Origin of the sequence: Shewanella saliphila (genome assembly GCF_014648295.1) — a bacterium.
GTDB classification, from domain to species: Bacteria; Pseudomonadota; Gammaproteobacteria; order Enterobacterales; family Shewanellaceae; genus Shewanella; species Shewanella saliphila.
In genome coordinates, this window is the sequence record NZ_BMQV01000008.1 from 1 (window position 1) to 115,343 (window position 115,343).

Genomic DNA, 115,343 nt, shown 5'->3' on the forward strand with positions numbered 1-115,343 from the left:
TTCCTTCAGACCCTGCCGTTGGCCAGCAACGCCCTTGCCATTCGGATTATCTTCCCCTCAGTCGGGGTGATTCAGGTTTCTTTCAACCTGACGGGTTTGCCAGCTTCGCTGGGCAAACAAAAAAATGGGCCAGCAATGCTGACCCATTTGATGTGCTATTGATTTACTTTTTAGCAGTTTGTTTTTTATCGTCTTTTAGCCCAATACTGTCCATCCAGTATTCAAAGTTGACCAGGTTACCTGGCAACACAATACGGCTGTCTTTTTTACTTAAGCCATCAAGCTGACGCATATATTGCTCGCCAAGCTGCATACGCAGTGCACTTTGGCCACCTTCAGCTGAAATCACCACGGCTAAACGCTCAATCGACTCAGAGGTGGCTTTTGCCAAGGTTAAAATCTCTTGCGCCTTACCTTCTGCTTCATTAATACGACGCTGCATTTCACCTTCTGAGCGGTTAATGGTTTCTGCCATCACACCTTCAGAGCGATTGATTTTACTTTGCTTGTCACCTTCGCTCTTAGCGAGTAATGCTCGGCGTTCACGCTCTGCATTCACCTGCATTTCCATGGCGTTTTTTACCGTTTCTGGCGGGGTAATATTTTTAATTTCATAACGGTGCACTCTCATGCCCCACATAGAGCCAGCTTCATCGAGCACTTCTACGACTTTGGCTGAAATTAAATCACGCTCTTCAAAAGTACGGTCTAAATCTAAGGTACCGATAACCGAGCGCGTCGTGGTTTGAGCCAACTGAATCGCTGCATAACGGTAGTCGGTAATACCATAACTGGCTTTAACCGGATCGGTAACCGAAATATAAATCACCCCATCAACTTCAACGTTAACCTCATCACTTGAAAAACATTCTTGTGGTGGTACGTCGATGGTTTCTTCCTTTAAATCGTGAATATAGGCCACTTTATCAATAAATGGGATAAGTGCATGAAAGCCCGCGTCTAAGGTGCTGTGGTATTTACCTAAACGTTCAACAATATAAGCCGACTTGGTCGGTACAAGGCGAATTGATTGAAACAACTTAAGCACAAAAATAGCAAAAATTACGCCCCAAATAATCATGACTGCAAAGTCAGTATCTATTCCATTAATTGACATTAGCGCGCTCCTTTTGCTGATGGACTGCTTACCGCGTGAGTCACTTGTTCCATGCCTTCAAAAAAACCTTCAAGCTTGGCCATTTCAGCCGGCACCACCGACACTTGGGCCTCAGTTAAAATCTTGCCCACTTGACCAATAAATTGCTCTTTAAGCAACATGTTCATCGCGTCATTACCGCCGTTGATGGCTAATGCCTTACAAATCATCTCCATGCCTTCTGCTTTTGCATTGGCGACAATTGAAATTTCTTGTCCGGTACCAAGTGCTTCATTGATGCGTCGCTGTTTTTGCCCCTCAGATAAATTAATGGCTTCTTGACGCTCACCTTGCGACATATTAATCATCGCGGCTTTTTCAGCGTTAGCTAGGGTGATTTCGGCACGTTTGCTACGCTCTGCTTCCATTTGCTTTTCAAGAGTATGAATAACATGACGTGAAGGGGTAATGTTTTTAATCTCGTAGCGTAAGACTTTAATCCCCCACGGGTCCGAGGCCTTATCGATTTCGCGTACAATCGATTCATTCAAACTGTCTCGCTCAGAGAAAGTTTGCGACAACGTCAGCTTACCGATTTCTGAACGCATCGTGGTTTGCGCCAAGTTAACAGCCGCGCGGCGATAGTTTTCAATCCCATAACTGGCAAGCTTACCGTCCATGACTTTGAGGTAAACCAGGCCATCAACTTCAAGCTGGGTATTGTCTTTTGAAATACAGCTTTGAGGTGGCACATCTAATACCTCTTCACGGGTATCATGACGATAAGCCACCCGATCAACAAACGGCACTAAAAAGTGAAACCCGGGCTCTAATACGGTGCGAAACTTACCTAAACGTTCAATTACATGCACTTCGCGCATAGGCACGATGAGCATCAACTTGTATAAAATGAACAAAATGAATAAAAACGCGATGGTTAACACAAACATACTCACTCCTTTATTAAAATGTGGTTTACGCTTCCCTAAACCCTGTAAACCTATATTGAGTCGATAATGGGCTCAACCACAAAACCGATGTTATCGCGGCATATAATTCTCACTTTAGCACCGACTTTAATTTCTGTTCCATCACCCAAAGCGACCCAATCAGACCCTAAACAATGGATTCTGCCTGTTTGCTGCCCAGGGCCAATGGCTTCTTTTACGGTGGCGACTTGATTGTATAAATCGACTTCTTCATCGGTATTAGCGACATGAGCATCACCGCCAACCAAGCGCTGCGTGACATGCCTAAAGCTCAGTAACAACACCATTGAAGCCATAAACCAAAGCGTCATGCTTTGCACAAACCCTTCGATGATCCCAAGCGCTAACGCTGAAGCAACAATTACACAGGCGGCGCCAAGTAAAATGACGATGCCTCCCGGAACAATAATTTCCGACAGCATTAATAACAGCCCTAGCACGAGCCAAACCGCAATCGGATTAGAAAGCTCCATAAATCCTCCTCATAAAATGAGCATGCCTTGTATTCACTATATCAGCTGGTTTTTATTATTGCGACATATTATGTCAAATAATCATTGTATATAATGTAAATGGCTATCATTATTCGATAACATAACAGTATCAATCAGTTATCCCAAGGTTTGATATCACATCATGATAAGTAGAATTTCAAAAGAGACTTTTCGGCACACAAAACGCTGAAACTTCACGATTTATCATTGTTTTTATTGTGCTCATTATCAATTTTGAATATATTGCGCCTCATTGTGCACAATTGAGAATAATACCCGCTAAATTTAGTTCTTGATTGATGTAAAATTTGCCATACAGATGCATAACAACTGACTTATAAACCGGACTTAAAATGAAAAAAATCTGCTTTTTAGCTGCATTAATGGTCTCACCGACCGTTTTAGCCAATGATGTAATCCAATGGTGGGATGCCAGTGCGACCGTATTACACGGTGATGACTATGACTTGGCACCATCAGACAGACAAACCACCATCACATTAGAGGTTGCCGGCGGTTGGACTTACGGTGATGGATTTATTTTTCATGATTTTATTAACTTTAATGGCAATAACGGTGGTGACGATAACAGCCATTATGGTGAAATTTCACCGCGTTTTAGCGCCAGTAAAATACTTGGTCAGCCAGTTGAGTTTGGTGCAATTAAGGATATGTCTGTTGCCTTAACTTACGAGCACGGTGATGGCCCTGTAGAAAGCATGCTGTACGGTGTCGGTGTAGATTTTGACATTCCATTTTTCAGTTACTTACAACTGAACACTTATCGTCGTGATGCAATTAGCAATGGCAACATCAGCGATGGTTGGCAGTTTACCCCTGTCTTTAGAATCGACATGCCTATCGGCAATGCCAATATTATTATTGACGGTTATATTGATTGGGTATTTATTGCCGACAACAACGGCTACGATGAAAACCTGCACTTTAATCCACAGATTAAATACGATTTAGGCAAAAGCTTATTTGGCGAGCACAAACAAAATAAGTTACTGGTAGGTTTTGAATACGATTACTGGCAGAGCAAGTACGGTGTTAATGGTGTTGACCAAAATACTTACTCAATTATTGCTCAATATCATTTCTAGTTAGCAAAAATGAACCAACAAAAAAGGTGCCGAGGCACCTTTTTTTATTGATTTACGATAACACCAACAAAGGTTATTAAAGTAGTTTTTTCGCTGCTGCAACAACAATAGATACCGCACTCACTTCGGTTTTCTTCATTGTGGCTTCATCAGGAATCTCTTGCTGTGTACGGTTTACAATTACACCCGCAACACATGCTGCGCGCCAACCTTGAGTTGCACACATAGTGAATAACGTTGCTGATTCCATTTCATAGTTCAGTACGCCCATTGACTGCCACTCTTTCATCGAACCGACATAGCGCTGAGTCACACGGCCAGATACCGTGTCATAACGCTCCTGACCAGGATAGAAAGTATCAGAAGATGCGGTAATACCGATATGTGGTTCTAAACCTGCGTCACGACAAGCTGCAACCATCGCAGTTGTACAATCAAAGTTTGCTGCTGCAGGAAACTCAAGTGGAGCAAAATGCAAGCTAGCACCATCTAAACGGACTGACGCTTGAGTCACAATCACATCACCAACATTAACATGCGGTTGAATTGCGCCTGTAGTACCAACACGTAAGAAAGTTGTCACACCCAGCTGTGCTAACTCTTCTACTGCGATAGAGGTTGAAGGACCACCAATACCAGTTGAACACACAACCACTGGCTTACCATCGATGTAAGCTAAGTAACTAGTGTATTCACGATGGCTAGCAAGGAACGTTGCGTTGTCCATTAGCTCTGCAATACGCTTAACACGTTCTGGATCACCAGGAACGATTGCCAAGGTTGCACCATCTAACATTTTTTTGGTTAATCCTAAGTGAAATACATCGGACATTTTGAAAACCCCTTTCATTTTTGAATATTAAATTCTTATAACCCAGACTTTAACCTAGTCTTTAGGGGGATAAGGTTAACTTGATCACATATAAATTCATAATAGTTAATATTGTTTCGTTAAAATATTACCAATATATGACCAATTCCCACCAAATACATGTACTTGAGCATAGTTGAAAGCCGCTAAAAACAACAAACGATTTATCTATTTTAAAAAGCATTAACGTGATTTACATCAAGTTAACGCCAACTTGCTAAAACCGAAAAACAAAAAAGGACGCTAAGCGTCCTTTTTGACTCAATATAATCTGATTACAGATAATAGTCTTTTAACGGTGGGAAGCCATTAAAACACACTGCAGAATAAGTGGTGGTATAAGCTCCAGCGGTTAACCAATACATGCGATCGCCAATGGCTAAATCGGTTGGTAAACCATAGCTGTAATGCTCATACATAATGTCAGCACTGTCACAGGTTGGACCGGCAATAACACACTTATCTAACTCACCTTTACGATCGGTATAGATAGGAAATTTAATTGCTTCGTCCATGGTTTCAATTAACCCTGAAAACTTACCAACATCGGTAAATACCCAACGCTCGAGTGCGGTATGTGATTTACGCGAAATCAACACCACCTCAGACACCAATACTCCGGCATTAGAAATTAATGAACGCCCAGGTTCGAGAATAATTTCTGGTAATTCATCACCAAAATCTTCTTCTAAAAAGTGCTTGATTTGTTGTGCATAAACACCAAGCTCATTGGTTTTATCCATGTAGTTGGCAGGAAAACCACCACCTAAGTTGATCATCTTCAGTACTATGCCGTGTTCTTCTTTTAAACGGTCATAAATACTTTTTACTTTACCAATGGCTGAGTCCCACGCGCCAATATCACGCTGCTGTGAACCGACATGGAACGAAATACCATGTGGCTGTAAGCCAAGCTCTTTTGCCAATACCAGTAAGTCGTAAGCCATTTCATTTTGGCAACCAAACTTACGTGATAAAGGCCAATCTGCCGTGTGTGTGCCTTCAGTTAAAATACGCACATACACTTTTGCACCCGGAGCTTCTTCAGCAATCATACGTAAATCGGCTTCTGAGTCAGAAGCAAACATGCGTACCCCTTGCTCATAAAAAGATCGTACATCAACGCGCTTTTTAATGGTGTTACCGTAACTGACGCGATCGGTTGATACGCCAATAGAAGTCACCATTTCAAGTTCATAGATTGATGCGATATCAAAGTTCGAGCCTTTGTCACGCAGCAAAGTCAAAATCTCTTTGGCCGGATTTGCCTTAACCGCATAATAAACGTTTGCAAAAGGAAAATTCTTAACCATGTCATCGTATTGTTTCGCAATGATTTGGGTGTCAATAACTACAAATGGCGTTGGCTTATCTTTAGCAAATGCCTCAATGCGGTCAAACGTGTCCTTGTCATAATAATCTGCAACATCAATCGATTGAAATTGGCTCATTAGGCCAGTGCCTCCTGTTAGTTGGGCAATATATAGTGCGTTTTGGGGTTTGTAAAAACATGCGCAGTAAACGATATTTTCACCCAATACGCAACGAATTTTTATGCAAAAATTACACTTTTTTATTCCTAAATAAATATCATTAAAACTCAATGACCTATTTAACCCTTGTGTAATTTGTATACAGGGTTAAATCACGTTAAAAGTATAGACGTTGTTCAATAAAAAGAGCCTAAAACTCGCTGTGTTTTGCCATATCACTCTTAGCCGTTTACCCATCAGCCACTTTAGCGGCATAGCCACCAGCAAGAGTGTGAGTCATTAACACCTTAAATAGTCTAGACACGGAGGTCGATCAATTGATTTTGTTTCATTGAAGTTTGATGAGGTGAGAACTTCGTTTACTGTAATAAAACGGCAACGCTCAAACTCAGTGGTAGGTTATATACTCAATGGAAAAATACTTAAAATAGAATATTTAACCGCTCAAAAAGCCGATCGGCTAAATGCATTTGCAACCTCAATCGTTGAAATTAGCATTTAGCAGGATCTGAAGCATAAATGCTTAAAACCTCTAAAAATATCATTACTTATGAGAGATTAAGCATATTTTTAGCAAAAAGTGCGATTTTTTATGCAAAAAGAGCTTAAAAAACTATCATTCGAAAGTTTTATTGCTATAGTAGCTTTTGTGAATTTATAAATTAACTTTTGTAAATCCTCAACCTTGGGCTCGTTAAGCTAAAATCTAATGAGGTAAATAGCTTAGCTACAATTTTCAGCAATCCAGATAACTTAGGTGAAAAGGATTATGACTCAGGTCGCATACCAGATAAACGATCGTCGTAACAAGGAAGTACTAAAAAATGATGAACACTGGGATTTAACGACAGCAGATCAAAAACTCGCATTGTATGATTTGCATCGATTTGGATATCGCCTACTGTTTGTTCGCAACATGCTCACAGGGCCTGTAGCCGTGATTAGTCAACAAGATGATATCGCTGCGATTTATGCTGATGGTGAAGTAGACCTTCGCCCCAAAATCACCCTGCGCGAATACCACTAAGCAGTTGCAACAAATAAAAAACCTACGTAATTTATCGTAGGTTTTTTTGTGTCTTGCTGTTTGTCATCGTTACGCTTTACGCGTCAGCTTATATACCGCTTCATTTAACCAAGGCACCTGCTTATTAACAAAGCGAGGATTGTCGGCAAGCACATCGGTACACTCGAGTAATTCGACGGTAAAATAAGGGGCTAAATGAGTTTCAACCCAATCTGGGCTGACAGCAAACGGGGGGCCCTTTAAGGTATCTTGTGGGTAGTCTAGAGTAATCAGCAAACCACTCACATTCGCGGGGATCAGTCTTGCTAAGGCAACCGCATATTGTTGGCGCATCGCTTCTGGCCATGCAATCAATGCGGCGCGATCATAAAAACCACCAATATCAGTGGTTAACGATTCTGGTAATGTAAAAATATCGCCTTGATAAACTCTCACTTCGTCTGCACAAAAAACATTATGTTCTGCGATTTGCTCGACCTGGCAAGGTAAGTCGTTTTCGTTAAAAAACTGCTCAACCGCTAATGGATTTAATTCACAACCCAATACGCCATGGCGTAGTTCAGCCAAATAACACATGTCTAGCGATTTACCGCACAATGGTACAAACACATTGCTGGTTTCTGCTATTGCCAAACCTGGCCAGTATTTAACAAGAAATGGGTTCACCTGTTGTTGATGAAAACCAATTTGTTGTAATTGCCATTTTTGATGCCAAAAGCTCGGTTCCATGATGCTCTCTTTAGTCTATTAACCAATATTGCAGGCTACTTTAAAGACTAAAAAAAACAGATGCAACTTATGCTTTGCCATCCAAGGTCGATTGCACTTGTCTTAACCAGCGGCAATTTTCACACTGACATTTACGGCGCGACATATGATGAGGGCTCAAATTAGAATCAATAAAATCTACGGCTATCAACAATTGCTGTTTAAGCTCTTCAACAGATTTCATTTCTAATGCGACCATTTCATCATTATGATTAATCCATAGGCACTCTTCACCTTGATGGCAGGTAATGCATTCTTCATCACTGTGATTAAAAAACACAGCATGAGGGCAATGAGTCACTTCCATCGATTGTAAAATTCGAGAGCGCGGAAAATGAAATAGCGGAATAAGTTGTGCTTTATCAATATTAGGCATAGCAACCTCTGCTAAAAGCGTTAAGTGATCTTATTGTTAATACTACCGAGTGTTGATTGATTTTGATTTGACGTAGGTCAAGGTTTACATATCGTATTTTTTTAGATAGGAAGCACTTGCCGCACGAGGGGTAATCAAGGTTTAATGGAGAGATAATTAAAAAGGGGTTACCTTGCAAACACCAGAGCTACAGCACTTTTACATTAACGAAGAGCAGTCTATTTACTTACTGAGTGCCAATGATGCGCGCAAGCATAAAGCGTGGGTTCGCTTGTGTAAGCAGCAGCTCAGTAAGCTGGGATATCAGCAAATCGAATTTATTGGTAAAGGGGCTTATGGGTTTGTATTTGCCGGCATTAACGAATACGGTCAGTCTCATGTGTTTAAGTTTTCACGAGTTAACTTACCGCAAAGTGTTCAAGATAGACTCGAAGAAGAAGCCTATATGCTCAGCCAGGTTAAACACCCCAATGTGCCCAGCGCCATCAAGTTTGAGCGTGTCGGCAAGCAAGGTATTCTCGTTATGGAGCGAGCGCACGGTGAAGATTTAGATAAAATCTGCCTGCGTATAGGCGCATTACCGCCGGTGATGGTGGTGAGCATTGCAAGGCAATTAGCCAATATTTTGTATTATTTACGCAAAGGCAAACCGCTGGTACACGGCGATATTAAGCCATCAAATTTAGTGTATGACATCGAAACAGACAAACTGTCGTTAATCGATTGGGGCTCGGCAGTTTTTGCCCAGCGCGATGAACATAACCGTGCGGTAGATGATAATGTCATGTCATTGTTATCCAGCGACCAACAACACACCAATGCACGCATGGGCGATGTGTATTTTATTGGTGAAGAACAACTCAGTGGCGCATTATCAACCCCAAGGTTTGACGAGCAAGGTGCCGCTGCAACCTTATATGCATTAGCCTCAGGGCAAATCAGTCGTTTTGGCACTAAAGTGATTCCGGCCACCAGCATAGGTTTACCCATCGAACTTGCCAAAACTCTGGATGCAATGCTGGGCGATGACGAAGCGCTGCGTAAACTGGCTGGAGACTACTTTTTAACAAGCTTTCGTCACAGCTATCGCATGCATCTGCCTATTTTACCTGAACCGCCATTGGTTCCCGACATACCACTGTGGGCGCAACCTCGTTCAAAAACAGTTGAGACAGTCAGTTACAGCTCACGTAAATCATTTTTAAAAGAGCACAATAGCCAAGACCCTGTTGCCAAAATGGACGACGTACAACTCGAAAAGTATTATCGCAACTTTATGGTGGGCATGGCAGATACCGAAAAGGGCTTTATTGCCGCACTCAGTCGGCTGGCACAATACCCAATTGTGGGCGGCCTGGTGATCCACTGGCAAGAAACCGGGGTGTTTATCGACTCAAACCTGGCCTTTTACGACCCAGATTGTAAAGCACCATTAACCCTAGCGGTGAATAACATGGTGACAATGGCTCGGGGAATTAAACGCATTGGGGTATTTAAAGCCTGTTTTTTTAACGCCAAAGACACCTTGCATTTAGAGCGGAAAAGTACCGAACATGAATACACCATCACCGGGGAGTTACAGTTACCATTTGAAGTCGGCGATGTGCCAACCTTAGAAGATAAATCTAGGCTTCATTCATATTTTGAAGATGGTAAAGATCCTGAAGAAAACCTCGAATTACCGCCGGAGATTATGACCGAATTGGCCGGCCTTAACCAAATTCACCACACGGGTTGTATTATTTTTGAAGCACTGCCTAACCATCTAAAAATTCACAGTTATTTACGACTATTAAACCCACGAAAACAAGCGGCGTTTCGTGCATGCCTAGACCGAATTATTGCCCATGTGAATAAGATTCAGGGACACGGCATTGCAGGCTTTATGAAGCTACCTTATCGAAATACCCGTCAATTTAGCCATTTAGATCGCAAAGCCGATCGCTTTTACCCTAAAAACCCCAAAGCCTTTGATCAACACCAGCAATCACAACCATAAAAAACGCGACCATTAGGATCGCGTTTTATCTCTATTTTTAACTTAAGACTATCGCTACAGACTAAATCGGCGACCCCGGTGGCATGGCCACAGGCTTGCTAATCAAGGTAAACTCTGGCTGCTCTAAGCCTTTGACAATGCCTTTGTATAGCCAGTCGTAATGGGCTGATTGATAGTCACTACCGCGGTTACTGCGTCGTTTTAACTGTTTCACAATATAGTCAAAACGGGCGACTAACTGGGCTTTGACTTCAGGGGCAGTCTTTTCATCATGATATGCCGCTAACATGGCATCAACCACCACAGTATTGACACGCATTTGGATTGCCAGCTCAGAACCATTAGGCAAATCTTGATATAAACTGGCCGCCGCAAGTTTATCGATAAGTTTAACCACCGACAGCTGCGTGCTATCTTCCATATAAGCCTGATTAACACGATTTAGACGCTCGGGCGTTAATATTACACTGACAATATGGCGACTTAACATTTCGGCCATGGTGGCCGGGTCGCTCACCACGCCAAGGTTTGAGCCAAAGCTTTCGCGGGTTTTGCGGTAATTACCAGCTTTGGGCACCAACGCCTGCACCACGTTGGTGGGGATAACCAAACTACGGCTTTGCAAGCTGTTAAGCAGTGTATCTAAAGCGGCAAGTTGCATTTTAGGAGGTACATAACTCCAACGCACTCCTGAGCCCACTTGTTGATAGCTATAATCAGCACCACCAATCCATTTTGCTGCGGCTTCTATTTGATAACGCGTCAGTAAATAAATAGGCACAAATACATCAGCAAGCTCCCCTTTAGGATCACCGGCCAATAACGCATCTGAATTAAACTCAGTAATGGCTTTAAGACGCACGGTTTCTAGGCGCTGTAATTCAGCAACGGCATCGTTACCTCTATCCCATAAACTTGCGTAAGCATGGCTTGCACTTGCTTGACGCGAGTCTGCCTCGCCAATATAACGAAAACCACTCTCTAAAGTGGATGCTAATAAACTGTCCATTTGGGAAGGCGAGCCATAACCATAGGCAATGGTGTATTTGTCCCATTCGCCAATGCCTTCACGGTAAGGCTGGCTAATATCAATCTGGTCACCTTCAATGCTGGCGTAAGGATGAGGATAATCCATTACAGAAGCGTTGCTATTGGTTGATGCGGCAAAGTTATGATCTAAGCCAAGCGTGTGGCCAATCTCATGTGCTGCCAGCTGCCGAATGCGAGCCAGCGATAATGCCATTGCGGCCTCACTGGCGGCTTGACGGTCAGGCCAACCTGCGGTTAATCCTCGGGCTATAAGATGATCTTGGCGCACTCGTAAGCTGCCTAGCGTCACATTGCCTTTAATGATTTCTCCAGTGCGAGGATCGGTCACAGCTGCGCCATATGACCAGCCCCGAGTTGCACGATGCACCCATTGGATCATGTTATAACGCACATCTTGCGGATCTGCGCCTTCTGGCAATAATTCCACTTTAAAACCATCAATAAAACCAGCTGCAGTAAATGCATCTTGCCACCAACGTGCTCCCGCTAATAACGCACCACGGATAGGCTCAGGTACGCCTGGGTCGACGTAGTACACAATCGGTTCAACAACTTGGCTAGGTGCATCTCCAGGGGTGACTTTTTGTAAACGGTGTTTACGTAAGTGACGTTGTACGTGAGGTTGGTCAACTGCGGCAGAATAATCGATATATTGATCCGACAGATAACCGCTCATTGGGTGATAGTTACGAGGTTCAAACCCCTCATCTGGAAGTTGCACAAATGAATAACGTAAACGCACAGATAAAAACTTTGCATCGGGAGTCACTTCGGCAACCTGTTTGCCTGCCTTGCTGGTGTTAAAGGTTAAATTAACGTCGACATCGGCATTGCGCTCAAACGATTTAATCCCTTCAGGTAAAATAACTGAGCGCTCTGGATCTAAATGATATTGGCCTTGTTTTCTGGCTTCAAGCACGTCGGCAACACCGTGTAAATCATTAATCACTAGGTCATTAATGGCTACGATGGCTTTTTTGCCTTCAACTAACTTGCCGCGCCATAAAATGGACTCAGCAAAGGCTTGAGTAACGGCTTGTTGTTCAGCAAAATTATCGCTTGAGGCACGATAATCGGTATTAAGCTGTTTGAGGATTAAATAAGGCCCATGTTGCTCAAACTGCACCATGCGTGTCCGTCCTAATTGGCCTCGGTCTAACCCAATATCATTAGAACCCACACCATGGGGTAAGCTGGTAAGCATTAAAAAAGGCTGATTGAGTTTGTTGGCCTCAAGATACAACTGACCCGCTTTGGCATCATAAAACAGGTTAATAAAACCTTCGGCGGTTTGTGCCTGCTTGATAATTTTTTGCGCTGGATCGCTAGCGGCAACCGCAACGTCTGAAAGGAATGTTGCTGGCGCGATAGCCAGCAAAAGTGCCAATGGAATACTGCGGCGGATCATAAATTATCTCCCTGTCGTGTTTATCCTGCTTTCATTAATATCAGTGTTTTTAATCGTTTTTATGACTATTTTTGTAAGCTATCCAATGCGATAACGTTTCAAACAACTCTGTTAATACAATAGGTTTAGTAATGTGTGCATTCATACCTGCACCAAGGCTTTTTTCGCGGTCACCCGACATAGCATGGGCGGTCATCGCGATAATAGGCATTTGCTCTTTGGTATAACGTTTACGCAGCTCTATTGAAGCGGTTAACCCGTCCATCACCGGCATTTGAATATCCATCAATACCGCATCAAACGACTGAGAATCTATCACATCAAGCGCAACCTGACCGTTATCGGCAATCACCACCTCATAACCTGCGCTTTTAAGCAGTTCAGAGGCTACTTGTTGGTTAATAAAGTTATCTTCAACTAATAAAATTAATCCAGACTCTTTACTAGGCTCGTCTGCTTCAGCCACTGGCATAGCATTGAGTTTAGGCTCTTTAGCAAAGGCACTGATAATTTCATCAAATAAATCAGAGGCTTTAAATGGTTTTTGTAACACTGCATACACAGTATCTTTAGCCAGTTCTGCATCTAAAGGTTCAGCAGAATACGCCGTCATCAAGATAATAATCGGACGCTTGGCTATTTCACCTTTACTGACCATATCATCTAATGCGCTAATCACCTCGCTGCCATTCATTTCTGGCATCATCCAGTCAAGCAGCAACAAATCAATGGGCTTTTTACGTAAAATATCTAAGGCTTTTTGCCCACTGTTTGCGGTATCAACACCAAAGCTAAAATCTTTCATTAACGCAGAATACATCTGTAATGCACTTGGATTGTCATCCACCACCAAGGTCATAAGATTATTTAATTGCTCTGGCACCACTAATGGTTCGATAACCTGCTCTTCAGCAATTTCAAAACTGATGTTAAAGCTAAAGGTACTGCCGACATTCATTTCTGACTCGACCTGCATGGTGCCACCCATCATTGACACCAAATGCTTACTGATTGATAACCCTAACCCTGTGCCGCCATATTTACGAGTGGTGGAACCGTCGGCTTGTGAAAATGCATCAAATAACATGGCTTGCTGATCTTTACTGATCCCAATACCGGTATCACGCACCCAAAACTTCATGGTAATACGGTTATCACGCTTGGCGATGTCTTCGCAGCCCAGTTCAACTTCACCGTTTTGAGTAAATTTAACGGCATTAGACAATAAGTTAACCAATACCTGACCTAAACGCAGTGGGTCGCCATTTAAAATAAGCCCTGCCGTTACTGGAGCATAAAGTAATAGTTCGACGCCCTTTTCTTGTGCTTTTATCGCATTGATATCAATAACATGGTCGAGAACTTCATCAAGTGGGAACGCCACACGTTCTAACTCTAATTTACCGGCTTCAATCTTCGAGAAGTCTAAAATGTCGTTAATAATCCGCAGCAATGACTGCGCCGAGAATCCAGCTTTATTAAGATAGTCTTGTTGTTGAGGGGTCAAATTTGTACGCTGCGCTAATTGCACCATACCAATAATGGCATTCATTGGCGTACGAATTTCATGGCTCATATTCGCCAAAAATTCACTCTTATACATATTGGCTAATTCAGCATCTTGCTTGGCTTCTAACAAGGCAACTTCGTTACTTTTTTGTTTGGTAATATCTTTGTGAGTACCCAACATACGCTTACTGCGGCCGCTATCTGTAAATTCGACCGCACGCCCACGTGATAACACCCAATAATATTGCTTATTTTTACCCAGTATTCTGAATTCAATTTCATATGTGCCTTTTGGGTTTTCCACATAGTTATTACGGTATTGTTGTACTCGCTCACGATCGTCGGGATGACAAAGCTGATCAATCGAAGCTAATAATGGCGGAAACTCATGTGCTTGGTAGCCAAGCATCGAGTAAAACGCTGGGTTACAAATAATTTGTTCTGAATCGATATACCAATCCCACAATCCATCTTCTACCGCGTCCATCGCCAAATGATAGCGTTGCTCTGACATACGCAGTTGCTCTGCGGCATCGTATTCTTTGGTAATGTCACGCCATACTGAAATTAACCCGAGCAAATCGCCACGGCGGTTGTAAAACGGTAACTTAAAGGTGTCGAGTAATACCGGTTTGCCTTCAATATTAACCCGCTCTTGGTAACGTAATGAGTGCTGCTGTGCGAGCACTTTTTTGTCTTCTTCACCAATACGTTCCCCCTGTTCTGGGCTCACCACTTCAGAAGACGTTAAACCAATAATTTCGTTTTCACTGTAACCAAGCATGCGCTCTGCTGATTTATTACAGCCTAAGTATTTACCTTCTTTGTCTTTAAACACAATGGCTTCTGGGATCGAGTCAATGAGCGATCGCAGTAAAGCATATTCACGTTCACGCCGCTCGGTGGTTTCGCGTAAACGTTGAGTACGCCGAGCAACTAAGTTATCTAAGCGTTTATTTTGCTCAGCTAGGTGATGCGTATATTGGCGGTTTTCTTCAAAAATACGGCTTACCAGGGCAAACCAAGGCTCCCAACCGTGAGTGATTTTTTCAGGCGGGCGAATAGGCTCTTGCGAACAGGCTTCAAGGTGAGTTAATAATCGCGATGCTGGGCTCACAAACGCCCGGCGAGTTTGCCAATGCACAATGGTTACCAGCAACGACAATGCTAATACCACCAGTAAAAAGCTCAGTTGCAACTTGTCCCATGAGTCTTTAAATAAATCATCTTCATCTTGTAAATACAGCAAGCGCCATGGCGCATTATGTAAGGCGACAGAGTGAATGTAGTAACCATTACGAATGATCCCTTCGTGGGCATCAAACAATTCAGATTCAGATAAAGAGTGCAGCGCCGCCGGAATACGTTGGCTGATGTGGAACACCTTGTTCATTTCATTGGAATCAAAATCACTGTGCGACAAAATATTGTTTTGTTGGTCCAGCAAAATAACTGTACCAGGCATTTTAAAATAGGTGCGAATTTGCTTATCTAATGACGACAAGGTCATGTCGAGGTTAATTGAACCTAAAAAATCATCCTGTAAATATACCGGTAAGCCTAAGGTGGTAATTAACCCTTGATGGGCCGAATCGATGTAAGCTTCGCTCCAAAACACGCTGCGCTGTGGGTTCATCGAAGGTGTAGAAAGTTGGAATTGTTTTTTGTTGAGTAGCTCATCTCTAAAGCGCAGGTCATTATTTTCCCAAGGGTAAAATGACATCATCCGCCGTTTTGAAATATAGTAAATTGACGAGGCTTTTGGCGCGGCTTCTTTCGCTACCGGAAACGATAACGACAGTTCAAACAGCATTTCAAGTTCTTGATAAAAGCTCTCAGAGCGCTCATTAAGCGACCCTGCACCGGTAATTCGGCCCATATTGGTAAAAGGCACATCACTTTTTCCGTAATTGGGCTCTAGGGTAAAAAATTGGCCATCTGCGTTGAACTTTTCATATTGTGGCAGCCTGTCTTTACGTACAAACTCACCAAGGCGTAGATGATCAACCGCCACATCTCGCAAACTCTTAACCGCTCGAATACTCGACTCAAGCAATAAGTCGATTTGCAACACATGCCGAGCAACTTGTTCTTCTCGTTGATAAATTTGTTGTTCTTTTTGGCGTTCAAACATCATTCCGGCCGACAACAAGGCCATGACAATCACCCCAATATAAGTGTAAAACACCGCTTGGTTATAATTGCGTTGAATGGGAGATTTTAGTTGTAAATCTGGCTCAGTCGGTTTCATTAACAACCCTTGATACAGCGGAAAATAACGCGCTGGCAAACGAATAACACCAAAAAATAGGCAATAAAAAAACGAATGATTATGATATCAGGAAGATAAGCTCAAGCACATGTAATAATGATCGATTAGCGACTTGTCCAACCTCAAAAACAGCTCTGTAATCAGAGAATAAAATACAGATATAAAAAATAAGGTCACCTAGGCAACCTTATTTGTTTACTGCTCAATGAATAAACCAAGGCGAAGCAGACTACAAATGCTCTTCCGCAAACTCCGCTAAGCGCGAACGAACCACGCCATTTAAGTAAATATTAGCACTGCCCTCAAAGTCTTTAAAACGCTCTACCATGTAAGTTAATCCCGAGGTCACAGCGGTTAGATAGGTCGAGTCAATTTGCGCTAAGTTACCGCTACAAATCAGCTTAGTCCCCTCACCCATTCGGGTTATCATGGTTTTAATTTGTGAGGCCGTCAGGTTTTGACACTCATCTAAAATCACCACGGAGTTTTGAATCGAACGCCCGCGCATAAAGTTTATCGACTTAAACTGAATGTTGGCTTTTTCCATAATGTAATTAACGCTGCCAGTGGGATTAACATCGTTTTTATGGAGCACTTCAAGCGTGTCAGTAATCGCCGCTAACCAAGGTGCCATTTTCTCTTCTTCTGTACCGGGTAAAAAACCAATGGACTCGGCAATCTCTGGGGTATTACGCGTAACAATCACCTTGTCGTACATTTTGCGCTCAACCACTAATTCTAATGCGGCCGCCATGGCGAGTAAGGTTTTGCCACAGCCCGCAGGCCCGGTGAGAATAATCAACTCAATATCGGGGTCGAGCAGCGCATCAAGTGCCATTCCCTGATATATGTTTTTAGGTTTAACGCCCCATGCCTCATGGTGCATTAAACGATCACGGCCACGGTCAATGATCTCAAGATGCTTGGTGGTTTTGCTGGCCACTCTGGCGCAAAAATCTGAACCGTCATCAATTAAATACTCATTAAGGTAAAAGTTTTCACCACCTAAGTGATCAATCGGCACCTGATGCACAGTATGCCTGCCCTTACGGTCTGTCGACACTTTGTCGACATTTTGCCAAAAGTCACCCGGAAACTGATAAAAACCTTTGGTTAAAAAACGAATATCATCAATAAGTTGATCAGTGCGATAATCTTCAACGAGCTCAATACCGGCTCCTTTAGCCTTTAAGCGCATATTAATGTCTTTAGTGACAAGGACTACGGTGCGTGGAGAGTGAATTTTTTGTAAATGCAGTGCGGTATTGATGATGCGGTTATCGTTATTGTCACCGGGAAGTGAGCCGATAATAAATTCAATTTGATGGTCAGGAAATATGGATAAATGGCCAGAGACTTCTGTGTGTTCTTCGCGGGTGGGTAATGCAACGCCTTTTAAAATTTGCTCCGGGGTCGTCGGGCCGCCAAGAATATCCTCCAATGCTCGTATGGCGACTCGAGCATCGCGACTCACATCGCGCTTTCGATCCTTAATACTGTCAAGTTCCTCTAACACAGTCATCGGGATAATTACGTCATGTTCTTTAAACGAATATATCGCTAAAGGTTCATGCAGTAACACGTTGGTATCCAGTACAAACAACTTTTTGTCGTTTAGTTCCATGGCGCCTCCAGTGTGCTCTCAATCAATTGATTTCAATGTATCGACTTAAACGCTTAACATAAAAGGATAATTTACTTCATTATTGAAAACAGGCAGTCATCTTTAGCATCCGACTCACCTAAAATCACTATGACATTGGCTGCCCAATAACTCAATAAAATATTCACGCCTTATTACTCGTAAAAGGTTAACAGCCCCTAAACACTATGACGTCAATGTGACACTGAAATGTCAACTTGCACTAAAAACAACCAACTGGTAGATAAATCAATGCTAGAATTTCAATCTGGATGGGATTGGTTTAACATACGCCCCCTTTTTGTTTCCCCCGCTTCAAATAGAGAATAAAAGATGCCTTTTGCTTTAGGTCAACGCTGGATTAGTGATACCGAGTCGGAGCTCGGATTAGGAACCGTCGTTCAAATTGAAGGCCGCATGGTTACGCTGCTGTTCCCTGCCACTGGAGAAAACCGGATGTTTTCTCGCAGTGAAGCTCCCCTAACTCGGGTTATTTTTAATCCTGGTGACACCGTTGAAAGTGGTGAAGGCTGGAGTATCACCATTAACGAGGTTGAAGAAAAAAACCAACTGGTGATTTACCACGGTATTCACAGTGACACTCAAGAAAACGTTAGCCTGCGCGAAACAATGCTCAGCCATAATATTCGTTTTAACAAGCCTCAAGACCGCTTGTTTGCTGGGCAAATTGATCGCTTAGAACGCTTTGGTGTACGTTACCAATGCCAGTTATTGCGCCATAAATTAGCCACATCAGATTTATTGGGACAACAAGGCCCACGTGTTGGTCTTATTGCCCACCAGCAGTGGATTGCCCACGAAGTCGGTCGTCGTTATGCGCCGCGGGTTTTACTTGCCGATGAAGTCGGTTTAGGTAAAACCATTGAAGCTGGCCTGATTATTCATCAGCAGTTACTCACCGGTCGCGCTGAGCGTATTTTAGTGATTGTGCCAGACACCCTGCGCCATCAGTGGTTAGTTGAAATGCTGCGTCGTTTTAACCTGCGCTTTTCAGTATTTGACGAAGACCGCTGTGTTGAAGCCTATGCCGACAATGACAACCCATTTTATACCGAACAGTTAATCATTTGCTCACTTGACCTACTGCGCAAGAAAAAGCGCCTAGAGCAAGCTTTAGACGCTGACTGGGACTTAATGGTTGTCGACGAAGCCCATCACTTAGAATGGTCTGAAGACGCGCCAAGCCGTGCTTATCAAATCGTAGAAGCATTAAGTGAAGTGGTACCTGGCGTATTGTTATTAACCGCAACGCCAGATCAGCTCGGCCATCAAAGCCACTTTGCACGTTTGCGCTTGCTCGATCCCGATCGTTTTTATGATTACGACGCATTTTTAGCAGAAGAATCAAGCTACAAAGATGTAGCCGAAGCGGCCGAAGCATTAAGCAAAGACAGCAAATTACCCGACAGTGCCATCAACAGCTTAACCGAATTGCTCAGCGAAAAAGACATTGAGCCAAGCATTCGCTTAATCCAGGCAAAAGACGTTGATAGCGAGCTACAGCAAGCGGCGCGCCAAGACTTATTACAAGAATTGTTAGACCGTCACGGTACAGGCCGCGTGCTTTACCGTAACAGCCGCGCTTCGGTAAAGGGTTTCCCTACGCGTTTCTTTAATGCTTATCCGCAAAAGATGCCTGAACAATATATTACCGCTGAGCGGGTCAATGCCATGATGGGCAGCGCCAAAACCGCCCAGGCTAAAGCGGTACAGGCATTAAGCCCAGAAAAGCTTTATCAAGCCTTTGAAAACGACAGCGCCAGTTGGTGGAAGTTTGATCCTCGCGTGGATTGGCTCATCGATTTCTTAAAAAATCATCGCAGCAAAAAAGTGCTGATTATTGCCAGCCAAGCAGAAACAGCATTAAGCCTTGAAGAAGCGCTGCGTACCCGCGAAGGGATCCAGGCCACCGTATTCCACGAAGGCATGTCAATCATCGAGCGTGATAAAGCCGGTGCTTACTTTGCCCAAGAAGAAGGCGGTGCACAGGCATTAATTTGCTCTGAAATCGGCTCTGAAGGACGTAACTTCCAGTTTGCCAGCCACCTTGTGTTGTTCGACTTGCCGCTCAACCCTGACTTACTTGAGCAACGTATCGGCCGTTTAGACCGTATCGGCCAGCTTAATGATATTCAAATACATTTGCCGTACTTAAGTGACACAGCACAAGAGCGTTTAATGCGTTGGTATCACGAAGGCCTTAATGCATTTGAGTTAACTTGCCCAAGTGGTCATGTGCTATTTGGTGAGTTTGCAGACGAACTCATTGACGTACTTAGCAACGATGACGAAGATGCCATGGTGCAATTACTTAACCATACTCAGCATCGCTATAAAGAACTCAAGCATGCCATGGAACAAGGCCGCGATAAGCTGCTAGAAATCAACTCACATGGTGGCGAGCGTGCTAATGCGTTAATTCAACGTTTGTCAGACAGCGACAACGACACCCACTTAATTGGTTCGGTTATTCGCTTATGGGACATTATTGGTGTTGATCAAGAAGATCGCGGTGAAAACTCGATTATTTTGCGCCCAAGCGAGCACATGATGTTCCCGACATATCCTGGTTTATATGAAGACGGTGTCACCGTGACGTTTGACCGTAACACCGCCTTGTCGCGTGATGATATTGCGTTTATTTCGCAAGAACATCCGTTAGTGCAAACCGGCTTAGATTTAATCACAGGCTCAGAAACTGGTACCACTAGCGTCGCCATTCTTAAAAACAAAGCGCTACCAGCAGGCACATTGTTTTTAGAATTGATTTACATGGCAGATGCATCAGCCCCTAAATCTACTCAGCTTTACCGTTATTTACCGCCTACGCCTATCCGTATATTGCTAGACAAAAATGGCTTAAATATGTCCGATAAAGTCGACTATGCTAGCTTTGATAAGCAACTTAGCGCGGTTAACCGACACATTGCCAGTAAGTTGGTCAATGCATCACAGCCTATTTTGCACCCGTTATTTGCTAAAGGTGAAGAACACGCCAAGCAAGCGCTTAACGATTTAGTCTCGGATGCAAGGGCTAAAATGACCCAGCAATTAACCGGTGAGCTTGAACGACTTGAAGCCCTAAAAGCCGTTAACCCGAACATTCGCGAAGATGAGCTCGACTATATTCGCAATCAAATGGTCGAGTTAACTGACTACATGGACAATAGCCAGTTACAGCTTGATGCCATCCGTATGGTGTTAGTGAGCCATGTGTAACCCCTATTACAATAGGGAATACATTTAGTACTTTGATAATGCCCTGTTTTCAGGGCATTATTGTTTTTATTTCACAGTGAGGTTTTAGTGCGCACAATACAATTTTGCCAATTAATGCTTATCGCAATCGGGTTGTGGGTTGTTGCACCCGCGGTAACGGCGCAGCAAAAGTATGCCCACTTAAACGCCAATGAAATTAAATTTGTCACTATCGACGGCAAAAAAATCGAAATATTAGTCCGTTCGTGGGAGAGCAAAAAGCAATTTGGCTCAATGGTTATTATTGGCCCGTCAGATACCGATGCCGATGCCAACGGCCTGGTCAATTACTTGCGCACCCACATCAATACTCGCGGCTGGGCAAGTATTACTCTAACCCCAGCTAAAGGGCTTTATCGTCCTAATTATGCCACCAAACCTGAAGATATTAGCGAAGCCGGAGAGGAGCAAATTACTCTAGGCACCAATAAAAGCATCCCAAAATATACGTCAGAGCAATTACTCGAGCTGCGTAATTTTCAACAAGCGGCACTCAGCGAAACCATTAATCAGCTTGGCTCAACGTTAGGTTTATTTCCCGGTGCCAATATTTTAATTGCCATTGATGACAGTGCTGGCATGGTGACTAATTTGTTGTATGACAAAAAGATCCCCAATCCAGATGTGTTTGTAGTCGTTAATCCATATCGTGAATTTGAATATTTGATTGACTCGCAAAGCCAGCGAAAATCGATAGCAGAACAATTAGTGACCATGTCATTACCCATTCTAGACTTGCAATCAGGAGACGGGCATCCAATTTCTATTGCAGATGCTTCAACTAGGCTCAACTACAATCAGGTCAAACCGCCACGTTATTACCGTCAATATCAAATGAGCTTAGATTTTAGCAACCAAAGCGGCTGGGAAGAGGCCCTTAATCAAATTGAGGGCTTTTCAAGAAGCGCTATCGGCCGCTAACTCGGGCTTAATAAACCTATGCCATCACGGCCAAAGCGTTACCACCAAGATTGTCTTGATTGATAGTTTTTGTCTGGCTTTTTGGTTTGCCTTATCGCAGCAATAACGCGATTTTTACCCATTAATAAGCGAATTTGGCTCAAAGATTCTCGCGCTAATAAGCTCCTCACTGTGCCAGTCCAATTTTGGTTAATACTGCGCTTAATGGCAGCATTAGCATCCGGAGAGGTCTGCATTATTTTTTGCGCTAAAGCGAGTGCGGTTTCATATGGCGTATCGCTGATTTCACTAACCAGCCCAAGTTCAAGTGCTTGTGGCGCGGTCAAAATATCTGCGCTGTAAGTGAGCATTAATGCTTTATCTTTGGCGATGATTTGTCTTAATGCCACCAGTCCAGCCATATCAGGTACTAAGCCCCACTTAGCCTCCATAATCGACAACTTACATTCAGGGCTGGCAATACGAACATCTGCACCTAAGGCTATTTGGGTGCCACCGCCATAACAACAGCCCTGTAAAACGGCAATCACGGGGATGGGTAAACGCTGCCAACCAAGAGACACTCTCTGAGCTAAATTGGCGTTACCAGGTAACCATTTAAACAACAACTTTGCCGCTTTACTTGGCGAGCTTGCCACACTCTTAACATCGAGTCCAGAACAGAAATTACCTTCAGCACCCGACAAAATAACGGCATTGATGCGTTTATCTTTTGCCAATTGTTTAATGACCTTATCTATCGCTTTAAACATCTCGTAACTGAGTGCATTAATTTTACTGGGGCGGTTTAAGCAGACATGGGCAATGCCTTGCTCAATATTAAGTGTGACTAAATCCGTTTCCATAAATAATTTCCGTTTATCTGGTCTGTCCAGTCTTTAGGTTACCATATAAGACATTGCGCCTAGTAGGAATAATATTTATTGTCAAAATAGTTACATTGGTCAAATTATTGCCACAGTTTTACAGTGAAATGATATTGTTTGGGCAGAAATGATTTAGAATGAATTTCCGTGCAAGCTGTTGTTGCGGTTGTTAATCAGCTTTTTGATAAACCAGAATGAGAGCAAATACACATTTTATGTTACAGAATTGTTTTTAATTATCCTTGTTCGTCATTTTTGTTAACAATTGCGTATAATAAACAATTAAACACAAAGTACTGTAAAACAGTCTTATAATAAAGATACGTCTCGTGTCGCTCACAGTTGATTTGATGAGTGTTTCCAAAAGACGAATTAAGGAACCCTTGGCACAATGACCATACCGATATTGATATGTGATGATTCAGCATTAGCCAGAAAACAAATGGCACGCACCCTTCCCAAAGATTGGGATGTAGAAATCAGCTACGCTGCAAATGGTGCCGAAGGCCTCGAAGTTATCCGCGCGGGCAAAGGTGAAATCGTCTTTCTCGACCTTAACATGCCCGTCATGGACGGTTATGAAGTACTGCAAGCGGTTCAACAACAAGACTTACCCGCATTAATTATTGTCGTCTCGGGCGACATTCAAATTAAAGCCCACGAGCGAGTCAAAGCCTTAGGTGCACTCGACTTTATTCAAAAGCCCGTCAGTGCTGATGCAATCAGCAATATTCTCCAAGAGTACGGCATTCTCACCCTGACTCAAGGCCAGCAAGCCGAAGACACCCCTATGGTAAAAGTTGATATGCGCGATGCATGTCAAGAAATTGCCAACGTTGCCATGGGGCGCGCAGCAGACTTACTTGCCAAGCTGCTTGATGTGTTTGTATTACTCCCCATACCTAATGTCAACGTGTTAGAAGTCAGTGAGCTCACCATGGCATTAAAAGCCACCGAGCGCAGCTCTACAGTCTCAGGCTTATGCCAGGGCTTTATTGGCGCGGGCATTGCCGGTGAAGCGTTATTACTGTTTCATGATTCGAGTTTTGAAGACATGGCCAAGCTCATGGGGTTAGAAAACCCAGATGACATTAATACCGAAATTGAAGTCATGATGGACACGGGTAACGTGCTAATTGGCGCTTTTTTAAATGGCATTTCAGAACAGCTTGATATGAAGTTTAGTCAGGCGCATCCAGTGGTGCTTGGCAGACATTGTAGTGTCAATGAGTTGATCCACGACAATTCAGAAAAGTGGCAGCGCACACTGGCTATGGAAATTAACTATCGCATTGAAGATTACAACATTCAGTGCGACTTGCTACTGCTGTTTACTGAAGACTCAATCCCTACGCTTAACTACAAGCTTGGCTACCTACTCGACTAACGCCGGATAATAATTATGTCTAATGACCAAAGTGCGATGAATGAACTTCACTGGCTAATTGATATGGTACAAACCATTGAAGTGGGCCTAGTAGTGCTTGATCGCGATTATAATATTCAGCTGTGGAACGGGTTTATGGAAAACCACAGTGGCGTGTCGCCTAACTCTATTAAAGGTGGCAACCTGTTCGAAAAGTTTCCAGATTTACCGAGCGACTGGCTTAAACAAAAAATGGAATCGGTATTTTTATTAAAAAACCGTACTTTTATTAGTTGGGAGCAACGGCCATACGTGTTTAAATTTAAAAACTATCGTCCGGTGACGGGTCGTGCTGATTTTATGTTTCAAAACGTCACGCTATTGCCGTTGGCATCGTTAACCGGTGAAATTACCCATATCAGTATTATTGTTTATGACGTAACAGACATTGCAGTCAATAAGCTGCAATTAAAGTCTGCCAATGAGCAATTAGAAGAGCTGAGCCAAACAGACGGTTTAACCCAACTGCACAACCGCCGTTACTGGCAAATTTGCATGGAAAAAGAGTTTGAACGTCATTCGCGCTATGGCGACACTTCAACCTTGGTAATGATTGATATTGACCACTTTAAGCAGGTCAACGACAAATATGGCCACCCTGCTGGCGACAAAGTCATTCAGCACATTGCTTATTTGTTAAAACAGTCGCTACGTGAAACCGATTGCGCCGGGCGCTATGGTGGTGAAGAGTTTGCCGTGGTGCTGTCTAAAACCACAGCAGAAGAAGCCTTGCACTTTACTGAACGGTTAAGAAAACGCATTGAAGAGTCAGAAATTGCTTTTGAAAACCGTCTAATCAAAGTCACGGTGAGCTTAGGCATTAACGATTTAAGCGAACAACTCGACAACAGTTCAAACTGGTTATCGGGAGCCGATAAAGCACTTTATATCGCCAAGCAACAAGGGCGAAATAAGAGCATTGTATTCAAATAGTGTTAATCGTTGTAAACAAAAAAACGCTCATCATCGATGAGCGTTTTTTTGTAACGGTGCATTAACGGTATCGATTAATGAAATGAATCAGCGCTCTCTTCATCATCTTCTTCGTCATCATCCATATCAGCGTCGTCACCAACAAAGTAAGTGCCCCACCCGTCATAATCCACTTTTTGCTTCACGGCGAGCTGTATCAACTGTTCGCAGGCTTTATCAAGTAATGGCGCTTCCAGTTTATGATAAGCAATCGCATCAAAACAGAAAATAACTGAACCATCTTCAAGTTCCATTTCTTCAGCATCGTTAACTTCAAAACCAAGCTTAAATGCATCAACAGCGGCTTTTTCTAAACGATCAAAATTGGTCGCAGAAAAATGATGTTCAATTGTATATTCCGCATCAGGCTCTGAACCATCAGCAAGTAAGGCATCAACAATTTCGCGGTTTTCAGCAAATTGCTCTTTTAACTGACGCTCGACAGACATGGATTACTCCGTTAATAAACACAAAAATTTTAGCCAATTATACTCAAACTCAAATAAGTTGCGAACTTATCACTCAGGTTTAGTCGTTACTTTTTGATTTAACGCTAGTGCTTCTTGGTTTATCTCAGCCAACTTAGCCGACATGGCTTGATGCACTTTCGCACTAAACGCTTTTACATCACTTTTAGTTAAACCTTCTGTCGGTATTGGCTCTATCATTTCAACAATCACCACGCCGTTATTCCAGCGGTTTAAATTAATGTGATTTTGACAAGACGCCAATACGGGTACCACAGGCACCTGTGCACTAATGGCTGTATGAAACGCTCCCACTTTAAAAGGCAATAAACCACGCCCACGCGAGCGAGTCCCCTCAGGGAAAATCCATACAGACAACAGCTTGGTTTTCATTTTCTCAACGGTTTTGGCCATAGTATCAAACGCACTATGACGGTTTTTGCGGTCAATCAGAATATTACCTGACAACCAATAAATTTGGCCAAACAATGGCATCCACGCCAGACTTTTCTTACCTAAACTCACCGTACCCTTTGGCACTGCAGAAGTATGAGTAAATAAATCAAAGTTATTTTGGTGATTAGCTAAATATATACACGGCTGTTGTTTGTCACTCACCGGATTGGTTCGAGTGATCACTTTAATGCCAAGCACAGGAGCTACAGAGGAAAAAATCTTAGCGATGACATGTACGTTGTCGCGATGCATTGGTCTAATAAGACAAAATACAATTGCAAATACAAAGGCTAAAAACAATAACACGGCGAGGATAATTGAACGAGCGATAAGCAGCACAGCATACTCCTGCAAAATAATTGGCGACAGTATAACGATGCAGGTCTAGGGACTCAAATATTTTGTTTACATATGTACGCTGAAATATTCTGCCCTGCTATACAGGGCAGAATAACACGATTTATGTGATAGCCATGCGGCACCCCAAACGCAATCAATCTCACGTTAATCGATGATGCCACATCAAACTGACAGATTAAGCAGTGGTCGAGCGAAGTTTGACTAACTGCCTAAAGACTAAAGCACTAATCGCTAAGGTGGCCACAATAGCGGCGCCACTGGGCAAATCGTATGTTGCTGACAACAACAGCCCTGCAATATAACCTACTATTCCGACAGCATATGCCCAGGCTAGCTTAGACTTACCGGTAAATTTATTTAACGCCAATGCCGGTAATATCAACGTGCTGAACACTAAGTACACTCCAACAAGTTCTACCGACAAGGTAATCACTATGGCAAATAAAAAGTAAAAACCAGCACCATCAAGGAGCTGTGGCCTAAGCGCGATTAACACTAAAATAGCAGCAGACACCACAGCAGGTAACACAAGTTGCGACCAACTTACCCACAAAATCTGCCCAGACATTAATTGCTTTAGCAGCTCAGCACCATGGGGATCATTCGCCAGCAATAGCATGGCGGCCACAGCACTCAGTACATAAAAGCAGCCAATCATTGCTTCCAACTCACTGGTTAGCTTTTTAGCCATCCATGCAATCACGCCAGCACCTGCAAGCGCAAATAATGCCGGCATCCACACATGCACAAAAGGCATATCCTCAATATTATGATCCATGTGCGAGACTATTGCCCCTAATGCTGCCACTTGAGCAATGGCTAAGTCGATAAAAATAATACCGCGCTTAAGCACCTGCTGGCCTAACAACACATGAGTCGATAACACCAGTAAACCGGCGACTAACGCTGGCAGCAATATAGACAATAGCTCAGCATCAAACATAAGGTTATTTCACCCCGTTAAGCAGTGCTAATAAGCTGTCGTATAGGCTGAATAAGTCCTGGCTTTGCTCATTGCCACCCACAGACATAGGTAGCATCAATACCGGCAAGTTAGCACGTTCACCTAACCATTTTGCACCACGTTCATCTTGATAAGACGCCACAATCACCGCCATCACATCACCTTGTTCTGCACGGGTCAGTAAGCTCGCTAGGTGGCTACTTGTTGGCGCTAAACCAGGTTTTGGCTCAAGGTCAGCCACTTGTTCAATCCCAGTCCAGTTAAATAAATAACGGAAACTCGAATGATAAGCGATGACCTTTTTACCGGCTAACCCTTTAGCTTGCTCTTGCCACTGAGGGATTTTGGCCTGCCAGCGTTGGCTAAAATCAGCAAGTGATTGCTGATACTCGCTGCTATTTTGCGGGTCGAGTTTAATCATCTTTGCACTAAGAGCCTGAGCAATGCTCAGCATACGCTCTGGATCTAAATGTAAGTGGGGATTGCCTTTGGCATGTACATCACCCATTGAACGATCAACGCTCGCCAGTTTATCTAAGGTGTCGACTTGATCCGCAGCAAAAAATAGCCCTTTATCGGTTGATTTAACCTTAGGGTTAGATGCTTTCATTTGCAGCATCGGCAACCAACCGATTTCTAAATCGGCACCCGCACACACCACCAAATCAGCCTGGCGCATTTTAGCAATTAAGCTCGGGCGCGCCTGCACTTGATGGGGATCTTGCATGGCTGTCGTTGCCGAATAGATGTCGGCCGACGGGGCTAAAGCTTTGGCTAAAGCCGCATACTCAGCCTCACAAGCAAACACATTAAGCTCCGCTTTTGCTGTCGCGGTAAACAGCAGTGGCATTACTGCCACTGCTAAAAGCAATTTAGAATTGATGCGCACCGTGAGCTCCTAATGACATTACATATTGTAAAGTAACGATATTATCGTCTTCTACCCCATCAAAATTGGTTCCTTTTTGATGAGTAAACTGTAAGCGCACAGTCGAAAAATGGCTGCTGTGCCAAGCAAGGCTGACTTCGGTTTCTTCTAATTTTTGTGGATCTAGGTGGTCTTCATGGATCTCATAAGTATCAATTTCGCCATAACGCACACCAGCAGACCAGCTTGGAGAGAACTGATAAACGCTACTTAAATACCAACCTTCATGGTAATCATCATCACTGATTTCATGATCATCCATGTCATCGATATCTTCAACGTGTCCAGGCTCTTCACCAAAAATGTCTGTCACTCGAAAATATTCACCACTGAGAGTCAGATTTTGATATTTATAGTTACCATTTGGTGCCCATTTATAAACAAAATCAACTATGTAAGTATTTTCACCAGTGTAAGAAGCGCTGTGACTATGCTCTTCCTCTTCTTCAACTTCCTCTTCTTCATGCTCTTCAGCATAGGCTAAACCATTTTCATTGCGTAAGTAGCTCAGCCCTAGTTGCCAAGAACTCTCTACCCCAATATCACCACCAATTTTGGTTAGCGCAGTAAACACACCTACATCGTCAAAGTCACGATCGCCATGTTCATCAGCAGCGCGCAAGCTATCCCCTCCAAAGGCTTCAACACCCATGGTCCAATAGAGATCAGTTGGCGCTACGTAGCTTAAGCGAATACCATCGTCAAAATAATGATTACCTAAAAATGCACGGTATGCCGCTGGACGCTCAGTAAACGAATCGGTATGTAAATGTTGATTATTTAAATAACCAATATCAGATAAAAAACGGCCCGCTCGAATAGAAAGTCCACTTGGCAAAGCCAACGTTTGGATAAAGGCCTCTTCCAAATTCACTTCAGTTTCACCATCAGCCGACTCAACAACTGCAGTGACTTTACCGTAAAACATTTCATCAATATTGGCACTTAACGCCAACTCTGTTTCGCCGAGGCCAAAACCTTCTTCGCGTTCAGACATAGGGCGATCGCCCGTTTGATAATAACCATCTAAAACGGCACTAATATTAGGGTTAGTTAAGCTTGAATCCTCAGCCATTGCTGAATAAGAACTAAATGCACATGCCAGTGCCAAGAAAGAAACGCGAGTGTTTAACGCAGACATAATATCTCCAAAATACAACAAGTAGCCGCTATCCGGGTTTTCATAACCCGGTAAATAACGGAAAATAATTAATTACAGTGTTGGACTAACGAGATACAGGCGGGGCACGACTTTGATAGTAAGCTTGAAATGCGCTAACAAGACAAGGCAATAAAAATTGTGGGCGTTCAAAAGATTGCTTCGTTGCGATAAAAACAAGTTCACTGGTGTGGATTGTTTTATTTAGCTGATGTTGATGAAAACATAAGGTACAGTGATTTTGCACCCCATCATCAAGATGACGAACCGAGTGCGCAGAGGCAGCAATAGACAATAGGATCAAAATGGCACTAAGCCAGATCGCAATAGTTTGTCTAATGTGAATGCGTGAACTCAAAGACACTTTAATCCATCAAGTTAATAAAATTAGGTATAAGTGTAAAATAGCCGTGCTTAAAAGCAATAGATAGATTGTGACAAATCATGACGATAATTATCATTTTCACTTATAGACGATTATAAAGTAGTTGATATAGTGATCAATCAAAGCCATTTTAAGATACGCTTAAGCTGTGGCTCATAACATAACGACTGGCACTCACATTGATAAGCATAAGCAGACAAGCATAAAGGACTCATTTCATGGCACAATTTATTCGCGAAAACATTGGCATTATCTTAATCATGATTATTGTTGGCATCGTCGTACTAGGCGGTATTTACTATGTTGAGACGTCTTTAGAAAGCCAAGTTATTGTGGTTGATTAACCATTCACTCATTACAATTTGCTATCAACGCCGCTGTCATCCGCTGGCGCTTCAACCATTTTTAAATGATCCATAATGTGCGACAAGCCTACGATAATCACAGCTAAAATCACTAAGGGCGTGGTTATCGTCGCGGTGCCATCAACAAAATATCCTACAGCGGCTGCAATCACCCCACCATAAAACCCTGCTATTTTAGCCACAGCCAACGACTTATTATGCCCAAGCCACGCGGCGCAATGTGGGCATTGCACTTCAACAGACAACCCTTTACCGCGGCTTTCGGTGACTTTAGCAATCGAAAAATGTTTGTAGCAATGGGCACACTGCAGAGCCATGTTAAGCATCCTAAATCAATAATGCGCGCCAGTTTACCAAAATAGCCCCCGAATAGCAGCGACAACCTAGCTCCTGTAGCCATTTTCTACTATTATATTTGCAACCTAGCCTCACTGACGATCTAAGATGTTACGGATTTTAACTGTTTTATTGATACTGATGACCTCATTGATGATGACTCAATCAGTATTTGCACAAGACACTGCCCCACAAACACCCGCCAGCAACAGCACCGAAATCAACACTAACACCCACAACAAAATATCGCTGTTACAGCAAACCATCAATAATGAGACGAAATTACTGCCAAACGCCAAAGGTGAAATTCGAACCATTACCGAATATCGCATTAAAAACAAATCATCTGAACTGCGTGATGAAATCAGCCAATTGATTACTTCAGGCACAGCTGATCAGCAATACCTGGTATCGCTGGTAAAAAATCAAATCGATTTTTTAACTACAGTGATTCACTCTCTTGATTTAGACGTTACCCAATTAAGGAGCAAATTAGGCGGTGATGACGACAGCAAAATTATTGCAGCAATCTCAGATCGCGAGTTCGAACGAGACCATTACCTAAAAGCAACATTCGAAACCCTGCAATGGGCAGAAAAGTTAAGCCTTGATATCAGCCAGCAAAAACAAACCTTCACAGAATTTATGCTGCTACGTGCCGACCAATTTGACAGCCTAGTTCGGTACACCCAGGACGAATTACAAAAAGCCGTTGCTGAAGCAAACACCGCCGGTGCAGACATTAGTCCAGAGCAAAAAGCCAGGGTGGTGTCTTTCAAAGAGCGCTTAGAACAAAGCAGTTCAAGCTTAGCCAGCTCTGCCTTTATTCTTGAAGGTTTAGGCAAAGATGTCTCGCAAATAAAGCAAACGTTATTTAGCATTTCAGGTGACATCACCCAAGATGTGCTTAATTTCAGCGTTGCCTCAAACTTACTGCAAGGCTGGGCTAAAGTCATAAAAGATCAAACCATCAATAACGGTCCTAGCCTGACGTTCAAAATAGTGGTGTTTTTACTCATTCTGTTTATTACCAGTCTCGTCGCAAAAATCGTCACTAAAATTATCTCAAAAACAGTTCGCGCATCTAAACTGCAATTTAGCCAATTACTGCAAGAGTTTTTTATCTCGCTATCGAGTAAAGTTGTTTACGCCCTAGGGTTATTAATTGCGTTGTCACAGCTTGGTTTTGAGCTTGGGCCATTACTTGCAGGCTTTGGTATTGCAGGGGTAATTATTGGTTTTGCATTACAAGACACACTGTCAAACTTTGCCTCAGGTATGATGATCTTAATTTATCGTCCCTTTGATGTCGGCGACTTAATTAACGCTGCCGGGGTGACAGGCCGAGTTAGCCACATGAGCTTAGTGTCGACCACCATCAAAACACTCGACAACCAACGTTTAATTGTGCCCAACAATAAAATTTGGGGCGACACTATTAATAACATCACCGCTGAGCGGCAACGCCGCGTCGATTTAGTTTTTGGTATTGGTTATGGCGATGACATTCCACATGCTGAAAAGATTTTAAAAAGCATTGTTGAACAACACCCTAAAGTACAAGCCACACCTGAACCTATTGTAAGATTACACACATTAGGTGAGTCATCGGTGGACTTTGTTGTAAGGCCCTGGGTAAAGCCTGATGATTATTGGGAAGTATACTGGGACATTACCCGCGAAGTTAAAATGCGCTTTGACGCTGAAGGCGTCAGCATCCCGTTCCCGCAGCGCGATGTGCATATTTACCAAAAGTAATCACGCCCAAACAAAAAAGCTCAAGCCATATGGCTTGAGCTTTTTTATTGCATTATCAAAACTAAAGGTAAGTCACGCTACCGTGTAAATGCGGCCTGCGACCTTTCGCATCACGCATTTCAAAGCTTTTGCCATTATCGATACTTTCAAAGGCAAACGTCACTTCCGATGGCATAAATACCGGTAATTTAAATTCAACATCAACCTGAAAAGCGCGTTCGCCAATGTGCGGCATCAATTGCGATAACGCCCGGGCTTTTGACCACATACCATGAGCAAGTACCCGTTCAAAACCAAAGCGTTTAGACAATAATGGATGCAAATGTATCAAATTATAATCACCCGATGCTTTAGCATAACGGCGGCCTAAGTCTTCGGTTAAACGCCATTGCTGAACGTTTTCCCAAGCCATTGCAGATGCCTTAGGCGGGCGAGTACGACGACCAGTTGATTCAATACGATATAAATAGGTCGACAATGCTTGCCACACTAACTCATCAGCAACAAACACCTTAGACACTAGGTCAAACTCAAGCCCCGAATCAGTATGACGACTGTCGGTGAGTTCACATTGTACGGTTAAGTTTTCATCTGCACGCACTGGACGAAACGCACTAATGCTATTTTTTAAATGGATCATTCCCAACAATGGGAAAGTTACCGCTTTATGCGTAAAAATGGTCGCATGTAACCGAAAAGCCCACACATATAAATAGGTTGGTGGCAGTATTGAACCATCAAAGTCAAAACCACACACTTCAGCATATTGACGAATTTTCTCTGGCGACGCTATCACGTTCGACGCTTGCACATAAATGTTCGGCAATGGCTTTTGATCCCATCCGGGTTTACGTCCGAACAAGATTTTGCGATACAGAGACAAAAGCGAAGGCATCGCTTTTAATTCAATAGCATAGTCGTGGCTCACAATGATTTACCTTAACTCGGCAGCCCAAACTGATGCGCTGCAAAAAAGTGAATCGTTTATTATACCTTACTGAGTCTGAGTTACTAAACTGCTAATTGATTATTACGTTTAAATCTTAGTATGGCTAATCGTTATTTTGATGTAATCGACAAATTTTATTTACCTTATTAATACAATTACTGATTTTTCTTTACCTTTTTTAAGCCACAATGAGACAATTACTCTTTCAACCTGACGACAATTGTATTCCACAGTGCAAGATAAAAACTTCGATAAACTTAGCCTCAAATTTGCGAAAAACATTTACGGCACCACTAAAGGTGAAATTCGCGCAGCCGTATTATGGCGTGACTTAGCTCCTGCATTAACAAGCCTTGAGCAACCTCGTCTGCGCATATTAGATGCTGGCGGCGGCTTTGGTTTTTTAAGTCAAAAACTTGCAGCATTAGGCCATGATGTGGTGCTTTGTGATATTTCGGAGCAAATGCTCGCGTTAGCTAAACAACAAATTGCCGAGTCTGACACCCCATTATCGATTGAATTAGTCCATAGCCCTATTCAAGCATTAACCGTTGCACAATATGGGCAATTTGACGTTATTTTATGCCATGCGGTGGCCGAATGGCTTATCGATGCGAAATCCACCTTACAAGGGTTGTTGAAACTGCTAAAGCCTAGCGGCTTATTTTCATTGATGTTTTATAATAAAGAAGCACTGCGTTTTCACAGTTTAGTGTCGGGTAATTTTGATTATGTACAGCGTGATCTTGTGGTTAAAAAGAAGATTGGTTTAACCCCTACTCACCCTTTATACATCGAAGATGTGCGTCAATGGTTTAACGAATGGCAAATGCACATCCAGACTCAATCAGGAGTCAGGGTTATAAACGATTATCTAAAACAGCATTTGCCGCCTAATTTTGACACTCAGCAACTGATTGAAATGGAATTAGCCTATTCACAACGCGAGCCCTATTTATCACTCGGTCGTTATGTACATTTTTTAGGGCAATCATCAGTCACGTCAACGTAATGATTGCCACTTTTTTGAGACTAGCATTGTAATAAGGTGCAGCGCGTTACTGTGGCACCTTGTTGTCTCAACAATTCAGGAATGGCCTGTTGACCAACAATATGTCCCGCACCGACCACAATAAATAATTGATCTTGCTCCTTAGCTTGTAACAGCCTGATAATTTTTTGACTCATGGTGTGATTGCGCTTCCAGAGTAACTTGTCTAAAAACTCATCCGACTCTCCGGCCTGCGACTCCATAATAGTGGCCAGTGCATCAGCATCGCCTTGACGCCAAGCATTAATCAAATCAAGCATTTCTGCATCACTGGCATTAATGGCTTCATCGAGCATTTCCAGCTGGGTTTTATGTGAAAACGATGAAATCAGTTCAAATTGAAACTCAATACTTTCAAGCTCAATCAGTGCTTTACTGCTGCGATTTTCAGTAAAATAAGTATCAACCCCTTGCTCTGTACTGTAACCCAGCCCAGCAAAACGACTGACACTGATTTGAGTTGACTGAAGCCAGGGAGCATAAGGTGCTAACGCCTGACACATCGCCTGATGACTTAAGCAATATTGCTGACGGGTGGCATCAACCTCAGCCGCAATATCGGCAGACAACGCACCATATTGTTGTAATAACGCACCTGCATTACCTTGAGACACATCAGCCTCTATAACTAAGGCGTCGGACTGCTTAAAAGCTGATTCAATGTGCTGCCCTAATGGATAAAAATCTGCACGCCCAATATGGATAGAGCCTAACAAATACGCCTGCTGCTGTTGATAATTAATTTTATAAAATACCGGAGAGTCTAATGCCGCTACAGGCCATACTGCCACACACAAAAGCAGGGCAACAACACGGCTGCAATGTTGCTGTAAACGACGATTAATCAAGCTGATATTCAAATTAAGCCGACTTTTCCTTGTTGCCTGCATAGCAGCTCCTTATAATTAGTCATATTCTTTGCACAAGCACCATGAGGCGATTATGCCGTATACCAATGTTTTTCTACAGATAAAAGAAAACCTGCAAATAGCCTACCGACAAGCGATTGATTCTGACGCTCGTCTTGATGAATTACGTAAAGCGGGTCACGGTAAATTTGTCGCCATATTTACAGAAGATCAAGGTTTTACCGAAAAAAGCAATCGCTTTTTACCCTATGTTCAAGAGCTGGTTGCCGAGTTTGATGCCATGCAAAATAGCGCTCATGTTGCTCCAGAAACACTCGAGGCGTTCGTTAAAAAGCTTGCCACTCTTCTGCAAACGCTACAAGTGTTTAAGCTTTCTAAGTAATCTGAACATCAGATAATTTAACTGGCAGATTAAACAATAAAAGCTCCTATTATGGAGCTTTTGCTTTTTTAGCATTCAAGTAATACATACTATAATTGTGGTTCAACTGTCTTTTGCAGCCACTCAACAAATAGTCGTGTTTCGTATTGAAAAGGTCTGTCACGCATACGACTAGAATGATGCATAAAGCTCATATCAGTGATTTTTTCATCACCCGCAATAACAACGTTATCGCCCTCTTTAACACTGTAGCTAAAGGTTGCTCTTGGCGGATATAGATCTTTAACGATACGCAAATCCCCCGGTGTTGCCCCAAATGTAGGACGCATATCACCGGCTAAATCGATATCGGTCACTTGCATATGCAAGGTTTGCCCCGGTTTTAGGGTCTTTTCAGCTTGTTTATTGATGTTTTTGGTTAAGGTTTCAAATAAACGATTCTCGAAACGCGACTGCAGTTCTGCAGAGGTTTTAATGTCACGAAACTCTTTAGGATTTTGCCATTCAATCTTAACTACACCCACTTCAGTTTGCGGGTTAGGTTCAGGCGCATCTTCTGCCAACGCCACCTGACAGGTTAATGCCGAAGCAAGCAATAAGTATTTTACGTTCATAATAAACCTCCAAAGGCCCATCAGTCATACACCATTAACAGGTTACACTCTCTGCTAACGCTGTTAATCAATGAGATTAGACAATATTGTGGGTGAGCTATCAGCAATCATTAATGCCTAACACCCACTTTTGCATCTTGATATATTGACTTTAGCGCGACCAAGCTGAACCAAGGCTTAACAACTCAATACTAAATAAACGCTGTTCTTAAAAAGGAAAGCGTGCACTCAGTAATGGATAGGTTTGGCGCATCAATTTTGGCTTAGTACTGAACTTTTTACCCACGGGGGTATTTTGCCCAGACGGTACAAAGGGTAATTCATGGCCGGTGCGGTCTTCGTAAATTTGCCCCGCGATAAGATCATAATCTTCAACAAAGGGATAAGCGTAGTCATCCACTAACGGCCATTGTACCAACTCAGCTAAACAGTCAGGGTTAGCCACCACTTTGTCGTACCATTGTTGGCCTAACGACAATAAAAAACATCTAAATTCAGCAAATCCATAATCCGAATCGCACCCAGTAATAATGTAGGCTGCGCCCCAAACCGACCACAAATAGCTACGACGTAATTGTTGCCCCATCATTTTATCAAACGCTTTAAGTGACTCATCATCTAAAGGTTGTAATTTTTTGCGTAATTGCTGCGCCACCTCATCAGAAGATAAGCCTGGTTGTTCGCGCGTTACCAGTGCCCAAAAATCGGTTTCTGTCATCAAAATATACCCACCTAGCGTGTTTGTGCGATATTCTACCTGAAATTTTCTACCCAGATGACCAATATGAACCAGATTGTGCAATCCACTATGCCATTACGAGTTAAAGCCTTGGTATGTTTGTATATATTACTCACGCTTATCGCCTTGTGGCGCATGACCACCTTTTACGCCTTTGACTTACTCACGCTAGGTGTATTACCGCTGTTATTTGGTATTCTTACCCGCGCGGCTTGGACCAAAGTAGTGCTATTTGTTTATCTTGGTTTGCAAACGATGGGGCTCGTCGCCATGAGCACCACCGCCATTATTGCTTACCAAATTACACCTGATGACGTCAATTTGGTGTTCCAAGGTTACAACATTCCGTTAATTCCACTATGGTTAGTATTGGTCTCATTAATAGGCTTTCAATGGTGGGCGGGGCTGTCTAAGGTCATGACGCAATATTTAAGCTCAAAATCAGCTTAAGTAACCAAAATAACAATCAAAATGTCAAAACGGAAAACAATCTATGCCAAGTTTGTCACTTAATGAGCTGTCGATATTATTGCTTGAACCGTCTGATACACAACGTAAAATTATTATGTCCCACTTACAACAAAAAGGGGTAAGCAGCATCCAAACGGCAACAAGTATCGATGAAGCAAAAGCAATTATTTTACGCCACAAACCGGATTTAATAGCCAGCGCCCTTCATTTTTCCGATGGCGAAGCGTCTGATTTATTGCAGTACATCAACAACACTCCAGCACTCAATGACATTCAATTTATGTTGGTATCAAGCGAATGCCGCCGTGAACAATTAGAGATTTATAAGCAATCTGGTGTCGTGGCTATTTTACCGAAACCCTTTAATGCGGAGCATTTAGTCACCGCGCTTCATTCAACCATTGATTTGTTGAGTCACGACGAGCTCGATTTAAGCCATTTTGATGTGCACAATATTAGAGTACTGGTGGTAGACGACAGCCGCATGGCGCGTAACATCATTAAACGTACAATTACCAATTTAGGCATGCAATTTATCACCGAAGCAGAAGACGGCGCACAAGCCATTAAACTGATGCAAGACACAATGTTTGATTTGGTCATCACCGACTACAACATGCCCTCTGTTGATGGTTTAGCGCTAACCCAATATATTCGTAACCAAAGCCAGCAGTCACACATACCGATCCTCATGGTGTCATCAGAAGCGAACGACACCCACTTAAGTAATGTGTTTAGTGCAGGCGTCAATGCCCTTTGCGATAAGCCATTTGAGCCACAGCTGGTCAAAAAAATCCTTTACCAACTGCTCGAAGAGTAAATACGCTTACTTTTGCGGCATAATTTAGGCTTATTTTGGCCTAAAACCACTACAGATACTGAATTTATAGGATAAAGTGCTTTTAAACCGCCAAAGCTTGTGGCATGTTAATGATGTTTTAAAAAACACTTCTATGGAAAGCAGAGAATATCAATATGAACAAAAGTGAATTAATTGCAAAAATCGCTGAAAATGCTGAACTAACTAAAGCTGAAGCTGGCCGCGCACTAAAATCTTTCGAAGAAGCGGTAACTGAAGCCATGAAAAATGGTGATAAAATTTCTATCGTTGGTTTTGGTTCATTTGAAACCACTCAACGTGCTGCACGTACTGGTCGCAATCCACAAACAGGCAAAGAAATTCAAATCGCAGCAGCGACAGTGCCTAAGTTTAAAGCCGGCAAAACATTAAAAGACAGCGTTAATTAATTTTCGCTTATGTCCTTTGACGAAAACCTCCTTATGGAGGTTTTTTTATGCGTAAAATTTAACGAATGGCAAAAATCAATTCAGTTTATGGCTTAATCTCAAGCCATTACCATAGATCCATAATTGCACAAAAAAAGTGCAGCTATGCATCATTAAGCAGCAAGCGCTTTGCTACAAAATGTGGCATCGCAAATTAAGCTATTGATTAATATCAAATAACAAAAGTGGCATGCGATTCGCTAATTTATCATCAGACAAACCGACATTGAGTATGTTTAAACCATAAATAAATGGCTCAGTGACAATAAAACATTAAGGGATGAAGATGAAAAAATCACTATATCAAGCAATTGCATTATCAACTGGTTTACTATTAAGCGGCAGCGCCCTTGCTGAAGTCACTGGCAATATTGGCGCGACGTCAAACTACTTATGGCGCGGTACCACTCAAACCAGTAACGAAGCGGCAATTCAAGGTGGTCTTGATTACGCACACGATTCAGGTTTTTATGCAGGTACTTGGGCGTCTAATGTCGATTTTGGTGATGAAACAAGCTACGAGTTAGACTTTTATGGTGGTTACGGTGGCAACTTCACTGAAGATTTAACTTACGATGTAAGCTACCTTTACTATGCTTACCCAGATGCAGGAGCCAGCATTGATTTTGGTGAAATAGCAATTGCACTTGGTTGGAAATGGTTAGACGTAGGTTACTCTCAAGTGGTTAATGCTGACTCAGATGTGTCTGGCGCATCAGATGAAAAAGATTGGAGCTACATCCAAGCTAATGCAAGCTTCCCGTTAACTGAAAAACTTAGCCTTGCATTACACTACGGTTATTCACAAGGTGATGTTGTTGAAGATTTATTTGGCGACACTTACGCTGACTACAACGTGACATTAAGTGCAGAAACAGACATGGGTACTGTGTCGTTTATGGCTTCAGACACTGACTTACCAGACAGCGATGTTAAAATCGTTTTAGGCTACTCTTACGGCTTCACACTTTAAGCTATCACACTCTTTTTAGTACAAAAAATGCCACTGTTTAATTCAGTGGCATTTTTGTATCTGTAAGAAAATTAGATCCATAACACAATTTTTGTTTAACTCTGTAGCAAGAAATAATTTTGCTGCTAAGCTCAAATTGAAAGGTAAAAATAGCTGTCCATATCAGACAAAAACTTTTACTTTTCTATTGGTATTTTTTTAGTTAGAAAGTGCTCATTGAATTTGTTTTCGTTTTCCCATTCAACTTGAGGGTTTCGTTATGGCTAATCTTACAGATCGAGTGCCAGATGATACAGAAATTGACGCGATGACAACGCCTAGAGGTGCTAAGTCAGCGGAGTCATTACAGCATAAGCGTCAAATCAAACGCAGATTAGAGGATTTTCTCGAACAAGCGCAATTACGCAAAGCAATAGGTGATGACGACTTTTTCTAGTACAAAGGGATAAACAACTGTTTATCCCTTTTTAATTGAATTAAACGATGTGTTTGCCTGTTTTACTGCCGCTTCTGTTTGCCTGAGTCTGGGTTAGCAGCAGCTCGGCTTTAGCGCCTAAATAGACATACACACCCAACCCTACCAATAATCCAACCACTGCGAGCATCATCAAGATTGCAGGCTCTATATACTGCTTTTCACCTAATGATGCTTTAAACATGGTCAGCAGCGCCTCAATTGAAATCGCAATCAAAATCGTCGAGATAAATCGAGTGATCGTCCTGCGAGTCGAACTATGCCTAAAAATATCTTTATGCATTAACACTTCTTCTTCCAAAATGGTCTTACCCAAGTCAAAAATAGCCAGCGCCAAAGTTAAAAAAATGATAATCCCAAAAGGTTGCAAAGGATCATGACGAGCAGATGCCTGACTAAAAAGATCATAAATATCCAAGGTCACCGTCCACATCAGTACACTCACCAACACAAACAAACATAAAACAATGGCCGCATAGATACTCTTAAAAAAGGGCGACATTTTACGTCTTGCACTATCACCCATCATAAATTCAATTAACCGAGTCAGGTTAACGTCAATCACCACAATGCCGGTTTCTCCCTCCGATGACTTAAGAATTTGAGACGCCGACAAACACAAACCTCCCCCCGCATTAGATAAATATGGCCGCGTAATGTGTGCCGTATTCGCTTCAGAAAGCTGAGTAAAATACGGCCGTTGACTCCGATCGGCCTGCTTGCCGTTATTTAACAGCTTAATTTGTTGATTAACGACACTGATATTAGGGCTAACTTGAATGCCTTGCTCATCGAGCAAATAAATAAGTTCAACAAACGGGTAGCTTACCGCCATATCTTCAAATACTTTGGCTGACACCGGTTTATCAAATAAATTTACGTCACCCACACCCACTAAAATCGACTCCAATAGTTCGTGCACTAGGTTTTCATATTCATGATAGCGTTCTATCACGCTCAAATAGCTCATTGCTGCCATATGCTTTCCTTTTAATCGACACGACAATTAAACAAAGCAGTTTTAGTGCCAAAACAATAAATATATATTTTCAGTAACTTAACTTAAATTCATAGCCATTTTTTGCGCCCCAACTATCCAACTTGCACCAAACTGGGGCTAAGTGGCATGCGTTTATTTCATTGCTGTTTTGTGAGTAACCTCTGCTAATATAAGTAAAACATCATGGTTCAGGTTTTCTAAGACAATGTCTGATTCTTTATTGCGTTATCAGCAAGATATTCGTCGTTTTTCTGATGAATTAATTCGCATCCAAGCACCGATTAAAATTTTAGATTCAATAAAATGGCCCAAGCAAATCGAAGATGATTTTCTAGCAAAACAAACTAAACAACTGCCTAATATCAGTAATGATTTTTACCAAACTATTCCTTTATCATTCAACGCTGCACAAACTCAAACCGACTTACAGGGTTTAAAAAGTGCCATTGAACGTGGTCTAGGTAAACGTGACAAGCTAGGTAAGATTTTATTAGCCAATATCGATCAGTATCGGATCGTGATCGACATGCTGCACAACCGTGGCAACCCTACGTTTGGCAAACTGAGCCAAGAGTTATACGGCAGTGCCAGCCATAAATTGCATGGCGATCGTCATACGCTTCGCCAGTTGGGCGATCGTTTAAGCCATATATTTTCATTACCCGCAGCGCGTCATATGAGTCAACGCCACCCTAAAATTGTCAGCGCACCAGAAGCGGTAGAGATATTAAGCGAACGCTTGGTTAAGTATTTTCATCACGATGAAATCCACGTTAAATTAAGCGACGGTATTGCCTCAGACGCTGCTGTAGGTGGCGATACCGTTAAACTCAATACCCGAGCCATGTTCAGTGAGTCTGATTTAAATGTCTATGAAGTCCACGAAGGTTGGGTGCATGTGGGCACAACGCTCAATGGTCGCGCTCAACCTCACGCCACATGGTTAAGTGTGGGCTCACCACGGGTAACCGCATCGCAAGAAGGCTTAGCGGTATTAATGGAAATGCTCACGTTAAGCTCTAATCCAGGGCGTGCTCGTCGTATTAGCGATAGGGTTTCTGCGGTTGATATGGCCGAACAAGGTGCCGACTTTATTGAAGTCTATCGCTACTTTAGAAACCTTAACTTAAGTTCAAAAGACAGTTATCGAGTCACTCAACGTGTATTTCGTGGTGGCATGGTTGGCGGCGGCAGCTTTTTTACTAAAGATATCTCCTATGTGCGCGGTTATGTTGAAAACATTAACTTTATCCGCAGTGCGATCAGCAGCGGCTTGCCTGAACTCATCCCTATGTTATTTTTGGGTAAATTGGCCATTGAAGATATCCCAGTTCTGTACCAGGCCTATCAAGAAGGGGTGATTGCTCAACCCAAGTATTTACCCCCCATGTTTGCCGATATTAGTGGTCTTTATGCCTGGTTTGGCTTTGCTTCTGGCATAGGCAACATTGACCTAAAAGGAGTTCAACGTTATTTTGCCAACCAATTTAAGCATGTGACCCCAACCTCTGCGGTCGACTTATTTGAAGACTCAGAATTTGATAACAACTTCGAATAACTGACATTGTTAAGTGTGGCATTGGTCACACTTAGCATAGTAAACAAGTGCAATAGTGTTTGTCTGTCTATGTTTGAGACCCACCATGAAGCATTTAATCCGTTCCGCATTTCTCTGCAGTTTTATCCTCATGAGTGGTTGCACACCCGCGACCCCAGACCAAGCGTTGGGCACCTTAGAGCGCGACCGGGTTTTATTACGCTCAACTGCGGCTGAAATCATTACCGCTCAACCAATGAGAAAAGGCATGCAAGTCAATGCAGGTGATTTACTTGTGCAATTTGATACCCGTAAACAAGCGGCGCGCCTTGCGGTAATGCAAGCTGATGTCGTTAAAGCCGAAGCTTACCTGCTTAAACTCACCAATGGTGAACGCCCAGAAGATATTGCCAGTGCCAACTCGGCGCTAAAAAGTGCTAACGCAGCAAAAATTGAAGCGCAAAAGTCGTATCAACGTAGTGCCAGTTTGCTTACTAAACGTTTAGTGAGTGAAGCAGAGCTCGACCGCGCGTTAGCGCTTCGCGATCAAGCCAATGCCGAATATGACGCCGCCAACGATTTACTCACAAAAATGGTGAAAGGCGTTCGCCAAGAAGATATTTTTCAAGCTCAAGCCGCACTTGATGCCGCTAATGCCAATTTACGTTATGAGCAACAGGTGTATAGCGATCTTAGCATCCGTGCAACCCGTGCTGGCAAGCTAGATAACTTACCTTATAACGTTGGAGAACGCGTGCCACTGAGTGCTGTGGTTGCGGTGATCCAGGCTGACGAAACGCCTTATGCCAGAGTGTATATTCCCGAACCTTACGCCGCCAAATTACAAATAGGTCAAACGCTTAAGGTGAGTGTTGATGGTATCGACACTCTCTTTGACGGCACATTACGCTGGTTCAGCAGTGAGCCGGCTTTTACGCCCTACTATGCCCTTAACCAAGCTGATCGCTCAAGGTTAGCCTTTTTAGCCGAGTTCACACTAGACAGTTCGGCCAATACATTACCGACAGGCATACCTGCTCAAGTGATATTACCGGAGCAACAATGAGCGCGTTAAGCGACCCGCAATGGGTTATTCAAGCACAAGGAATTAGCAAACAATTTGGCGATTTTACGGCGGTAAACCAAATCGACCTTAATGTCCCTAAAGGCCATATATACGGTTTTTTAGGCCCAAATGGTTGTGGTAAATCCACCACAATACGAATGTTAACAGGGCTGCTTACCCCAACAACCGGCGGCATTAATGTGTTGGGATTAACTATCCCGAAACAAGCTGAAGCATTGCGCCAGCACATTGGTTATATGACTCAAAAGTTTTCGCTGTATGACGACTTAACCGTTAAAGAAAACCTGCAATTTATAGCGCGCATTTACGGCATGAAACGCGACCTATCACGTGCCCGAATCGATCAACTGCAAAGTACCTATAAACTCAGCCAATACCAACATCAACTCACCGCCACCCTCAGTGGCGGACAACGCCAACGGCTTGCCCTTGCCTGTGCTTGTTTAAACCAGCCCAAATTATTGTTTTTAGACGAACCCACCTCAGCCGTTGACCCACAAAATCGCCGCGACTTTTGGGAACAATTATTCGACTTATCAGAACAAGGCACCAGCATTTTAGTGTCTACCCATTATATGGATGAAGCCGAGCGCTGCCATAAAATCGCCATTATGGAAAAAGGCACAATCAAAGCAGATGACACGCCTAAAACATTAATGGATAACATCAATGCTCATGTTATTGAAATTAACGCATCAGATTTAAGGCCGCTAAAACAGGCATTAATTACCCACACTGAAGTGAGTTCAGCAGCACAATTAGGCCATCGTTTACGGGTGTTAATTGATAAACAAATTGCCGATCCTATTGCCTGGGTGTTACAACAGTGTCAGCAATATCAACGCCAAATCAATCCGCAAGATATTGCGATTGTGAGTGCCAATCTTGAAGATGTGTTTGTAAGCCATACCGGCAAAATGAGCACACCGCCCGCGACCTCTAAGGCGTAACGCTATGATGCACTCAATTAGCAACAGTTTAATGCGCGTATACGCCATCACCACCAAAGAAATCAAACAGCTCAGCCGTGACCGAATTACCTTTGCGATGGTGATTATGATCCCGTTGATCCAGCTACTGCTATTTGGTTATGCCATTAATACCGATGTACGCCAAATACCCGTGGCAATAGTGGACCAAAGCGACTCAGCCGCAGGCCGCTGGATAGTTGAAGCGGTAAAAGTCACTCAGGTTGTCGATGTTACAATGTACTTAACCACTGCCAAACAAGCCCAAGAGGCAATTCGACGCGGCGACATAAAAGCGGCCTTAATTTTACCGCCTACATTGACGCAAAAAATTGCCCATGATGAGCCGATAGGCCAATGGGTTGTTGATGGTTCAGACACCATGATCGCAGGGGCAATCAAACAACTGCAAAACCTGTCGCTTAATGATGTACTGCCAGAGCCAACCAGCAGCCAGTCATTATTTGAAGTCAGCTTGTTTTATAACCCAGAACAACGCTCTGCGGTGAATATCGTCCCCGGTTTAATTGCGGTCATTCTCACCATGACCATGGTGCTTTTTACCTCATCGGCTATTGTGCGAGAACGCGAGCGCGGCAACCTTGAATTACTCATTACCACGCCGATTAAATCCCTTGAACTGATGATCGGTAAAATTCTGCCATACATCGTAATCGGTTTAGTGCAAATGGCCATTATTTTGGGGTTGGGTCATGTTATTTTTGCTGTGCCCATTGATGGCACCATCAGTCATTTGCTCATAGCAACCTTACTGTTTATTACCGCGAGTCTCACCCTAGGTTTAATTATTTCGACCATTGCCCAAACCCAACTTCAAGCCATGCAAATGACCATTTTTATCTTACTGCCCACGATATTATTGTCAGGATTTATCACTCCTTTAGAAGCCATGCCAAACGCAGCGCAGTGGATAGCAGAAATGTTACCCGGCACTCACTTTATGCGAGTCATTAGAGCCATTGTGTTGAAAGGTGCGACCTTAATGGAGCTTATTGACGATATTATCTGGCTTATTGGATTTACGTTGATAGGGCTAGGGGTGGCCGCCAAACGCTTTAATAAACGCTTAGATTAACCTCCTAATACGTTGATGTGTAGGAGGTTAACAAAGTAAAACGATGAGTGGATTTAGGAAGGGGCTAATTAAAAATCTCTATTAACAAAATAAGCTTCGCCGTTACATTCTATATAAATGTTACAAGATAAATCTGAAAGGCGGCCGCATTGCTTCACCACAATGCCATTACCACCACGCTGCAAAACTTTTAATTTGAGCGTTTTAACCATCGATGACAAACTGGGTAAATTATCTAACTTAGCTGGGTCTAATGTGTTTTCACAATAAGATGTTGTCACATCACCTAAGAATTGAGCTCTCAATCGCGACAACTCTTCCAAAGTATAGGTGTCCACTTTACCCGCTTTAACACTGTCTAATGCCACTTCGCCGGCATTGGTTTTAATAGATAAATTGGCGCAACCAGATACCAGTAAAATCGCTAAAACGGATGCGCCTAGTGCGGTTAAAAATCCTTTATTCATGTTAAATCCTTTTAAAAAAAGCATGCTCATCACCATAATGAACATGCTTAAACTGAATGCTTACATCGAGCCTGTTAACATTAACTTTGTGCTTTTAATGCCCGCTGCTTAATAAAGTACTCACGGGTTAAACCAAATACCACAGGGCTAAGCAATACCAGCGCGATTAAGTTTGGAATAGCCATCATTGCATTCAAGGTATCGGCCAATAACCAAATAAACTCTAACGAGCTCACTGCGCCAATAGGCACAACTAAGGTAAACACAAGACGAAATGGTTTAATGGCTTTATCGCCAAATAGGTACTGAATACATTTTTCACTGTAAAAGCTCCAACCTAATATCGTGGTAAACGCAAATACAGCTAAAGCAATAGCAACAATGTAGTTACCCATGGGCAGTGCATGAGAAAAGGCAAACGATGTTAATGCCGCGCCGTTTTCACCAGAGGTCCAAGAGCCGGTAACCACAATGGCTAAACCGGTAATAGAACAAACAATTAAAGTATCAATAAATGTACCTAGCATTGCCACTAGGCCCTGCTTAACTGGGTTATTAGTTTGCGCTGCGGCATGTGCAATTGGTGCACTGCCTAAACCCGCTTCATTTGAAAACACACCACGCGCCACACCAAAACGAATTGCAGCCCATACCGCAGCACCGGCAAAACCACCTTGAGCAGCAACAGGGTTAAAGGCACTTTCAACAATTAACATAAACGCTGCTGGCACATCAGCGGCGTATACCACTAATACCGATATACCGGCAGTGATATAAAATACCGTCATTAATGGCACCAGTTTGCCAGCAACTTCAGCAATACGCTTAATGCCGCCCATCAGTACCGCGCCCACAAGCACCATTAACACCACGCCAGTGACCCAACTCGGTATATCAAAATTGCTGCTCATAGCATCGGCAACAGAGTTAGCCTGTACCGTATTACCAATACCAAAACCGGCAATTGATCCAAAAATCGCAAAGGCTGTACCTAACCAGGCCCACTTGCTGCCTAGGCCATTTTTAATGTAGTACATCGGTCCGCCAACATGGTTACCATTGGCATCAGTTTCACGATATTTAACTGCTAATACCGCCTCTGAAAACTTGGTCGCCATACCCACAAGAGCGGTACACCACATCCAAAAAAGTGCACCAGGGCCACCAATAAAGATAGCCGTTGCAACCCCGGCAATATTACCCGTACCAATGGTGGCTGATAACGATGTCATCAATGCATTGAAGGGACTCACATCGCCTTTTTCACTGTCGTCATCGACCTGACGGCCCGACCATAATAATTTAAATCCTCTGCCTAATTTTAAAATCGGCATTAATTTAAGGCCAATAGACAGGAATAACCCTACCCCTAAAATCATCACCAGCATGGGGACCCCCCAAACAATGCTGTTGACTGTATTAATAAAACTTGTGATTGCTTCCATGTAAAACCTCATAATGAGTAAAGACGTCAGTCGAAAATTATTTTTTATTAGTATTATTGTTTTATTAGCTATTGTTATTATGGTTTCAACGGCCCAAACCCGTCACCATTATGATGTAATTTTTTAGGTTACCCCGATTACGCCAACCAAGGCAACCTAAGACAAGATACGATGAATCATCTTCACAATAAAATTGCGTTTTCAGTTATTCTTTTTCGAGTATCACTTTTAAAGTGTCTAAACCTTGCTGTAAGTCATCGCCAATCATGGTTTCAAAATCAACAAATAAAAACATGAGGTTCATTGGGTAATTTAAATGGCCATTGAACCCCCAATCCACTTTAGTTTGATGAGTATTTATAGCCTCGGTTGTCATAAAAGCAGGCTCTGTGGCTTCAAATGGCGAAATAAAACGTAATTCAAAATCGACACGCTTACCTTCATCAATGGCAATAATCTCTTGCTCACCAACGCCCACATCAGGGTTTTCACTGGCCCAAGCCGACACAAAACCAACAGTAGCGTCGGTACCGCGATAGGTTTTAACCATATCAGGGTCCATTTGTGCCCATTTACTAAAGTTATCTTGGTTTTTAAGCTGCTTAACATAGTCAAACACCTCAGAGACAGGTTTATTGATGGTGACAGAGCGAATGACCGAATAATCGGATTGAATAAAGAGTGCGGCAACAAATGGGATTGCGATGATAACCGCAAGTCCTAGGAGAAATTTTTTTAACATTATTATTATCCTCAGCGATACAAAGCGTTACCTAAGTATACTAACTAACAGCAGGCTAACAATAAAAATTAACATTGCGCTAACAAAAAACACCGTTATGCCGAGCGAGCAAACCGCCCCTAGCGTAAATACCGTGTCACTAACGGTTAATCAATGGTCATCAGGCTGGTATTGTTGCACGGCATTAATGGTCATTGCAGCCAAGATTTTTTCAATGCATTGTTGGCAGATGCATTGGTTATCAGGCAAGTTTAATTGCGGCTGTGATTGAGTGTATTGCGATAACACCGCTGTTATTGATTCAGGCACACTTTGGCACCAACATGGGCTCGGTTCATTCTGTCCAGCTTGGTGGTGATTGGCCATAGCACAACCATTTTGCTGTAAACAAAGTGGACATTGCCCTGCAAGTTCAACCTTATCCATTAATATCCCCTACTCACAAATACAAAAAAGCCTCTGTAAACAGAGGCTAAAGGAAAACAAATTCGGTGTCGATTACTTTGGACGCACACCTAAAGTATGGCAAATGGCATAAGTTAATTCGGCGCGGTTAAGGGTGTAAAAGTGGAAATCTTTAACGCCTTCACGTGCCAGTACTTTCACCATATCAATGGCCACGTTCGCACCCACTAATTGGCGAGTGCCAGGATCATCATCTAAGCCATCAAACTGACGGTGTAACCAGTTTGGAATCGCCACATTGGTCATGTCTGCAAAACGTTTAGTCTGCTTAAAGTTGGTCACAGGTAGGATACCTGGAATAATCTCAACATCAATACCAGCGGTAACGCAGCGATCGCGAAAACGTAAATATGATTCAACATCAAAGAAAAACTGCGTAATGGCGCGGTTAGCACCAGCATCAATTTTTTTCTTTAGATTTATCAGGTCAGCTTGAGCATTACGCGCATCAGGGTGCACTTCTGGATATGCCGCAACTGAAATATCAAAGTCAGCAACAGAGCGAAGCAGACTCACTAAATCATTAGCAAAACGCGTAGGTTTTGGGCTGCCATCAGGTAAGTCACCACGCAGTGCAACAATGTCTCTAATGCCTGAATTCCAATATTGTTTTGCTAGCTCAATTAACTCTTCATCGCTGGCATCAACTAAAGTTAAATGCGGCGCAGCAAGCAAGTTAGTTTCCTTTTGAATACGCTCAATCACACCATGAGTACGATCTCGCACTCCTGAATTGGCACCATAAGTTACCGAGACAAATTTAGGATTTAACGGCTCTAAACGACGAATAGAGTTCCACAAAATCTCTTCCATTGCAGGGGTTGAAGGCGGAAAAAACTCAAAAGACACATTAATATCATTCAGCTCAGACAAGCTCTGATTTAACGACTGGGCATGTTGCGCATGATGAAAAGCCATAATGTATTCCTTCAACTTCTGTAAAACTTCGGAGTCTATACCAAACGGTTAGCTTCACTATATTAACCCGAGCTATTTAGCCGTTTGGACGTCTATATGTCCATATACTAGATTAACTGCATCTTAAGTCAAGCTAAAAAAACAGCAATAGAGCAAATTAACTAAGCGCAGAGTGTTACGGCTAAAAGGTCTTTTAAAAATGGCAACAGTATTTAAGGCTATCGATCGGCCAATCGAATTTTGCAACACAAACAAAAAAGCGACCCTGAGATCGCTTATCGATGATGCTGTTAACGTATTTCGATTACTCGTAATCAGACGCGTAGGTTTCTTCATACGTGTGCGAGTAAAACTCAAACAAGTTTCCAAATGGATCTTCTAGGTACACCATTTTTGCAGGTTTGCTTTCGTCTTCTGGGTGGTAGCGCATAATGTCCATACGTACCTTGCCGCCATACTGTTCGGTACGGGCAATCGCCCCTTCAAAGTCATCGGTTTGCAAACAAAAGTGGAAAATACCAAGACGGGTAAAATCAACGTCATGTCGCTCTTGACGATCAACCATTTCAAATAGCTCAACACCGATACCGTCAGTTGTCACTAAGTGTGCAATGTTAAAGCCTTTAAAGCCTTCACCAAACACTGCAATACACATTTTACCAATGGCCGTTTCGCGCTCTTCTTGCACCTTAGTGTTGCCCATTACCACTCGCAAACCCAGTGCTTTGGTATAAAACTCAACCGCTTTATCCATGTCGCCAACCATCAAACCTACGTGATTCATTTTCATAACTTACTCCAAAAAAACTATTGATTGATACGTCATTTTTTTCGATGGAGTTATATTACGGCGAACAAAACATTAATAAAAATTATCAAATTTTATTAATTTGATAATTTTTATTTATATGTAAATTGCGTTTATTTAGTCGCTCAGCAGAAAAAGAAAATATTAAGGAGGATAAAACCTATCGAGTTGTAGCAGGAGCCATGTTGGTAATATTATTGCTGGCTCTGTCTTTCTATTTCGAGCTCGATGAGTAATGCAGTATGAGCATCATTTGCCGCATATTTTTTCTGATGGTCATGCAGAGGAAATATTGACCAATTGGATTGTTGTGCACTCTTAGATAGCCGTTGATTAAACAACATCGCAACCGCCACTCGAGCGCCAACACGTTGCTTAACGCGGGCAAAACGCATCACTTTTGACGAAAGCTCTTCAGTATTGGCTAGCCTAATACCAAATTTTCTCAAGAGTATTTTTCTGTCTTCTTTTAATCCAAAGCCCACCTTTTTTATCGTAGGGTCCGACAGGACGTCACTAATGTCAGTAAAGTGTTCATAAAACTGAGTAGGGAATAAAAACACTTTGGACTGTGTAGCGATTTGAATTAAATGAGGTCCATCACTGACCTCACCTTTTATAAAACAGGGTTTGCTCTCGGTATCAAAGCCTAAACAGGAATGTTTTTTTAACTCTGCAATGGCACTAATAGCATCTGCTTTGTTTGTAACAACAATAATATTCTCAAGCGCAATACCATCGTAAAGCGGTAACTCTCGAATTTGCTCCTTTGTTGGCCTTTCCATTCAATATCCTTTTAATACAACGCAGCACTATGTAATAGAAGACGAAAAAAAAGACCATTCAACATGATCTTTTTAAGCAATATTACTCTTGCAGTAAGTCTTTACAAATATGCACTAGGTCCGACTGAACCGCTGCTGCGGTGACCTCACGTCCAGCGCCTGGGCCGCGGATAATCAACGGGTTACCTTGATAAAACGCACTGCGAATGACAAACACATTATCGCCTGGCGTTAAATTGGCATAAGGATGATTATTGTCTACCCACTGTAAGCCGACTTCGGCTTGCAGTTTACCCTCAACTTTGTCTAACGAGGCAACGTAACGTAGCACCTTATTTTGTTCAGCGGCGGCAGTAAATTGCTGTAATAAATCCTCATCTAATTCATTGATACGCGCTAAAAAGTCATTTAACGACAACTCTGCTAACGCTTTAGGCACCAATGAATTAAGCGTAATGTCATCTAACTCAACGGCGAGGCCAATTTCACGGGCTAAAATAAGCAACTTACGTTGCATGTCACGCCCTGATAAATCATCACGAGGATCGGGTTCTGTAATCCCTAAACCACGTGCCTCAAGCACTAATTCAGAAAACGGTTTACTGCCATCGTAGTTTTCAAATAACCAACATAAGGTGCCAGAAAAAATCCCGCCCACAGCTTCAATGGTGTCGCCGCTGTTACGTAAATCGTTTAATGCATGTTGAATTGGCAAGCCTGCACCGCAACTGGCGTTATAGCGCCAAAATAATCGACGGTTACTGAGCTGTTGCTTTAATTCACGGTAAAATGGCAATGGGCCAGAGCCTGCTAATTTATTGGCGCTCACCACATGAATACCGCGAGCAAATAACTCAGGGTACTGCAAGGTTAAGCTGGCACTGGCACTAATATCTAAAGCCACTATTTCATCGCAATCTAACTGGGCTAATTGTTCAAATAACTGATCGTAATCCCAAGTAGTGGCTTTTGACTGATAATCTTGCTGCCAGTGATTGAGGTCAATACCCTCGTTGGCAATCAAGGCTTTTTGCGAGCCGACCACCCCAATAAGCTCAACTGATGCTTCTAATTCACGGTCAAGTGTTGGACTTGCACGTTTAAATAAATCTATCCATGCTTCGCCAATATTACCCGCCCCTAATAACAACACGCCAATGCGCATTCTTGGACCAGCACAACGACGATGCACTTTTTGCGTTAACAAACTGACTTGAGCTTGTGGCACTATTGTCACTAAGCTAAGTGAGTCTTGATAAACCGGTTTAGCATCGCGGCTTAATAACCGTGCAAAACTGCGTCTAAAATGATGCGCATCAGCACTGACTAGCGCGACTAATCCCAAATCAGATTGTATGGTTAACTCTTCGATTGCCCATTCTTCTCGATATTGATTTAACACCGCTTGAACCTGCTTTTGGCTTTCTAAAGTAAAGGCCAGCTCAACTTTATGTTGAGCAAGTTCCCAAAATGCCAATGGGGTTAAACCTGCCGCGCGTAATACCTCAAATAGCGGCGCAATATTGCTGTTCATTTTAAAGCTAAATAGCAGCACTTCATTTAAGTTGGTCACTACCGGCGCACTGGCAGATGAGCTCAAAGGCGCAATCAAAGTAAAGTCGGTGTGTGATGCATAACTTGAACGCACCGCCAGACTGACTTCGGTATTAAACAAAGGCTGTAAAGTGCGAGAGTGCAAAACAGGTGAGCCTAAACGCGCAAGACGATCGGCTTCAGCTAAAGACATGCTTTTAAGTAACTTGGCATCGTTGATTTTATTTGGATCGGCGTTAAATACCCCTTCAACATCGGTCCAAATCGTCACGCGATCAATGTCGGCTAGGCTAGCAATTAAAGTGGCACTAAAATCAGAACCATTACGGCCTAATAATAAGGTATCACCATGACGGTTGGCGCAAATAAACCCTGTTATCACTAAACGCTCTTGTGGGTGAAGCGCCAGTGTAGCTTGCACTTTATCGCGCGACTCTGGCACTAAAATATTCGGTACTGCGCCCTCATCGGCAACTAAAATAGAACAGGCATCGACATGAGATGCCGCTACGCCAGTTTCACGTAATAGCGCCGCCATTAAACGTGCTGACCAACGCTCACCAAAACTCACAACTTGATTTAATTGATATTCGTTGTGGTGTTGTAACGACAACAAGCTGACTAATTGAGAGCGATCTGTCGACAAACGCTCACGTAAATCACGCGCTTGCTCATTCGACAATAACTGCTCAATCAGGGTTTGTTGATAACTAATCAATACTTGCAGTTCTTCCTGCCAAAGTTGGCCGCTGTCACGCAAACTGAGTAATTTATATAAGAAGTTAGTGGTTTTACCGGCAGCCGACACCACCACAAGATCATCACTGTTACCGTGGGTCAATAAAATATGGGCAACACGGCGATAGCAATCAGCATCCGCTAAACTAGAACCACCAAACTTATGTAAATGACCTCGCGCCATTACGCACTCCTTAAACAACTACGACTTTTTTTGCGGCTGCTATTTTACTTTATTTAACGAAAACTACAGCTAACATAAACGTAAATTAAGCTAATTAAACCCAGATTAAGATGATTTTATGGCTGCTACTGCGGCTAAACCTGCTTTAATATCAGTAACTAAATCTTCAGCATCTTCAATACCGACAGATAGTCTCAATAAAGTGTCTTTAATACCAGCCTCTTGGCGTGCTTCAGCATCCATTGCTCTGTGGGTCATGGTGGCCGGAACGGCGACTAAACTTTCCACTCCGCCTAAACTTTCAGCAACACTGAATAAAGACAAGGCTTGTAAAAATGCCACAACTTCAGCCTCGCCGCCTTTTAACTCAAAACTTAACATAGCGCCAAAGCCTTGTTGTTGTTTTGCAGCGATTTCGTGACCTGGATGGTCTTTTAAACCTGGGTAATACACTTTGGCCACTAGGTCGCTAGTGTTAAGTAATTCAACGATTTTTTGTGCATTGCGTTGATGTTCACGGATGCGTACAGCTAGGGTGCGTAAACCACGCAAGGTTAAATAGCTGTCAAATGCCGAACCCGTTAGCCCAAGGGTGTTTGACCACCAATGTAATAGCTCGCCTAACTCAGGGTCTTTAGCCACCACCGCGCCACCGACCACATCACTATGGCCATTAATGTATTTGGTAGTTGAATGAATCACGATATCAGCACCTAACAATAAAGGTTGCTGTAAAATTGGCGATAAAAAGGTGTTATCAACCGCCACTAACGCACCAACAGCTTGGCAAGCTAGGCTCACGGCTTCAATATCAACCACGCGTAATAACGGATTAGAGGGTGTCTCTAACCAAACCATTTTGGGCTTTTGCGCAATGGCTTTATTTAAAGCCTCAGTATCAGTTTGATCGACAACCACTAATTTAAATTGGCCTTTTTTGGCTAAATTGGTAAATAAACGGTAACTGCCGCCGTAGCAATCGTGCGGAACAACCAATAAATCATCTGGCCCAAGTAAGCTGGTTGCCAGTGTGATGGCAGCCATACCCGTGCATGTCACCACACCAGTGGCACCTTGTTCTAGCTGAGCCAGCGCGTCACCTAAAATGTTACGGGTAGGATTACCCGAACGGCTATAGTCAAATTCACGTGGATTTTTATGGCCATCAAATGAATAATTGGTCGATAAATAAATCGGTGGTACCACAGCTCCGTGTTGTGTGTCTGATTCAATACCTTGGCGAACGGCCAATGTGGCGCTTTGATGCTTAGTCATAATGACTCCTAAAAAATTTCACAAACACACAAAAAGAGATGTCTAGACGTCCAAATCTACCTAAGACACTGGCATTCGTCAACCACTATTAGCCGTTTAGACGTCTAAACATAAAGAAATCTATTTGCATTCGTCACTAAATAGTAGCAATAATTTGACTAGAGATTGTAAGGGGTTAAAATCTGCCCCGTATTTATCGTTAAGGGTAAGTTAATGACTGAGTGGAATGGCGAATATATTAGCCCATATGCCGAGCATGGCAAAAAAAATGAGCAAGTAAAAAAGATTACGGTTTCTATCCCTTTAAAAGTATTAAAAGTACTAACCGATGAGCGGACTCGTCGTCAGATAAACAATCTGCGACATGCAACTAACAGTGAACTGCTATGCGAAGCTTTTTTGCATGCATACACAGGACAACCATTACCTAATGACGGCGACTTATCAAAAGATGAGCCTGACAGCATCCCAAGTGAAGCGAAAAAGTTAATGGATGAAATGGGTATCGAGTGGGAAGACATGGAATAACTCACTGGCTTAATCAATAGACTTTGAAACGACCCTTTTAAGAAGTCGTGATGTTTTTATAGAGAACTTATGATGTCATTTATCGAACCATCTACTTTGATACTGGCATCAGTTATCGTGTTTTTTGGCGCGCTAACCCAAAGCTTAATTGGTTTTGGGTTAGCCGTTGTTGCCAGCCCCCTTCTGTATATCGTTAGCCCCCAACTTGTACCTGTTCCTATTGTGGTGATGGGTTTTGTTATTTCAGCCATGACCTTGTTTAGAGAGCGCGGTCATCTGCAATTTAATGGTTTGCAATATGCCTTACTCGGGCGGATCCCTGGTGGGTTTGTGGGGGCGGGGTTACTAGTGTTTGCCCCGCAAGCCGTACTTGGATTGATAATCGCGGCGATTGTATATATTGCAGTTATCCTCAGCGTCTACAAAATTACTGCAACCATCAACCGCATTAGCTTATTTATTGCCGGAATATTTTCCGGTATTTTTGGTAATATCGCTGCCATTGGTGGCCCGCCAATGGCCATTTTACTCGCCGGACAAGATGTCAATCAATTTAGGGCGGCGTTGTCAGCCTTCTTTTTAATTAGCTCACTGATTGCTTTAGCTATTTTGGCTATTTTCGGCTTGGTTGAAGCACAACACTTATGGTTATCACTGATGCTCATCCCGTCGATTGTTGGCGGCTACCTTGTGTCAAGTTTGTTAATTAATCATATTGATAAAAATAAAACCCGCATTATCACTTTAGTGTTATGCAGCGTGAGCGCAACAGTTCTAGCGATAAAATCGCTGCTGGCATTAATAAGCTAACCCCAAATTCATCTCTTTTTACATCTCAAAAAATAGACTCTATCCGGCCTATCAAGTATTCAGGCCGATTTGCAATAGATCTGTGTCACATAAGTTCATTAGATTTTTTTCAATTAACTTTTTTTCAATTAGATTTTTCTCATAGACATGATCTACTTCAAGTTAACACTACCTACTTTTAGGTAACATTATTTACAGCAAAGACATAACTCCAAATTGCTAAAGCACTACCTATAAAAAGCCCATAGAGGATAAACATGATGAAGACATATACAAAAGTTGGTATCGCAATCGCCATCGCATTATCTTTCGGTAGCCAGGCCATAGCAGCCGATGGTGGTAACCCGAAAAAAGGTAAACACCTATATAAAAAAGAATGTAAAGCCTGCCACAGTGCCGATAGTGAAGGCCCTGAACTGACTCCAATGGCAAAAACCATGAGCCAATGGGATCGTTTCTTCTCTCGTGACAAGCACAAAGCCAAACCTGCCGTTTTTGAGGCGCTGTCAGAACAAGAATTGAAAGACATTCAACAATTTTTGTATGACCACGCAGCCGACTCAGACCAACCTGCCACCTGCGGCTAAGTCTGTCATGCTGACCGACGTTTCTGAGTAAGCGTCAGCCAATAATCAATGTTAAAAAACCATGGGGCTTAGCCTCAGGGGATCTGACAACAAAAATTTGCCAAATTGATGAATTTTTTGGCAAATCTGGGGGAGAAAAACCATGAGAACACTTATCTCAATTCTCGTTGCTAACGCACTCTTTATGAGTGGTGCAAGTTTAGCTGCAGATAGCGATGTGCAAAAAATTGCCGAGTTAGAAAAACAGCTTGCCGAAATTACAGATGATTTAGATTACTTAAACTCACGAGTAGACAAAACCGAGCGTCATAGTGCATTAGACCGAATCGAAATTACTGGTGACTTTAGAACCAAAATGCATTCATTGCATTATCAAAACGTCACCTGGAATCCAGCAATGAACGTTAACTTTAGCGACTTTGCCAGTAAAGCAATGGCCGGTGACTTTGGTGACCCAAGCAGCGCAAGCTCGCCTTTAGGGCAAATGATGGCCGCAAACCCTGACTTAGCCACTGCATTTCAAAGCGGCATGCTTCAAGGCGTAATGCCAATGGTGCTCGCACCAAAAACGCAACAAGATATCGATAATGATATTTTTTATACCACTCGCCTTCGCTTAAACATCAACGCAAAAGTATGGGACAACGTCAGCTTTGCAGGACGCTTAACCATGTTTAAAAGCTGGGGAGACTCTACCGGCGTTAAAGTTTTTGATTCTTGGAACTCGTTCACCATGGACGGTACCAGCAGCGGCAGCACCAGTGGTGACGAACTCAAAGTTGAGCGCGCTTACTTTAACTGGAAAGACATCAACGGCAGCGGCGCTTACCTTTCTATCGGTCGTCGCCCATCAACCTACGGCCCACCAAGCCACTACCGTGAAAACGAACTCCGTGGCGGCACCCCATCAGGCCACTTAGTTAACTTTAACTTCGACGGTGCAACTTTAGGTTACAACCTAAGCGACATCACTGGTATTGAAGGCCAAACCGTTCGCTTTTGTTACGGTCAAGGCTTTGAATCACAATACGGCAATGGCGAATTATTTGGCGATATTGTCACCAAGGACACTCACTTAGGTGGATTTAACATCGACGTATTGAACGACGGTAACCACTTTGTTCAGTTAACGTTATTTGGTGCTAAAGATGTCAATGATGGGTTTACCGGCACCATGGCATTCCCATCACAATTGGCAGGTATTTTTGCCCCAACCATGTACCAGGATATGCAAAAGTTTGACAACTTTAACTTTGTCACCAGAGTTCAACCTAGTGATGTGATTGGTGACATGTATTTAGGCGGTTTAGGTTATGCCTATGAATCTGACGAAGACATGAAGTTTTTTGCTTCTTTAGGTTGGACCCGTGCAGAACCAAGCGGTAATGCAGGTATGTTTGGTGGCATGTTAAGCGATGCAGTATTTGAAGCCGAGCTTAACAGCACAGGCACTGAAATCATGATGGTTGCAGCAGAGACAACCGACACCGATACCAAAGACGGTTACGGCGTATATATTGGGATGCAAATTCCAGCACCCTACGGCAAATTTGGTTTGGAATATAACTATGGCTCTAAATACTGGAGTCCGTTCACTCAAGCACAAGATGACCCTATCGGCAGCAAGTTAGCCACCCGCGGCCATGTTGCCGAGGCGTACTACATCTTTGATATTAACCCAAGAATGTTCATCAAGTTAGCCGGTTTATATTACGACTATGAATACACAGGCAGTGGCTCACCAGTGGGTGCTCCGCAAAAAGTAGATGACGTAATGGCTGGCACTGCATACTCAATGCTGCCCGTAATCGACACCGCCTACGACCTTAATGCTTCATTGACTATTAACTTCTAAACTTGGTCCCCCTGAGTGCAAGCTCAGGGGTAAGGACACTGATAATGAGAATATTAACCTCAATGGCGGTATTACTGTTGTTAAGCAGTAGCGCACAAGCCGCCTTTAATCACAAAGAAGTGTTGCAAGGGCCATTTGAAAATGGCCCAGAAGTCACCACTCAATGTTTAACCTGCCATAAAGAACATGCCGAAGACTTTATGAAATCATCTCACTGGACATGGGAGCTAGAACAAGAATTACCCGGCCGTACCGTTAAGCGCGGTAAAAAGAACAGTATTAATAACTTTTGTGTGTCGATATCGGGTAACGAGCCACGCTGTACCAGTTGTCATGCAGGCTACGGCTGGAAAGACTCAAACTTTGACTTTAGCGACATGACCAAAGTGGACTGCCTAGTGTGCCACGACACCACAGGGACATATGTTAAAGATCCAGGTGGCGCGGGTGAAGTATTTGGAAAGGTCAACTTGCTCAGAGTGGCACAAAATGTTGGCAGCCCTGTACGCGACAACTGCGGCAGCTGCCACTTTTACGGCGGCGGCGGTGATGCGGTTAAACATGGCGACTTAGACTCGTCAATGTCTTATCCAGATCGCGAAACCGATGTACACATGGACACCGACGGCAATGACTTTCAGTGCCAAGATTGTCACGTGACCGAAAAGCATCAAATTAGCGGTAATGCCATGGGTGTATCACCAGGAGGCGAAACCAAAATTGGTTGTGTAAATTGTCATGATGGCGCGCCGCATCAAAACAAAAAACTCAACACCCATACTGCCACAGTGGCATGTCAAACATGTCATATCCCATCATTTGCAAAAGTGGAACCCACCAAAATGCATTGGGACTGGTCAGCAGCAGGTCAAGATCTTGAAGACACTACTGATGAAAATGGCAAGCACACCTTTAACAAAAAGAAAGGCAGTTTTGTATGGCAAAAAGATGTTCCACCACAATACGCCTGGTTTAATGGCAGTGCTGACGCCTACATGGCAGGCGATAAAATTGACCCAAGTAAAACGGTAAAACTAGCTTACCCATTAGGCGACATTAACGACCCTAAAGCCAAGATTTATCCTTTTAAAGTGCACACTGGTAAGCAAATTTACGACTCTGAGTTGAATATTTTACTGACACCAAAAACTTACGGTGAAGGTGGATATTGGGATAAATTTGACTGGGACCTAGCCGCCAGATTAGGGATGGAAGTCAACCCAACTATGGTAGAAAAAGGCCTCAAATACAGTGGGAAACATGGCTTTGTTGCGACTGAAATGTGGTGGCGTATCAACCATATGGTTACGCCAAAAGACAAAGCATTACAATGTAATGACTGTCATAACAAAGGCGAGCGCCTAGACTGGAAAGCCCTAGGTTACGATGGCGACCCCATGAAAAATCGCAAAGGGGTGAAACACGCTACAGCAGAGTAACTGATAAAATAGCGATTATTAGAAACCAAACCGCCATCGACTTATCGATGGCGGTTTTTTGTACATACACAACTTTTAACTCATGGCCAGTAAATCTAATCCCTGGCACTCAACATCTTGTTCAATACCTGATATCGGATCGCAAAACCGCAAACGTTTAGCCAATAACTGCAATGGTTTATCATAATTATCAGGGCCTTTAGGCTGTAACACCGGATAAAAACGGTCATGTAATATCGGCATACCTAAACTTTGCATATGCACACGCAATTGATGAGTTTTACCGGTAATTGGGCTGAGCTCAAACAAACCCAAACCGTCTTTTATCGCCACCAGGCTTATTTCAGAATGGCTGTTCGCCTCGCCCTCTACCACTTGCATGGTAAAGCTAGGATTGGCCGCCACAATACGATTTTTAACAGTCCAATGTAGCGGTAACTCACAGGTTTTGTCGGCTAATTGCGCTAATAAATCTGAGGTAACCTTGGCAATCGCTTGATAGTCTTTAGTAATCTTGTCGTCTAAAAACAGCTGGTGATAGGCATGACGAGTGTGCGGGTTTAGTGTCATTAACATCACCCCAGCAGTATCTTTATCAAGCCGATGGGCGGGCGCAACGGTATCTATTTGTGTGGCAATGCGTAATCGATGCACAAGGCATTCGTTAACGAAATTACCGCCAGGGGTCACCGGTAAAAAATGCGGTTTGTAGACAATAATCGTGTCATTGTCTTGATGGAGTATCTGCTCATTAAACGGCACTTTGGTTTCAGCCTGCACCTCACGATAGTAATACACGCGCGCGGTGGCTTGGTAAGCGGTATCAGCGTTAATCAGTTCGCCGTTTTGCCAATGCACCTTGCCATCGTTAATCCGTTGTTGCCAAACACTAGCATCGATTTGCTTAAAATGATCAACCAAAAATGCCAGCACAGTCGGGTATGATTTACCCGCCAATTCGCTTTTTCGAGGTAGCACAATATACGAAGGCTGCGCCGCAATGGCTGAAGCGGAATGTGGGGCTGGATCGTTTGCGGTTAAATTTGGCATAAAATAGGCTATACATAAAACATAGAGAAAGGTTAATCACGCTATGTTATCAGTGTATCGCCCATGATGCACCGCTTACACATCAACATGAGACTTAAGCAACTGCAACACAAAGTCCATGGTTTTATGGCAATTGGGCTGCTCAACTAACACTAACTTATCGCGGTTATACATAGGTAACACTTCAAGCCAGCGCTGGCTTACCCACGTGGCATCTTCTAAATGCACTTGCGAATACAGGTCAAGCAAGTCAGGATTCACCTGATAAAACTGCTCTAGCGCCGCGCTGATAATTTCAAACTCGCCCGCTATCGGCTCTTGAATCCAATTTTGGCAAGGTAATGCACGGGCAATCCAACTACCGTCACGTTGTTGTGCTGCCGATAAGATTTTAACCCGTTGCGAACCTTCAATGACGATACTTAAGGTGTTGTCGGCCAATTGATTAAAATCGATGATGTTACAACGCGTTGCTGTTATGTAGCACGGCAAATCACTGCCCGCTTTTTGTGCGGCAAAGGCAAGTTGATAATGGCCTTTCAATACTTCAGCGATCATGCGCAGCTCGCAAGGTGACGCGATACGAATTTCGAGTCTGCCACCCGGCAATAACACTGCATCTTGAATTAATAATGCCATTTCTTGTGTTTTCATAACCGCCTCCCACACCAAAGGTGAAGTTACTGAACCAAAATCAAAGTCAGTATAATCAAGTGTAGCAGTGGTCAATTTTTCAACAACATAAGTGCTGTAAATAATGCTTACTAACGACATCGACCACGATTATTTACTACTCTATGACTTAATAAGACCTGATCCAGTACGGTTATATTTCATACAAACTACAAAAATGAACATATTTTAATCAACGCTATAGACGCTCAATGCGATCCATAATGTTGCCTTTTGCGACAATCTCAGCAAATTCATCAGCTAATATTTGGCTTTGCTGCACGCTTTGTTGCCAATAAGCAATGCGCGTATCGCTATCTAGGTGTTTAAAGTCTTCCCGGTCTGGAATTTTAGCAAACGGTAAACTGGCAATAAATTGCTTACTCGGTGCCAAAATCAATCCATTGTGGTAGTTCGCTTTAGCTTTACGCCATAATAACGATTTATCAAACCAGCCTGGGCTCATATAAGGATAAAAATGTGGGTATAGACTTAATCCTGTTGCAGCTGGTAGCGGCATATCAAAATGGTAATCAGTAATCCCCCCATCGTAATAATGGCCTTTAGGCGATCCTTGCAGATCTTTAACCGGATCGAGCAATAAAGGGATCGATCCCGTGGCTAATAATCCATGACGTATATTATTTTCAGTCAGCTCAACATGCTTTGTCGGTAAGTCTTTTAAGCGTCGAAACGGTGATGCGTCGTCTTTATGACTTAAAATCACTCGCTCAAAATGCCAGCTTAAGCTTTTGCGGTTAACAATATTACTCACCGCCGCCATCGACAAGCCCACCATTAAGCCAAATTTGGCATGAATGCGGTTTAAATGACGAGCGCGACACGCCACCATATGATGACGAATGAGTGGGTTAGCAAGAATATCTGCGCCTTGTTGTTCACCCAAAATACCGTCAACAATGTTAAGCACTTGCGCGCTCACTTGCTCACGATTTGGTTTTTGCTCGTAACGCTGATGAATATAAAAATGTTCAAAGCGTTCATAGGCGGCTAACGGGTTTTGTTGTGCCATACAGGCTAAACGCCAGGCACCAGATGAGGCTCCCATGGTATAAAGTGGGTCTTGGCGCTCTTTAAAAAATTCACTGAATAAGTACTTATCCAACCCTGCTACTGCTATCCATTTTGGCCCACCAGATGCAGCAAACAATTGTGTAAATAATGATTGTTCTAAGCCATTCGCTTCTATTTGTTCATAAGCGGTTGGTCCAGCAAGTAAACGTAATGCAGGCAATATACAATCCTTCTTAATTTGTAATGCTGATATCTCTTTAAAACTGTAAGCTTTTGCGTTATCAAGCTATCATGTTTTTATCGTTTATATCTTACGGAATTTTTATGATTGTCGATACCTTAGCAAATCGTCACCTTTATACTCAGCTTAACCCTCGTTTAGCCACAGCACTTGCTCACCTTGCAGAAACTGATTTTAGCCAGCTCGAATTGGGTAACTACCCGCTAGAGGGCAAAGATATTTTTGTTATCGTAAATGACTATCAAACAGTGCCTAAACATACTGCACCCTTTGAAGTACATCAGCAATACATTGATGTGCAATATGTAGTAAGTGGTGAAGAAGAATTTGGCTACTTACCTTTGGCAGATCAAACACCGTCTAAGGCATATTTTGCAGACCACGACTATGCCAATTACGATTATGAGTCTAATAAACAAGACGCGGCGTTTATTCCGTTAAAAGCCGGTATGTTTGCACTATTTTTCCCGGGAGACATTCACATGCCGGGCACCAGCGATACTCCGCAACAAGTGCGTAAAGTAGTCATTAAAGTCAAAGTGTAGTGGTGTGTGGCTATTTTTTACTTACTAAACAGTGAGTCTATATCTGGTCTGACTCCTTTTTAATTAAAACTCTGCTACACTGAATTTAAACGATGTGAGCAAGATTAACATTTCACTAACTTCTTTTGACTGAAGGATTTTAGCGGCATAAAGTGTTATCAAAATAATATCGAATAAGCACAAATACCCTGAGTAACATTAAAGAAGGCCCCGAGACTCTCCGCTTGGGGCTTTTTTTATGGTTTTTATCGAATAACCTCAAGTGGTATTTTTTAATGCGATGACCTGTAAACCTTGTTAAAATCAGTACAACTTTATAGGAGAGTCTTTCAATGGCAATGTATGTAGTGGGTCACAAGATCCCTGATTCTGATTCAATTTGTGGTGCTATCGCATTAGCATATTTAAAAAACCAAATCGACGAGCCTGCTATTGCGGCACGTTTAGGTGAATTATCACCAGAAACCGCTTTTATTTTAGAAAAGTTTGGTTTTGAAGCGCCAGAATACAAAACCAGTTATGCTGGCGAAGATGTGTATATTGTCGACCACTCAGAAATCACCCAAGCACCAGACGATATTGCTCAAGCCACTATCGTCGGTATTGTTGACCATCATAAATTGGGCGACCTAACCACTTCTACTCCGCTAGAATGTTGGATCCGTCCGGTAGGTTGTAGTAACACCGTCATTAAAATGATGTACGATTTTTACCAGGTAAAAATCCCAGCTGACATCGCGGGCATCATGATGTGCGCTATTTTAAGCGACACGGTTATTTTTAAATCGCCAACTTGCACCACTGCTGATATTCGTTGCGTTGAAGCCTTAGCTGAAATCGCCGGCATTGAAGATTTTAAAGAAGTCGGCATGGACATGTTTAAAGTCAAATCAGCCGTTGAAGGCACGCCACCGCGTGACCTAGTCATGCGTGATTTTAAAGACTTCAACATGAACGGTAACCTAGTCGGTATCGGCCAATTAGAAGTGATCGACTTATCGGTATTTGACGACATTAAAGCTGACCTAGAAGCTGACATCGCCAAACTAAAAGTCGAAGGTAACCGTCACAGCGTATTACTACTACTTACCGACATCATGAAAGAAGGCTCAGAAATGTTAGTGGTTTCTGACTCTGCCGATTTAACCGAACGTGCTTATGGCAAGCCAACGGTTAATGGTCGCGTCTGGTTAGATGGTGTATTGAGCCGTAAAAAACAGGTTGTGCCTGCACTGCAAGACGCATTTGCAAGCTAAAACGCGTAAGATTAGCTGCGTGTTAATCTAATCCGTGATGAAAAACAAAAAAGCTGAATCCATTGATTCAGCTTTTTTTATACCCAAACAGGCTTAATGATAACTAAATAACAACTCAAGTTACTTAATATCGCAGCCCCACAGCTCTATCGACGGTTGTTCCGTTGTTGGCTCGCCCACCCAGTAACTCATTGGCTGACATTGCTGACTCATACCAGATGATGATACACACAACTGATAATCACCTGCCTCAGGCGTGCGCCCCAGCTTTAGTATAGGCAGCACGGGCAACTTTGGCTTATATTGCCAACTGCCGTCAACTAACACAGCATCTGCGGGGATTTCCATTCCTGCACCACTGCCTTTCACTCTGGCTTGCTCAAGAATAAACCCCTCAGGCAAAATGCGATAATCTTCTGCCCAACGAATTTTCTCAATGGTATGAGTCCACGACAAGGTCATTTGCTCAGCAGGCACCTGTGCCCAAATGCTGCCTGCTAACCCCAAACATAGCCCTAGCATTAGCCTTCCTGCGCCAAACGCTTTAGCTTACGAGCACGCCATGCATGCTGCAAAATAAACGCTAATGCTAAGCCAAAGCCAATTTCATCACTTAATGGCGTGGCTAAAATTAAGCAGCCTCCTGCGATAAAACCTAATACTCGCTCCCACATATGCAGTTTTTGTAATAAGTAGCCGGTAAACACCACCCCCCAAATGCCAATGGCAACCGCGGCTTTTAACACGATAAATATCGTGGCAAGCACGCCGCCACCTTGAAGCATTAATGCAGGGTCATACACCGCCATAAACGGAATAATAAATCCGGCAATAGCAATACGGATGGCCCATAAACTGATTTTTAAGCCTTTCTCTTTGGCGATGGGCGCTGCGGCAAAACAAGCTAATGCCACTGGCGGAGTTAAATCGGACATGATGCCAAAATAAAACACAAACATGTGCGACACAATTAGCGGCACGCCTAAATCCAATAATGCAGGTGCAGCAATCGAACTGGTAATAATGTAATTAGGAATAGAGGGAATACCCATACCTAACACCAAACATGTCACCATGGTTAACACTAGCGACAAGAACAGGTTGTCTTGACCCACAGCTAAAATGTAGCCCGCAAAGGTCGACGCAATACCGGTTAACGACACAATACCAATAATCACCCCAACGAGCGCACAGGCAATACCCACGGGTACCGAATGACGCGCACCTTCAACTAATGCATGCACACATAATGAGAGGGTTTCTTTACCACCTTTAACAAACCAGCTCACCGCAACCAATAAACCAATAACGCAAAACACCACGCCAATGCCTAATTGGAAAAAGCCAGCACACAACACACCCAAGGCTATCCAAAAAACAATGCGCATAACCTTCGATGACACATTTAAAATAATCGCTGAACCTAAAATCACAATCGCGGTTAACGCTAAACCCACCATGCCAGAAAACAGCGGAGTACGGCCAGAAAACAACAAACCGATCAAAATAAACAACGGGATTAATAAATACCAACGCAGTTTAATGGCCGCCCAGGGATCAGGACATTGATCTTTTGGTAAGCCCGACAGTTTTGCGCGCTTGGCTTCTAAATGCACCATCCAAAACACTGAAGAGAAATACAATACCGCAGGGATCATCGCCGCTTTAGCGATTTCAATAAACGGTACGTTAATGGTTTCAGCCATAATAAACGCCACCGCCCCCATAATCGGCGGCATAATTTGGCTACCCATACTGGACGTGGCTTCAACGCCACCCGCAAAAGCAGGGCGATAACCAAAGCGCTTCATTAACGGAATGGTAAATTGTCCTGTGGTCACTACGTTGGCCACCCCAGAACCGGTAATGGTGCCCATTAATGCCGATGACACCACCGACACTTTTGCCGGGCCGCCAACCTTATGACCAAATAATCCCATGGCAAAGTCGGTAAATAAGCGGATCATTCCGGCTTGTTCTAAAAACGCACCAAATAAAATAAATAAGAAAATATACGTTGCCGACACATACGTTGGCGTACCATACAAACCTTCTGTACCAAAAGATAATTGGTTAATAATTTGGTCAACGCCATAGCCTCGGTGCATTAAATCGCCGGGCAAAAACTCCCCAAATAAACCATAGGCCAAAAATAAACCACAAATAATCGGTAAGGCTATCCCCATCACACGTCTTGCGGCTTCAAACACCAATACCACCAGCAAAGTACCAATAATCATATCGGCCTGGGTTAAATCACCTGAGCGTTGAATTAAGTCTGCCTCAAATACCCATTGATAAGCCGCTGTCACCATACCAGCTAAACCCAGTACCCAAGCTAATGGTTGCCAGGGCTTACTTTTACCCCATCCGGGATAACTGATAAACACCACTAATAATAAAAAGCCCACGTGCACAGCGCGCAACACTTGCGTTGAAACCGGATGAAACGCCGCGGTGGTTATTTGAAAAATAGAAAAAACCAGCGCGACAAAAAATAGGGCTTTTGGCCAATCACGAGTGTCGGCACTTAAGCCTTGCTCAGACGCCGGGCTTGGGTTGATGGATGGATCGCTCATGATATGCCTCTATACGGACTACAGCTAAAAATCGGTATGTCTAAAAAACAACTTAGCGCTTGCAGGGTCTTAATCCAAACAAGCGCTAATAAAATGAACTAGGCGTTATAGCGCATTCACTTCTTTGTAGTAGCGCTCAGCACCTGGGTGCATCGGAATCGGTAAGTTTTTAGTGGCTTTTTCTAAACTGATGTCTTTAGCTGCAGAGTGCGCATTGCCTAAGCGTTCAAGGTTGTCGAACATTAACTTAGTCATTTGGTATGCCACTTCATCAGACACTTTACTGTGGCTTACCAGTAAGTTTTGAATTGCAACCGTACTAACATCTTCAGTTTGACCTTCGTAAGTGTTAGCGGTGATCACCCCAACTTGATAAGCCGGGTTATTGATTTTAGCCACAACCGCTTCAGGAATTGCCACAAAGTTAATGTCCATGGTGGCGGCTAAATCGCGAATAGCGGCCATACCTAGGCCAGATGATTGTAGCGTGGCATCAAGTTGGCGGTTTTTAATCAGCTCGACAGATTCTGCATAAGGTAAAAACTCAACCTTACCCATGTCGTCATAGCTTAATCCAGCAGCGGCAAAAATAGCGCGGGCATTAAGCTCTGTACCTGATTTAGGTGCGCCAACAGAAATACGTTTGCCTTTTAAATCCTCCAACGACTTGATGCCAGCATCTTTATTGGCAACGATTTGAATAAAGTTTGGATATGTTGCAGCAATGACACGTAGCTTCTTCAATGGCGCTTTAAAGCCAGCCTCAGTATCGCCTTCCCATGCAGCAGACACTGAATCACCCAGTGCAAGCGCTAATTCACCACGGCCAGCTTGCAATAAGTTTAGGTTTTCTACTGAGGCTTTAGTGGCTTGTACTGAGGTTTTAGAGCCTTCAATACCATTACTATAAAGCTGAGACAGTGCAACACCGATAGGGTAATAAACACCGCTGGTACCACCGGTGAGAATGTTAATAAAAGTGGGGGCCGCCATCACTGCGGTACTGATTGATAGCGCAGCCGCTGCGCCGATAATACAAAAGCGTTTGGTTAATTTCATCTGCAATATCCTTATTTCTTATATGGTTATGTATATTATTGTGCTGATACCGTAACACTGACCCTAAATGTGATCTATATAGACTAAAGGCTAATACCGTGAACGTTGGCATTATTTATTTAACAATTTCAGTGACTTCGCTAACAGTTCAACAAATATCAATGAGTTTAAGCGAGTCAAACGCGTGTTTTTCATGCTATTTAACGAGTAAAAAATGGCCGAATATTGAGTATAGTCGGCTTATTAAAAAGCAATAAAAAAGGTGCCAACAAAATGGGCACCTTATTAACTGTAAACCCGCAAGCTAAGCCGGTTTTATAAAAGGCCATCGCGTGTCATTACATGCCCATACAATTCGCGTAGTAAGTGACCGTTGCAGGCCAATCTGAAAATATCCCGATAACCCCAACATCTTTGGCTAACGCATCAACTAACTCATAAGTATCACCTTCGTTATCAATAACATCTGCAATACTTTGATAATACCAACCACCGTTACCTTCGCTAAGTAAGCCAGAGCGTTCAAGCGACCAGGCAATCATCTTAAGTCCTGCGGCATTAGCTGCATTGGCGTATTCAGACGGTACAATAGCGTTATTGTCATCTAAGGTGACTAACATCCACAACGGCGGTGCAATAATCTTCACGCCATCGGCAACCAGCGAGTCCATACTCGGAGTCCAAGTCGCACTGTTTTGCGGGTCAAAACCTGCCATGTCATAGCGATCTTCTAAGTATACGGATTGTTCGGCAAACTCTGGTGCATTGGCTATCCAATACTTCACGTCATCTAAATTAAATGATTGCGGGAAAACCTGTGATACATCAACACCTGCGGCGCTATATTCATCAAGCATTTTTTGCGCATAGTCTTGTTGGCTAAAACCATCAAACGGCATGCTTACGCTGGCAGACTTAAGCTCTGGAGTCATTTTTATCCCAGCAGATTTAAATAATTCGATACTTTCAGCATGAGTCATTAACGTGCCGGTACCTGCATAGAGGTCTGTGCGCCAACTTGGGGTGCCATCCATAAATTCAGCCACTGTAGTCGCATTAGCATTAAAGCCGTCCATCTTGCCATTTAAGGTTTTAAATTCAGCGAGGCTGATGTCGCTGGTACAGCAGGTCGCGGTTGCGCTAACACCGTTTGCAGCGTCGGCTGGTGTAAATGGCGTCGAGCACTTATTAGCAAGTTCCGGTATCGCTAAAATATTGGTGGTGGTGGCTAAGTCGCATTGTGAATGACGGCATACCAGGGCTTTGTCGTTGGTAAAGGTGACGTCACACTCAACAATACCCGCACCTGAATCAATGGCAGCTTGATAGGCTTCTTTAGTGTGCTCAGGAAACTGCATTGAGGCACCACGGTGACCAATAGAAAAGTCGCTACGGTAAAATGGGCCAGACTCGCATTGCGCTAATTGGTTTTTCAGCTCGCTGTCTTGCATTTGATCAATTAAAAAAAGCGGTCTCGGCCCCACTTGCGCGCTGACACTTTTATCAACATCCGTTGCTGATGTGTTATCACTGTCGTTGCTGTTACACGCTGATAAACACACTACACTGCTCAATATTGCCAACGCGCTCAATGCCGTCTTGTTATCCCTTGCCATTTCATCACTCCTTTACTGTACTCGTTAATCTAACGTTACTGACGCTGTGTTGCATCACTTATATCTAACCACTTATTTGAATGGCATAGATGGTTGAGATGGCTTAGTCTATTGATTAGATGTTAATGAATTAATGAAGTTATATGACAATTTTTGAGGTCACCATGGCTAAAGCAACACTGTATTATGTTCACGACCCTATGTGTAGCTGGTGTTGGGGTTATCGCCCTACCTGGGACATGCTGCAACAACAACTGCAACGAGAGTTTGCAGAGCAACTTGCTGTTACCTACCTTGTTGGCGGCCTAGCACCTGACTCATCAGAGCCAATGCCTGAGTCGATGCAGCAAATGCTTGAGCAAACCTGGCGTAATATCAACGAAAAACTATCTACTGAGTTTAATCACGATTTTTGGCGCAACTGTAAGCCACGACGCTCAACCTACCCTGCTTGTCGAGCCACTCTGGTCGCACGCCAATACGGTCAAGAGCAAGCCATGGTGAATGCCATACAACATGCTTATTATCTGCACGCCCAGAATCCGTCAGATGTTGAGGTGTTATCGACATTAGCAGGGGCATTAGGCATGAATGCTGAGCAATTTAAACTGCAATTATTAAGCGAGCAAACTGAACAGCAACTGCACAAAGAGATTCATTTTGCCCGTAAACTGCCAATTCAAGGATTTCCGTCGTTAGTGCTCGTAGCCAATAATCATGCTTACCCTATCACGCTTGATTATCAGCACTGGCAAACCAGTTTGGCAGACATTAAGGCGGTGTTGGCTAAGGTTTAAGTGATGCTAGGGGTATTAGTTGATTAGGGTCTTTGGTCTAGGTCTAAACTTGTGTGAGCGTTTCGCTTTAATTAGCAATATCCTATACTCTTGCGCGTTGAACACGACATGATATCTAACATGAGGCAATGAATGGCAAATCGTAAGCGCGATTTTTTCGGATGGACCTGGTACGTAACATGGCGTTTTTTAGCATTACTGACGCTATTGTTGCTGTTGCTCAGGTTTGTCCCGCCGCCGACAACGTCATTTATGCTGCAAAGCGATTATCCTGTGTCGCAACATTGGGTCAGTATTGATCAACTACCAGCGCACATACCGCTCGCCATGGTGGCCTCAGAAGATCAGCTTTTCCCTGAGCACTTTGGTGTCGACTTTAGTGCTATCAGTAAAGCCCTTCAGCAATACGATGATGGTCAGGGCCTGCGTGGCGCCAGCACGATTACTCAACAAACCGCCAAAAATCTCTTATTATGGCCAGGACAAAGCTTTGTTCGTAAAGGATTAGAAGCCATGCTTGCGGTAGGCCTTGAGGCGATTTGGGGCAAAAAACGTATTTTAGAAGTGTACGTAAACGTGGCTGAATTTGGCAAAGGTATTTATGGCGTAGAAGCTGCCAGCCAGCATTATTTTAATAAGTCCGCCAAATACCTTAGCAACAAAGAAGCGGCAAAACTAGCGGTATTATTGCCAAGCCCGCGTAATCGTAACCCAAACCATTTAACGCCTTACCTTAGCCAACGCGTCGAATGGGTTGAGCGGCAAATGAAACAATTAGGCAGCGCTTATTTATCCCCTATTCTTGAATAACCTGAGCTTAGAGAGCTCCTCTTAGAGAATCTCCTCTTAAAAATATAAAATAAACAACATATTGCTCATTATTCTGGTCTTCGCCGTTAATTGCGCAATATCTTGCGCAAAAGTCACTAACCTGCCGAGTCTGTAGCACTGCTGACCATTCAAGATGAAAGCCTTAATTAAAGGGATTTGAGCCATTTTTACTGGTAGAATGCAGCCTTATTTCTATTGGCTTTACGATAAAGGCAGGCTATGACCGTTCTTCTGATGACCCCTCCAATGACCCAACTTAATACGCCGTATCCAGCAACGGCATATTTAACCGGTTTTTTACGTTCACGAGGCTATGAAGCGGTACAGCGAGATCCTGCAATAGAGTTGTTTCTTGAAATGATGACCGCGCCGGCGCTGGAGGTGATCCGTCAACATGTAGAAGAAAACTTCGAACACTTTGAAGACGATGAATTACCCGATGCCGTGTTTGATTTTTTAGCTGAGTTTGATCGTTATCATCTTACCGTTGAGCCTGCTATTCGCTTTTTACAAGGCAAAGACCCCAGCCTAGCCATGCGCATTAACACCCGTCGTTTTTTGCCCGAAGGCCCAGCCTTTGAAGCCATCGCGCAAATGGAAGCCGTGTCGGGCGACGTACTGCAAGCTGCCTTTGGTAACCTTGGCGTGCAAGATAAAGCTAAATACCTCGCCACCTTATTTATTAACGATCTGTCGAACGTCATCACCCAAGGCGTTGATCCTTACTTTGAAGTCAGTCGTTATGGCGAGCGCTTAGCCGCAGCCAACCCCACCTTTGACAATTTATACGACACCTTAATGGGCGAACCGAGCTTCAGCTCAGACATTTTAGAACAGCTCGTTGAGCAATATTTAGAGGAAACCCAGCCAAGCGTAGTCGCGTTAACCGTGCCGTTCCCTGGCAATATGCTTGGCGCCTTACGCATTGCGCAAACCTGTAAAGCCATCAATCCTGAGCTACCTGTGGTAATGGGTGGCGGCTTTGTTAATACCGAGTTGCGAGCATTAAAAGACCCGCGCATATTCGAATTTGTCGACTTTATTTGTCTCGACGACGGCGAACGTCCACTGATTACTTTACTTGAATATTTTGAAGGCAAGCGCGAAGTCGATGAGCTTGTACGCACTTACTTTCTGGCAGAAGATGAAAATGGTGAACCTTACGTTCACCTTAATCAAAATACTGAGCTACACGATATTCCCCAATCTGAGGTCGGCGCACCAATTTACGATGGCTTGCCATTAACCGAATACCTGTCGTTATGTGAAATGCTTAACCCAATGCACCGCATTTGGAGTGACGGCCGCTGGAATAAATTAACCATCGCCCACGGATGCTACTGGCGTAAATGCAGCTTTTGCGATGTCAGCTTAGATTATATCGACCGCTACGATACCGCAGGCGCAGATGTTCTGGTCGACCGCATCGAAGCGCTTATCGCCGAAACAGGCCAAACTGGTTTTCATTTTGTCGATGAAGCGTTACCGCCAAAAACCTTGTTCGCATTTGCCAAACGATTGATTGAACGTAACGTGGTGATCAGTTGGTGGGGCAATATTCGTTTTGAGCGCACCTTTAGCCCAGCACGTTGCCAGCTATTGGCAGACTCAGGCTGTATCGCAGTCAGCGGCGGCCTTGAAGTGGCATCAGACAGATTATTAAAGCTGATGAAAAAAGGCGTCAGTGTTGAGCGCGTTGCCCAGGTAACCAAGGCATTTAGCGACGCGGGCATTTTGGTACACGCTTATTTGATGTACGGCTTCCCGACTCAAACCGAGCAAGAAACCGTTGATGCATTAGAAATGGTGCGCCAGTTGATGCAACAAGGTTGTTTCCAGTCAGCCTACTGGCACCGTTTTGTTGCCACAGCCCATAGCCCAATCGGTATGAACCCAGAGGAATTTGGCATCACCCTTGATCAACGCCCAGAGGTATTTTTTGCTGAAAACGATGTCGACTTTACCGACCCAACCGGCACCGATCACGACATGCTCGGCGAAGGCCTGCGCAAAGCACTTTACAACTATATGCACGGTATCGGCTTCGACCAACCCATGAGCTTTTGGTTTGACCAGCGAGTGTCACGCACCACAATGAAGAAAGACATGATTTCAAAAGCCATTAGCAATTTTATTTTGAGCCAAGAAGAGTAGATACAAAGGCTGTCTGATGTGAAAGGATTCACAATGCCACGATGGCATGATTGAGTTTACCGCCGTTCCCTGATGTAGCATTACTCTGACTCCGTTTTTCCGGCAATGCAAAGATCCCGGTTTAAGGACGTTACCGGGAGGAATCCAGCTCCACGCTGTCATCCTCGAATGCTGTTATCGGGGATCAAGGTGTATTTTTTAATGGCCTGCGGCCACACCAGATTTATCAAACTTCGTTTGAATTAAGATCGCAAGGTTCCACCCTGCACAAGCCAAAAGGGGATCAACAGCAATCCCCTCTTGGATCACCCCTGCCGTTCCGGCAACATTTTCGCTTTTTAACCAAACAAAAGCAGCGAAAAAATTGCGACGGAAAACTATCGAGCTTTTGGCCGCGTATTTAGCCGGCTTCGGTCTTATTCGAAAATGCTAACGCTTCAGATGGGGCGTCCCTTCCCCTCTAAAGCTAGCTCGCCATCCATGGCTAGCTCACGTCATTTTCTTCAACGGCCTCAAGTTCAGAGTTGAATTTGGGCATTTGCAAACCAGACGTTTAAATCATTTTTGGACAAAAGTTTGTTAGTGGCAAAAGGTCTAAAAATGGGTAGTGGGATTAGTAAATGTATGGGGTTCAATTAAAGTTTACACTGACCCCATTAAATTCTATAAATTCTGGAGGATTAATTTAACGCACTGAAACATATAGAGTTAAATCATTAGCAGATTAGTAAGGGGACCTGCTGACTACAGAAAAGTTGCCAGATAACCATCACATCAAACAGCGCGTTTTCTCGAGCTGAGAGACATAATAAAGAGTCACTCTCAGCTGTTCGGGCTTGTTCAACACTTGGGATAAGGACGCGGCTTCGCGCGGCCTATCCTTATTTGTTAGGTATTTAATTTAACTCTTGAGGTTTCAAATCAGGATCCTTATGCGCAAATTCTACTTCTGCTATTTTTTTCTCAGCTTCGTCATTTGTCATTACATTTTGTTGTTCTAACCATCTAAATTTTTCGATTTCATTTTCTTTATCATTTTCAGGGTTTACCTCACCATACCAAGCTAATAGTTGATCCTTTTTACGTTTATTTAACTCCGAAACGATGTTCTCATGATTTTTATCCTGAATTACAAAGACATTGCCTCTTTCAGTTTTAAAAACCGAATATTTAACCTTAGTAAGAGCGAACCAAATTAAACATATAACACCAAGAACAAGCCATAAACCTGTTCCAGAAAGAGAAGAGCCACTATAAACGGCAGACCCAATTCTGTAACACCCTAGCAAACACCACAATATACCTACATTTCGTAACCACTCGTTTTGCTCTATTGTTATCGAAGACTTTTCCGGAAAGTCAGCATAATTAAAGTCAAAATCTCCAGAGCCTGATTTATCTTTATATGCGAAATTCACGTATTCAGACTCAAAAGTATATGTGTGGTGGTTAGAAAATTTCTTTTGCTTTATTTCCATGAATGCTTCTCCGAGCTTCCTTTAAATACATAACGAGCCTGTAGAATTACTCGTTTTTAAACTCATTTTGATTATTGAATAAACAATATCTGAGTTTATATTTTGATTCAATTGTTTAGTGGTGTTTAGATTATTATTTAACATGCTGTTTTGTTGGTAAACTAGTGCGCTTTAGGGATAATTGAGACGGATTCGAAGCGTTTTTTGAGGTACGATGCTTTGACAGCTAAATGACAGATGAAGTAGATGAGTTTGTTGATTGACCATCTTGGATACTAAAGGTATTTGACTGCAAAAGCAGTCAAATCAGTTAGGCTCGCCTATTGACTGGCGGAAGGCTCATATGTGTTAGGTATACTTTACTCGTACCAGTGGTCTGGCAAAATTTCAGGTGCAAAAGTCATCAGTAGGAATGCGACAAGAAAAGCTACTACGAAAAAAATAAGCATGGAAACGATGCCAGTCAAAAACCATTGCCATTGTGACGCTTTAGAACCGCCATTTTCTATATGTTTAGAGTAATTTTCACCTTGTGTTTTTTCCGCATAAATTCTAATTAAGCCACAATATATTCCTGCAAAAACAATACCATTGAAGTTTTCAGGAGCGAAGATTGTAACTAAGACTAGTAAAAGTCCAAAGATGAAGCCTAAATTTAAAGAAAACTTGGCAGATGATGATTGCCCCAAAACCTTGAAATTTTTGTGCATTAAGTAAAATCCAGTGAATGGACCACCTAAAAGGGAAGCTCCTGTTATCTGCCAGATTGAGTTAAGAGGTTGATTCATGCACAAGTTCCTTTTGTATACCTAACGCCCGGCTCAGGCGCAACCAGCCAGAGCGGGATTTTTGCCAAAATTGGCGCTCGCGCTGTTGGCAAAAATGACGTGGCGGTTGGTTGTCGCTTGGAGCCGTTTGTTAGGGCTCAAAGGCAGTAAACAATGAAGTCAGGATTAGATGCATTCCCGACCAATCATATTGTGAAGTTTGAGCTCTGTCTTGCTCACACTCTGCTATTTTTCGATAAAATTTCTCTTGAATCCCTTTCTTATTCAGCAATTCACCTTGATATTTACCCAGTGACCTATCAAACCCACGCCACTCAACTAAGGTATAATCGCCATTTTCCTTTAGCACGTCCTCTCCAAGGTATAACTCTATGCTACCAGCAAGGTTGTTGATGTTTACTGATTGCTCTCCAGTTGGACCAATCGTCGGGTAATTTTCAGCCAAAGGTAAATCCGGATAATGTAATACCCGAATATTTTCTGGTAAGTTGGTTTTCTCAAGCGATTTTTTTGCAACATAAGCAGCTGTATCGTTATCAAGAAATGCAATAATTTTGTTTTTAATACCTACCCCAACAAAGCCTTTCACTTGAGAGACTAAGGAGCTAGCACCACCAGACGCATTAGCTACTCCAAAATCCATGAACCTGTAATAGTCAGCCAAATGGGGATATAGTAGTTTTAGTGAACGCTCTATAATTGATTTATCCGATGAGCCTTCCGTGAGTACTATTATTTTTGAGTTTACATCAACCCCCGACAACAACGTGTCAACAGCATCATCACGAACCTTATCTTCTAACTCGTAATATCCAGCATTAGTTACTTCCGTAATATCTTGGACAACACTAGAGTCAAATGAACAAGATTCAAGGTAAACTCTAATGTAGGAGCGTACATCAGTACATGGGAAATTTAACATCCACCCATTAGTGTCACTAGCTAAATACTTAGCAGCCTTGGACAATTCAAACTTGTCTAGTTCAACAAATGAACTCAGCGGAACTTGACTAAGTCTAAGCTCTTTAAAGCCAGCAATAAAGTCATCAATCGTCACACTGTTTAAGAAGTTGTACTCTTCTATATAATATTCAGGCATTCCATCAGGGCGGTCATCTGAAAGGAATGACCTCCGCTCATTAACACTATCTTCAAATTGACGCTTAACAAACGCCATGGTGTAGCCCATCACCTCCAACCGTTCGATAGTATTTTTTACAGAAGATTTATAATGATGTGCTGTTTCAAGGCACTCTTCCTCATCTTGAAGTTCTCCCCAAACTAGCGGATTCCGGCTGCCTACTTTTTGTGTAAAAACTTTCTTGTTAGACTCAGTGAACAGCGTCATCACCTCTGGGTCAACGTAACTTTTTGATGACAACACAGGATAGTCATCTATATATAATTCAGTATATGAACCCATTTAATTCTCTCGAGCCCTAACGCTTATTGAACGACTCGCCCGATAAAGTCGGCTGTTCAAGTTATTGATTTATATCATCCTACATTCTCTATGTCTTTGATGTAAAGCGATAAAATACTCTCAACATCCTAAAATAAAACGAGCTTGCGCGTTAATTTTGTTAAAAAAATAAACGATAAAATTTATTTTCAATATTATCAACTAATTATAGTTTTCTAATTAAGCCTACGTTACGACTTTAAGCTTACTTAATGAGTTGTTTGATTTAAATTAAGCCAGATCTCATTATATCTGTATATAAAACCAGTTCATTAAATTATGCAATCTAGGCAGTAAAAATGACATCTGTAAAAGAGCAATATCAATTAAATTTTGTATGGAAAACGAAGGTAAGCATTGTTAAATAGAGCTTTGGTTCTAAGTAACTTTGGGGCAAAAACGATTTAGTTTTCTTGATTTTAAAATGTTCAAATTCAACTCTGAACTTGAGGACGTTGAAGACTCTTTATAAGTGAATGCGTGAAGCTCACATGGCCTTTCACGCACATCTGACCCATATGGATATGGGAAATGTCACAATGATGTAGGGAATATCATTGACCATGTGCTACAAGGCATTCAGGCATCCTGCCTATCAGATGTGAGCTTAGCTTTCGCGGTACAGGATGTACCATCGGAAGCGGTAGCATTTTCACTCTTTATTGCAAGATGGGCCGAAGTCGATTACAAACGAGGTTCAAAGCTGGATCGATCCCCATGGTGACCTTTTCGCAGCTGTTGTTTTGTAATAGCGAAAATGTTGCGGGGCGGCTGGGCCAATTCTTTTATAAAGAGTAAAGAGGGAACAGCCGTTGGTTTCCTCTTTATCTGGTGTCGGCGAAGCGCCACGACGTTAGTGGCCGCAGGCCATAAAGTACACAAGTACAAAGCAAAACTAACACCTGGATCCCGGCTCAAAAGCATTACCGGGAAGACGATGACACGAGCCTGCGTAAGTTGGCAACTTACTGCCTTTGCTCTGGTATCGACGAAGCGCCACGACATCAGTTACCGCAGGCCATAAGCACAAAACACAAGTAGAACTACCCCCAACCAAAACCACTACCGCGCGATAATAAAAAGCCTAATCATCTCTGTATTCGTGATGATTAGGCCATTGCTAACAAAGAGCTATTTTACGCTAAACTGCCCTGTCGACTTTACATACAGTACAACTTCAGTTTTGGCGTCAATCATATGTTTGCCTTGTGCATCAGAGCTAAAAAAGCTGCTTGGGGTTAATGCTGTTAGCGCTTTTTGATTGTCCCATTGGTACGTTGCACTGCCTTTTACTACCACGGCTTTAAGTGGATTCTGGCTTTCAATACTGCCTTTAAAACCTGCGGGTAATTTAACAAAACTGCCATTGGCGGCGTCTGGTTTACCCCAAAGGTAACTGATTTGAGCGTTGCCTGATTTCAACCAGGTTGCGTCATCTACATTTAACCAAAACAAGTTGTTTTCAGAAATGTTAATTGGACGTTCGCCATTATCAAACGCCTGGTCTGCTGGTTTAACTAAATAAGGGCCGCTGTCGATTTCGAGGTAAATAAGGTTGTCTTGCGCATTGGCTGAGGTGATATGGTTTTCACCCGCTGGTTGAATCCAAAATGAACCGCTTGGCATCCACATATTATCGGCGCTTGGGTCATCGTTATGCATTAAGCCTTCAATCACGATACCGCGATAAGTGATGTTATGAATATGAGGCGGTGATGAAAAGCCTTTTTGGAATTTCACAAGCATTCCAGTTGCCACATCTTTAGTGCGGTCGCCCCAAAGATCTGCCGCTTTCGGGCTGGCGTCACCACGTGCCGGGTTAAGCATGCCCCAATCAATGTTGTCAGTAGAAATAACTGTGTGGTCATTTGCCATCACGGGTAAAGTCATCGCACCTAAAAGGGCTGCAATAGCGGTCGTAGTTAATCTATTCATGAGTTACATTCCATCATATTCAAAAGTTCGAAGACAAAAAGTGGTCTTGCTTTCATCGACGCATTAAACAACATTCGTTTCTAGAGCCTTTTATATATCAAGGTTAGTACGTATTCACATCGGTGTAATGACGTACATATTAATCAATTATATTTATTCGATAAATGGGGTAATCTTTAATATACTTTCGCGAAAACGTGGATAATCAGATAGGGTTTAGTATCAAGACTGATGCTAGCTAGTTAAGCTGGATCTGGGATTACAGACAAACAACAGGAAAGTGCATGAAGATTGCTGATTTACGGGTACTGCTAAAAATCGCAGAGCTTAAATCTATCACCGCTGCCGCCAATCAACTCGATATTAGCTCTTCTGCTGCGAGCATTGCGTTAAAGCGTATTGAAAAAGAAGTTGGGGTGCAATTATTTGTTCGCACCACTCGGCAATTACGCTTGTCTTCTGAGGGCGAGCGTTATCTTCCGTTATGTCAGCAAGCACTGGATTTATTACAGCAAGGCCAACTCGTCATTAACGACGAACGTCAATCTATTAATGGCGAAGTGCGCATGGCGATGTCGTCTGAAATGGGCCGTAACCTCATGCGCGATTTACTGAATGATGTGCTAGCACAACATCCAGATGTGAGCTTACGCCTGCATGTTAGCGATACCCAAGTCGATTTTTATCGTGATGGTGTTGATGTCGCGCTGCGGGCAATGATTGCAGGCGTGGCTGACGAGTCGAATTTTTATGGCTTTAAAATCTGTAACATCCCCCATTTTTTGTGTGCTTCGCCTCAGTACCTCGCCAAACACGGCACACCAACCAATCCAAGCGAACTTATGAAACACAATGCATTGCTTTATAAGTTGTATAAAGTGACCCATGACAGTTGGTTGTTACTTCATGGCAACGAAGAGCATAAAATTAAGATGACCAGTAATCGGGCGTGTAACGATGGCGACTTGGTGCGCCGCTGGTGTGTTGACGGTGTTGGGATCGCAAAAAAATCAGCGATTGATGTTGCTCAAGACATGCTGGCCGGTCGATTACAAAGAGTGATGCCTGACTACCAAATCCCAGTGACTGAATTATGGTTAGTATTACCAAGTCGGCAAATGATCACACCGGCTATCCGTTTGATCCGCGATGAGCTAAAACAAAAAATCAGTGAGTTGAGAGTACAACTCATTGAAAATGAAACGCTAGCGGAACATGAATGGCCAACTGATGAATAAATAGAAGGTTGATTTATCACTGTTCTGCATAGAAAATAGCGCCTAGTTGAAGAGATAGATAACGTGATAGTTAATTCGACAGTTAATGTGATAGTCAAAGCGATAGATAACGCATAGGAACGGCAATAACATGATGACAAAATGGGCGACACGCTTTTTACAGATGGCCGAACTCGTAGCATCTTGGAGTAAAGATCCCTCCACTCAAGTTGGCGCGGTAATTACAGAGAACAATCGCATCGTATCCCTAGGCTTTAATGGTTATCCTCACGGAATATCTGACAGCGCCGAAACTGATAACCGCGAAATGAAACTGCTCAAAACGCTTCATGCTGAAGAAAACGCCATATTACATGCCAAACGCGATCTCAGTAGTTGTGAAATTTGGGTGACCCACTTCCCCTGTCCTAACTGCGCCGCCAAGATTATTCAAACTGGATTACGCGCCGTGCATAGCCCAAAACCCAACGACGACTTCCTGTCGCGCTGGGGCGAGAAGATTAAAATCAGCGAAGATATGTTTGAGCAAGCTGGCGTTAAAGTCGATTGGATGCAAGTAGATTAACCCTATTTTTAAACGTCGTTCCGAAATGCAGTTGAGCTGTTAAGTCGGAATCCAGGTGCTTGCTTTTTGCATTTTTAACCTGTGGCCAATTCTTAACGCTTCGATACAACAAAGAGTGAATAATCTAACGTTATTATTAGCAAAGCCTGACATTCACTCTGCGACTCTTAGCAATTGCTTGCAGGTTCATTTGAGGCTAATCCTAACGTCGTTCCGGCAATGCTGTTAAGCCGGAATCCAGATGTTTACCTTTTGCATTTTTAACCTGTGAGCCAATTCCTAACGCTTTGCCAAAGCTAAGCAATAAACCATCTAACTTCATTACTGGTAAAACCAGACATTCACTCTGCGACTCTTAGCAATGATTTACTGGGTTCACTTGAGGCTAATCCAGACATCGCCCTGTTAGATCTACAGACTTTCAACTAAATAGGGTGAATTTCAACCACAAAAAATTCGTAATCTAATTGATTGTCATGTGCCCCCACGCTAATATGTACAAATAAACGTACATGAACAGTTTGGAGTTAACATGGATGCGATAAGCTATACATCAGCTAGAGCAAATCTAGCAAATACAATGGCGAATGTTTGTAATGATCACGCCCCCATTATTATTACTCGTAAAAGTGAAGCACCTGTCGTTATGATCTCTTTAGAAGACTATAACGCAATGCAAGAAACGACCTATTTACTTCGTTCACCAACCAATGCGCGCGAACTTTTAGAATCTATTGCCGAACTTGAAGCAGGTAATGGAACTGAAAGAGAGCTAATAGAATGAAGTTAACTTTTTCAACCAACGCTTGGGAGCAATATCTATATTGGCAAACCACAGATAAAAAGGTACTTAAGCGTATTAATTTGTTAATTAAAGATATTCAACGAACCCCAACAGAAGGTATTGGAAAACCAGAACCACTTAAACATGGTTTGTCAGGTTACTGGTCTAGACGAATTAATGATGAACACAGAATCGTATACAAACCTCAAAATGATACCATCTTGATTGCACAACTTCGTTACCATTACGGCACATAGATGCTTTAGTCGTGGCAGAGCTGGGTTAGCGGTTCGAGTTATCACTGTGTGTCATTCTTGCCAGTAAACTTGTTTTCCATTGAAATTAACGCGGCAAGTATGCCACTAACAACAAATGCAACAATACCAAAGCTAAAGGTCACTCCAGCAAAGGCATAAAAGCCGGGTGAATGATCAGCACCTAAAATCATTAGTCCATTTTCTAGTTGCGTGGGTTCTGTCGTTTTGCCAAAAAAGAAACCATAACCAGCAGAAAGTAAAGAAACAACAATGGCCAAACAACCACAAATAGCAATCAATCTAGCTGCAAAAAGTAACAAGCCTAAGTTATTAGTTTGAATATTTGAAAATGGGTAAAATTTCATACAAGTCCTTTGTAATTTGATGACTTACCTCTGGGTAGACTCAGTAAATCCAGTCCGTTAACTTATTGATTACTGTCATCCTACATTAGCTATCTTATTGTTGTAAAGCGATAAAAAACACTGGTAAGAGCAAACCGAGTTTGCAAAAGTGGGGTCGTGTTTAAGTTGGGCCGAATAAATTTAGTTTATATGACCCCACTAGATTTAACTTCTTAGTTAGAGCTTACTTGTGAGGCCCTCTTACGGTGTATTTTTATATATGAGTAGAAAAATACAAACCATACGATACTAAGTATTCCTGGTGTCATAGCTTCGAGGTATGAACCTAGAGCAAGGTAATATTCTCCATTTTTTGATAAAAAAACAATCGTAAAATCTCCTGGTTGATAATTGGCTGCAAACTTCTTCCTTGAGCTACATATTGCAATATCACCTGGCTTGGCATTTCTGACAATGACGTTTTCATTGGTCGATAAAATGTTAAGTTCAACTTCTAAAGAACAAGCTTCACGACCAAAAAGGTCTTCATATCCAAAATAAGACTCTATCACTTCAGCTTCGACAATTTTCGAATCTGACGTTTGAAAAACTTCATAAACAAGCGCAGGGGTGAAAACAACCACACCAAAAAAACTAAAAAATGTCAGAGCAAAAAAACATATCCCTTTAATCTTCTCCATAACAAAATTGATCCTTGGAAGCCCTAACAGCTTACTGAAGGACTTGCTCAGTAAAGCCAGCCCCTTAACGTATTGATTAATATCATCCTACATTTGCTATCTTATTGTTGTAAAGCGATAAAGCCTCACTACACCGCTACATCACGACATTAATAGCCATAGGCGCAGAACACAAAGATAGAGCTCGATTCTGGCTATACAGCATTACCGAAATAACAGTAGGCTTAGCCTGCTCAAGCTGCCACTTTAGGCAAGTCACTTTTATCTGCAAACTCAACAATGATATGGTTAACTTCAAGCCACAGCAGTTCATCACACGCTATCACGTATCAACTCAAGGGGGTAACATGAATACACCACAAGGTTTTAACCTACTGTCCACCAGCATATTAATGTGTTGTTTGATTTTCAGCGTGGGAGTGAATAGTGCAGAAAGTACGGAAAATATCGACACCAGCAAACTTAGCGACATAAAAGCGGTTAAGTTTAATAACCCACAGGTGATAACCTCGGGGTTACCGACAGAGCTGCAATTTGAACAACTTGCTCAGGCGGGTATTAAAACCGTGATAAACCTGATCCCTAACGACAATCCAAATGCATTACCCAATGAGCAGCAAATCGTCACTCAGCTGGGCATGAACTATCACAATATCAGTGTTGATTGGCAAAACCCTACACAAGAAAACCTAGCGCAGTTTTATAGCTTGATGCAGCAAAATGGCGATGCACCAGTGCTAGTCCATTGCGCCGCTAATTATCGCGCCTCTGCCTTTTATTATTTATACCAAACTCGCCAAAATAACGCGCCGTCAATGGCCGAGGCACTGACGCCCTGGGGCGATTTACAACAAAGCTTTGCAGAATACCCACAGTGGAAAAAGTTGATAGAAGAGGCAACACAGCAATATCAAACTCAATAGCCAGACTGAAAATAAGGCGTTCGTCTTAGCCTAAATGCGCTTTAACATTAGCTTTACTGTCATCTTCTCTATCTTAAAAGTAAGAGCTGGATCCCCGATAACAACATTCGAGGATGACGGGCTGGAGCAAAGTCCCTCCCGGTGACGCTTAAAAAAACGGACTCTCAGCACTTAATGATAAAGGCTTAACGTTATGCCCTTGTCTGTGACTGTATCAGGTCAATATCTGGCCAATATCGGGCAACAAGTGACAATGCAAATAACGTTATCTACTGCGGCGTACCAGCACTGTTCAAATCCATTTTATACACAGGTGCAGGGATCATCTCTGAGGTGATATAAATACTCTGGCCGTCCTGGCTAAACGCTACCGCTTCGGCTTGTTTTATTGCGGGCAGAGCAATTTGTTGTGGCGTTGTTGAAAACAAGCTTAACCAATCACTGGGTTGAGTGCGGCTAAAATAAAACGCGTGGGTGTAGGTTAATACCACAGCCGACAAGCCATCTGCAGAGATATCCATCGCGGTGGGGGTTCCGGCAAAGCCTGCCCAGGTATAAATACTGACATAATCGAGTACCGCGGTAGGTAAAGGCGCGATTTCACCTAGCCTTTGGGCTTGCTGTTTAATCATTTGAGTAGATGAGTTATTTGATCCACTTTGTAGCGTTGGTGCGATTAAAGGCAGCTCATACAATACGGGTGGTGTATCACGTTTGGTCAGTAACAGTATTTTACCCTTTACAGTGTCTACCGCGACTGACTCACAATCGTGAGCTCCATCTGGGTACGTATATGTCATGCTCCAAACCGGGGTTGCCGACAAGTTTTTTTGGCCATTGAGCTGGCTTAAATCGGGCTCTTTGATCAAATGTAGCTGATACTGCGATCGCCTTGCCTGATTATCACCCACATCGGCGATCAATAAATACGACTCGCCTTGATAAACAAACGAGGCGATATCTTCCCAATCGGTATTCTTTACACCGGTAATATTGAGTGTGGCTAACTGCTGCCCCTGGGTATCGATAGCAAAAATCCTTGCTGTATCACCGCTGTCGTTGTGCACCCACAATATTTGATCATTAACCCGTGATACCGCTAGACCGCTGGCTTCGTCTATTGACGGCGCTGTAATGCTGCCCGCCTGGCTCATACCTGTAGGCATTGCGCAGGCACTGGTTGATAACGCTAAGATTAAATATACAAACACAGAAATACGCTTAAACATAATGATGAGTTACTCGAGCAGCCGCTGGCAAAAAGTAGAGGTATATTAACAATATTGAGTTGAAAAAGATTGGTAAATCATATCGTTCTAAAACGCTAAAATAACAATAAATAGAATGAAAAGGCCACTTTCTTTGTTCCGAAGAAAGTGGCCATGCACGTTTTTAGTGATTGAAATGATGAGTAAAAACCACTAAACCAGTACTCGTTTTAATCTTATTTATTCACGTCATTAATACTCATAGCTAAACTGTAAAGTGTATTCTGTGCCAGGGTCTTTGGCATATACTTGATAGTCTTGCTGCTCGTACTCGGTGGTTTCACCTAAAATATTCTTGGCTTTTAACTTCACCGTGGTGCTGGTTGTTGGGAAGAATGTATAGGTAAAGTCTAGGCTATGAAATGGCTTTTCATATACATCATCTAACCCGCCACGCCCACCGTAAGCAATGCGCTCTCCGAACACGTTATACACCAAGGTCGCGCTGTGATAACTGTCTGATGAATCGTAGCTTAATTGCAAGTTAGCCACCCACTGTGAGTGCCCTGTCATACGACGAGTTTGGTGAGTTGGGTCGATTTCGCCATTGGCCGCGATATCAATTTCTGAATCGCCTAGGGTTAAGTTACCCGCAATAAAGAAGTCTTCCCAAATGCTGCCATCACGGCCTAAAAACTCAAGTTCTTGTAAAAACTCAGTTTCAACACCGTAAATATGACCCGACTGAGCGTTATAAAACTTAAGCTGACGACCCGCCTCTGAAATACGTTGAATTGGTTCAATCGGCGCGTCAACGTCTTTGTAGAATGCACCTACACTGAAGTTGTTGCCAGAATCTGAGTAGTATTCCCAACGTAAGTCTAAGTTAAGAATGTCTGAGCTTTTTAGCTCTGGGTTACCAAAAAAGTCAAAGCCTGTTGCTGGGTCTTGGAAACGTACTGGCGACACTTCACGCAAGTCTGGGCGCACGATGGTTTTACTTGCACCAAATCGCCATTGTGTGGTGTAGGTTTGTTTCCAGGTGATTGATAGTGAAGGGAACCAGCCGTCTTCAGCGATGGCATAATCTTCAAGATCATAACGGCCACCTTCGTCTGAAATCTCACCATCAGGATCAATTGGCAGTGTCACACGGCGAAAGTCTTCGTAACGAATACCGGCATAAACACGCCAAACGTCGTCAAAGTCGATGTCCATGCTAACAAACGCGGCATCATTTTTTTCGGCGGCGATGTAATCTTCTGTGTCGGTAGACGCGTCTTTAAGCTCAAGATCTAACACGTCGTTACTGATGTTACTGTCTGAGAAAATCTCATCAAAGTCACCGGCTAAAATGTCACCGTTAACATCGGTAGGGCTTAAATCAACATCTAAGCCTAAGCGTGTGGCAAAGCTTTCGCGAGTGCGTTCAAAGTATTCATAACCTGTGGTGAGCTTAACCACCGCACCGTCTAAATTAATCGGGTAAGTAAAATCCCAACCGTAGTTTTGAGTGTCGTCATTTAAGCGGCTATAAACGTATTTGGGCGCATCTTGAGTATTGAGGTTACGTGACAATAAATCTTGATTGTCATCTAATACTACGTTGTATGTGTATGAGACTTCATTCGGAGCATAACGCTCAGAACGTGCGTCAGAGAACTTCCAGCTAAACTCGGCATCATTAAAATCTTCAATAAAGTGATGGCCTTTAATCTGGTTGCTTATCAGCGTTCGCTCTTCATAATCGATATTATACACTTGCAGCGCGTTTGGCTCGGCTAGGGTGTCGATGGTTTCTTCAATACCCACCGAGACATCATCAGAGGTGTCTTGCAGATAGGTCGTGAAGGTTTCGATTTTATGGTTGTAACCAATCTCTAATCCTAGGTTCAACATGCCTGACACTTGCACGATTGAATCGGTACCCACTACGTCTTTTTGGTTTTCAATCTGAATTTGGCTGCTGTCGCCATCTAACTCAACTTCGCGCTTAGTGTAGTTTTCTGCTTGTCTTTTGTACGACACCGCAGACAAGGCACCGAATACGATATCGTCGCTAATGTCCCAACGGTCACCAATGGCAACATCACCGCGAACCGCAGGCTCTGTGCTTTGAGTAAACACTGTCATGTCACGATACATGTCTAACGATAATTCGCGGTTAATTTTCTGCGCGCCGGCAAAATCTACCGCACCATTTGAGCCACTAAAAATATCAATAGGGCTAATACCACCATATTGATTAATGGTGTCATTAATATTGCTCGGCATGCTGCGAGTTCCGTCATCTTGACCGGTCCAATCATTACCACCACCGTTATAGGTGTAACTGTCGTCTGAATCGTTAGTATTGTAACGGCCACCTACTGAGGCTTTAAAAAAGAAATCAGACGGGATTGATTTAGTACGAATATCAACATGTCCGCCACCAAATGCCGCTGGCGAGTTAGCAGACGCAGACTTTTGCACCGAGAGCGATTCAATGATCGATGCGGGGAACATATCAAGCGGCACAACATTACGTGTTGGGTCTGGCGATGGTACTGTCGAGCCGTTTAATGAGGTACTTGAATAACGCTCACCTAGACCACGTACGTAAATGAATTTACCATCTTTTAAGGTTAAACCTGTCACACGACGAAGCGCTGCGGCTGCGTCACCGTCACCGGTTCTTGAAATTTGTTCTGAGCCCATAATATCGGCTACAGCAATTTGTTCGCGACGTTCTTCTGTGGCTTCTGAGGCTGAGCTGCGTAAACGCCCTGTGACTGAAATCACTTCAATTGGCTCAATCGGAATCACTTCGCCTGGGTCACGAGCAGGCTCTGGTTCTTGCGAGTATACTGGGGTAGCAGTTAATAAGGTCGCCGCAGAAATCACAGAGATAATGGCAAGACTTAATTTATTAACGGTAAAACTCGGCTTGGTTTTCATACTTATACTATCCTGTATGCGGTTCAGAGATAGCCGCCCTTGCGAGCGGCTATTAATAGGTCACTGATTACTTAATCAAGGGAATTACTGTGGCTCAAAAGCCCAACCTTGACGCCAGTCAGTCTGGCCATCGAATGCACCAATAAAGTCGGTTGATTCGAAGAAGCTGTCATCAGTACTTAAGTCTTTACCTGTACCAAGTAGCGTTGTATCACTTGCTGCTGGCATGCCGTCGGTAATGCTCACCACTGATGTTGAGTTACCTTCTTGGCCCATAAACCAGGTTTCAGTATCAATGTCGGTAGTACCTGATGTCTTGAATGGCTCGTTACAATCGATGATTGAGTGAGTCATCATTAGCGAACCGTCATTAACGTTATCCACTAGGCTCGACACCGAACCGTCAAGCTCTAAACACTCGCCAGACTCTGTCTCTGCAGTGCTACCTTTACGACCTTGTACCAGTATGTTGTAAAGCTCACCTGCTGTACCGACACGCAACAAGATACCTTCGCCGTTATCGCCGCTCGCATTTGGCGAATCAACACCGGGTAAAATCGTGAAGTTAGCAAGCTTTGGAGCAGACACTGGTGAGACCGCTGCGCCTGAGCTATTACTGTCGGCTTCGATACCGCGGTTTGCGTTGCCATCTTCATGGGTGATGTACACAAACTGCGCCTTACCAGTCCAACCGTTAGTCCAGTCTAATGAATCATCAAAGTTTTCAGTTAGGTACACATATTTAAGGTTAACTGCACCACCCCAAAACTCTACGCCATCATCGCCATTAGCATGCACTTGAATGTGGTCAACTTGCGTACCACTGCCCACTGCAGCAAACGAGATACCGTTCATTTCTTGTGTATCGTTCACTTTAAAGCCTGCATACTTAACAACCACGTAGCTAATTTGACCGCTATTATCTGCATTGTCGTTACCACCGTATGGGAAGTCGCCCACTTCGAACGATGCGTCACACGCATTTGCATCAGAACAAGTGTTCACTAAGCCATTACCTAGGATAACTAACCCACCCCATTGACCGCGCTCACCTTCAGCCCCGGCAATCACATCTTCTTCAGACGTCATCACGATAGGATAGTCAGCGCTGCCTTGAGCCATAATTTTAGACCCACGGCTCACGGCAATATAGCTGTTAGAAGTTGCAAATAACTTAGTACCAGCCTGAATAGCGAGGGTTACTGATGTGCCTTTATCTTCACCTACCAGCACGGCGCCGCCATCAATTTTGTACATCACGTTTTGACCGGCAAGCAGTGTGGTGTTGCTTAACACGTTGCCTTCAAGCGTACAGATTAGGGTGACAGACGCATCTTTATATAAACCCGCTACCGCGTTAGATGCAGTAGTACCTACAGGACAAGATGTCATAACAGGTAAGGCTTCAGGAGTCGTATCTACATCGTCATGAATGGCCGTCGTCCAACCGGTAGTCCAGTCATTTGTGCCATCAAAAGCACCAATGTATTCAGCATTATCTAAACGTGCATCAAGGTTGCTTAAGTCAGCTTTACCGCCAGTTAATGCAACCGATGATGAGTTAGGCATGTAACCGTCTAGGTCAGATGCGCCCACTAGGTTGCCTTCTTGGCCTGTGTACCAAGCTTCAACATCTAGCGCTAAGCTTGTACCCGCTTCGGCATCAACTTTGGCATCTTTAAATGGCTCAACACAATCCACTAAGCTGTTTTGCATGGTTAACGCTGCAGTATTGGCGTTGTTAACGGTGGCGTCGTCGTTCACTTCTAAACATTCGCCAGAATCCACATCGCCTTTAACAAGCATGTTATAGGCAAAAGCACCTGTACCTTTACGGAACAAAATACCTTCAGCATCGTCACCGCCGCTGTTCGTGCCGTTAGCGACTTCAATAGTGATGTTAGCCAGTGCAGGCTGTGACATGGGTGTTGCATTGGCATCGCTGTTGCTGTCCGCTTCGATACCACGGTTTGACCCGTTGTCAGCTAAACGAATGTAAACGTGCTGCGCACTACCTTGCCAACCGTTAGTCCAATCTAACGAGTCATCAAAGTTTTCAGTCAGTACGATGTTTGAAACAGAAACGTTACCGCCCCAGAACTCTAGGCCGTCATCGTTATTTAAATGCACTTGAACATGGTCAACTTCAGTGCCTGCACCGACACCTGCAAAGCTGATGCCGTTCATTTCTTGAGTATCGTTGATTTTAAAACCACCAAATTCAACACGGACATATTTGATTGAGCCAGAGTTATCTTCGGTGTCATCACCGCCGTAGCTGTAGCTGCCTACTTCGAATGATGCGTCACAGTTAGTTAAGTCAGGACAGGTATTTACCGGCGCGTTACCCAGTAACACTAAGCCGCCCCATTGACCCGCTTCACCTTCTTCACCTAAACCTGCTTCAACCGAGGTAAATACGATTGGCTCAGCGGCAGTACCTTCAGCCATGATTGTTGAACCACGGCTAATCACTAGGTAAGAGTCGCTGCCACCTAAAATTTTAGTACCCGGTAAAATAGATAACTCAACAGAATTTTCATTGTCGCCACCTGCAACCACGGCGCCATCTAATTGCCATACAACGTCATCACCCAATACGATTAAGTCGCCATCTTGGCCGCCGGTGCTGATTGTTGACGCTGCGGTAGAAGGGGCTAACGTTCCCTTTAAAACCCAAACCTCTTTACCATCAACTGTGGTCGTACTTTTAGTCGCAAAGCCACTGTATGATAATTCTTGAGCGCTCTCGGTAGGCGTTGTTGGTGTGGTTGGCGTTGTTGGTGTTGTGGTTTCATTGCCAGTGCTGATATTGATATCACCACCACAACCCGCAAGACCTAAAGTGGCAGCAAGGGCTGTAGAAAGTGCAGTCAGTTTAAAAAGATTTTTCAGTTCCATTGTCATCTCCGAAGACGGATGTAAGCGTGTGAGTAAATCGGCTGGATGACAAGGTAGCGAGTGAAAATGACAAAAAGACTGCGACAAAATGACAGTAACATTTCATCAACATGACAATAAGATGTAAACCTGATGTTACTGCGGGCTGCAGGGAAACTTAAGCGGCATAAAATTTTAACAGTAGGGAGAAAAAAGTAACAAAAAAGCCAAACTCAATAACAATACCTCATCAGTAAATGACATCAATGACCTGCTTTAATGACCCCGTTATAGGGCTAAATAAAGCTTACATAAATGGTCCATATACCAAATAACAATGCAATAATGCCTGCAGGCCTAAACAAGGTAAGGCCTTGTTTAGCGGCCTTAACAGCAAATTGCTTGTGGTGTTTTTCGGTCATAAAAACTAATAAAATAGCCACTAAAAGCAACAAATTGCCTATAAACTCAAATACCAATGGATAGCGAGTATAAGGCGCGCCTAATAACAGCACTGCGCCAATCACTAACCGCGAAATGATTTCAAAATAATGAAAGTAGCGTTGATGGCTAAAGGTGACGATTGCGTTTGAAAACGCCTCAGGCTTAAACAACATATACAGCCCAAAACAACAGATACTCGCTCCCCAAAGACTGATTAATATGGCCATATTGATTTCACTAAATGCAGCAGTTGATCTATTTTACCACTGAAGTAATGTAATAAAAATGTTAGAGAAATAATAAATAACCACACTTAAACCCCAATTAAGTTTATGGGTAAACAAACAGCTTATTGTGTACTGTGTAAGGCCATACGTTAACAACTCATATCATAGTATACTGAGCCATTAATGGGTTCTCTCCATAGAGGCTGTCTAAAAAAATATTAATAAATGCTCATAAAACCAGTTTTAGGCTTATTTAATGTTAAAGTAGCCATAAAGCACAATCTAAGTAGCAAAGGAGCGCCAATATGCCAGCAGATATTATTATTTTAGGAATATCGTTCCTCATTGCTATCGGCATTTTACTCCACCATCCATCAAAAACACTGGGCTTACCGTCATTATTGATCTTTATGGGTGTAGGCTTAGCTTTTGGTAATGGTGAATTTGGCTTTGTTTACGACAATCTTCAGCTCACATCTACTATTGGTACTGTCGCGCTAAACACTATCGTCTTTGTGGGCGGCCTCAATACCCCGCTAAAACACATTCGCTTTGCCTGGAAAGAAGGCGGCATGTTGTCGAGCGCGGGCGTCATCTTTACCACGGTAATTTTTGGCTTTATTTTAAATGCGTTACTCGATTTTAACCTCATTACTTGCATGCTGTTTGCTGCGGTAGTCTCATCAACCGATGCGGCAGCGGTGTTTTCCATTTTAGAGTCTAAAAAGCTTAAATTAAAGCACGGTACTGGCACTATTTTAGAGTTCGAATCGGCCACCAACGACCCCATCGCCTTGCTCATGGTTATCATGCTCACCGACTTTATTATCAATAGCGCTAACGGCACGCCAACGGCATTATCTATCGCCACAAGCCTAGGTCAGCAAATTGGTGTCGGCGCGGTCATCGGCCTCATTATGGGTAAATTGTCGGTTTGGGCACTAAACAACATCAAACTGCCAGAATTTGGGCTTATCCCGGTGTTTATTTTGGCGACATTTGCCATTACCGTTTCTAGCACTGAGATTTTAGGCGGTAATGAATTAATCGCGGTGTACATTGCAGGCGTCATTATTGGTAACTATTTAAAGAAAGGTGCAGAGGTCAGTAAGCATTTTTTTAATGGTATATCGTGGCTAGCACAGTCGTTGATGTTTATTATTTTAGGCTTACAAATCTTTCCGCAACAACTTGCGCCAGTATTTTTTGCGTCCCTTTTGCCTGCCATTTTACTGATTGTGGTCGCCAGACCGCTTGCAGTGCAATTGTGCTACCTTCCTTTTAGGCAAGCTAATTGGCGTAAACGCCTATTTGTGTCTGCAATAGGCCTTAAAGGCGCGACCCCAATTGTATTTGCACTTATTCCAGCCGCCGCTGGAGTTGAAGGCTCGCGAGAAATGATCCACATGGTGTTTTTCATCGTGCTGATTTCGGTCATTGTTCAAGGAGCGGCCATTGAGCCGCTGGCGAATAAATTGAAGTTAAACTTAAAGCCTAAAAAGCCTGATTTGTAAATAACCTGAACTCGGGATAAGGGATGAACTTATACTATTTAAAATTAACATGTTACCGCCACTCTCTTTCAAACTTGTCATTTGTTCTGCTAACAAGACGAATTGACTTACAATAGCTAGCCTATTGTAAGTCGATTCAACGCAGTGAGCAGGGCAAAGGACTGTTTGAAAGGCGTTTATTATCCCGAGCTCAGGTTAAATACCCATAAAAAAAGCCTAATGACGTATTAGGCTTCTTGAATTAATAAAATTATTGAGCTTATTTAAATACGCAGTGCTTTGCGTAATCAGCGGCTTCATTTGCTGTCCAATCGCCGCTTTCTTTTTCTTTCATTTGCTTACACCAAGCATCGCTGCCCACTTCAGGTGCACAAGCGGTAAGGCTAAGGGTTAATAACAATGCGCTTGAAGCAGCAACTAATTTTGATAAAGACATAAATAAGCTATCCTTTTCTAATAAATATTCGGAATTTGTTGACCCTTTTCGGTATCAGCAAACCATAAACTAACACTTTGAACGTTTAGCAATCCACGCAATAGCATCTTGTTTTTGCGATAATGGAAACCATGCTACCTCACCTTGCATAAATGGTCCCATTAAACGTACCGCATTACCTACCCAATCTGGGCCGCCAACAAACACTAGCGCGTCAAAAGCAGGTAATTGCACTTCTCCACTGCCGGTTAATGAACCAAAGTCCCACCCTTCGAGCAATACATCGGCTTCAATATACAAACACACCTGGTCCCAATCTTTACGATAGGCACGAATAGCAGGTTGTAAACGGGTACGGTAATCTGGCGCAGATAAACGGCCACTGACAAATAAACTAATGACACCCTTGGAAATATCGGGGATTTGACACAACATATCACTAACTCCAGCCTTATCTAAAGGCTATAGAACAGGCTTTATACGCTGATGCTATCGTGTAAAGCCACAATAGCGCTCATAATAGCAAAACTCTGCTATTGATTTCATTAAATATGTAATAACTCAGAGCACAGTCAGAGTTTTACTGGTGTCGCGGCGAGTTAACGCTCAGGCTCATAAATGGCCACCGCTGAAATACACACCCAATTACGGTATAATAACCTGATATTGAATAAATTTAAGGGGACTTACTCAACAGAATGATACAAATAACTCAACGAGTCATATTGCAAGACAACGAAATTGAATGGCAGTTTGTTCGCTCTAGCGGCGCTGGCGGTCAAAATGTTAATAAAGTATCAACAGCGGCCCAGCTTAGCTTTGATATTGCGTCATCATCTTTGCCTGAATTTTATCAACAAAAGCTGTTAGCCAAAGCAGATCACCGCATTACTAAAAGCGGAAAAATTATTATTAAGTGTCAGCAATCACGTAGCCAGGATTTTAATCGCCAAACCGCGTTAGAACAATTTATTGAGCTGGTAAAAAGCGTTGGCATTGTACAAAAGGCCCGTATTGCGACCAAAGCAACCAAAGGCAGCCAAACTCGCCGAATTGAAGCGAAAAAACAACGCGGTGCCACCAAAGCCATGCGCCAAAATAAAACCGGCTATTAATGCATTTTTAGCCATTAGATGAACATTTTTAGGTTTACCACGCGCGCATCTTCAGTAAGAATGGACTCACACGTTTTATTGCCCACACCACAGGAAGTACCATGAGCAGCACTGCCAAAATTTTAGTGATCAACGGCCCAAATCTAAATTTGCTTGGCCGTCGCGAGCCGGGTCACTATGGTCATCAAACCTTAGCCACTATTGTGAGCGATTTAACCACTGCCGCTAATCAAGCAGATATCAGTTTAGAGCACATTCAATCGAACGCTGAATACCAGCTAATTGATGCTGTTCATGCAACCGATGCCCAGTTTATTATTATCAATCCTGCTGCATTTACCCACACCAGCGTAGCCCTGCGTGACGCGATACTCGGCGTTGCCATTCCGTTTATTGAAGTGCATTTATCCAATGTGCATGCGCGCGAACCTTTTAGGCACCATTCATATTTTTCTGACAAAGCCCAAGGGGTTATTTGCGGCCTAGGCGCACAAGGCTATGACTTTGCTCTGCAAGCAGCGATTAAGTACCTACAAGAGCACAACAAAGGATAAGGTTTGAGTAAGCTAAAAGCCGATGTCAGCATTATTTATAGCGGCATATTCAGCCAATGGAATAGCGAGAGCGATGACTTGCCACGTTTTTTAGAAGCGACAGTTCACGTTCCCGCGATTATCGATACTGAATTTGGCTTTATTGCTCGGCTCAAAAAAGCCAAAAACCAAGTATTAACCTACTGCATTTATCATCCTGATATTCCAGACGACAATGGCAATGTGAGACCACCGTTTGATGGCACTGTTCATACCCAATCAACCTGAAGATGCTCGATTTCAGCAAGAGTTTACACGCGTTTAGGCAAGGCATTGATTGCGTGTAATGGTTATTCCCTTTCCAAAATCAATAACGCAGCATAAACGCGTGTAAAACTTGCCCCTTGGGAGTTTCACCGTGTTCCCACTACGTTGTTGCGCTAATTTATAAGGTACCTACATTACCGCATTAACGCGCCTAGTATTGAAAACACGGTGAAGCTCTGAAACATGCATCGTCAGGTTGATTGGGTATCGATCAAGGAAAACGATTGGCGCTTTTACTTGGGTGATTGCATTTGGGCACCTGTGAGTAATAAGCTGGGTAACTGGCGAATGACACTTGAGCTTAATGGCAAAATTGTTGCCGACAAAACCTTTAAGGTATATCTCCCCGAATAAAGTGAAGACGCTCGATTTCAACAAGAGTTTACACGCGTTTAGGCAAGACATTGATTGCGTGTAATGGTTATTCCCTTTCCAAAATCAGCTAAATTAACAAAAGCCGCAGCATAAACGCGTGTAAAACTTGCCCTTTGGGAGTTTCACCGTGTTTCCCTGATTATTAAATCAAGAGCGTTGTTGCGCTAATTTATAAGGTACCTACATTACCGCATTAACGCGCCTAGTATTGAAAACACGGTGAAGCTCTGAAACATGCATCGTCAGGTTGATTGGGTATCGATCAAGGAAAACGATTGGCGCTTTTACTTGGGTGATTGCATTTGGGCACCAGTGAGTAATAAGCAGGGTAACTGGCGAATGACCTTAGAGCTCAATGGCAAAATTGTTGCCGATAAAACCTTTAAGGTATACCTCCCCGAATAAAGTGAAGCTTTATCGATAATCTCGCTACCACATTAATGATGATTGCATTTGGACTCCAGTAAACAACAAAGTCGGTAACTGGCGAATGACGCTTAAGCTTAGGCTCAATGGCAAAATTGTTGCCGACAAAACCTTTAAGGTATATCTCCCCGAATAAAGTGAAGCGTTATCGATAATCTCGCTACCACATTAATGATGATTGCATTTGGACTCCAGTAAACAACAAAGTCGGTAACTGGCGAATGACGCTTAAGCTTAGGCTCAATGGCAAAATTGTTGCCGATAAAACCTTTAAGGTTTACCTCCCCGAATAAAGTGAAGCGTTATCGATAATCTCGCTACCACATTCAAGGTGATTGTTTGCTATACTCCGCGCAAATTGCCCCGCCATTATTGAGTGTCCATGTCTATTCAAGCTGTTTTAACTGATGCGTTAGCGAAACGCGCTGCTTTTTTTGAGCAAGCTAAACAAAATAACACCGATTGTTATCGGGTATTTCATGGCACTGTAGAAGGTGAAAATGGCCTTAATATTGACCGTTACGGCGATGCGTGGTTAATCCAAACATTTCATCAAACTTTAACAGAACAACAGCTTGAAGATATATCAAGTGTGCTGACCGCCCATGCTGACTTTCATATTGTTTACAACGATCGCTCAGGCAATCACTCACGAGTCGCTAACACGAGTGGCAATGAAGCCCAGGATTACGCTCAAACGGAACAAGTTATCCGTGAAAACGGCATTAACTTTACCTCTAAGCTACGCCACGAAGGCCAGGACCCGCTGTTGTTTTTAGACATGCGCATTGGGCGTGAATATGTGTGCGATAACAGCAAGGATAAAACTGTACTCAACCTGTTTTCGTACACTTGCGGCATTGGTATTGCGGCCGCTATGGGCGGCGCGCGTAAAGTAATGAATGTCGATTTTTCATCCTTTGCATTAGCGGCCGGGCAAAAAAATGCCGAGTTAAACAGGGTCACCGATGTGTGTGAGTTTGTGCAAAGCGATGCATTTCCGGCGCTGCGTCAATTAGCGGGTTTACCGGTTGGCGGACGCCGTAATCAAAAACTGCCTAAATACCCAAAACTGCGGGCCATGCAATTTGATTTAGTGTTTTTAGACCCACCACGCTTTGCTAAAAGCGCCTTTGGCATTGTCGATTTAGTGAATGATTACCAGGGTTTATTTAAGCCTGCTGTATTAGCCACTAAAGCCGGTGGCCATATCGTGTGTTGTAACAATGTCGCCAAAGTTGACCGCCAGACATGGTATGACAGCCTGGTGCGCTGCGTTGAAAAACAAGGCCGTAAAGTCACCTCCAGCCAATGGTTAGACTGCCATCCAGATTTTCCTGCATTTGATGATAATCACCCATTAAAAATCGTCGTATTAGGCATAGATTAATCGAGACGAGAGCAACCATTTGCGACAAACAGTTCAGCCACCATTAAGGTGGCTGAACTGTTTTGGTTAATCAAAAAACTGACTTACGACATGACCACGATTTGCGGATTACCCACGGCACTCGTTGCGCTGTAATTGCGTGCATCTAAACTCGCAAAAGTTTCGCCTAAAATGGTATCAACATATTGCCAATCACCCCGTACTTCATCTGCTGTAAAGCTTAGCAATAAATAACCCCGGTCTTTTAAGTTAGCGTATTTAAGATCGCTCACCAAATCCACTATCGCCGCTTCAGTTGCTGGCATTTGATCATCTGATAAGCCTAAATAATATTCAAGCCCAGGCGATGACACTGAACTGGTGGCAAATTCCACCCCAACCACATCATTATTGCTATCGGTTAAGTTATTTGCCCAGGCATTATGGGTGTCGCCCGCAATCACCACTAAATTTTGATTTAACGATTTTGCAGTGGCGTAAATCACTTCACGCTCGTAGGCGTAACCGTCCCACGCGTCTAAATTGTACGGAATCGATGGCAATTGTAATAACGCCATCACCTCTGGTGTCAGCTTATCTTGATTAGCTTGTAGGTAGGCCAGCTCTTCAGTTGTTAGAGTGGAATCGCCTGCTTGCGCACGAGCGGCCAACATAGCAATGCCGGCAAGCTCAGCAAATTGCGGAATGCTCATTTGCTGGGTAGCAATAGCGGCGGGCAATAACATTTTACCCATTAGCACCTGCTGCCCTAATACCTGCCATTTGGCGGTAGATTGCAACAAGGTTTGCTGTAACCACAATAGTTGTGTTTGTCCTAGCATACTTCGATTAACATCGGTCACAGCAGCGCTAAAGTTGCTACTGTCAAAGGCACCTGTCGTGGCGTCGATATAGTCGTTGTAATCTAATTGCTTGTCGCGAGCCAGCACACGAGTATCGAGCATATGCAAATCAACCAGATCGCCGAAATTAAAACTTCTGTAGATTTCTTCATGATTACCCTCACTCCAGGGGCGGATTGGCAGCCACTCAAAATAAGCTTGCAGTGCAGCGGCTTTGCGCTCATCAAAATCACCTTCACCGTCGTTATGATTTTCTGCGCCGTCTTTCCAAGTGTCATTGGCAACCTCATGGTCATCCCACACCGTAATAAACGGCACTTTGGCATGCAGTTTTTGTAAACTGGCATCGCTTCGGTATTGGCTATAACGGGTACGATAATCGGCTAATAGAAACAGCTCACCTTCAGGTAAAACTTCACGGCCTAATGTGGCAGCATTTTCGCTGGCGTATTCACCACGAGCATACTCATATAAGTAATCCCCTAAATGCACCACAGCATCTAAATCATCTCGCTGAGCGGCCATTTCGTACACATTAAAATAGCCTGCAGGGAAATTAGCACATGACATTACCGCAAGCTTAACCGAATCAACACTGCCCTGTGGTAAAGTGCGAGTTTGCCCCACCTCCGATACGTTTTCGCCCGCGTTAAAGCGATAAAAATATTGTTGGCCTGCCACTAATCCCACGGCATCAATTTTAACGGTATAGTCGCGGCTGTCATTGGTGACGGTTTGGCCATTAGTGACCAAATCAGTAAAGTCACTGTCTGTGGCGACCTCCCATGACACCGTAATATCGCCTTGTGTATCTGGAGTGACGCGCGTCCATAAGATCACGGCATCTGTTGCCGGGTCACCACTGGCAACACCTTGTAAGAACTGACCTGAAATAACATCGTCATCATCACTATTACAGCCCATTAAACCATAAGACACCACAACAGCACTGACGCCTTTGGCCGACATAGCCAAAAAATCACGACGAGTTACAAACCGTTTCATAAATATATCCTTATTTTTATTGTTCACATTCGGCCGTGTCAGTCACAGCTCAAGAGGTCTAATGAGTGGCTATTGTGAAAGTAAACGATGACATTACAGTGACAAAACCATGACAAGCCCACCTTGCCTGCCCCTGTAAACGATTTGCAAATAATGCCTATTCATACGCGGCTTTTTAACGTGAGGCTAACTGGCTTATAAATTAAATTGCACACAATGTAGTTGCATTTTAATTTTCGCTTAGTTATAGTGAACACAATTAGATTGCGCACAACTTAAATCATACATAACTTAAAATAACTTACTTATACACGAGGTTTATTATGTCAACGTTATACACCACTTCAGCAACAGCATTAGCCGGCCGTAATGGTCAAGTTTCTACCGACGACAAAAAAGTCGACTTACAATTAAGCTACCCAAAAGAAATGGGCGGTAGCGGTGAGTTTACTAACCCAGAACAATTATTTGCCGCAGGTTATGCCGCATGTTTTTCTAACGCAATATTGCACGTTGCTAGCCAAGGCAAAGTGGCTATCAAAGCGGCACCAACCACAGCAACAGTAGGCATTGGCCCTAACGAGAATGGCGGATTTGCACTTACAGTCGCCCTTGCTGTTGAACTTGATTTAGACCAGGAAGCAGCAGAAAATCTGGTTAAAACCGCGCACCAAGTTTGCCCATATTCAAATGCAGTACGTGGCAACATTGATGTGAAATTAACCGTTAATGGCCAAGCGATTTAACGCAAAAAATTACTGCGTAAGGTGTGTTTAGCAAAAAACCAAGACGCGAGTCTTGGTTTTTTGTTGTTGGATACCTAGAGAGTTGTAACTACGCCTTAATACTCATTAAAATATCGAGTGCGCGCAGACAGTGCTCGTTGCGGTATAAATCGTTAGTAAACATCACTTCATCAACACCGGTTTGCTCAACAAACACTTCTAAACGATGTTTAATGGTCGCAGGGCCGCCGCAAATAGATAAGCTCAAGAAACTATCGACATAACTTTTTTCTTGCTCGCTCCACAATCCATCCATGCTGTCGATGGGCGGTTTAAGCCACATTTCTTGGCCACGAATAAGCGCTAAAATACGTTGTTTCGATGTGGTGCTAAGATACTCTGCTTCTGCATCGGTAGGCGCTGCCACTAACGGTAACCCAACCATCACATAAGGTTTAGCGAGCACTGCCGACGGGACAAACTCACGGCGATACAAGGCAATGGCTTCTGATAAAAAGCGTGGCGCAAAATGGCCCGCAAACACATACGGCAAACCACGTTGCGCCGCGAGTTGCGCACTGAACAAACTTGAGCCTAATAACCAAATCGGTACATTGGTATTCTCGCCCGGAATTGCCCTTACCGCTTTAGCTTGCCCGCTTTGGCGCGCCTCACGTGGGCCGAGTAATGATTGCAGCTCATTGACCTCATCGGGGAAATGCTCGGCCCGTTGGGTATCACGATTAAGTGCTAAGCTGGTAACCGGGTCACTGCCCGGCGCTCGGCCTAGGCCTAAATCAATCCGGCCTGGATACAAATTGGCTAGGGTGCCAAATTGCTCAGCCACCACCAGCGGTGCATGATTAGGCAACATAATACCACCCGCGCCCACTCTAATTCGCTCAGTACCACCTGCAATATAACCAATCAAAATTGATGTTGCCGAGCAAATAATCCCTGGCATATTGTGGTGCTCTGCAAGCCAAAACCGATTTACTCCTAAATGCTCAGCATGTTGGGCATACGCTAAACTGTCTTTTAGGGTATCGGTGATGGTCGAGTCTTCACGCATTGGCGCAAGTTCAAGTAACGAAAAAGGAATATCTGCCAATATAGACATCATGGCTCCTTATTTGAGGAATGAAAAATCAGCCTAAAAGGCTTGTAGCATCTCGGGAGTGAATTCGTCGGTGTCTATCGTATACCCTGCAGCTTCAATCGCTTGCTGTAGTTTATCCAACTCATTATTGACGTTAGACATGGTTAAGGTGTTGTTATCTAACTCGTACACTATCGCCAAACTTTGATAATAAAAGCTCAATATCACCAAAGCATCACGGTTATTGTCTTTAGCCGCTTGTTGCACTGCTTTGAGTTTACGGAAAATTTTGTTTTGCAGCTGTTTGAGTTGCCACACGTAATACACTTCATAAAACTTGGGTTTTTCGCGTAGATTGCGGATCAATAAACTGCAAACCATTAAGGCTAAAATGACACCGGTAAAGTTAAGATGAAAATTCCCAGTAGACTCGGCGCCAGGTAACGGCTTAACCCCAAAGAAATAAATCATTAACTGGCCGAACACTAACGACAAAATGGCCAGGGTAACCACTAAACCAATCTGCACCTGATTGTTTACCGACCGGTACTGGTTTTTATCTATTTTAACTAACTTCATTTTGCTACTCGCACATTTCACGCTACAGAATTATGCATAGCTTAACGCGCACCAATGTGAGAACAAAAGAGTAAATCGCTTTATATCAGAATAAAAAGACACAAGCCCTTAAATCATTAATAATTTAAGGGCTTACAGCAATAACAAAAATGATCAATCAACTTGTCACCCGATTAAGGGTTTAGCTTAATTGCGGCCTGCCATTACGCCGCCATCAACATCCCAAATTGCGCCAGTCACCCAGCCCGCTTGTGGAGACAATAAAAACGTGACACTGTTTGCAACATCAACAGGCGTACCAATGCGGCCAATAGGGTGGAACGCATTAAAGCCTGCCAATGCGGTTTCGACTTCTTTAGGCTCAATAAAGGCTTCATAAATTGAGGTAATCACTACCGCTGGCGACACGGCATTGACGCGGATATTATGCTCTGCTAATTCCATCGCCATGTGCTGAGTCAATGCATGTAAACCGGCTTTTGCCATAGAGTAAGCACTCGACGGGGTCGCTTTAATGGCTTGTTTGCCCCACATAGAGCCAATATTAACAATACTGCCACCGCCATGCTTAATCATGTTTCTGGCAACGGCTTGCGAAATCACAAACATCGCTTTGTTAAGCTCCATGTAAATGTCGTAATCACTCAATTGATGTTCTAAAAATGGCTTAGGATTAAAATAACCTGCCGCATTAACTAAATGATCAATACCGCTATCCATAGCATCAATCACCTCAACCACACGTTGCAGATCTTGGGCATTGTACAAGTTTGCTTGAACACCACTGACCTTGCCCAGTACTGATAACTGCTCAACGGCAGCGTCGAGCTTTTGCGCATTGTTACCCACGATAATGGTAGCGACACCTTGAGTGATTAATTGCTTAGCAGTTTCAAAACCAATACCACTGCTGCCACCAATAATTAATGCCGTTTTTGGGGTTAAAGTTGTCATTTGTTCACACCTAAGTTACGAATAAGTGTGATAAGCTTATTGATAAACTATCCAGTTGAATAGTAAGTACAATTTAGTTCCATAGGTACTTTTAGGTACATATTAATGAATACAAAAGAAAAAATATTTCCACGCAAAACTGCACCCGAAAAATCAGCCCGTATGGTCGAAACGATATACGGCTGTAAATGGTCGTTAACTGTGTATCAGTTGCTCGCCAATAATATTAATCGACCCGGTGAGATGGTGAAATCGGTTGATGGGCTCAGTACTAAAGTGCTCAATCAATGCCTGAAGAAAAACCTCGAGTTTGGGATTTTAAATAAGATTAATTATCCCGAAATTCCACCACGGGTAGAGTATGAGGTGACAGAGTTTGGTCAAAAATTTATGCGGATTTTAGACGACATTGAAAAGCTGCAAAATGAAATTGATGCTTAACCCGCAGGCTAAGCATCCACTATCTCTATCTCGTTTTAAACTTGTGATTATTCACTGGCGGCATTAAGCCAAACAAACTCTGGTAATGCGGTTAAATCTAAACAATCGCTCCACTTAGCAATAGCACTACTTTTGGGTTGAGCGGCCTCATCTTGATTAAGCGCTTCCATTAACACTTTTTGTGACTCGGGCTCACCATGCACTAAAATAATGGCAGGTGAATCCTCAAAGTGATGATACCAACGCAACAGCTCTGCTTGGTCGGCATGGGCAGACAAACCGCCTACGGTGTGAATACTCGCAGCCACTTTGACACTTTGGCCATGGATGGTCAGCTCTTCTGCGCCATCCACCAATAAGCGTCCTGGGGTGCCTAAGGCTTGGTAACCACAAATAATAATGTTGGCTTCTTTACGCCATAAATTATGCACAAAATGGTTACGAATTCGGCCACCATTACACATGCCGCTACCCGCAATCACAATTAACCCTTCGTGAATGTCGTTAAGCTCTATCGACTCTTCTGTGCTGCTTACAAACTCAGCACACGATAGTAATGGATGTTTGCCAGGCGACATCCGAGTAAAGCGCTTAAAGTCATCGTCCAATATGGGGTAATTGTTGACGTAAACTTGTGTGGCTTTAATGGCCATTGGGCTGTCTAAACAAATACGCCAACCTGATAAGTCCCACTCTTTGGCATATAAATGGAACAAATACAGTAACTCTTGAGCACGACCCACTGAAAAAGCTGGGATTAAAATATTGCCGCGACTTTGGTTAATGGTCGTTTTAAATATCGATTTAAGCTCCACCAGCGTTTTATGCCAACTGCGGTGTAAACGATTGCCGTAGGTGCTTTCCATTAGCACTAAATCGGCTTTATCGATAAAGGTTGGGTCATCTAAAATAGGCATACCTGCACGGCCTAAGTCACCGCTAAAGACCAATTTTTTCTGTTCAGGCTGCTGCCCTAGCCACAACTCAACTATCGCCGAGCCGAGAATATGCCCAGCATCCGACAAACGGATTTCAATTGAATCAGCAATTTGAACACGTTGGTCATAATCAACCACCACAAACTGAGCCATGACCTGATTTACCTCTTCTTCGGTAAATAATGGTTCGAGTGCTTCTAAATCATGTTTAGCCCGTTTTTTGTTTTTTCTGTCGGTGTCTCGCTCCTGCAGCATCGCAGCGTCACGCAGCATAATGCTACACAACTGTGCGGTTGCACGTTGGGTGTAAATAGGGCCAGTAAAACCTTGCTTAATTAAATAAGGTAATCGACCAGAATGGTCAATGTGAGCATGGCTTAATACGACGGCATGGATCTGTTCTGCTTGGAAAGGAAAAGGATCATGATTGCGCAACTCATCGGCTTTGCCACCTTGAATTAATCCACAATCTAATAGTACCTGTTTGCCATCAACCGTGAGTAAATGACATGAACCAGTCACCTCTTCTGTCGCTCCGAAAAACTGTAAAGTCATTTGCATAAAATCACCTTTAACGTATTGAGCTATAAATTAAGCGTATGCCATTTTCAGAATAAAATAGCGATCCACATCAAATAAACCTCCAAAAAGCGCCCTTATTTTAATAAGTAAATAAAAATTCACATTTAATGCATATATAACCAGCGATTAACATTTGCTTACACGTGTTAACCGGCTGTTAACAGTGTTTTTTTATAAGTCATTGATGAATGCATTTTTTGAACAATATCGCCTTTTTTTAGCATATTTCACTATGTGATTTGACAATGTATTTGCTACTCTCCGTCGCCTCAAAGGACAGATGTATTAATGGACTAAACAGTGCTTACTCAAACAACAAGACAAGAGATGAAGATGAACAAGACTTTAGTTGCTGCATTGATTTCAACAGTGCTAATTACACCTTCGGTTTCAGCCACCGAAATTTTTAAAGATGATGTGAACGCCGTTCAAATTGGTGGTTTTGTTGACGCTCGTGTGATCAACACTCAAGGTGAAACTGAAGTGGTTAACGGCGCATCACGCATTAATTTTGGCTTTGAACGTCAGCTACAAGATGGCTGGAAAGCGTATGCAAAATTAGAGTGGGGTGTTAACCCGGTTGGTAGTACTGACATTGTGTACAACAACCGTTTTGAGTCGATTCAAGATGAGTTCTTTTACAACCGCTTAGGTTATGCTGGCCTGTCACATGACACCTACGGTAGCCTCACGATTGGCAAGCAATGGGGTGCTTGGTATGACGTGGTATATGGCACAAACTACGGTTTTGTGTGGGACGGTAACACTGCCGGTGTTTACACTTACAACAAAGATGACGGCGCAGTAAACGGCGTGGGTCGTGGTGACAAAACCGTGCAATACCGTAACAGTTTTGGCGATGTGAGTTTTGCAGTACAAGTACAGTTAAAAAACAGCGAGTTTTATACCTGTGACTATGAAGATATCACTCAGGATGCTTGCGAAGCGTTATGGGAGTCTGGTTCAGCAGAAGCGCAGCAAGTTGAATACAACTATACCTACGGTGGTGCCGTAACCTATCAGGCCACTGACAAATTAGTGTTAACTGCAGGCCTGAACCGCGGTGAATTTGATGTGACCTTTGGTAACGGTAATACCTCAACAGCTGAAGACATTATTTACGGTGTGGGGATTACCTGGGGTAACTTCGACCAATATGGTTTTTATGGTTCGGCAAACATTAACGGCAATGAAAACCACGACACAGATAACATTGGCCGTTTAATTGATAAAGCTGTGGGTGTTGAATCATTGTTTTCATACATGTTTGAAAACAATATCCGTACTTTTGTGTCTTACAACATCTTAGATGCTGGCGATGATTATGTGATTCAACCTAACTATAACGCCGATCCAAACGATGTGTTCAAGCGTCAGTTTGTGGTAATGGGTTTACATTATGTATTTAACCCACAAACCGTCGTGTATTTAGAAGCCCGTCGCGATTACAGCGACTTCACCAGCGCCGACAAAGATCAGCAAGCCAGAATGGAACTGTCTGAAGATGACGGCGTAGCCATTGGTATCCGCTATACACTTTAATGTTTTTAAGTGATGCTATCTTAGGCGATATCACTTAGGTTTTATCGCTTAAGTACAGACAAAAAAAGGTTCGACATTATTGGGATGAGTCTTGCGATAGGATCATCCCAGATAACTCAAGCACAGCCAGTTAGGCAACCGTTGGCTCATCAACAATAGTGACCTTTTCAACCACAATCGGCTCACGAGGTACATCATCGTGCCCGGCAATCATGGTGGTTTTAACCCGCTCCATTTGCTGAATCACGTCCATACCCGCGGTCACTTTGGCAAATACCGCATACCCCCAGCCTGAATTGGTTGTGGCAGTGTGATCGAGAAAATCATTATTGGCGACATTAATAAAAAACTGACCCGTAGCAGAGTGCGGTGCATCTGTACGCGCCATGGCTAAAGTACCGATCACATTTTTTAGGCCCTTGTTGGCTTCGTTGGCAATCGGGTCGCGGGTGGGCTTTTCTTTCATTTTGGCGGTTAAGCCACCGCCCTGCACCATAAAGCCTTTAATCACCCGATGAAAAATCGTGCCTTCATAAAAGCCATCCTGGCAATACTTTAAAAAGTTTTTTGAGGTGACTGGCGCACGCTCCATTTCCAGCTCTACAGTAAAATCGCCAAGGTTGGTGCTAAAAATAATCATAAATTGCCCACTAAGTTAAACACAACAATAACGGCCATTATAGCCGCTATTGTGACTGTCTCGTTCGAGTTTATTGCGCTGTTTGATTAAATAAATCCATCGCAGTACGCGTCATCGCCCGAACACCTGTTCGGATCGTTAATTTGTAATCTGGCGCAAACTGGCTTGAATGCAAAGATGGCAATGCATTGCCCGAGTCAACACTGGCTTGATATTGTTTAGGGTCAACGCCGCCAAGCCAAAACAATGTAATGGGGCGTTGTTCAGGGGTGAGACCATACAAACCAAAATCTTCACCCGCCATCACAGGTGGCGCAATAAGCACATTATCGCTGCCAAGCTCAGCCTCAATACTGGCTTTTACTTTTGCAGCGAGCGTTGGGTCGTTATAGGTTGATGGAATGGTTTCATCGTCGTGCACATGCACCACAGGCATCAGGTCATCAGGTAAACCCGCACTGGTCGCTATCCCTGCGGTAATGCGTTTAATGGCAGCTATTTGTTGTTCACGCACCTTAGGGTTATATGAGCGCAATGTCAGCTGTAGCTTTACTTCATCTGAGATAATATTGTGTTTTGAACCACCATGAATCGAACCCACCGTGACCACATTAGGCTCTAACGGCGACACTTCACGGCTCACTATGGTTTGCAATGCCAGCACAGTGCGCGCAGCAAGCACAACAGGGTCAACGGTGGCATGCGGATAAGCGCCATGGCCGCCCTTACCTTTAATGCTAATATCAACCGAGTCGACATTCGCCAATGCATAACCGCTAACGGTGCCAACCTTACCGGCAGGAATTGACGCATTCACATGCAACCCAATAATGTTGTCGGGCGTGGGGAACTGGCTAAACAGGCCTTGTTTAAGCATGGCTTTAGCGCCACCACCCACCTCTTCAGCTGGTTGAGCCACCATCATTAAAGTGCCCTGCCAATCGGCTTTATGCTTAACCAATTGCTCAGCCGTACCAATAAGGCTGGTCATGTGAATATCGTGGCCACAACCATGCATAATGCCCACGGTATTATTGTTTGCATCGACCGTGGTGACGGTTGAAGCATAGTCTTTTCCGGTTTGCTCAATAATCGGTAAGCCGTCAATGTCGGCGCGGATCATCACTACCGGCCCTTCGCCATTTTGCAATATGCCGACCACACCATAACCGCCAAAATTTGACGTTACTTCAAACCCAAGCTGCTTCAGCTCTGTGGCCATACGCTCGCTGGTGGCTTTTTCTTGATATGACAATTCAGGATGTTGGTGCAAATGCAGGTAAAGCTTTTCAAGCTTAGGTAAGGCTTGAGTAACTGACTGATCTAGCTTGGTATTAGCAACAGCATTCAATGACAGTGACGCTGAAAACGCCAACGCTAATAAGGGGTAAGCAACACGGAATTTGATCATATTATTATTCTTAAATGTCGGCAATTGAGTATGTTAACCTAGCACAAGCTCACGCTAGGTGGTAAGGCGTTTTAGCAACATCATAGCCAATGCATAATAAAAATAAGGAAAACCAATGAAAGTGATTACCGAAACACCCAGGTTGATTATTCGAGAATTTACCCTTGAAGATGCCCCCGCGGTATTGCACTTTAATACCCCAGAAGAGGTGAATCGATATACCGGTGATGCGGGTGTGTGCAATACGTTAACGGATGCCGAAAACATCATCCGCAATATTTGGCTGGTGGAGTATAAGCAGTATGGTTTTGGCCGCTGGGCAGTTGTCGCTAAAGACACCAATACCGTGATTGGTTTTTGCGGCTTTAAAAATGAAACCCGCATTAATGCGGTGGATATTGGTTATCGCTTGCATCCGGACTATTGGGGAATTGGCCTAGCTACCGAAGCCAACCAGGCTTGTATTGACTATGCCAAAGAGCACATGGATTTAGACATAGTGTATGCCGATGTGGTTGACGCCAATAATGGCTCAATTAATGTCACCACTAAGCTGGGGATGACCTACCATTCACAATATCAAGAAGGTGAATTTAACGTTAATCGTTACGTGATTTCACTCAAGGCAGGCGGTTCTTCGGATAACAGCTAACTCGAATAAAGTCAGCCACTAACAAGTCATCGTCACCCTAGGCTTACCCATATAAAAATCCCTTAATAGAGCCGCTATTAAGGGATTTTTAGTATTTAAGTCGTTACATTTTTAACTGCACATCCGAAGTAAGCTTTGTTGAACATGCCAATACAAAACCAGCGGCAATTTCATCTGCGGTCAAGTTCATTGTACTTGTCGACTGAGTCGTACCCGACACAACCTGACATTTACATGCACCACAAACACCAGAACGGCACGCGGCAATTATCGGTAATTTTTCAGACTCGATACCATCCAATAAGGTTTGGTCGCCCGTTAATTGAATGTCTTTATCGCCAATGCTCAACATAAACTGTTCAGTTGATGGATTACTTTCCAGCGCCGCTTTCAAGCCCAAAGCGCTGCTGTCACCAAAGCTTTCTTGATTAAACTGACTCATATCAAAATCAGCGGCTTGTAACAGTAGTTTTACGTCGGCCATATACGATTCAGGGCCGCACACAAATACCGTGCGTTGTTGATAATCCGGGACTAATTTAATTAAACTTTCTAAGTTTAAGCGGCCAATGCCAAAGCCTGTCTCAGCATGCTTATCACTGAGCATTTGGCTGTTGTCATCTGACTTAAGCATATAATTAAGGTTGAACTTTTGGCTGCGTGATGCCATTGACGCCATTGAATCGGCAAACATAACGTCATTAACCGTTTTTGCACTGTGTACAAAGGCAATATCACTGTCTGTGGTAGTATCGCAAAGCCAGCGCGACATAGAATGCATCGGTGTAACACCGCAACCTGCACTTAAAAACAAATACTTGTCGGCAACAATGTCGACGAGGTTAAACACCCCATCAGGGCCAGTCACTGTGACCTCATCACCCACATTTAAGGTGTCGGCTAAATAGTTAGACACGACACCATTGGTGATTCTTTTAACCGTAACGACTAACGAGAAGGGTCGCGAAGGTGACGATGAAATAGTGTAACTGCGGTAAACTTTTTCGCCATTTATATCGAGTTTAAAGGTAATAAACTGCCCCGGTTTAAAATTAAACTTAACCGGCGTTAACCCCTGAAACCGAAAACTCACTACATTGTGGGTTTCATTCCACTTTTCAACACAGCGCAGTTGCACTTCACCACGTTGCCAGCTGTCGGCAGCTAAAAGAGCCTCTGGGCTTGTCTGAGCAACGGGTTCAACTTTTGGCGGTGCCTCACTGACAGGAGTAAGTGATTTAGCCGCTTGGGCAGAAAGTGCTTGAGAAAAAGAAAAACCAACAGAGGGAGTTGTACTCATTTTGATACCTTTATTGCAGTAAACAAGAGAGGTGGCGATAAGGACAATGCCATATCGCCTTTAATCATTATCGTGCAAATACGCCTAACGTAAATGCACGATTTTTATGGCTGATTATGCCACTTTCATCATTGCTTTTAAGTCTGACTCAACATCAGTTGTGCCGCGTAAACCAAATTGTTGCTCTAAAATGCTCATTAGGTTGTCAGATAAAAACGCAGGAGCGGTAGGCCCTGTACGAATGTTTTTCACCCCAAGAGAAAGCAAGGTTAACAACACCACAATCGCTTTTTGCTCAAACCATGACAACACTAAGCTCAACGGTAAATCGTTAAGGTCACACTCAAAAATATCTTTTAACGCTAACGCTAACTGAATCGCTGAGTAAGCATCGTTACATTGGCCCACATCTAATAAACGTGGCACACCGTTGATGTCGCCAAATTCCAATTTATTGAATTTGTACTTACCACAGCCTAAGGTCAAAATAATTGAATCGTCAGGTACTGACTTAGCTAAATCGGTAAAGTAGCTACGCTCAGCTTTGTCGCCGTCACAACCACCAATTAAGAAGAAATGCTTAATAGAACCGTTTTTAACGTTTTCAACTACCGTTGGTGCTGCTGCCATTAATGCATTGCGCGCAAAACCAATGGTGATCATGTGCGGAATTTCATCATAAGCAAAGCCTTCAAGTTCAAGTGCTTTGTTAATCACTTCACTAAAGTCTTCACCTTCAATATGAGTCACACCAGGCCAGCCCACAATGCTACGAGTGAAGATACGGTCAGAGTACTCACCCACATTTGGGTCAATAATACAGTTTGATGTCATCACTACGGCACCAGGGAAAGTACCAAATTCTTTTTGCTGGTTTTGCCAAGCGCTACCGTAGTTACCCACTAAATGCGGGTACTTTTTAAAGGCTGGATACGCTAATGCAGGTAACATTTCACCATGGGTAAATACATTAATGCCTTTACCTGCGGTTTGCTCAAGGATAAGTTCTAAGTCTTTCATGTCATGGCCAGACACTAAAATTGCCTTACCTTTAACAGACTTGGTATTCACTTGTGTTGGTTCTGGGTGACCAAATGCAGTGGTTTCGCCTAAATCTAACATCGCCATAATGCGATAGTTTAACTGGCCAATTTGCATTGCAGTGGCAAACAACTTGTCTGCATCGACTGAGTCTTCACCTAAAAATGCCATAATTTGATGGAATTCAGCCGCAACATCAACATCAGTTTGGTCAAGTACGCGAGCATGCTCCATATAAGCTGCTGCGCCTTTTAAGCCATACAAACATAATAGGCGTAAACCTAAAATATCTTCATGTACTTCACCGCGATTAAGCAATGCCACTGGCGCTTGAGCTAAAATTTCAGGCTTAGAAGTGGCAAGCAATAATTCGCCTTGAGCGCTTACCATTTCAGGTTCAACACCCTTGCCTTTGCATGCTGCGATGTAAGCTGCTTTTAATTGGTCACGATAAGTTTGCGCCTGATAGGCGTAATCAATTAAGCGTTCATCGTCGAAGTTTACGTTAGTTAACGTGGCAAAAAAGGCTTTCGGGACAAATGCATCAATCTCGCTATCTACAATATCAAACTCACGCGCTTTAATTGCATATGTTGATACGCCTTGCAGCATATAGATTAATAAATCTTGAATATCAGACGTTGACGCCAACTTGCCACACATACCTTGCGAGTAACTACAGCCGTTGCCTGCTGGTGTTCTAATGGTTTGCTCACATTGCACACAAAACATAACTCTACTCCTCAAAATTAAATCATGTATAAATTTTACATGTTATGGAGTAGTTTACTCTTTACTCTGTAAATCAAAACCGCTTTTTAATATCAATGTTGCGTTTTATGAGCTAAATCACCTTAAGTAATTACTAATGTAAATAACCATATTAACCCACATAAAATCGTTCAAATACCCATCAACACTGCACTTTCACCTACTAATTAAACGATTAAATTGCCCCTAAAATAGTTTCCTTTTATTGATTAAAAGCACGTAGAATTATCAAATTACAGACTTAAGATCAGGATGAATAGATGAAAACCAAACTCAATGCGATAGCATCTGCTCTATTTTTATTACTGGCTCCTGCTGCAATGGCAGCCGATGTTGCAGTGATAACCTTAGAAAATGGCGCCAATGTTCGCTTAAAAGATGACTTCACCTGGGAATACATCATCACCGAAACGGTCGCACAGCCAGCAACAATCCAAGCTCCAGCCGTCGCAACCGAGGTTGTCGATGCATCGATGTCAAACGTTAGCGCAACCGCAACCCAACAAACCAGTGCGGTAACGACTGCGGTGACTACAGTCGTGGCCGCCACTGCAGCAGACACCACAACGCGACTAACTGCAACCGCTATGGCACAACCTGAGTTATTGCGCAGCACTGCAAAAGATGGCATTAAAATCACCCTCGCTGACACCCAATGGAAAGACAATGAATTGGGGCTTATCTTTGATTTTGACAGCACCAGTGACGACCATGTCACGGTGGTCAATGTTGAAGCCAGTTTCTTTAATGACCAAGGCGGCTTAATCAAAACCGAAACCTTAGAAGCCTGGGAAGCCATTTTCCGCATGCCAGAAACCTATTTGCGTAAAGGCCAGCACCGCCAATCGCCAGTATTGTGGGTAGAAGGTATTAACCAACAGCAATGGCAACAACAGCTCATCAGCTTAAAAATTGTTGAGATTGAATCACGCTAAATAAAAAAGCCCAGATGAAAGAGTATTTCAGCTGGGCTTTTTTAAACATCATCAAGTCATGTTAATTCAATAATTCATGATCTTTAGGTAACTGCTTACTTATCCACAATATCAATTTATGTTTACGGTTAGGGCCGTCATCTTTATCTTCAGCTAATGGCTGTATTAGCTTATCTTGCACTAATAAACGGTAAATACATTCCACTTTATCTTTAGGAGAAATCCCCTTACCAAAATCGGCAAAACCACGTTTTTGCGCATAGCCCACTCCAATTTCCATTGCGAGCTTGAGCAATTGGTTATCATGCTTACCAGCTTTCATCTGTTGTCCTCATCATGCCTTTTACCCCTTTTAAACTACGTGAATATCCGTAAATAGCCACAATAAACCGTAAAAATTGAACAAACATCACCCTTGGTAAGTTTGGTTACAAAAAATCCCTTGAGTTAATGGCATTAATCTATGACAAAACCCATAGGCTTGGTAGAGTAGTATGGTGTTTACTTTTGTTTTTATTGTCACTATTTCACGGTAACAACCACATTTGAAATAGGCTTAAAAACGTTTCAAACGGGCTAACCCCAAGGATAATTCAATGCGTAAAACTCTTATTACTACTGCCGTTAGTGCGGCATTGATGCTGAGTGCATGTTCTGAGCAAGCTACAGACACAGCAAAGGCGAGCAAAACGACCGCAGAGGCACCAACAACAATGACCAAAGCACCTGCAACTGCCGACAACGCGTTGTTAGTCCCAAGCCCATTGCAATACATGGCACCGCAATTTGACAAATTTAAAGCCGGTGACTTTTTACCTGCCTTTGAACAAGGCATGAAAGAGCACAAAGCTGAAATCGCGGCAATTACCAATAATGCTGACGCACCAACGTTCGACAACACCGTGGTTGCACTTGAAAACACTG

Annotated in this window: 110 protein-coding genes and 1 pseudogene (1 of these 111 running past the window's edge); 50 read left to right on the top strand and 61 right to left on the bottom strand. The window is 43.1% G+C overall.

What is annotated here, in order from left to right:
• Positions 1–163 precede the first annotated feature (163 nt).
• Genes IEY48_RS05810 through IEY48_RS05820 form a run of 3 tightly spaced genes read right to left on the bottom strand, consistent with a single transcriptional unit; the run spans position 164 to position 2,558 of the window.
• Entirely contained in the window at positions 164–1,117 is a 954-nt protein-coding gene (locus IEY48_RS05810) for an SPFH domain-containing protein (protein WP_188918224.1), read from the bottom strand.
• Entirely contained in the window at positions 1,117–2,046 is a 930-nt protein-coding gene (locus IEY48_RS05815; protein ID WP_188918226.1) for an SPFH domain-containing protein, read from the bottom strand. The genes IEY48_RS05810 and IEY48_RS05815 overlap by 1 nt, the downstream gene beginning before the upstream one ends.
• 50 nt (positions 2,047–2,096) lie before the next feature.
• Positions 2,097–2,558, bottom strand: a complete 462-nt coding sequence (locus tag IEY48_RS05820; RefSeq protein ID WP_188918228.1) for an NfeD family protein — start codon at positions 2,556–2,558, stop codon at positions 2,097–2,099.
• 374 nt (positions 2,559–2,932) lie between these two features.
• On the opposite strand from IEY48_RS05820, the gene IEY48_RS05825 reads away from it, so the two are divergent.
• Entirely contained in the window at positions 2,933–3,685 is a 753-nt protein-coding gene (locus IEY48_RS05825; RefSeq protein ID WP_188918230.1) for an outer membrane protein OmpK, read from the top strand.
• Positions 3,686–3,761: 76 nt separating this feature from the next.
• On the opposite strand, the gene udp is transcribed toward IEY48_RS05825, so the two are convergent.
• Entirely contained in the window at positions 3,762–4,517 is a 756-nt protein-coding gene (gene udp, locus IEY48_RS05830; protein ID WP_188918232.1) for a uridine phosphorylase, read from the bottom strand.
• A 314-nt stretch (positions 4,518–4,831) separates the two neighbouring features.
• A complete protein-coding gene (locus IEY48_RS05835; protein ID WP_188918234.1) occupies positions 4,832–6,007 on the bottom strand; it encodes a type III PLP-dependent enzyme in 1,176 nt (391 codons plus the stop codon).
• Positions 6,008–6,818: 811 nt separating this feature from the next.
• On the opposite strand from IEY48_RS05835, the gene IEY48_RS05840 reads away from it, so the two are divergent.
• A complete protein-coding gene (locus IEY48_RS05840; protein WP_188918236.1) occupies positions 6,819–7,076 on the top strand; it encodes a hypothetical protein in 258 nt (85 codons plus the stop codon).
• A gap of 69 nt (positions 7,077–7,145) precedes the next feature.
• On the opposite strand, the gene IEY48_RS05845 is transcribed toward IEY48_RS05840, so the two are convergent.
• Together IEY48_RS05845 and IEY48_RS05850 are read right to left on the bottom strand one after the other, a co-directional pair.
• Positions 7,146–7,805, bottom strand: a complete 660-nt coding sequence (locus IEY48_RS05845) for a thiopurine S-methyltransferase (RefSeq protein ID WP_188918238.1) — start codon at positions 7,803–7,805, stop codon at positions 7,146–7,148.
• A 67-nt stretch (positions 7,806–7,872) separates the two neighbouring features.
• Complete coding sequence (locus tag IEY48_RS05850) at positions 7,873–8,220, bottom strand: hypothetical protein (RefSeq protein ID WP_188918240.1); 348 nt, start codon at positions 8,218–8,220, stop codon at positions 7,873–7,875.
• 172 nt (positions 8,221–8,392) lie between these two features.
• Between IEY48_RS05850 and IEY48_RS05855 the strand changes: the two genes are divergently transcribed.
• Entirely contained in the window at positions 8,393–10,219 is a 1,827-nt protein-coding gene (locus IEY48_RS05855; RefSeq protein ID WP_188918241.1) for a protein kinase domain-containing protein, read from the top strand.
• A gap of 61 nt (positions 10,220–10,280) precedes the next feature.
• On the opposite strand, the gene IEY48_RS05860 is transcribed toward IEY48_RS05855, so the two are convergent.
• The 3 genes from IEY48_RS05860 to IEY48_RS05870 all read right to left on the bottom strand — a co-directional run bounded on the left by IEY48_RS05860 (position 10,281) and on the right by IEY48_RS05870 (position 18,082).
• Positions 10,281–12,677 carry a zinc-dependent metalloprotease gene (locus tag IEY48_RS05860; protein ID WP_188918243.1) on the bottom strand — a complete coding sequence of 799 codons (2,397 nt, stop codon included), beginning with the start codon at positions 12,675–12,677 and terminating at the stop codon, positions 10,281–10,283.
• Between the two features lie 49 nt (positions 12,678–12,726).
• On the bottom strand, positions 12,727–16,437 hold the full coding sequence (locus IEY48_RS05865) for a response regulator (protein ID WP_188918245.1): 3,711 nt from the start codon (positions 16,435–16,437) through the stop codon (positions 12,727–12,729).
• 250 nt (positions 16,438–16,687) lie between these two features.
• Positions 16,688–18,082, bottom strand: coding sequence for a PhoH family protein (locus IEY48_RS05870; RefSeq protein ID WP_188918247.1), 1,395 nt, complete (start codon positions 18,080–18,082; stop codon positions 16,688–16,690).
• Positions 18,083–18,433: 351 nt separating this feature from the next.
• Between IEY48_RS05870 and rapA the strand changes: the two genes are divergently transcribed.
• Both rapA and IEY48_RS05880 read left to right on the top strand, forming a co-directional pair.
• Positions 18,434–21,340, top strand: coding sequence for an RNA polymerase-associated protein RapA (gene rapA / locus IEY48_RS05875; protein WP_188918249.1), 2,907 nt, complete (start codon positions 18,434–18,436; stop codon positions 21,338–21,340).
• Positions 21,341–21,427: 87 nt separating this feature from the next.
• On the top strand, positions 21,428–22,300 hold the full coding sequence (locus IEY48_RS05880; protein WP_229786339.1) for a DUF3530 family protein: 873 nt from the start codon (positions 21,428–21,430) through the stop codon (positions 22,298–22,300).
• 38 nt (positions 22,301–22,338) lie between these two features.
• On the opposite strand, the gene IEY48_RS05885 is transcribed toward IEY48_RS05880, so the two are convergent.
• On the bottom strand, positions 22,339–23,145 hold the full coding sequence (locus IEY48_RS05885) for a crotonase/enoyl-CoA hydratase family protein (RefSeq protein WP_188918251.1): 807 nt from the start codon (positions 23,143–23,145) through the stop codon (positions 22,339–22,341).
• A gap of 412 nt (positions 23,146–23,557) precedes the next feature.
• Here IEY48_RS05885 and IEY48_RS05890 point away from each other — a divergent pair, with 412 nt between their 5' ends.
• The gene (locus IEY48_RS05890; RefSeq protein WP_188918253.1) at positions 23,558–24,553 is read left to right on the top strand and encodes a response regulator; all 996 of its coding nucleotides are present in this window, start codon (positions 23,558–23,560) and stop codon (positions 24,551–24,553) included.
• Positions 24,554–24,568: 15 nt separating this feature from the next.
• On the top strand, positions 24,569–25,525 hold the full coding sequence (locus tag IEY48_RS05895) for a sensor domain-containing diguanylate cyclase (RefSeq protein WP_188918255.1): 957 nt from the start codon (positions 24,569–24,571) through the stop codon (positions 25,523–25,525).
• Between the two features lie 74 nt (positions 25,526–25,599).
• On the opposite strand, the gene rraB is transcribed toward IEY48_RS05895, so the two are convergent.
• The 6 genes from rraB to IEY48_RS20390 form a co-directional block, all read right to left on the bottom strand.
• Positions 25,600–26,013, bottom strand: a complete 414-nt coding sequence (gene rraB, locus IEY48_RS05900; protein ID WP_188918257.1) for a ribonuclease E inhibitor RraB — start codon at positions 26,011–26,013, stop codon at positions 25,600–25,602.
• A gap of 69 nt (positions 26,014–26,082) precedes the next feature.
• Positions 26,083–26,826, bottom strand: coding sequence for a 1-acylglycerol-3-phosphate O-acyltransferase (locus IEY48_RS05905; protein ID WP_188918259.1), 744 nt, complete (start codon positions 26,824–26,826; stop codon positions 26,083–26,085).
• A 196-nt stretch (positions 26,827–27,022) separates the two neighbouring features.
• The gene (locus IEY48_RS05910) at positions 27,023–27,790 is read right to left on the bottom strand and encodes a metal ABC transporter permease (protein ID WP_188918261.1); all 768 of its coding nucleotides are present in this window, start codon (positions 27,788–27,790) and stop codon (positions 27,023–27,025) included.
• Positions 27,791–27,794: 4 nt separating this feature from the next.
• Positions 27,795–28,700, bottom strand: coding sequence for a metal ABC transporter solute-binding protein, Zn/Mn family (locus IEY48_RS05915; protein ID WP_188918263.1), 906 nt, complete (start codon positions 28,698–28,700; stop codon positions 27,795–27,797).
• Complete coding sequence (locus tag IEY48_RS05920) at positions 28,684–29,880, bottom strand: hypothetical protein (protein WP_188918264.1); 1,197 nt, start codon at positions 29,878–29,880, stop codon at positions 28,684–28,686. The genes IEY48_RS05915 and IEY48_RS05920 overlap by 17 nt, the downstream gene beginning before the upstream one ends.
• 85 nt (positions 29,881–29,965) lie before the next feature.
• Complete coding sequence (locus IEY48_RS20390) at positions 29,966–30,256, bottom strand: ABC-type zinc uptake system zinc chaperone (protein WP_229786340.1); 291 nt, start codon at positions 30,254–30,256, stop codon at positions 29,966–29,968.
• A 245-nt stretch (positions 30,257–30,501) separates the two neighbouring features.
• Here IEY48_RS20390 and IEY48_RS20540 point away from each other — a divergent pair, with 245 nt between their 5' ends.
• Positions 30,502–30,627, top strand: a complete 126-nt coding sequence (locus IEY48_RS20540) for a hypothetical protein (protein WP_268244295.1) — start codon at positions 30,502–30,504, stop codon at positions 30,625–30,627.
• An 11-nt stretch (positions 30,628–30,638) separates the two neighbouring features.
• On the opposite strand, the gene IEY48_RS05925 is transcribed toward IEY48_RS20540, so the two are convergent.
• Positions 30,639–30,965 carry a hypothetical protein gene (locus tag IEY48_RS05925; RefSeq protein WP_188918266.1) on the bottom strand — a complete coding sequence of 109 codons (327 nt, stop codon included), beginning with the start codon at positions 30,963–30,965 and terminating at the stop codon, positions 30,639–30,641.
• A gap of 127 nt (positions 30,966–31,092) precedes the next feature.
• On the opposite strand from IEY48_RS05925, the gene IEY48_RS05930 reads away from it, so the two are divergent.
• Entirely contained in the window at positions 31,093–32,742 is a 1,650-nt protein-coding gene (locus tag IEY48_RS05930; RefSeq protein WP_188918268.1) for a mechanosensitive ion channel family protein, read from the top strand.
• A gap of 61 nt (positions 32,743–32,803) precedes the next feature.
• Here the strand turns inward: IEY48_RS05930 and IEY48_RS05935 are convergent, their stop codons facing one another.
• On the bottom strand, positions 32,804–33,637 hold the full coding sequence (locus tag IEY48_RS05935; RefSeq protein ID WP_188918422.1) for a MaoC family dehydratase: 834 nt from the start codon (positions 33,635–33,637) through the stop codon (positions 32,804–32,806).
• Between the two features lie 286 nt (positions 33,638–33,923).
• Between IEY48_RS05935 and IEY48_RS05940 the strand changes: the two genes are divergently transcribed.
• Positions 33,924–34,703, top strand: a complete 780-nt coding sequence (locus tag IEY48_RS05940) for a methyltransferase domain-containing protein (protein WP_188918270.1) — start codon at positions 33,924–33,926, stop codon at positions 34,701–34,703.
• Between the two features lie 20 nt (positions 34,704–34,723).
• On the opposite strand, the gene IEY48_RS05945 is transcribed toward IEY48_RS05940, so the two are convergent.
• Entirely contained in the window at positions 34,724–35,632 is a 909-nt protein-coding gene (locus tag IEY48_RS05945; protein ID WP_188918272.1) for a TraB/GumN family protein, read from the bottom strand.
• A gap of 52 nt (positions 35,633–35,684) precedes the next feature.
• Here IEY48_RS05945 and IEY48_RS05950 point away from each other — a divergent pair, with 52 nt between their 5' ends.
• Positions 35,685–35,993, top strand: coding sequence for a prephenate dehydrogenase (locus IEY48_RS05950; protein WP_188918274.1), 309 nt, complete (start codon positions 35,685–35,687; stop codon positions 35,991–35,993).
• A gap of 89 nt (positions 35,994–36,082) precedes the next feature.
• Here the strand turns inward: IEY48_RS05950 and IEY48_RS05955 are convergent, their stop codons facing one another.
• Together IEY48_RS05955 and IEY48_RS05960 are read right to left on the bottom strand one after the other, a co-directional pair.
• Positions 36,083–36,607: a DUF3016 domain-containing protein gene (locus tag IEY48_RS05955; protein WP_188918276.1), complete on the bottom strand. Its 525-nt coding sequence runs from the start codon at positions 36,605–36,607 to the stop codon at positions 36,083–36,085.
• Between the two features lie 208 nt (positions 36,608–36,815).
• A complete protein-coding gene (locus tag IEY48_RS05960) occupies positions 36,816–37,325 on the bottom strand; it encodes a DUF4240 domain-containing protein (RefSeq protein WP_188918424.1) in 510 nt (169 codons plus the stop codon).
• A gap of 66 nt (positions 37,326–37,391) precedes the next feature.
• On the opposite strand from IEY48_RS05960, the gene IEY48_RS05965 reads away from it, so the two are divergent.
• From IEY48_RS05965 to IEY48_RS05985, 5 genes are all read left to right on the top strand, one after another.
• Entirely contained in the window at positions 37,392–37,796 is a 405-nt protein-coding gene (locus IEY48_RS05965) for a hypothetical protein (protein ID WP_229786341.1), read from the top strand.
• Between the two features lie 43 nt (positions 37,797–37,839).
• Positions 37,840–38,637 (top strand): response regulator, encoded by a 798-nt coding sequence (locus tag IEY48_RS05970; RefSeq protein ID WP_188918278.1) that lies wholly within the window; start codon positions 37,840–37,842, stop codon positions 38,635–38,637.
• Between the two features lie 155 nt (positions 38,638–38,792).
• On the top strand, positions 38,793–39,065 hold the full coding sequence (hbs, locus tag IEY48_RS05975) for a non-specific DNA-binding protein Hbs (protein ID WP_011638950.1): 273 nt from the start codon (positions 38,793–38,795) through the stop codon (positions 39,063–39,065).
• A gap of 325 nt (positions 39,066–39,390) precedes the next feature.
• Positions 39,391–40,077, top strand: coding sequence for a TorF family putative porin (locus tag IEY48_RS05980; protein ID WP_188918280.1), 687 nt, complete (start codon positions 39,391–39,393; stop codon positions 40,075–40,077).
• A 259-nt stretch (positions 40,078–40,336) separates the two neighbouring features.
• A complete protein-coding gene (locus tag IEY48_RS05985; RefSeq protein ID WP_188918281.1) occupies positions 40,337–40,513 on the top strand; it encodes a PA3496 family putative envelope integrity protein in 177 nt (58 codons plus the stop codon).
• Positions 40,514–40,553: 40 nt separating this feature from the next.
• Here the strand turns inward: IEY48_RS05985 and IEY48_RS05990 are convergent, their stop codons facing one another.
• Positions 40,554–41,531: a PDC sensor domain-containing protein gene (locus IEY48_RS05990; RefSeq protein ID WP_188918283.1), complete on the bottom strand. Its 978-nt coding sequence runs from the start codon at positions 41,529–41,531 to the stop codon at positions 40,554–40,556.
• 226 nt (positions 41,532–41,757) lie between these two features.
• Between IEY48_RS05990 and IEY48_RS05995 the strand changes: the two genes are divergently transcribed.
• The 4 genes from IEY48_RS05995 (at position 41,758) to IEY48_RS06010 (ending at position 46,240) form a co-directional block, all read left to right on the top strand.
• Entirely contained in the window at positions 41,758–43,110 is a 1,353-nt protein-coding gene (locus tag IEY48_RS05995; protein ID WP_188918285.1) for a flavohemoglobin expression-modulating QEGLA motif protein, read from the top strand.
• An 85-nt stretch (positions 43,111–43,195) separates the two neighbouring features.
• Positions 43,196–44,155, top strand: a complete 960-nt coding sequence (locus IEY48_RS06000) for an HlyD family secretion protein (protein ID WP_188918286.1) — start codon at positions 43,196–43,198, stop codon at positions 44,153–44,155.
• Entirely contained in the window at positions 44,152–45,126 is a 975-nt protein-coding gene (locus IEY48_RS06005; protein WP_188918288.1) for an ABC transporter ATP-binding protein, read from the top strand. The genes IEY48_RS06000 and IEY48_RS06005 overlap by 4 nt, the downstream gene beginning before the upstream one ends.
• Positions 45,127–45,130: 4 nt before the next feature.
• Complete coding sequence (locus IEY48_RS06010; protein ID WP_188918290.1) at positions 45,131–46,240, top strand: ABC transporter permease; 1,110 nt, start codon at positions 45,131–45,133, stop codon at positions 46,238–46,240.
• 68 nt (positions 46,241–46,308) lie between these two features.
• On the opposite strand, the gene IEY48_RS06015 is transcribed toward IEY48_RS06010, so the two are convergent.
• The 9 genes from IEY48_RS06015 to metB all read right to left on the bottom strand — a co-directional run bounded on the left by IEY48_RS06015 (position 46,309) and on the right by metB (position 55,621).
• Positions 46,309–46,707, bottom strand: a complete 399-nt coding sequence (locus IEY48_RS06015) for a hypothetical protein (protein WP_188918292.1) — start codon at positions 46,705–46,707, stop codon at positions 46,309–46,311.
• Positions 46,708–46,787: 80 nt separating this feature from the next.
• Positions 46,788–48,152: an alanine/glycine:cation symporter family protein gene (locus IEY48_RS06020; RefSeq protein WP_188918294.1), complete on the bottom strand. Its 1,365-nt coding sequence runs from the start codon at positions 48,150–48,152 to the stop codon at positions 46,788–46,790.
• 205 nt (positions 48,153–48,357) lie between these two features.
• On the bottom strand, positions 48,358–48,894 hold the full coding sequence (locus IEY48_RS06025) for an SRPBCC family protein (protein WP_188918296.1): 537 nt from the start codon (positions 48,892–48,894) through the stop codon (positions 48,358–48,360).
• Between the two features lie 150 nt (positions 48,895–49,044).
• Complete coding sequence (locus IEY48_RS06030; RefSeq protein ID WP_188918298.1) at positions 49,045–49,320, bottom strand: cysteine-rich CWC family protein; 276 nt, start codon at positions 49,318–49,320, stop codon at positions 49,045–49,047.
• Positions 49,321–49,392: 72 nt separating this feature from the next.
• Complete coding sequence (metF, locus tag IEY48_RS06035; RefSeq protein WP_188918300.1) at positions 49,393–50,277, bottom strand: methylenetetrahydrofolate reductase; 885 nt, start codon at positions 50,275–50,277, stop codon at positions 49,393–49,395.
• A gap of 304 nt (positions 50,278–50,581) precedes the next feature.
• Positions 50,582–51,067, bottom strand: coding sequence for a VOC family protein (locus IEY48_RS06040; RefSeq protein WP_188918302.1), 486 nt, complete (start codon positions 51,065–51,067; stop codon positions 50,582–50,584).
• A 212-nt stretch (positions 51,068–51,279) separates the two neighbouring features.
• Positions 51,280–51,870, bottom strand: coding sequence for a 3'-5' exonuclease (locus tag IEY48_RS06045; RefSeq protein WP_188918304.1), 591 nt, complete (start codon positions 51,868–51,870; stop codon positions 51,280–51,282).
• A gap of 82 nt (positions 51,871–51,952) precedes the next feature.
• The gene (locus IEY48_RS06050) at positions 51,953–54,346 is read right to left on the bottom strand and encodes a bifunctional aspartate kinase/homoserine dehydrogenase II (RefSeq protein WP_188918306.1); all 2,394 of its coding nucleotides are present in this window, start codon (positions 54,344–54,346) and stop codon (positions 51,953–51,955) included.
• Positions 54,347–54,451: 105 nt separating this feature from the next.
• On the bottom strand, positions 54,452–55,621 hold the full coding sequence (gene metB, locus IEY48_RS06055; protein ID WP_188918308.1) for a cystathionine gamma-synthase: 1,170 nt from the start codon (positions 55,619–55,621) through the stop codon (positions 54,452–54,454).
• A gap of 213 nt (positions 55,622–55,834) precedes the next feature.
• On the opposite strand from metB, the gene metJ reads away from it, so the two are divergent.
• From metJ to IEY48_RS06080, 5 genes are all read left to right on the top strand, one after another.
• On the top strand, positions 55,835–56,149 hold the full coding sequence (metJ, locus tag IEY48_RS06060) for a met regulon transcriptional regulator MetJ (RefSeq protein WP_188918310.1): 315 nt from the start codon (positions 55,835–55,837) through the stop codon (positions 56,147–56,149).
• Between the two features lie 69 nt (positions 56,150–56,218).
• Positions 56,219–56,959 carry a sulfite exporter TauE/SafE family protein gene (locus IEY48_RS06065; RefSeq protein WP_188918313.1) on the top strand — a complete coding sequence of 247 codons (741 nt, stop codon included), beginning with the start codon at positions 56,219–56,221 and terminating at the stop codon, positions 56,957–56,959.
• 257 nt (positions 56,960–57,216) lie between these two features.
• Positions 57,217–57,546 carry a c-type cytochrome gene (locus IEY48_RS06070; protein WP_188918315.1) on the top strand — a complete coding sequence of 110 codons (330 nt, stop codon included), beginning with the start codon at positions 57,217–57,219 and terminating at the stop codon, positions 57,544–57,546.
• Positions 57,547–57,688: 142 nt separating this feature from the next.
• Positions 57,689–59,401, top strand: coding sequence for a DUF3373 domain-containing protein (locus IEY48_RS06075; protein ID WP_188918317.1), 1,713 nt, complete (start codon positions 57,689–57,691; stop codon positions 59,399–59,401).
• A 44-nt stretch (positions 59,402–59,445) separates the two neighbouring features.
• Entirely contained in the window at positions 59,446–60,840 is a 1,395-nt protein-coding gene (locus IEY48_RS06080) for a tetrathionate reductase family octaheme c-type cytochrome (protein WP_188918319.1), read from the top strand.
• Between the two features lie 75 nt (positions 60,841–60,915).
• Here IEY48_RS06080 and IEY48_RS06085 read toward each other — a convergent pair whose 3' ends face one another.
• The 3 genes from IEY48_RS06085 to IEY48_RS06095 all read right to left on the bottom strand — a co-directional run bounded on the left by IEY48_RS06085 (position 60,916) and on the right by IEY48_RS06095 (position 63,817).
• Positions 60,916–61,890: a pseudouridine synthase gene (locus IEY48_RS06085; RefSeq protein WP_188918321.1), complete on the bottom strand. Its 975-nt coding sequence runs from the start codon at positions 61,888–61,890 to the stop codon at positions 60,916–60,918.
• A gap of 75 nt (positions 61,891–61,965) precedes the next feature.
• Positions 61,966–62,544 (bottom strand): LON peptidase substrate-binding domain-containing protein, encoded by a 579-nt coding sequence (locus IEY48_RS06090; RefSeq protein ID WP_188918323.1) that lies wholly within the window; start codon positions 62,542–62,544, stop codon positions 61,966–61,968.
• Between the two features lie 217 nt (positions 62,545–62,761).
• Positions 62,762–63,817: an alpha/beta hydrolase gene (locus IEY48_RS06095; protein ID WP_188918325.1), complete on the bottom strand. Its 1,056-nt coding sequence runs from the start codon at positions 63,815–63,817 to the stop codon at positions 62,762–62,764.
• A gap of 104 nt (positions 63,818–63,921) precedes the next feature.
• On the opposite strand from IEY48_RS06095, the gene IEY48_RS06100 reads away from it, so the two are divergent.
• Positions 63,922–64,383 (top strand): NanQ anomerase/TabA/YiaL family protein, encoded by a 462-nt coding sequence (locus IEY48_RS06100; protein ID WP_188918327.1) that lies wholly within the window; start codon positions 63,922–63,924, stop codon positions 64,381–64,383.
• Positions 64,384–64,715: 332 nt separating this feature from the next.
• Positions 64,716–65,639 carry a manganese-dependent inorganic pyrophosphatase gene (locus IEY48_RS06105; protein ID WP_188918329.1) on the top strand — a complete coding sequence of 308 codons (924 nt, stop codon included), beginning with the start codon at positions 64,716–64,718 and terminating at the stop codon, positions 65,637–65,639.
• Positions 65,640–65,759: 120 nt separating this feature from the next.
• Here IEY48_RS06105 and IEY48_RS06110 read toward each other — a convergent pair whose 3' ends face one another.
• The 4 genes from IEY48_RS06110 to IEY48_RS06125 all read right to left on the bottom strand — a co-directional run bounded on the left by IEY48_RS06110 (position 65,760) and on the right by IEY48_RS06125 (position 70,893).
• Entirely contained in the window at positions 65,760–66,161 is a 402-nt protein-coding gene (locus tag IEY48_RS06110; RefSeq protein WP_188918331.1) for a DUF1850 domain-containing protein, read from the bottom strand.
• The gene (locus tag IEY48_RS06115) at positions 66,161–68,218 is read right to left on the bottom strand and encodes a TRAP transporter permease (protein WP_188918333.1); all 2,058 of its coding nucleotides are present in this window, start codon (positions 68,216–68,218) and stop codon (positions 66,161–66,163) included. The genes IEY48_RS06110 and IEY48_RS06115 overlap by 1 nt, the downstream gene beginning before the upstream one ends.
• Positions 68,219–68,323: 105 nt before the next feature.
• The gene (locus IEY48_RS06120) at positions 68,324–69,277 is read right to left on the bottom strand and encodes a TAXI family TRAP transporter solute-binding subunit (protein ID WP_188918335.1); all 954 of its coding nucleotides are present in this window, start codon (positions 69,275–69,277) and stop codon (positions 68,324–68,326) included.
• Positions 69,278–69,615: 338 nt separating this feature from the next.
• A complete protein-coding gene (locus IEY48_RS06125) occupies positions 69,616–70,893 on the bottom strand; it encodes a glycerophosphodiester phosphodiesterase family protein (protein ID WP_188918337.1) in 1,278 nt (425 codons plus the stop codon).
• 164 nt (positions 70,894–71,057) lie between these two features.
• Here IEY48_RS06125 and IEY48_RS06130 point away from each other — a divergent pair, with 164 nt between their 5' ends.
• The 3 genes from IEY48_RS06130 (at position 71,058) to IEY48_RS06140 (ending at position 74,675) form a co-directional block, all read left to right on the top strand.
• On the top strand, positions 71,058–71,690 hold the full coding sequence (locus IEY48_RS06130) for a DsbA family protein (RefSeq protein ID WP_188918428.1): 633 nt from the start codon (positions 71,058–71,060) through the stop codon (positions 71,688–71,690).
• A 132-nt stretch (positions 71,691–71,822) separates the two neighbouring features.
• Entirely contained in the window at positions 71,823–72,500 is a 678-nt protein-coding gene (gene mtgA / locus IEY48_RS06135) for a monofunctional biosynthetic peptidoglycan transglycosylase (protein ID WP_188918339.1), read from the top strand.
• A 240-nt stretch (positions 72,501–72,740) separates the two neighbouring features.
• A complete protein-coding gene (locus IEY48_RS06140; RefSeq protein ID WP_188918341.1) occupies positions 72,741–74,675 on the top strand; it encodes a B12-binding domain-containing radical SAM protein in 1,935 nt (644 codons plus the stop codon).
• Positions 74,676–75,571: 896 nt separating this feature from the next.
• On the opposite strand, the gene IEY48_RS06145 is transcribed toward IEY48_RS06140, so the two are convergent.
• The 4 genes from IEY48_RS06145 to IEY48_RS06160 form a co-directional block, all read right to left on the bottom strand.
• A complete protein-coding gene (locus tag IEY48_RS06145; RefSeq protein WP_188918343.1) occupies positions 75,572–76,153 on the bottom strand; it encodes a hypothetical protein in 582 nt (193 codons plus the stop codon).
• 359 nt (positions 76,154–76,512) lie between these two features.
• Positions 76,513–76,941, bottom strand: coding sequence for a hypothetical protein (locus IEY48_RS06150; protein ID WP_188918344.1), 429 nt, complete (start codon positions 76,939–76,941; stop codon positions 76,513–76,515).
• Between the two features lie 130 nt (positions 76,942–77,071).
• Entirely contained in the window at positions 77,072–78,364 is a 1,293-nt protein-coding gene (locus tag IEY48_RS06155; protein ID WP_188918346.1) for a HEPN/Toprim-associated domain-containing protein, read from the bottom strand.
• A 1,170-nt stretch (positions 78,365–79,534) separates the two neighbouring features.
• Positions 79,535–80,338, bottom strand: a complete 804-nt coding sequence (locus tag IEY48_RS06160; RefSeq protein ID WP_206194586.1) for a DUF4437 domain-containing protein — start codon at positions 80,336–80,338, stop codon at positions 79,535–79,537.
• Between the two features lie 284 nt (positions 80,339–80,622).
• On the opposite strand from IEY48_RS06160, the gene IEY48_RS06165 reads away from it, so the two are divergent.
• From IEY48_RS06165 to IEY48_RS06180, 4 genes are all read left to right on the top strand, one after another.
• Complete coding sequence (locus IEY48_RS06165) at positions 80,623–81,576, top strand: LysR family transcriptional regulator (protein WP_188918348.1); 954 nt, start codon at positions 80,623–80,625, stop codon at positions 81,574–81,576.
• A gap of 130 nt (positions 81,577–81,706) precedes the next feature.
• A complete protein-coding gene (locus IEY48_RS06170; RefSeq protein ID WP_188918350.1) occupies positions 81,707–82,141 on the top strand; it encodes a dCMP deaminase family protein in 435 nt (144 codons plus the stop codon).
• 532 nt (positions 82,142–82,673) lie between these two features.
• The gene (locus IEY48_RS06175) at positions 82,674–82,925 is read left to right on the top strand and encodes a type II toxin-antitoxin system Phd/YefM family antitoxin (protein ID WP_160056046.1); all 252 of its coding nucleotides are present in this window, start codon (positions 82,674–82,676) and stop codon (positions 82,923–82,925) included.
• Entirely contained in the window at positions 82,922–83,182 is a 261-nt protein-coding gene (locus IEY48_RS06180; RefSeq protein ID WP_160056045.1) for a Txe/YoeB family addiction module toxin, read from the top strand. The genes IEY48_RS06175 and IEY48_RS06180 overlap by 4 nt, the downstream gene beginning before the upstream one ends.
• 41 nt (positions 83,183–83,223) lie before the next feature.
• On the opposite strand, the gene IEY48_RS06185 is transcribed toward IEY48_RS06180, so the two are convergent.
• Positions 83,224–83,547, bottom strand: a complete 324-nt coding sequence (locus tag IEY48_RS06185; RefSeq protein ID WP_188918352.1) for a hypothetical protein — start codon at positions 83,545–83,547, stop codon at positions 83,224–83,226.
• A gap of 212 nt (positions 83,548–83,759) precedes the next feature.
• Positions 83,760–84,227 (bottom strand): hypothetical protein, encoded by a 468-nt coding sequence (locus IEY48_RS06190; RefSeq protein ID WP_188918354.1) that lies wholly within the window; start codon positions 84,225–84,227, stop codon positions 83,760–83,762.
• A 347-nt stretch (positions 84,228–84,574) separates the two neighbouring features.
• Between IEY48_RS06190 and IEY48_RS06195 the strand changes: the two genes are divergently transcribed.
• The gene (locus IEY48_RS06195; protein WP_188918356.1) at positions 84,575–85,150 is read left to right on the top strand and encodes a protein tyrosine phosphatase family protein; all 576 of its coding nucleotides are present in this window, start codon (positions 84,575–84,577) and stop codon (positions 85,148–85,150) included.
• Positions 85,151–85,419: 269 nt separating this feature from the next.
• Here the strand turns inward: IEY48_RS06195 and IEY48_RS06200 are convergent, their stop codons facing one another.
• From IEY48_RS06200 to IEY48_RS06215, 4 genes are all read right to left on the bottom strand, one after another.
• The gene (locus IEY48_RS06200; RefSeq protein WP_188918358.1) at positions 85,420–86,379 is read right to left on the bottom strand and encodes a hypothetical protein; all 960 of its coding nucleotides are present in this window, start codon (positions 86,377–86,379) and stop codon (positions 85,420–85,422) included.
• Positions 86,380–86,610: 231 nt separating this feature from the next.
• Positions 86,611–89,295: a TonB-dependent receptor domain-containing protein gene (locus IEY48_RS06205; protein ID WP_188918360.1), complete on the bottom strand. Its 2,685-nt coding sequence runs from the start codon at positions 89,293–89,295 to the stop codon at positions 86,611–86,613.
• A gap of 84 nt (positions 89,296–89,379) precedes the next feature.
• The gene (locus tag IEY48_RS06210; RefSeq protein WP_188918362.1) at positions 89,380–92,196 is read right to left on the bottom strand and encodes a beta-helix domain-containing protein; all 2,817 of its coding nucleotides are present in this window, start codon (positions 92,194–92,196) and stop codon (positions 89,380–89,382) included.
• A gap of 275 nt (positions 92,197–92,471) precedes the next feature.
• Positions 92,472–92,846: a hypothetical protein gene (locus IEY48_RS06215; RefSeq protein WP_188918364.1), complete on the bottom strand. Its 375-nt coding sequence runs from the start codon at positions 92,844–92,846 to the stop codon at positions 92,472–92,474.
• Positions 92,847–93,151: 305 nt separating this feature from the next.
• On the opposite strand from IEY48_RS06215, the gene IEY48_RS06220 reads away from it, so the two are divergent.
• Positions 93,152–94,360, top strand: a complete 1,209-nt coding sequence (locus IEY48_RS06220; protein ID WP_188918366.1) for a potassium/proton antiporter — start codon at positions 93,152–93,154, stop codon at positions 94,358–94,360.
• A gap of 259 nt (positions 94,361–94,619) precedes the next feature.
• Here the strand turns inward: IEY48_RS06220 and IEY48_RS06225 are convergent, their stop codons facing one another.
• Positions 94,620–94,796 (bottom strand): DUF3012 domain-containing protein, encoded by a 177-nt coding sequence (locus tag IEY48_RS06225; protein WP_160056019.1) that lies wholly within the window; start codon positions 94,794–94,796, stop codon positions 94,620–94,622.
• A 69-nt stretch (positions 94,797–94,865) separates the two neighbouring features.
• Positions 94,866–95,231, bottom strand: a complete 366-nt coding sequence (locus IEY48_RS06230) for a SpoIIAA family protein (protein WP_188918368.1) — start codon at positions 95,229–95,231, stop codon at positions 94,866–94,868.
• 263 nt (positions 95,232–95,494) lie between these two features.
• Between IEY48_RS06230 and arfB the strand changes: the two genes are divergently transcribed.
• From arfB to IEY48_RS06270, 8 genes and pseudogenes are all read left to right on the top strand, one after another.
• Positions 95,495–95,911 carry an alternative ribosome rescue aminoacyl-tRNA hydrolase ArfB gene (arfB, locus tag IEY48_RS06235; protein WP_188918370.1) on the top strand — a complete coding sequence of 139 codons (417 nt, stop codon included), beginning with the start codon at positions 95,495–95,497 and terminating at the stop codon, positions 95,909–95,911.
• Between the two features lie 101 nt (positions 95,912–96,012).
• The gene (gene aroQ / locus IEY48_RS06240; RefSeq protein ID WP_188918372.1) at positions 96,013–96,465 is read left to right on the top strand and encodes a type II 3-dehydroquinate dehydratase; all 453 of its coding nucleotides are present in this window, start codon (positions 96,013–96,015) and stop codon (positions 96,463–96,465) included.
• Positions 96,466–96,468: 3 nt separating this feature from the next.
• A complete protein-coding gene (locus IEY48_RS06245) occupies positions 96,469–96,732 on the top strand; it encodes a DUF3859 domain-containing protein (RefSeq protein ID WP_188918373.1) in 264 nt (87 codons plus the stop codon).
• A gap of 243 nt (positions 96,733–96,975) precedes the next feature.
• Positions 96,976–97,125 (top strand): annotated as a pseudogene (locus tag IEY48_RS06250) (DUF3859 domain-containing protein); the annotation flags it as partial.
• 255 nt (positions 97,126–97,380) lie between these two features.
• Complete coding sequence (locus tag IEY48_RS06255; protein WP_188918377.1) at positions 97,381–97,551, top strand: DUF3859 domain-containing protein; 171 nt, start codon at positions 97,381–97,383, stop codon at positions 97,549–97,551.
• Between the two features lie 46 nt (positions 97,552–97,597).
• On the top strand, positions 97,598–97,708 hold the full coding sequence (locus IEY48_RS06260; RefSeq protein WP_229786342.1) for a DUF3859 domain-containing protein: 111 nt from the start codon (positions 97,598–97,600) through the stop codon (positions 97,706–97,708).
• 46 nt (positions 97,709–97,754) lie between these two features.
• Positions 97,755–97,865 carry a DUF3859 domain-containing protein gene (locus IEY48_RS06265; protein ID WP_229786342.1) on the top strand — a complete coding sequence of 37 codons (111 nt, stop codon included), beginning with the start codon at positions 97,755–97,757 and terminating at the stop codon, positions 97,863–97,865.
• An 89-nt stretch (positions 97,866–97,954) separates the two neighbouring features.
• Complete coding sequence (locus tag IEY48_RS06270) at positions 97,955–98,962, top strand: class I SAM-dependent rRNA methyltransferase (RefSeq protein WP_188918379.1); 1,008 nt, start codon at positions 97,955–97,957, stop codon at positions 98,960–98,962.
• A gap of 83 nt (positions 98,963–99,045) precedes the next feature.
• Here the strand turns inward: IEY48_RS06270 and IEY48_RS06275 are convergent, their stop codons facing one another.
• Positions 99,046–100,809: an alkaline phosphatase D family protein gene (locus IEY48_RS06275; RefSeq protein ID WP_188918381.1), complete on the bottom strand. Its 1,764-nt coding sequence runs from the start codon at positions 100,807–100,809 to the stop codon at positions 99,046–99,048.
• A 323-nt stretch (positions 100,810–101,132) separates the two neighbouring features.
• Here IEY48_RS06275 and ohr point away from each other — a divergent pair, with 323 nt between their 5' ends.
• A complete protein-coding gene (gene ohr / locus IEY48_RS06280) occupies positions 101,133–101,555 on the top strand; it encodes an organic hydroperoxide reductase Ohr (RefSeq protein ID WP_188918383.1) in 423 nt (140 codons plus the stop codon).
• Between the two features lie 88 nt (positions 101,556–101,643).
• Here ohr and IEY48_RS06285 read toward each other — a convergent pair whose 3' ends face one another.
• The 3 genes from IEY48_RS06285 to IEY48_RS06295 all read right to left on the bottom strand — a co-directional run bounded on the left by IEY48_RS06285 (position 101,644) and on the right by IEY48_RS06295 (position 104,166).
• Positions 101,644–102,654, bottom strand: a complete 1,011-nt coding sequence (locus tag IEY48_RS06285) for an LLM class flavin-dependent oxidoreductase (RefSeq protein ID WP_188918432.1) — start codon at positions 102,652–102,654, stop codon at positions 101,644–101,646.
• A 33-nt stretch (positions 102,655–102,687) separates the two neighbouring features.
• Complete coding sequence (locus IEY48_RS06290; RefSeq protein WP_160056001.1) at positions 102,688–103,212, bottom strand: DUF3087 domain-containing protein; 525 nt, start codon at positions 103,210–103,212, stop codon at positions 102,688–102,690.
• Positions 103,213–103,398: 186 nt separating this feature from the next.
• Positions 103,399–104,166 (bottom strand): SDR family NAD(P)-dependent oxidoreductase, encoded by a 768-nt coding sequence (locus tag IEY48_RS06295; RefSeq protein ID WP_188918385.1) that lies wholly within the window; start codon positions 104,164–104,166, stop codon positions 103,399–103,401.
• A 105-nt stretch (positions 104,167–104,271) separates the two neighbouring features.
• Between IEY48_RS06295 and IEY48_RS06300 the strand changes: the two genes are divergently transcribed.
• The gene (locus IEY48_RS06300) at positions 104,272–104,607 is read left to right on the top strand and encodes a winged helix-turn-helix transcriptional regulator (protein ID WP_160055997.1); all 336 of its coding nucleotides are present in this window, start codon (positions 104,272–104,274) and stop codon (positions 104,605–104,607) included.
• Between the two features lie 47 nt (positions 104,608–104,654).
• Here IEY48_RS06300 and IEY48_RS06305 read toward each other — a convergent pair whose 3' ends face one another.
• Positions 104,655–106,106, bottom strand: coding sequence for an MBL fold metallo-hydrolase RNA specificity domain-containing protein (locus tag IEY48_RS06305; RefSeq protein ID WP_188918387.1), 1,452 nt, complete (start codon positions 106,104–106,106; stop codon positions 104,655–104,657).
• Positions 106,107–106,460: 354 nt separating this feature from the next.
• Between IEY48_RS06305 and IEY48_RS06310 the strand changes: the two genes are divergently transcribed.
• On the top strand, positions 106,461–107,669 hold the full coding sequence (locus tag IEY48_RS06310; protein WP_188918389.1) for a porin: 1,209 nt from the start codon (positions 106,461–106,463) through the stop codon (positions 107,667–107,669).
• A 130-nt stretch (positions 107,670–107,799) separates the two neighbouring features.
• On the opposite strand, the gene IEY48_RS06315 is transcribed toward IEY48_RS06310, so the two are convergent.
• Both IEY48_RS06315 and IEY48_RS06320 read right to left on the bottom strand, forming a co-directional pair.
• Positions 107,800–108,309 (bottom strand): peptidylprolyl isomerase, encoded by a 510-nt coding sequence (locus tag IEY48_RS06315; RefSeq protein WP_188918390.1) that lies wholly within the window; start codon positions 108,307–108,309, stop codon positions 107,800–107,802.
• Positions 108,310–108,379: 70 nt separating this feature from the next.
• Positions 108,380–109,720 carry a M20 metallopeptidase family protein gene (locus IEY48_RS06320; protein WP_188918392.1) on the bottom strand — a complete coding sequence of 447 codons (1,341 nt, stop codon included), beginning with the start codon at positions 109,718–109,720 and terminating at the stop codon, positions 108,380–108,382.
• A gap of 115 nt (positions 109,721–109,835) precedes the next feature.
• Between IEY48_RS06320 and IEY48_RS06325 the strand changes: the two genes are divergently transcribed.
• Entirely contained in the window at positions 109,836–110,372 is a 537-nt protein-coding gene (locus IEY48_RS06325; RefSeq protein ID WP_188918394.1) for a GNAT family N-acetyltransferase, read from the top strand.
• Between the two features lie 103 nt (positions 110,373–110,475).
• Here the strand turns inward: IEY48_RS06325 and IEY48_RS06330 are convergent, their stop codons facing one another.
• Positions 110,476–111,672, bottom strand: a complete 1,197-nt coding sequence (locus IEY48_RS06330; RefSeq protein ID WP_188918396.1) for an FAD-binding oxidoreductase — start codon at positions 111,670–111,672, stop codon at positions 110,476–110,478.
• A gap of 114 nt (positions 111,673–111,786) precedes the next feature.
• Entirely contained in the window at positions 111,787–113,445 is a 1,659-nt protein-coding gene (gene hcp / locus IEY48_RS06335) for a hydroxylamine reductase (protein WP_188918398.1), read from the bottom strand.
• 299 nt (positions 113,446–113,744) lie between these two features.
• On the opposite strand from hcp, the gene IEY48_RS06340 reads away from it, so the two are divergent.
• Positions 113,745–114,419, top strand: coding sequence for a DUF3157 family protein (locus IEY48_RS06340; RefSeq protein ID WP_188918400.1), 675 nt, complete (start codon positions 113,745–113,747; stop codon positions 114,417–114,419).
• Between the two features lie 61 nt (positions 114,420–114,480).
• On the opposite strand, the gene IEY48_RS06345 is transcribed toward IEY48_RS06340, so the two are convergent.
• Entirely contained in the window at positions 114,481–114,741 is a 261-nt protein-coding gene (locus tag IEY48_RS06345; RefSeq protein WP_188918402.1) for a DUF5062 family protein, read from the bottom strand.
• A 274-nt stretch (positions 114,742–115,015) separates the two neighbouring features.
• Here IEY48_RS06345 and IEY48_RS06350 point away from each other — a divergent pair, with 274 nt between their 5' ends.
• A protein-coding gene (locus IEY48_RS06350) for a M3 family metallopeptidase (protein ID WP_188918403.1) crosses the window boundary here: on the top strand, positions 115,016–115,343 show its start. 1,829 nt of this gene lie beyond the right edge of the window; 328 of the gene's 2,157 nt are visible here — the first part of the coding sequence; the start codon lies at positions 115,016–115,018; its stop codon lies off the right edge, out of view.

Excerpts from the sequence above, each read along its gene's own strand:
- IEY48_RS05990 (WP_188918283.1), bottom strand. The coding sequence starts at position 41,531 with ATGGCAGCAATGAGCTATTTGAGCGTGATAGAACGCTATCATGAATAT.
- IEY48_RS05910 (WP_188918261.1), bottom strand. The coding sequence starts at position 27,790 with ATGTTTGATGCTGAGCTATTGTCTATATTGCTGCCAGCGTTAGTCGCC.
- rraB (WP_188918257.1), bottom strand. The coding sequence starts at position 26,013 with ATGTCTGTCGAGCGTCAGTTAAAAGAGCAATTTGCTGAAAACCGCGAA.
- IEY48_RS06220 (WP_188918366.1), top strand. The coding sequence starts at position 93,152 with ATGCCAGCAGATATTATTATTTTAGGAATATCGTTCCTCATTGCTATC.
- IEY48_RS05970 (WP_188918278.1), top strand. The coding sequence starts at position 37,840 with ATGCCAAGTTTGTCACTTAATGAGCTGTCGATATTATTGCTTGAACCG.
- IEY48_RS05820 (WP_188918228.1), bottom strand. The coding sequence starts at position 2,558 with ATGGAGCTTTCTAATCCGATTGCGGTTTGGCTCGTGCTAGGGCTGTTA.
- IEY48_RS06215 (WP_188918364.1), bottom strand. The coding sequence starts at position 92,846 with ATGGCCATATTAATCAGTCTTTGGGGAGCGAGTATCTGTTGTTTTGGG.
- IEY48_RS06340 (WP_188918400.1), top strand. The coding sequence starts at position 113,745 with ATGAAAACCAAACTCAATGCGATAGCATCTGCTCTATTTTTATTACTG.
- IEY48_RS06155 (WP_188918346.1), bottom strand. The coding sequence starts at position 78,364 with ATGGGTTCATATACTGAATTATATATAGATGACTATCCTGTGTTGTCA.
- IEY48_RS06310 (WP_188918389.1), top strand. The coding sequence starts at position 106,461 with ATGAACAAGACTTTAGTTGCTGCATTGATTTCAACAGTGCTAATTACA.
- IEY48_RS06180 (WP_160056045.1), top strand. The coding sequence starts at position 82,922 with ATGAAGTTAACTTTTTCAACCAACGCTTGGGAGCAATATCTATATTGG.
- IEY48_RS06315 (WP_188918390.1), bottom strand. The coding sequence starts at position 108,309 with ATGATTATTTTTAGCACCAACCTTGGCGATTTTACTGTAGAGCTGGAA.
- IEY48_RS06285 (WP_188918432.1), bottom strand. The coding sequence starts at position 102,654 with ATGTCTATATTGGCAGATATTCCTTTTTCGTTACTTGAACTTGCGCCA.
- IEY48_RS05890 (WP_188918253.1), top strand. The coding sequence starts at position 23,558 with ATGACCATACCGATATTGATATGTGATGATTCAGCATTAGCCAGAAAA.
- IEY48_RS06070 (WP_188918315.1), top strand. The coding sequence starts at position 57,217 with ATGATGAAGACATATACAAAAGTTGGTATCGCAATCGCCATCGCATTA.
- hbs (WP_011638950.1), top strand. The coding sequence starts at position 38,793 with ATGAACAAAAGTGAATTAATTGCAAAAATCGCTGAAAATGCTGAACTA.
- hcp (WP_188918398.1), bottom strand. The coding sequence starts at position 113,445 with ATGTTTTGTGTGCAATGTGAGCAAACCATTAGAACACCAGCAGGCAAC.
- metB (WP_188918308.1), bottom strand. The coding sequence starts at position 55,621 with ATGACTAAGCATCAAAGCGCCACATTGGCCGTTCGCCAAGGTATTGAA.
- IEY48_RS06320 (WP_188918392.1), bottom strand. The coding sequence starts at position 109,720 with ATGATCAAATTCCGTGTTGCTTACCCCTTATTAGCGTTGGCGTTTTCA.
- IEY48_RS05945 (WP_188918272.1), bottom strand. The coding sequence starts at position 35,632 with ATGCAGGCAACAAGGAAAAGTCGGCTTAATTTGAATATCAGCTTGATT.
- IEY48_RS05825 (WP_188918230.1), top strand. The coding sequence starts at position 2,933 with ATGAAAAAAATCTGCTTTTTAGCTGCATTAATGGTCTCACCGACCGTT.
- IEY48_RS06300 (WP_160055997.1), top strand. The coding sequence starts at position 104,272 with ATGAATACAAAAGAAAAAATATTTCCACGCAAAACTGCACCCGAAAAA.
- IEY48_RS05840 (WP_188918236.1), top strand. The coding sequence starts at position 6,819 with ATGACTCAGGTCGCATACCAGATAAACGATCGTCGTAACAAGGAAGTA.
- IEY48_RS06330 (WP_188918396.1), bottom strand. The coding sequence starts at position 111,672 with ATGAGTACAACTCCCTCTGTTGGTTTTTCTTTTTCTCAAGCACTTTCT.
- arfB (WP_188918370.1), top strand. The coding sequence starts at position 95,495 with ATGATACAAATAACTCAACGAGTCATATTGCAAGACAACGAAATTGAA.
- IEY48_RS06160 (WP_206194586.1), bottom strand. The coding sequence starts at position 80,338 with ATGAATAGATTAACTACGACCGCTATTGCAGCCCTTTTAGGTGCGATG.
- IEY48_RS06010 (WP_188918290.1), top strand. The coding sequence starts at position 45,131 with ATGATGCACTCAATTAGCAACAGTTTAATGCGCGTATACGCCATCACC.
- IEY48_RS05920 (WP_188918264.1), bottom strand. The coding sequence starts at position 29,880 with ATGTCTGCGTTAAACACTCGCGTTTCTTTCTTGGCACTGGCATGTGCA.
- rapA (WP_188918249.1), top strand. The coding sequence starts at position 18,434 with ATGCCTTTTGCTTTAGGTCAACGCTGGATTAGTGATACCGAGTCGGAG.
- IEY48_RS06210 (WP_188918362.1), bottom strand. The coding sequence starts at position 92,196 with ATGGAACTGAAAAATCTTTTTAAACTGACTGCACTTTCTACAGCCCTT.
- mtgA (WP_188918339.1), top strand. The coding sequence starts at position 71,823 with ATGGCAAATCGTAAGCGCGATTTTTTCGGATGGACCTGGTACGTAACA.
- IEY48_RS05960 (WP_188918424.1), bottom strand. The coding sequence starts at position 37,325 with ATGACAGAAACCGATTTTTGGGCACTGGTAACGCGCGAACAACCAGGC.
- IEY48_RS06345 (WP_188918402.1), bottom strand. The coding sequence starts at position 114,741 with ATGAAAGCTGGTAAGCATGATAACCAATTGCTCAAGCTCGCAATGGAA.
- IEY48_RS05815 (WP_188918226.1), bottom strand. The coding sequence starts at position 2,046 with ATGTTTGTGTTAACCATCGCGTTTTTATTCATTTTGTTCATTTTATAC.
- IEY48_RS06080 (WP_188918319.1), top strand. The coding sequence starts at position 59,446 with ATGAGAATATTAACCTCAATGGCGGTATTACTGTTGTTAAGCAGTAGC.
- IEY48_RS06325 (WP_188918394.1), top strand. The coding sequence starts at position 109,836 with ATGAAAGTGATTACCGAAACACCCAGGTTGATTATTCGAGAATTTACC.
- metJ (WP_188918310.1), top strand. The coding sequence starts at position 55,835 with ATGACTGAGTGGAATGGCGAATATATTAGCCCATATGCCGAGCATGGC.
- IEY48_RS06200 (WP_188918358.1), bottom strand. The coding sequence starts at position 86,379 with ATGTTTAAGCGTATTTCTGTGTTTGTATATTTAATCTTAGCGTTATCA.
- IEY48_RS06225 (WP_160056019.1), bottom strand. The coding sequence starts at position 94,796 with ATGTCTTTATCAAAATTAGTTGCTGCTTCAAGCGCATTGTTATTAACC.
- IEY48_RS06130 (WP_188918428.1), top strand. The coding sequence starts at position 71,058 with ATGGCTAAAGCAACACTGTATTATGTTCACGACCCTATGTGTAGCTGG.
- IEY48_RS06030 (WP_188918298.1), bottom strand. The coding sequence starts at position 49,320 with ATGGATAAGGTTGAACTTGCAGGGCAATGTCCACTTTGTTTACAGCAA.
- IEY48_RS05810 (WP_188918224.1), bottom strand. The coding sequence starts at position 1,117 with ATGTCAATTAATGGAATAGATACTGACTTTGCAGTCATGATTATTTGG.
- IEY48_RS06005 (WP_188918288.1), top strand. The coding sequence starts at position 44,152 with ATGAGCGCGTTAAGCGACCCGCAATGGGTTATTCAAGCACAAGGAATT.
- IEY48_RS06100 (WP_188918327.1), top strand. The coding sequence starts at position 63,922 with ATGATTGTCGATACCTTAGCAAATCGTCACCTTTATACTCAGCTTAAC.
- IEY48_RS06205 (WP_188918360.1), bottom strand. The coding sequence starts at position 89,295 with ATGAAAACCAAGCCGAGTTTTACCGTTAATAAATTAAGTCTTGCCATT.
- IEY48_RS06230 (WP_188918368.1), bottom strand. The coding sequence starts at position 95,231 with ATGTTGTGTCAAATCCCCGATATTTCCAAGGGTGTCATTAGTTTATTT.
- IEY48_RS05860 (WP_188918243.1), bottom strand. The coding sequence starts at position 12,677 with ATGATCCGCCGCAGTATTCCATTGGCACTTTTGCTGGCTATCGCGCCA.
- IEY48_RS05835 (WP_188918234.1), bottom strand. The coding sequence starts at position 6,007 with ATGAGCCAATTTCAATCGATTGATGTTGCAGATTATTATGACAAGGAC.
- IEY48_RS05865 (WP_188918245.1), bottom strand. The coding sequence starts at position 16,437 with ATGAAACCGACTGAGCCAGATTTACAACTAAAATCTCCCATTCAACGC.
- IEY48_RS06165 (WP_188918348.1), top strand. The coding sequence starts at position 80,623 with ATGAAGATTGCTGATTTACGGGTACTGCTAAAAATCGCAGAGCTTAAA.
- IEY48_RS06170 (WP_188918350.1), top strand. The coding sequence starts at position 81,707 with ATGATGACAAAATGGGCGACACGCTTTTTACAGATGGCCGAACTCGTA.
- ohr (WP_188918383.1), top strand. The coding sequence starts at position 101,133 with ATGTCAACGTTATACACCACTTCAGCAACAGCATTAGCCGGCCGTAAT.
- IEY48_RS05980 (WP_188918280.1), top strand. The coding sequence starts at position 39,391 with ATGAAAAAATCACTATATCAAGCAATTGCATTATCAACTGGTTTACTA.
- IEY48_RS06175 (WP_160056046.1), top strand. The coding sequence starts at position 82,674 with ATGGATGCGATAAGCTATACATCAGCTAGAGCAAATCTAGCAAATACA.
- IEY48_RS05950 (WP_188918274.1), top strand. The coding sequence starts at position 35,685 with ATGCCGTATACCAATGTTTTTCTACAGATAAAAGAAAACCTGCAAATA.
- IEY48_RS06015 (WP_188918292.1), bottom strand. The coding sequence starts at position 46,707 with ATGAATAAAGGATTTTTAACCGCACTAGGCGCATCCGTTTTAGCGATT.
- IEY48_RS06125 (WP_188918337.1), bottom strand. The coding sequence starts at position 70,893 with ATGGCAAGGGATAACAAGACGGCATTGAGCGCGTTGGCAATATTGAGC.
- IEY48_RS20540 (WP_268244295.1), top strand. The coding sequence starts at position 30,502 with ATGGCACAATTTATTCGCGAAAACATTGGCATTATCTTAATCATGATT.
- IEY48_RS06255 (WP_188918377.1), top strand. The coding sequence starts at position 97,381 with ATGCATCGTCAGGTTGATTGGGTATCGATCAAGGAAAACGATTGGCGC.
- IEY48_RS05930 (WP_188918268.1), top strand. The coding sequence starts at position 31,093 with ATGTTACGGATTTTAACTGTTTTATTGATACTGATGACCTCATTGATG.
- IEY48_RS05885 (WP_188918251.1), bottom strand. The coding sequence starts at position 23,145 with ATGGAAACGGATTTAGTCACACTTAATATTGAGCAAGGCATTGCCCAT.
- IEY48_RS06115 (WP_188918333.1), bottom strand. The coding sequence starts at position 68,218 with ATGAGCGATCCATCCATCAACCCAAGCCCGGCGTCTGAGCAAGGCTTA.
- IEY48_RS06050 (WP_188918306.1), bottom strand. The coding sequence starts at position 54,346 with ATGGCGCGAGGTCATTTACATAAGTTTGGTGGTTCTAGTTTAGCGGAT.
- IEY48_RS05925 (WP_188918266.1), bottom strand. The coding sequence starts at position 30,965 with ATGGCTCTGCAGTGTGCCCATTGCTACAAACATTTTTCGATTGCTAAA.
- IEY48_RS06295 (WP_188918385.1), bottom strand. The coding sequence starts at position 104,166 with ATGACAACTTTAACCCCAAAAACGGCATTAATTATTGGTGGCAGCAGT.
- udp (WP_188918232.1), bottom strand. The coding sequence starts at position 4,517 with ATGTCCGATGTATTTCACTTAGGATTAACCAAAAAAATGTTAGATGGT.
- IEY48_RS06150 (WP_188918344.1), bottom strand. The coding sequence starts at position 76,941 with ATGAATCAACCTCTTAACTCAATCTGGCAGATAACAGGAGCTTCCCTT.
- IEY48_RS06075 (WP_188918317.1), top strand. The coding sequence starts at position 57,689 with ATGAGAACACTTATCTCAATTCTCGTTGCTAACGCACTCTTTATGAGT.
- IEY48_RS05965 (WP_229786341.1), top strand. The coding sequence starts at position 37,392 with ATGAACCAGATTGTGCAATCCACTATGCCATTACGAGTTAAAGCCTTG.
- IEY48_RS05870 (WP_188918247.1), bottom strand. The coding sequence starts at position 18,082 with ATGGAACTAAACGACAAAAAGTTGTTTGTACTGGATACCAACGTGTTA.
- IEY48_RS06020 (WP_188918294.1), bottom strand. The coding sequence starts at position 48,152 with ATGGAAGCAATCACAAGTTTTATTAATACAGTCAACAGCATTGTTTGG.
- IEY48_RS06275 (WP_188918381.1), bottom strand. The coding sequence starts at position 100,809 with ATGAAACGGTTTGTAACTCGTCGTGATTTTTTGGCTATGTCGGCCAAA.
- IEY48_RS06040 (WP_188918302.1), bottom strand. The coding sequence starts at position 51,067 with ATGAAAATGAATCACGTAGGTTTGATGGTTGGCGACATGGATAAAGCG.
- IEY48_RS05850 (WP_188918240.1), bottom strand. The coding sequence starts at position 8,220 with ATGCCTAATATTGATAAAGCACAACTTATTCCGCTATTTCATTTTCCG.
- IEY48_RS05995 (WP_188918285.1), top strand. The coding sequence starts at position 41,758 with ATGTCTGATTCTTTATTGCGTTATCAGCAAGATATTCGTCGTTTTTCT.
- IEY48_RS06110 (WP_188918331.1), bottom strand. The coding sequence starts at position 66,161 with ATGCTAGGGCTATGTTTGGGGTTAGCAGGCAGCATTTGGGCACAGGTG.
- IEY48_RS06025 (WP_188918296.1), bottom strand. The coding sequence starts at position 48,894 with ATGTTAAAAAAATTTCTCCTAGGACTTGCGGTTATCATCGCAATCCCA.
- IEY48_RS05955 (WP_188918276.1), bottom strand. The coding sequence starts at position 36,607 with ATGAACGTAAAATACTTATTGCTTGCTTCGGCATTAACCTGTCAGGTG.
- IEY48_RS06145 (WP_188918343.1), bottom strand. The coding sequence starts at position 76,153 with ATGGAAATAAAGCAAAAGAAATTTTCTAACCACCACACATATACTTTT.
- IEY48_RS06105 (WP_188918329.1), top strand. The coding sequence starts at position 64,716 with ATGGCAATGTATGTAGTGGGTCACAAGATCCCTGATTCTGATTCAATT.
- IEY48_RS06185 (WP_188918352.1), bottom strand. The coding sequence starts at position 83,547 with ATGAAATTTTACCCATTTTCAAATATTCAAACTAATAACTTAGGCTTG.
- IEY48_RS06140 (WP_188918341.1), top strand. The coding sequence starts at position 72,741 with ATGACCGTTCTTCTGATGACCCCTCCAATGACCCAACTTAATACGCCG.
- IEY48_RS05895 (WP_188918255.1), top strand. The coding sequence starts at position 24,569 with ATGTCTAATGACCAAAGTGCGATGAATGAACTTCACTGGCTAATTGAT.
- IEY48_RS06085 (WP_188918321.1), bottom strand. The coding sequence starts at position 61,890 with ATGCCAAATTTAACCGCAAACGATCCAGCCCCACATTCCGCTTCAGCC.
- metF (WP_188918300.1), bottom strand. The coding sequence starts at position 50,277 with ATGGCTTTTCATCATGCGCAACATGCCCAGTCGTTAAATCAGAGCTTG.
- IEY48_RS06190 (WP_188918354.1), bottom strand. The coding sequence starts at position 84,227 with ATGGAGAAGATTAAAGGGATATGTTTTTTTGCTCTGACATTTTTTAGT.
- IEY48_RS06120 (WP_188918335.1), bottom strand. The coding sequence starts at position 69,277 with ATGAAATTAACCAAACGCTTTTGTATTATCGGCGCAGCGGCTGCGCTA.
- IEY48_RS06065 (WP_188918313.1), top strand. The coding sequence starts at position 56,219 with ATGATGTCATTTATCGAACCATCTACTTTGATACTGGCATCAGTTATC.
- IEY48_RS06090 (WP_188918323.1), bottom strand. The coding sequence starts at position 62,544 with ATGAAAACACAAGAAATGGCATTATTAATTCAAGATGCAGTGTTATTG.
- IEY48_RS06045 (WP_188918304.1), bottom strand. The coding sequence starts at position 51,870 with ATGGAAAGGCCAACAAAGGAGCAAATTCGAGAGTTACCGCTTTACGAT.
- IEY48_RS06290 (WP_160056001.1), bottom strand. The coding sequence starts at position 103,212 with ATGAAGTTAGTTAAAATAGATAAAAACCAGTACCGGTCGGTAAACAAT.
- IEY48_RS05985 (WP_188918281.1), top strand. The coding sequence starts at position 40,337 with ATGGCTAATCTTACAGATCGAGTGCCAGATGATACAGAAATTGACGCG.
- IEY48_RS06195 (WP_188918356.1), top strand. The coding sequence starts at position 84,575 with ATGAATACACCACAAGGTTTTAACCTACTGTCCACCAGCATATTAATG.
- IEY48_RS06270 (WP_188918379.1), top strand. The coding sequence starts at position 97,955 with ATGTCTATTCAAGCTGTTTTAACTGATGCGTTAGCGAAACGCGCTGCT.
- IEY48_RS06000 (WP_188918286.1), top strand. The coding sequence starts at position 43,196 with ATGAAGCATTTAATCCGTTCCGCATTTCTCTGCAGTTTTATCCTCATG.
- aroQ (WP_188918372.1), top strand. The coding sequence starts at position 96,013 with ATGAGCAGCACTGCCAAAATTTTAGTGATCAACGGCCCAAATCTAAAT.
- IEY48_RS06305 (WP_188918387.1), bottom strand. The coding sequence starts at position 106,106 with ATGCAAATGACTTTACAGTTTTTCGGAGCGACAGAAGAGGTGACTGGT.
- IEY48_RS05935 (WP_188918422.1), bottom strand. The coding sequence starts at position 33,637 with ATGCCTTCGCTTTTGTCTCTGTATCGCAAAATCTTGTTCGGACGTAAA.
- IEY48_RS05845 (WP_188918238.1), bottom strand. The coding sequence starts at position 7,805 with ATGGAACCGAGCTTTTGGCATCAAAAATGGCAATTACAACAAATTGGT.